Below are 112,341 nucleotides of genomic sequence, written 5' to 3' on the forward strand. Positions count from 1 at the left end.
GTTCGACCACCAGATGGACGCGCTGCGCGAGGGGCTGCCGGACCACGACGCGGTGGGCCAGGGCCGCGAGGGCGGAACCGCGGGGGAGCACGCCGCGGTCTTCTTCCGCCGTGATCGGCTCCGTCCCGTCGACGTCGGGACGTTCTGGTTCTCGGACACCCCGGATGAACCGGTGTCGAACACCTGGGGGAGCCTGTACCCGCGCGTCGCCAACCACGCCCGGTTCCTCGACGCCGAGGGCGCAGCCTTCACGCTGCTCACCGCGCACTTCGACCACGAGGAGAACGAGCACGGGGACGAAGTCCGTCGCCGCAGTGCGGCCCTGGTCGTCGAGCGGCTCGCACCGGTCGGGGGTCCGGTCGTGTTCGCGGGCGACTGCAACGAGCCGTGGGGTGCGGGTCCGGCGACCCGGGTCTTCGCCGACGCCGGCTACCGGGACGCCTGGAGCGATGCCGGGGACCCGGCCGACCGTACGGCGTCCTTCAACGGCTGGCAGGAGCCAGTGGACTCGGGCGAGCGGATCGACTGGGTGCTGACCCGCGGCCAGGTCACGGCCGAGCGCGTGGTGATGGACCACGACGGCCCCGAGACCTGGGCGGCGAGCGACCACTTCCCGGTCGTGGCGACCCTTCGCGTGGGCTGATCGGCCGGGATCGTGCCCGGGCACCCGCTGCGAGCGGGTCGCGTCAGCAGGAGCGTCGTGCGTGGACCGGCATCGGGGAGCCGATGACCGTGACCTCGGTGTCGTTCGTCAGCGCCGAGACGCCGTTCGTGCCCTGCTCGTCGTCCGCGCCCTGCTCGTCCTTCGTGCCCTGATCGTCGGCCTGGCCGTCGGCCTGGTCGTCCGCCTGCGACGAGCCGTCGCCGTACTCGGCACGCGGGCCGTCCGGCGTCGCGCCGTCCTCGTCCGGTACCCAGCCGGCCTCGAGCAGCAGCTGCCACGCCTGCGAGTCCCCGGACCCGAACGAGACCTTGTCGGCACGAGGGGCCGCGTCGAGTTCGTCGGACACGTCGTCGCCGACCTGCACGCCGTCCGGCCCGGTGAGCTCGACGCGGTCGCCGGCGCGGCTCCGGACCGAGTCCCGCAGGACACGGATCTCGACCGCGTTGCCCACCGAGGACGGGGTGTCGAGCGCCGCGACGCGGACCGCGCCGCCCCAGGTGTAGGTGGTCCCCGCCGGGAAGCACGCACCGCCGTCGCCGACCGCGGTCTGCGTGCGCGACGGGGTGCCGAGCAGGCGGTTGAGCAGCGAGACGGTCGACCTGGCATCGCGCATCGGGACGTCCGCGACGATGGCGTCGCCGTGACGGAGGACCAGGGACTCGGCATCGAGCTCGACGGTGTCGACCCGGCGGAGTTCGCGGTCGGTGACCCGCACCAGCGGCTGCGCCGAGCTGGTGACGTCGCTGCGGTCCTCGGCAGCCGCGGCCGGTGCCGCACCCCCGGGAGCCGTGACGTCGGACCCGACCGTGCCGGCCGCGAAGGCGAGCGCAGCAGCGCCGAGCGCGAGCAGGGTACGGGGAGTCACCAGTCGACCGTACGACGAGCACCCGGACAGGACGACAGGTGTTACCGAATCGCAGCCCGCTCGTCACGTGTTCGTGATCTTGGGGATGTGTCACGAAGAGCCCCACGGGGGACACCTCGCTGGACGGACGAGCGTGTCTGGGTGCGTACCGTCCAGGCCATGACGGAGCAGCAGAACGACCAGACGGGGCCCGGACACTCGGGGCTGGACCAGTACTCGATGCAGGACCCCACCGCGATGTACGCGGACAAGAAGCCGGACGAGCAGTACCTGCAGGGCGCCGGCACCGACGAGGAGATGGCGAAGAACGTCCCCGCTGACCACGGCGAGGACACCTACCGCGGCTCGGGCCGCCTGGAGGGTCGCAAGGCGCTCGTCACCGGCGGTGACTCGGGCATCGGCGCGGCGGTCGCCATCGCCTACGCCCGCGAGGGTGCCGACGTCGCCATCGTGTACCTGCCCGAGGAGCAGGAGGACGCCGACCGCATCGTCGGGCTCATCGAGGCGGCCGGTCGGAAGGCCGTCGCCATCCCCGGTGACATCAAGGACCTGGCGTTCTGCGAGGAGCTCGTCCAGACGGCCGTCGACGGCCTCGGCGGACTCGACATCCTGGTCAACAACGCCGGCAAGCAGCAGAACGTGGACGACATCACGAAGATTTCGGACGAGGAGTTCGACGAGACCTTCAAGACGAACGCCTACGCGACGTTCCGCATCACCAAGGCGGCTGTCCCGCACCTGCAGCCGGGCTCGACGATCATCAACACCACGTCGATCCAGGCCTACGCGCCGTCGCCGCACCTCGTGCACTACGCCGCCACGAAGGCGACCGTGAACAACATGGCGAAGGGCCTCGCCGCGCAGCTCGCGCCGAAGGGCATCCGCGTCAACGCCGTCGCTCCCGGGCCGATCTGGACCCCGCTGCAGCCGGCCGGTGGCCAGCCGCCGGAGGCGCTGCCCTCTGCGGGCGAGCAGACCTACCTCGGCCGCTGGGGCCAGCCCGCCGAGCTCGCGCCGGCGTTCGTCTTCCTGGCGAGCGGCGAGTCGTCCTACGTGGTCGGCGAGACGCTCCACGTCGACGGCGGCATGCCGACGCCGTAGACGCGAGGGGTCACGGACGGGCGCGCCCCGCTCGGCGGCAACGCGGAGCGTTGTGCGGGGCGCGCCCACCGAGCCTGCGAGGGCGGACGGTGCCGGCTGGCACCGCGCCTCCCGTCTGCAGTCGGGTGCGTCGCCACCTGTCAGCAGGCGACGGACCGCGCCATCCGCTCAAGCAGCTCCCGTGCCGACATCGCGGCGGTCAGCTCGACCTCGACCGGGTTGATCCCGATCGCGCGTTCGAACGCCCGGCGACGGGCCTGGTCGGCGATCGGGACCTCGGGCCGCTGCGGCAGGCGCGCGATCGCCCGCGCCGCCGCATCGAAGGCGCCGACGGGGGAGCCGAGCTGCTCCCACATCGTCCGGACGTCGTGTGCGACCTGTTCGTCGTCGCCGCCGAACTCGAAACCGGCCGATGCCATGGTGGCGAGTCCCTGTGCGACGGGGTCCTGCGGGTCCATCCCGGCATGGTCCCACGGAACGCCCGGGCCGCGCTGGGGTCGGACACTTGTCCCCCGACATGCCGACACCCGGACCGGGGATGTCGTGTCCCCCGACACTGCGGTTGGATCAGGGGTGCGGACAGGACGTCCGCCGCACGACGGAGGGCACGATGCTCGAACACACCAGCGCGGACACGCAGGCGGCAGCCGCCGCGGCCGCCACCCTGCACCTGCGGATCACCATCGTCGGCGCGACCGTCGACCTCCTCCGTGACGTCCCGTTCCACGAGGCCCACGTCGGCATGGTCGCCGACCGGATGGGCATCACGACCGAGGAACTCCGTCAGCACTTCCCGTCCTGGGACGGCCTCGTGCTCGCCGCGGTCGACCGGTGGAACGGCGCTCGTCTCGAGGAGGTCGCGCACGAGGTCGGCGACGGCCCCACGGTCGACCTGCTGCGCGCGATCGTCGCCTCGAACGCCGAGGACCCCGCGCTCATGCGGCTGCTCGTCGCGCTCCTCTCCGTCGCGGGCAACCCCGAGCACCCGATGTCCACCTACCTGCGGTCGCGCTACCAGCTGTTCTTCTCGCAGATCCGGCGCGGGCTCGAGCACGACATCGCCGTCGGCCGTGCGCCGCACACGATGGAACCGCGACGCGGCGCTGAGCAGCTCATCGCACTCTACGAGGGGCTCCAGCTGCAGGCGATGCTGCGCCCGGACCTCGACCTCGTGCCGGCGTTCGACCGGGCCGTCGCGCGCCTCGAGCGCGGGTGGATGGAACGCTACGAGCCGCAGGCCGCGCAGCGGTTCTCGCAGTGGAGCGACGGCGGCAGCTGGGAGATCTGACGCCTGGCCGCCAGGCGCGTCCGCCGAGTCGGCCCGGAGCAGCCCCGGCGTAGTCGTGGAGGCTCCGACGGAAGGAACCGACATGGCAGCACCGAACCCGATCCAGGTCCAGAAGTACCTCAGCGGCATCGACTACCCGGCCTCGAAGGACGACATCGTGGCGACCGCCGAGAAGGAGGACGCCCCCGGTGACGTCCTCGAGGCGCTCAAGGGCATCCCGGACGGCGACTACGACGCGCCCACCGCGGTGACGAAGGCCGTCTCCGACAAGGGCTGATCGCGCGCTCGCGCGGCGACCGAGCCCGCGAGAGTCCCGCGAAAGCGACAGTGCACGTCCGACGATCGGTCGTGCACTGTCGCTTTCGCGGAACGGACCGGCGTGAATGGACCGGCCGGAGCACACGCGGCGAGCGCACGGCCGACGTCCCAGCGGGCTCAGCGCGGGCGGTGTCCCCGCGGGACCGAGCCGTTGCCCGGGTCGTACCCGGTGTCCCGCAGCACGGGGATCGCGGTCGTGTCGTTGTGGACCGAGTGCACCGTGACCCGGCGTGCACGCCGCAGGGCCCGCCGCGCGCCCGGGGTCGCCACGAGGCCGCCGAGCACCAGGCCCGCTCCGATGCCGAGCGCAACCGAGACGGCCGCCACGAAGTCGAGCGCGGCACCGGAGGACCCGGACATGAAGTTGAGCAGCGCGTTCGACACCGCGACACCGGGCAGCAGCGCACCGCAGAACGCCGGCACCGCGATCGCCGCGACCGCCGTGCGCATCCGCGCTGCCGCAATGGTGGACAGCACGCCGAGCAGCACCGAGGCGATGAATGTCGCCCCGAGCAGCGGCATCCCGAGGTGCCGGAGCTCCCAGAGGAACGCTCCAGCGGCGACCGAGAACACCACCGCCACCGGGATCACCCGGGCGCTGGCCTGTTGCACGAAGCAGTTCGCCGCAGCCGACACGACCGTGAGCGACAGGGACGCCCAGAGCGGCAGTGGCTGCAGGACGATGCCGGAGGGGTCGACCTCGATCCGGAGCCACTGCAGCACCGCGATGCCCGCCGGCACCCCGACGACGATCGCGGCGATCACGAGCACGATGTAGAACGCCCGTGCCACGGCCATCGCCCGGAAGCCGGAGATCGCGTCCTGCGCCCAGGTGACGAGCGACACGTGCGGCAGCAGCAGGACGACGAGCGCGGCGACCATCGTGGCCGCACCGGTCGCCGTGAGCACGTCGGCCCAGATCGCCAGCGTGCCGATCGCCGAGGCGACCGCAGCCTGGGCCCCCGAGACGAAGAACTGCGGGAACCCCCGACCGGTCAGCCAGCGACCGGACAGGATGATCCCGAGCATGAGCACGAAGGCGCCGACGCCGGCCCGCCAGCCTCCACCGGCCTGCATCGCGATCGAGGTACCGAGCACCGAGAGTCCGACGTCGGCGAGCCACGACGGCCACCGGCTCGGCAGGCGCAGCACCGCCACGAGGGCGTTCACCGCGCTCGTCATGTCGCGTTCGCCGTGCACCAGGTCGTCGACGATCTGGTTCGCCCGCGCGAGCCGATCGAGGTCGGAGCCGTCCGACTGCACGGTCCGAACCTTGACGAGCGGCGGGTGGTCGGAGGGGGCGTACTGGATCGTCACCGAGCTGCCGGAGAAGTCGAGGTCGAGCGGCGCCAGGTTCCACTTCGTGGACACCGCGACGACGGCGGTCTCGACGCTGCGGGTGTCCGCGCCCGAGGCGAGCATGACCTCTGCCAGGTCGAGGCAGAAGTCGACGATCTGCACGGGCGAGTACTGCTCACGCGGGCGGGTGTCGGGGGTGACGTCCTCGTAGATCGTGCCGCGCAGCCGGGCTCGGGCGTCCCGGATGTCGTGCTGTGCGAGGTTGCGGACGCGCGGCCGGGGTGGACGCCCGGGCCGCGGGACGCCGGGGAGGAACTGCTCGGCCATCCGTCAATGGTGCCAGCCGTGCACGCCCGAGTCCGGACGTCGGCTGGACGCGACCGACCGACGGACGGACGGGAGGCGCGGTGCCAGCTGGCACCGCGCCTCCCGTCCGTCAGGTGGTGACGTCCCGTGGGACGTGACGACTACTGCTCGAAGGTCGCCTTGAGCTCGATGTCGACACCGGTGAGCGCCTTGGAGACCGGGCAGGTCGCTTTGGCCTCGTCGGCGGCCTTGAGGAAGGCGGCCTCGTCGATGCCGGAGACCTCGCCGTTGACGGTGAGGGTGATGCCGGTGAGCTTGAAGCCGCCCGCGCTGTCCGGGCCGAGCGAGACGTCGGCCTTGACGTCGAGCGCCTCGACGGTGCCGCCGGCCTCGCCGAGGATGGCCGAGAACTGCATCGCGTAGCAGGCCGAGTGGGCCGCGGCGATGAGCTCCTCGGGGCTGGTGGTGCCACCGGCCTCGTCCGCGGCGCGCTTCGGGAAGGAGACGTCGTAGGTGCCGACCTTCGAGCTCGACAGCTCGACCTGGCCGGAACCGTCGTTGAGGCCGCCGTGCCAGGCGGTGCGTGCGGTGCGCGTGGGCATACCCGCTCCTTTCGTTGGGGGAGGCCCTGTTCAGGACCGTCGCCAGTCAACCGGAGAACGACCGTTCTCGCAACCGGCTCTCGGTGAGTACGCAGGGAGGGTGGCCGCTCCGCGCTCGACCGGCACGAGAACGGTTCGAGTGGTGTGAGCGACGCTTGTCGCGCTGAACGACAGGCGTAGTCTGAGCGGGTCGAAGGAGGACCCCCATGCACGCCGTCGTGTTCGAGCAGTACCAGACGTTCCCCGTCCTGACCGAGGTCGAGAAGCCCGAACCGGGACCGGGGGAGGTGCTCCTCAGGGTCGCCGGCGCCGGGGCGTGTCACTCCGACGTCGCGGTCTACCGCGAGTTCCGGGAAGGACAGCCGGGTGCACAGGCGCCGGGCTTCGTGCTCGGTCACGAGAACTCGGGATGGGTGGAGTCCGTCGGCGACGGCGTGACCGGCTTCACGGAGGGCGACGCGTACCTCGTCTACGGACCGGTCGGCTGCGGGCACTGCTCGTACTGCTCGAAGGGCCAGGACACCTACTGCGAGAACGCTGCGACCAACCCCTACGCCGCCATCGGCCTCGGTCGGGACGGGGGCATGGCCGAGTACGTGTCCGTGCCGGCCCGGAACCTCGTGGCGCTCGGGGACGCCGACCCGATCGCTGCCGCACCGCTGAGCGACGCAGGCCTCACGCCGTACCACGCGATCAAGGCCGCGCTGCCGAACCTGGCGGGTGGCGGGCGGTACGCGCTCGTGGTCGGACTCGGTGGCCTCGGGCAGATCGCCGTGCAGATCCTCACGGCCCTGACCGGTGCGACCGTGATCGCGACCGACACGAAGCAGTACGCGATGGACCGCGCTGCGGCTCGTGGAGCGGTGACCGTCCCGGCCGGCCCAGACCAGGCGGCTGCGATCCGCGAGCTCACCGGCGGTCGGGGCGTCGACGCGGCGTTCGACTTCGTCGGGGCGACGCCGACGATCGCGACCGCGAAGGCCTCGATGGCGATCGGCGGGCGACTCACGGTCGTCGGGATCGCCGGCGGCACGGTCGAGTGGAACTTCTTCTCGACGCCGTACGAGTCGACGATCACGAACACGTACTGGGGCACGATCGAGGACCTGCACGAGGTCGTCGCGATGTACCGCGCCGGGCAGATCGAGCCCGACGTCGAGCGGTTCGCACTGTCCGACGCGCTCGAGGCCTACCGGAAGCTCGAGGCCGGGGAGCTGTCCGGCCGCGCGGTGGTCGTGCCGACGCTCTGAGTGTCAGCGCGGGCGGGGGCGCCTGCTCAGACGGTGGGGCCCGCGGAGCGCAGGGCGTCGGCCTGCTCCGGGGACGTGCGTGCCGCGTAGCCGATGCGGCTCTCGCGCACGTGCCACGCCATCCGCTCGGCCGCGGCCTCGACGTCCCCGGCATCGATCGCCGCGAGGATGCGCCGGTGGTCGGGCCACAGCCGCTTGCCCCGCGACGAGGTGTCGAGCGCGTAGAGCCACTCGATCTTCCGCGAGAGCTGGCGGAGCAGGGTCGCGAGCGTCGAGCTGCCGGAGAGCTCGGCGACGAGCAGGTGGAAGCGCTCGTTGAGGTCGACGAGCAGGTCGAGTTCGTCCCGCTCGACGGCCGCGTCCCCCTCGTCGAGGACGACGCCGAGCTCGCGGCGCACGCGCCACCAGTCCTCGGGCGGGGCGTCGGCCGCGAAGAGCGTCCGGGCCCGGGTCGCGGCCCGCCGGGCGGTGGCGGTCTCGAGCGACTCGCGGACCGCGAACAGGTCGTCGGCCTCGTCGAAGGGGATGTCGGCGATCCGCGAGCCCACGTTCGGTCGCGAGACGACGAAGCCCTCGCCCTCGAGCCCCCGGAGTGCCTCGCGGACCGGCACCCGGGAGACCCCGTGGCGCTCCGCGAGGAACGCCTCGGTCACCCGGGTGCCCGGTTGCAGGGCGCCGGTGACGATGTCGTGGCGGATGGCGTCGATGACGCTCGTCCCGTTCAGCACGGTGCCGATCGTGCCACACCGCGTCGGTCGGCGGCCCGGGGACGCGTCACGCAGCCGCCCCGGCCAGCGCCTTGCCCCCGAGGATGCCGCATCGCGTCGAGCAGGTCCGTCACGCAGCCGCCTCGGCGAGGCTCCGACCCGGGATCGCGTCGAGCAGGTCCTTCGTGTACTGCTCCTGCGGGTCGTCGAACACCGCCGCGACGCTGCCCCGCTCGACGACCTCGCCCCGGCGCATCACCACGACGTCGTCGGCGATCCGTCGGACCACCCCGAGGTCGTGCGTGATGAACAGGTAGCTCAGCCCGAGTCGGTCCTGCAGTTCCTCGAGCAGCGCCAGGATCTGCTCCTGCACGAGCACGTCGAGCGCCGAGACCGCCTCGTCGAGGATGATGAGCTCCGGTTCGAGCGCCAGCGCCCGGGCGATCGCGACGCGCTGCCGCTGCCCGCCGGACAGCTCGTTCGGCCGGAGCTGCGCGACCTCGCGGGGGAGCGCGACCTGGTCGAGCAGCGTCGCGACCCGCTCGGTGCGCGACGCCCGGTCGCCGATGCCGAACACCCGCAGGGGCTCGTCGATGATCCGCTCGATGGTGGAGGTCGGATCGAGTGACCCGTACGGGTCCTGGAACACCGGCTGCACCCGTCGACGGATCTCCCGCCGCTCGGCACCACGCGCGGTCCCGATCGAATTGCCGTCCACCAGCGCGGTGCCGGACGTCGGTGTCTCGAGCCCGAGCACGATCCGCGCCACGGTCGTCTTGCCCGAGCCGGACTCACCGACCACCGCGGTGGTCGTGCCCCGCCGGACGGCGAAGGACACCCCATCGGCGGCCTTCAGCGTCCCCGCGCCCCGGCCGCGGAGCTTGTACTCCTTCACCAGGTCGGACACGACGAGGATCGGCTCGCCGGCGCTGACCGGCTCCGGTGCCACCCCGGACAGGGCGGGGGCCGCGGCGATGAGGCGCTTCGTGTACTCGTGCTGCGGGTCGCGGAGGATCGCCTCCGGAGCGCCCTGCTCGACGATGTCGCCGTCGAGCATCACGACGACGCGGTCGGTCCGGTCGGCCGCGACCCCGAGGTCGTGCGTCACGAACAGCAGCGTCGTGCCGTGCTGGTCGACCAGGGTCTGCAGGTGGTCGAGGATCTGGCGCTGCACCGTCACGTCGAGGGCGCTGGTCGGCTCGTCGGCGATGAGCAGCTCGGGCTGTCGGGCGAGCGCGACGGCGATCAGGATGCGCTGCCGCATGCCGCCGGAGAACTCGTGCGGGAACTGGTCGGCCCGTCGGGAGGCCTCGGGGATGCCGGCTTCGGTCATGAGTTCCACGACCCGCTGCCGGATCGCCGCACGTCCTCGGAGCCCGCCGGCCCGCAGCGCGTCGGCGATCTGTGCACCGACCCGCATCGACGGGTTGAGGTTCGTCGACGGGTCCTGCGGCACGAGGCCGATCCGCCCGCCCCGGACGCGTCGCATGAGCGCCTCGTCGGCGTGGGCGATGTCGTCGTCGCCCAGTCGGATCCCGCCGCCGGTGATGTGCCCGGCACCCGGCAGCAGCCGCAGCAGCGCCGCGATGAGCGTCGACTTGCCCGAGCCGGACTGGCCGACGATCGCGACGCGCTCGCCGCGGCGGACGTCGAGGTCGACGCCGTGCAGCACCTCGCGGTCGCCGAACGCGACCCGCAGGTCACGCACGGAGAGCAGGGTGTCGGCTCCGGTGTCGGCCGGAAGGCGCGGTGCGGCCCCGGTGGTCGTCGTCACGTTCTCAGCGTCCTGCGGCATAGCCCTGTGCTCCTCGCGGGTTGGCGGCGGCGCCCAGGACGCCGGTGTCGGGGTCGCGCGTCACGCACGACAGGCGGCCGAGCGACCAGTCGCCGGCCCGGGTGACGACGTGGCCGAGCTCCTCGAGCCCGGTGATGACCTCGTCGCACAGACGGTCCTCGACGACGAGGCCGCCAGGGGTCCAGGTGCGGGGCCAGAACGACCCCGGGAACGACGTCGTGTGCAGCGCGGGGGCGTCGATCGCCTGCTGCGGGGTCCACCCGCCGACGATCGTGCGGAGCAGGAACAGCAGCTGCCACTGGTCCTGCTGGTCGCCGCCCGGGCTGCCCATCGCCACGACGGGCTCGCCGTCCCGGAGCACGAGCGTCGGCGTGAGGGTCGTGCGGGGCCGGGCGCCGGGGGTCAGCGTGGACGCCGTGCCCTCCTCGAGCCAGGTCATCTGCATGCGGGTGCCGAGGCAGAACCCCAGCTCGGGGATCGTCGGCGAGGACTGCAGCCACCCGCCGGACGGCGTCGCGCTGACGATGTTGCCCCAGCGGTCGACGACGTCGATGTGGCACGTGTCGCCGCGGGTCTCGCCGGTCGCCATCACGATCGGCTCGCCACGGTCCTCGTGCACGGCGTCGTCCTCGGCGGGGACGGCCACGGCGTCGGGCGTCGGTGCGTCCCCGCGGGCGCCCGGCACGGTCGGCTCGCCGATGCCGGCGATCGGCTCGCCGCCCGGCGTGTAGGTCACGCGGAGTGGCGGCAGCGCACCGGCCGGCACCGAGACCGTACCCGGGCGGAGCTCGTGCGAGGCGCGGTCGCCGATCAGGGCGCGACGTTCGTCTGAGTACGCGTCGGACAGGAGCTCGGCCATCGGGACGTCGCCGTCGCCGTAGTACGCCTCGCGGTCCGCCAGCGCGAGCTTCTGCGCCTCGGCGATCGTGTGCGCGCCGAGCACGGTGGACGGGTCGAGCCGCTCGTCGTCGAGCGGGTCGAGCAGGCGGAGGGTCTGCAGGAGCGCCGGACCCTGGCCCCACGGTCCGGTCTTCGCGATCGTGTGCCCGCGGAACTCGGCGGTCGTCGCGGGCTCGGTCGACGCGCGGAACGCAGCCAGGTCGCTCGCCCGGATGACGCCGGCGTGGTCGGTCCCGGACGCGTGCCGGTGCGGGGCGCGGACGAAGGCGTCGATCGCCTGCGCGACGGAGCCCTCGGCCCACTCGGTGCGGGCGGCCGCGATGCGCGCGACGCGCGCGGCTGCGGTGTCGTCACCCGCGGTGTCGTCTCCCGTCGTGGCACCGGACCCGGCCTGCACGAGCCGTTCCAGGACCGCGGCGTAGGCCTCGTTGCGCACCATCGTCCCGGGGACCGGCACCGAGCCTCCCGGCAGCCACCGGTCGGCGGAGGACGGCCAGTGGTCGCGGAACAGGTCCTGCACGGTCGCGATCGTGGCGACCACCCGCGGTGCGACGGGGTGGCCGTCGCGGGCGTACCCGATCGCGGGGGCGAGCACGTCGGCGAGCTCCCACGTGCCGTGCTCGGCGAGGAGCAGCAGCCACGCGTCGACGGCGCCGGGCACGGCGGCCGCCAGGGCGCCCGCTCCCGGGACGAGGTCGAGGCCCTCGGAGCGGAAGTGCTCCGGCGTCGCGCCCGCCGGGGCCGGCCCCTGGCCCATCAGGACGGTCGGGGCCTTGTCGGAGGCCGTGGCGAAGACGGCGGTCACGTCACCCCCGGGTCCGTTCAGGTGCGGTTCGACGACGTGCAGCACGAAGGCGCCGGCGACGGCGCCGTCGAAGGCGTTGCCGCCGCGCTCCAGGACCGACTGCGCCGTCGCGGTCGCGATCCAGTGCGTCGACGCGGCCATGCCGAAGGTGCCCTGCAGGTCCGGCCGGGTGGTCTCCGCCGGAGGGGTGGTGAAGGCGGGGTTGGTGCTCATGGTCACTTCCGGTCGGAGGCGGTGGGGTCGAGGGCGTCGCGGAGGGCGTCCCCGAACAGGTTGAAGCCGAGGCAGATCACGGCGATCGCGACACCCGGCACGACCGCTGCCCACGGCGCCTGGCCGAGGTACTGCTGCGCGTCCGAGAGCATGATGCCGAGGCTCGGGGTGGGCGGCTGGATGCCGAGGCCGAGGAAGGACAGCAGTGCCTCGCCGATGACCGCGACCGGCATGATCACCGTGGCCTGCACGATGATCGCCGAGACACAGTTCGGCAGGACGTGCTGCGCGATGATCCGGGCGCCGCCGGCGTCCAGCGTCTTCGCGCTCGTCACGAAGTCGGCGCTCGTGATCCGCAGGGTCTCACCACGCACGATCCGGATCATCGCCGGCACGTGCGAGATGCCGATCGCGATGACGGCGTTCGTCAGGCTCGGACCGCTGATCGCCGCGAGCCCCACCGCGATGATGAGGAACGGGAACGCCAGGGCGACGTCGGTGAGCCGGCTGATGATCGCGTCGAGCCAGCGCCAGTAGCCGGCGAGGAGCCCGAGCGGGGTGCCGACGACGACCGCGAGCAGCACCGACAGCACGCCCACGACGAGCGAGACCTGGATGCCGTAGAGCGTCCGGGACAGGATGTCGCGGCCGAGGTCGTCGGTGCCGAACCCGAAGCCGACGGTGAAGGGCACCTGGAACGGCAGGTCGAAGTGCGTCGCGGTGGGGTCGTGCGGTGCGACGAGCGGTGCGGCGACCCCGGCGAGCACGACGACGGCGAGCATGATGCCGCCCGTCATGCCGAGCCGGTTCGTCCGGACCTGCTTCCAGATGCGACCGCGGCTCGAGCCCAGGTCGAAGGGAGCGGTGATCGTGGTCATGCGGCGCCTCCGACGCGGATCTTCGGGTTGATGACCGAGTACAGGACGTCCACGGCGAAGTTGATGAGCACGTAGCCCAGGGTGATCACGAGCACGACCGCCTGGATCACCGGGTAGTCGCGGGTGAACACGGCGTCGAGCGTGAGCTTGCCGAAGCCGGGCAGGGCGAAGATGCGCTCCGTGACGACCGCGCCCGAGATCAGCCCGCCGAGCTGCAGGCCGACGATCGTGACGACGACGATCATCGAGTTGCGCAGGCCGTAGCGGAAGAGCACCCGCGGGCGGCTCAGGCCCTTCGCCCGGGCGGTCCGGACGAAGTCGGTCTTCATCGTCTCGATCATCGACGCGCGGGTCTGCCGCATGATCACCGCAGCGAGCGACGTGCCCAGGATGAGCGCCGGCAGGGTCAGGTGGTGCAGCGCGCCGATCGGGTCGCTCGTCACCGGGACGTAGCCCGAGGCCGGGAACCAGCCGAGGCCCGCGGCCAGCCAGACGATCGCCAGGATGCCGAGCCAGAAGTTCGGCACGCTCAGCCCGACCAGGGCCGCGGCGTTCGCCATCCACTCCGGCCACTGCCCGCGGTAGCGCTCGGCCAGGGTACCGAGGGCGACCCCCACGACGACGGCGACGACGATCGCGTAGAGCGCGAGCCAGAGCGTGACGGGGAGCGTGGCGCCGAGGAGCTCCGTGACCGGGGTGCCGGTGCGGGTGGACTGGCCGAGGTCGCCCTGCAGCGCGTTCACGACGAAGCGCCAGTACTGCACGACGAGGGAGTCGTCGAGCCCGAGGTCGGCGCGCACGGCGGCGAGCCGTTCGGGGCTGGCCTCCTCGCCCGCCAGGGCCAGGGCCGGGTCGCCCGGCAGCTGCCGGACGCCGAAGAACACCACGATCGAGGCGAGGACGAGCGTGAGCGCCGCCTGCCAGAGTCGGGTCAGGACGTACCGGGTCACTTGCTGCCGCCTTCCACGAACGCCGCCTGGCTGAGTCGGACCACGCCGTCGGCGTAGGTGGAGACCCCGGCGACGTCCGTGCTGACGCCGGTGATGCTGCGGGTCCGGTAGAGGTAGATGATCGGGTCGTCCTGCTGGACCTTCGTCACGAGCTGCCCGTACAGGTCGGCGCGCTCCTGCTGGTCGGTGGCCTGCGACGCTCGTGCGATCAGGTCGTCGACCTCGGGGTCGCTGTAGCCGGGGTAGTTGTTGCCGCCGCCGGTGCCGAGGAACGAGCCGATGTTGCCGTGCGGGTCGACCCGGCCGGACCAGCCGAGCTGCAGCGCCTGGAAGTCACCACGGGTCTGGTCGTCGAGCAGGGTCGTGTACTCGACCGGGGTGATCGTGATCGCGAAGCCACCCGCGCGGGCCTGGGCCTGCAGCGCCTGGGCGAACCGGACGGTGTCGGGGGTGTTCGTCACCTCCATCTCGATCGGGAACGGCTGCTGCACGCCGGCCTGCTCCAGGAGCTCCTTCGCGCGTTCGGGGTCGTACTCCGGGCAGGCCTTGCTCGCGTCGGTCGCGTAGGCGCTGGTGTCCGGGATCGGGGAGCACGCGACGTCCGCCCAGCCGCGGAACACGCTCTGCACGAGCTCGGCGCGGTTGATCGACATCGACAGGGCCTGCCGGACCTTCCGCTGCGTGGCGAGCGGGGTGTCGAGCGGCTTCGGGTCGGTGCCGACGCCGTCCTGGTTCGCCAGGTTGATCGTGATGCCCTGGTACCCGAGCGACCCGGTGCGCAGGATGCTCAGGTCCTTGCGCTCCATCAGCTCGTCGACGTCCTGGGTGGAGATCGTGTCGGCGACCTGGACGTCCCCGGACTTCAGGTTCTGCGCGCGGATGCTCGCGTCGGTGATGATCCGGTAGGTGATCCGGTCGAAGTGCGCGCTCGCCGGGTCGTGGTACATCGGGTCGCGCTCGACGGTGATCGAGGTCTGCGGGACGCGCTCGACGAACTTGTACGGGCCGATGCACACCGGGGCGTCGCCGAACCCGTCGCCCTCCTGCGCCAGTGCGGTCGGCGACATCACCATGCCGGCGCGGTCGGCCAGCGCCGCGGTGATCGGGGCGAAGGGGGTCGCGTAGCGGATCCGCACGGTGTGGTCGTCGACGGCGTCGATGGCCGTCACCGGGCCCATCTCGCTCTTCCGGCTCGAGTCGTCCTTCGTCAGGTTCCGCTCGAGCGTCGTCACGACGGCGTCCGCGTCGAACGGGGTCCCGTCGGCGAAGCGGTACCCGGTGTGGACCGGGAACGTGACCGTCTTCCCGCCGTCGGACACCGTCGGCAGCTCGGTCGCGAGCATCGGGACGACCGTGCCCTCGGCGTCGATGTCGTAGAGCTTCTGGCACATCGTCTCCATGACGTACCGGGTGTAGAGCGACGACGACGTGGTCGGGTCGAGGCGGTCCGGTTCGGCGGAGAGGGCCATCACGAGGTCGCCGCCCTCGCGGATCTGCTGGTCACCGATCGCGACGGTGGTGACGGTACCGGCGGTCGCGCCACCGGCCTTCGAGCGTTGGACCGGCACGCAGGCGGTGAGCGCGAGCGAGGCGGCCAGGGCGACGGCGGGCACGGCGAGGAGTGTCCGGCGGCGTCGAGCGGGGGTCTGGGACATCGAGTTCCTGGAGCTGCTGGTGTGCGTGGCGACTCTTGTGGAGTCACGCTCAGGAGTGCGGTGATTGCATACAATCACAGGTGCTGGCGCTGCTTTGTACACATCGTGTTTCGATCATGTGAAACCTGCCGGAGCACCGGCCGGCCCTAGGCTGGTGGGATGCAGAGCCACGGTGCCGAGGCGGTGCTGGCCGCCCTCGCCCGCACGCCGGGTGACGTCGCAGGAGCCCGACGCGTCGCCCGACGGTTCGCCGACCTCGACGAGGGGGAGCGCTCGGCGCTGCTCTGGAGCGATGACGCCGGTGCACGGTTGGTCGCCGTCGTCCTCCTGGTGCAGGCGATGCGCGCGCACCCCGATCCGGAGCTGACCGACGAGTACCTCGCCGCGGCGAAGGCCGAGCGGTTCGAGGACACGGTGCTGGTGGACGTCGCGGCCGAGGAGCTCGTCGGCGCCCCGCTCGTCGGCGGCTCGACGGGGCCGCTGTTCGCGCTCGCGAAGTCCGACGTCGCGATGGTCCGCCGGATCGCCGTCGTCGCGACGCTCGCGTTCGCCAAGCACGGTGACGCCGAGGTCCCGCTCGCGATCGCCGGGCGGCTCGTCCGGGAGCGCAGCGAGACCGTGCAGTCCGCGCTCGGGTGGGTGCTCCGCGAGACGGGGAAGCGGGCGTCCGAGCCGGCGCTCGTGGCGTTCCTCGAGCGGAACGGCCGCTTCCTGACCCCGGCAGCCCGGGTGACGGCGACCGAGCACCTGCCGCCGGCCGAGCGGGACCGCCTGCGCGCGTAGCTCTGCTTCGCCCCCGGTACCCGGCGAGCCGGAATGTCAGCGGGTGAAGACGTCGTCGAGCGTCCAGGTCGGCAGGCCGCGCTGCTCGAGCAGGGCGTGCAGTCGGGGGAGTGCCCCGATCGTCCCCGGGAAGTTCGCGTGTCCGATGACGATGTGCGCCGGCTGGAACCACTGCTCCGCGAAGCCGACGACCTGGTCCGAGGAGATGTCGCCCGAGTCGGCCAGTGAGCCGTACCAGAGCGTGGGCGTGGTGTAGCCGACGGCCGCGGCTGCGCGGTCGACCCGGGCGTCGTGGTACCCGAACGGCGGGCGGAAGTACGGGCGGGCGTCGACGCCGAACGTCCGCTCGAGGAACTCGTGGTTCCGCATCAGCTCGTCCTGGATCGCCTGGTCGCCGAGCTTCGTCAGTGCCGGGTGGTCCCACGTGTGGTTGCCGAGCTGCACCTGCCCGGAGTCGACGAGCGGGCGCAGCAGGTCGGCGTGCTCGGTCCACGACGGCCGGACCCCGTTCACGAAGAACGTCAGGCGCGTGCCGGTCTCGGCGGCGAAGCGGGCGTAGGCCTCGACGACCTCGGACGAGGCTCCGTCGTCCACGGTCCACGCGATGCCCGGCGTCCCCGCCGGCAGTCCGGTCACGGTCGCGTGCGGCACGGGCACCTTCGTCAGCGCGGGTCGCGGCGGCGTCGGTGTCGGTGTCGGTGTCGGTGTCGGCGTCGGGCTGGGTGTCGGAGTCGACGTCGCGGTCGGGGTCGCGGAGCCCTGGGGTGCGGCGGCGCCCGGTGTGCAGGCCGCGAGGAGCCCGGCTGCCAGGGATCCGGTCGCGCCGGCGAGGAGCGCCCTGCGCGTGGTGCTGTGGTCCATCGTTCCCAGCTTCGCGACTGCGGAGGCGCCGGCGCATCGGCGGCCGGACGGACCTCCGGCTGGCCGATCGGCCACCGGGACCGGACGGGAGGCCCGCCCCTCCGCCACCTGCACCGCGCGACGCGGACGGGGCTGGGAAGGCCCCACGGGGCGGGCGCGTAGCGAGGGGTCACGTGAGCCGCGCCTCCCGGCCGGCCCAGAAGCGACCACGAGAGGAACGCGACGTGCGCGCACTGACCTGGCAGGGCACCGAGAAGGTGTCCGTCGAGACCGTCCCCGACCCGACCATCCAGGAGCCGACCGACGCGATCGTGCGGATCACCTCGACGGCGATCTGCGGCTCCGACCTGCACCTGTACCGGGTGCTCGGTCCGTACATCGACAAGGGCGACGTCCTCGGCCACGAGCCGATGGGCATCGTCGAGGAGGTCGGCTCCGCCGTCACGAACCTCAAGGTCGGCGACCGGGTCGTCGTGCCGTTCAACATCTCCTGCGGGCACTGCTGGATGTGCCAGCACGGCTTCCAGTCGCAGTGCGAGACGACCCAGGTCAAGGAGTACGGCACCGGTGCCTCGCTCTTCGGCTACACGAAGATGTACGGCCAGGTCCCCGGCGGCCAGGCCGAGTACCTGCGCGTGCCGCACGCCGACTACGGCCCCATCAAGGTCCCCGAAACCGGCGCCGACGACCAGTGGCTGTTCATGAGCGACATCATCCCGACCGCGTGGCAGGCCGTGCAGTACGCCGACGTCCCCGAGGGCGGCACGCTCGCGGTGCTCGGCCTCGGCCCGGTCGGCCAGTTCGCCGCGCGCATCGGCAAGCACCTCGGCTACCGGGTGCTCGCCGTCGACCCGGAGCAGGTGCGCCGCGACCTCGGCGCGAAGCACGGCATCGAGGTGTTCGACCTGTCCGACGACATCGTGTCGCAGCTGGTCGACCTGACCGACGGTCGGGGCCCGGACGGCGTCGTCGACGCGGTCGGCATGGAGGCACACGGCAACCCCGTCGCCGGGTTCGCCCAGCGCGCGGCCGGACTGCTGCCGGACAAGCTCGCGCAGAAGGCGATCGAGACCGCGGGGGTCGACCGCCTGGCGGCGGTGCACACGGCGATCGACCTCGTCCGTCGCGGCGGCACGGTGTCGCTGTCCGGTGTCTACGGGGGCATGGCCGACCCGATGCCGATGATGACCCTGTTCGACAAGCAGATCACGATCCGCGAGGGGCAGTGCAACGTCCGCCGCTGGGTCGACGACCTGATGCCGCTCGTGTCCGACCCCTCGGACCCGCTCGGCACGCTCGACCTGACCACGCACCGGGTGTCGCTCGAGGACGCCCCGCACATGTACTCGGTCTTCCAGAAGAAGGAGGACGGCTGCATCAAGGTCGTGCTCGACCCGTCGATGGCCGCAGCCTGATGGCCGGCCCGTCGCTCCGCCCGGGCGGCTGCTCGGGACGGTCGCGCTGATGCGGGTCGTCGTGGTCGGGGCCACCGGCAACGTCGGCACCGCGGTGCTGCGGCGGCTCGCGGCGGCACGGCTCACCGGCGACGGCCGCGCGGGCGACGAGGACGGCCTGCAGGTCGTCGGCGTCGCCCGCCGGGTGCCGGACGCGCGCGTGGCGCCGTACGACGTGGCCGTGTGGCACGCGGTCGACGTCGGCGGCGCGAGCGCGGTCGACGAGTTGACCGCGGTCTTCACCGGCGCCGATGCCGTGGTGCACCTGGCTTGGGCGCTCCAGCCGACGCACGACATCCCGGCGCAGCACCGGACCAACGTCACGGGCACGGCGAACGTGCTCGCGGCGGTCGCCCGTGCCGGCGTCGGGCAGGTCGTCGTGTCCTCGTCCGTCGGGGCGTACCGCGGCGTCGACGTCGAGGGCAAGCGGACCCCGGTCGACGAGTCCTTCCCCACGACCGGCATCCCGACGGCGACGTACTCCATCCACAAGGCCGAGAACGAGCGGGCGTTGGACGCCTTCGAGCGGGACCACCTCGACGTCGTCGTGACCCGGCTCCGGCCCGGACTGGTGTTCCAGCGCGGGGTCGCGGCCGAGCTCCGGGGGCTGTTCCTCGGGCACCTCGTCCCGATGTCGATCGTGCGCGCGGCCCGGTTCGCGGTCCTGCCCCTGCCGCTGCCGTTCGTGTTCCAGGCCGTGCACGCCGACGACCTCGCCGACGCGTTCTGGCGGGCGATCGACCGACGGGCCGCCGGAGCCTTCAACATCGCCGCGTCGCCGGTGCTCACGCCGCCGCGGATGGCCCGGGCGGCCGGGATGCTCGGGGCGGTGCGGGTGCCGCTGCGACTGCTGCGCGGGACCGTCACGCTGACCTGGCGGCTCCGGCTACAGCCGACCGACGCCGGGTGGCTCGACATCGCCGCCGGGGTGCCGGTCATGCGGACCGACCGGGCTCGACGTGAGCTCGGGTGGGAGCCGCGGCACACGGCCGAGGACGCGCTGCGCGAGCTCGTGGGCGGGTTCGCAGACGGAGCGAACATCGAGGCGTCGGGGCCGCTGCGGGGCTGAGCGGCGCTGAGCCCGGTGAGCGGGCGGGAGCGCCTGCCGGGGAGCGCGCGCGAGCGCCTGGCGGGATCGGGCGTACCTGGCCGGATCGGGCGTACCTGACGGAACCGTTCGACCAGGTACGCCCGGAAACCCCTGCCATCGCACCTGTTCTGGGAAGGACCGGGCGCGCTACGCTCCAGCCCAGGGCGCGAGCGTGCCCGGCAGGGAAGGGGCTGGCATGGCGATCGACGACTTCGGAGTGCCCGCCGGGGAGACCCACAATCCGCTGATCCCGCCCGCCTACGACCTGGTCTGGACCCTCGTGGCCGTCGGTGGCATCGTCACGCTCCTCGGGATCGTCGCGGTGGTCGTCCTCACCGTGTACCGGTCCCGGCGGATGGTCGCGCGTGGGCAGAACCCCCTGACCGTCGCGGAGGACCTGGCGCACCGAGCGATGCACGCTCCGGTGCTCGGCCCGACATCGACGCGTGAGCAGCGGCTCGCCGAGCTCGACGACCTCCATCGTCGCAGGGTCATCACCGACGACGAGCACCGGACCGCCAGGGCCGAGGCGCTCCGCGCGTAGCCTGGGACGGTGCTGCCGACGGACCTGCTGGGCGACTGGGTGCTGCGCCGGACGGTCGACGACCGGCGCGCCGGCGCATCCGGCACGGTCACCGGGACGACGACCCTGACGCTGGTGGCCCTGGACGAGGTGCGCTGGGACGAGTCCGGCACGATGCACTTCGGCGGCCGCGTCACCCCCGTGTCCCGCACGCTGTCGGTCCGGCGGGTGGACAAGCGGTGGACCGTGCACTTCGCCGACGGCCGGGTCTTCCACCCCTGGGTCTGGGGCACAGCGGTCGAGCACCCCTGCGCGCCCGACGACTACACGGGCGTGCTCGACGGGGCCGCCGAGCGCTGGACCGTCCGGTGGGAGGCCCACGGCCCGGCGAAGGACTACCGACTCGACAGCGTGCTCGAGCGTCGGACCGCCACGGCAGACTGAGCGCATGGCACGCACCCCGACCGGCACCACCGCTCCGCGCATCTCCGCGGTCGCCCCGCGCGACCTCGAGGACTGGGCGCCGGCGCCGGGCGACGTCCTGACCGGCGACCGGATCGAGGGCAAGCGCATCGCCGTGTTCGACGTGGCCGGCGAGCGACTGCCCGACCTGGAGCTCGAGGAGTGCGTGGTCGACGTGCTCCGCGCCGACGGCACCGACCTGCGCGGGCTCCGCGTCCGCGACTCGGTGGTCGAGACGCTCGACGCCCCGGTGCTCCGCGCGTCGAGCAGCGCCTGGCGCGAGGTCCGGGTCGCGGGCGGCCGGGTCGGCTCCGCCGAGCTGTACGACGCGACGCTGAACGCTGTCGAGTTCGTCGGGATGAAGCTCGGGTTCGTGAACCTCCGCGGCTCGACGCTCACCGACGTGGTGTTCCGGGACTGCGTCGTCGACGAGCTCGACGTCGCCGACACCCGGCTGCTGCGCGTGGCGTTCCCCGGCACCCGGATCCGGTCCGTCGAGGGCACGAACACGCGCGTCGAGCACGTCGACCTGCGCGAGGCCGACCTCGACCGGGTGGAGCGGCTCGAGGGGCTCCGCGGCGCGACCATCGGCAGCGAGCAGCTGTACGTGCTCGCGCCGATGCTCGCCGCGCAGGCGGGCTACCGCGTCGACTGAGCCCGCTGGTCGGCGGGCGTCAGACGGCCGGCACCGCAGCGAGCGCGGATGCGATGTCCGCCTGGACCAGGTCGCCGTGCACCGCTGCTCCGGCTTGGGTCCCCGCCGCCGCCGAGGCGATGACCGTGGCCATCGGCGACGTCACGTTGCCCGCAGCCCACACGCCGGGCACGGACGTCCGACCGACGGCGTCGACGGTCAGCGCACTCCCCACACGGAACCCGTTGAGCAGGACGTCCTCGGCGATCACACCGAGGTCCGCGAGGAAGTCCGCGCGCGCCTCCGCCGTGCTCGCCGCGGCCAACGCGTCCAGCGCGACGGCCTCGCCGGACCGCAGCTCGACACCGCGCAGGACGCCGTCCTCCGACAGCACCCGCACCACCGGTTCGGTCACGACCCCGATGTCGCGGGCGGCGAGACCGTCGAGGTCGGTGTCGTCGAGCAGGGCGGGGTCCGCCACGAACGCGGTCACCCGGTCGCTCAACGCACGGAACATCTGCGCGTGGTGCGCTCCGAACGGGGTCGTCACCAGGACGCCGATGCGCTGGTCGCGGACCTCCCACCCGTGGCAGAACGGGCAGTGCACGACGCCGCGCCCCCACTGCTCGGCGAGTCCCGGCACGTCGGGCAGGACGTCGACGGCGCCGGAGGCGACGACCAGCCTGCGGGACGTGACGACACGGCCGGAGTCGAGCGTGACCGAGAAGCCGACCGGGTCGGTCCCGTCGCCGTCGGTGGCGGACGCGGCCACGACCCTCCCGGCCGTCACCTCGACGCCGTACGCGGCCACCTCGTCGCGTCCGATGCGGGTCAGCTCGGTGGGTGCGACGCCCTCGCGGCCGAGGTAGTTGTGCGCGCCCGTGGCGACGGCGTTGCGGGGCTCGCCCGCGTCGACGACCAGGACGGAGCGCCGCGAGCGTCCGAGGATGAGTGCGGCGGACAGGCCGGCGGCAGAGCCGCCGATGACGATGACGTCGGAGTGATCGGACATGGGGGCATCCTGCGGTGCCGCGTGCAGCCACAGCAACGATCGTTGCTGGTCTGGCAAGATCACGGCATGGACGGTCTGGAGGCACGACCCACCCCGCCGACGACGGCACAGGTGGTCGACGCGGTCGGCCCTCGGCTGCGGTGGCTGCGCGAACGACGTGCCGTCACCCTGGCGGCGCTCGCCGCCGAGACCGGCATCTCGGTGTCGACCCTGTCCCGGCTGGAGTCCGGGCAGCGGCGCCCCACCCTCGAGCTGCTCCTGCCCCTCGCGCGGGCGTACCAGGTGCCGCTCGACGACCTCGTCGGGGCGCCGCAGACCGGCGATCCGCGCGTGCACCTCAAGCCGGAGCAGCGCGGTGGCCGCGTGGTGATCCCGTTGACGAGGCGGACCGGTGGCGTCCGGTCGTTCAAGCAGCTCATCCCGCCGATGCCGGCGGACGGCGACCGCAGCCTGAAGACGCACGAGGGGTACGAGTGGCTCTACGTGCTGTCGGGGCGGCTCCGACTGCTGCTCGGCGAGCGCGACTTCGACCTCGGACCGGGCGAGGTCGTCGAGTTCGACACGCACACGCCGCACTGGGTGGGCAACACCTCGGACGAGGTCACCGAGGTGCTGTGCCTGTACGGACCGCAGGGGGAGCGGGCACACGTGCGGTCGCGACCGGAGCCGCGACAGGGCGACTGACCTCGGGGCGGCGAGCGCCTCCGGCCGGTGTGGACGTGCGGGCTGCGCCGAGCGCCACGCGCGAACGTCGAGCCCAGCGACGGGCCGGGTTCGCTCGCCGTCCGTTGACCCGGAACGTGTGGAACGCGCGCCGGGTCCGTCGCACGACGGAAGCCGCCCCGGACAGCGGTCTCGCCGAGACCTCGACGGTGAGCGACCGGGTGGCGAGCACGTGCCACGCGGGGTCGAGCTGCATCGACAGGTCGACGTCGTCGTGCACCTCGGGGTCGTCCCGGTGCGCGCGCCCACGGACCGACGTCCACGTGGACCGGTGCAGCGCCATCGCCGAGCCGAACAGCGGCGGCCGGCCGAGCGCCGACCACATCAGCGCGAAGAACGGGCGCATGTAGAGCCCGTTCCAGACCTGCCGGAGGACGGCCCCACCATCCGCCGGACGGCCAGGGCCGGTGACGGCGACGACGCCGGGGGTGTCGAGCAGGCGGACAGCCTCGGCGATCCACCCCGGCGGCGGGACCGAGTCGGCGTCGAGCCGGGCGATGACGTCGCCGGACGCGTGGTCGTAGCCGCGCGCCGAGGCCCGTGCGATGCCCCGGACCGGTTCGTGCAGGACCGTCGCACCGGCGGCGAGGGCGACCTCGACGCTGTGGTCGGTGCTGCCGTTGTCGACGACGACGACCTCGTGCGCGGGGTGGGTCTGGGCCGCCAGTGCCCGCAGGCAGCGGGCGAGGTGCTCGGCGTCGTCGAGCACGGGGACGACGACGGAGACCTGCGGCACGTCCACGATCCTGCCGGAGGTGCGCTGGGTGGACGGTCGGGCACCCGTCTGTGCGTGCCCTCAGCGCCGGGCGGCATGCGGTCCCGGCCCGGGGCGTTGACTGGTGGCATGCAGCTGACGAAGTACAACCACGCCACGGTCGTCCTCGAGCAGGACGGCACCACCCTCGTGCTCGACCCCGGTGCGTTCACGCCCGAGGCAGCCGACCTCGTCCGCTCCGCCACCGCCGTGCTCGTCACGCACGAGCACTTCGACCACCTCGACGTCGACGCGGTGCGCGCCGGACTGGACGCGAACCCGGAGCTCGTCGTCCGCGGGCCCCGTCCGGTCGTCGACCAGCTCGGCGACCACGACGGCCGGGTCGTCGCCGTCGGGGCGGGCGACACCTTCTCGGTCGGTGCGTTCGACGTGCGTGTGTTCGGCGAGCAGCACGCCGTGATCCACCGCGACGTCCCGGTGATCCCGAACGTCGGGTACCTGGTCGACGGCACCGTGTTCCACCCGGGCGACGCCTACCTCGTCCCCGGTGTGCCGGTGCCGACCCTGCTCCTGCCGACGAGCGGTCCGTGGACGCACACGGCCGAGGCGGTCGACTACGTGCGCGAGGTGCAGCCGGAGCGCGTCGTGCAGATCCACGAGGCGATGCTCAGCGAGCTCGGGCAGCAGTCCACCGCGCGGTTCCTCGGACCGGACGTGCTCGGGACGGTGCCGGTCACGATCCTGGCGTCGGGCGAGTCGATCACGGTCTGAGTCGTCGCTCGCGGTCGGGGGAGCAGGCTGGACGGATGCTCGACGCTCCCTCGACCGCGGTCCTCTTCGATATCGACGGCACCCTCGCCGACTCCAACTACGCGCACGTCGACGCCTGGTGGCGCGCCTTCCGGGCCGCCGGGGAGTCCGTCGACGCGTGGCGCATCCACCGGGCGATCGGCATGGACTCCGGACGGCTGCTCGCGGAGCTGCTGCCCGACGCGTCCGACGAGGTCCGGGACGAGGCGAAGCAGTTCCACACCGCGTTCTACTCGGAGCACATGCCGCAGCTCCGGCTCCTACCCGGGGCGCGGGAGCTGCTCGAGGCGGTCGCCGACGCCGGACACGCGGTCGTGCTCGCCACGAGCGCGCCCGAGTCGGAGCTGTCGGTGCTGCGCGACCTGCTCGACGCGTCCGCCTGGGTGACCGCGGAGACGAGCTCCGAGGACGTCGAACAGGCCAAGCCCGCCCCGGGGATCATCCAGGTGGCGCTCGACAAGGTCGGGGTCGCGGCGGACCGTGCGGTGATGGTGGGCGACGCGATGTGGGACGTCGAGTCGTCCGGGAAGGTCGGACTGCCCTGCGTCGGCGTGATGACGGGTGGGATCGGCGGCGACGAGCTGCGGGGCGCCGGTGCCGCCGCCGTGTACGACGACGCGGCCGCCGTGCTCGCCGCGTTCCAGGCGGGCGAGGGGCCCATCGCCGCACTGGCCTGAGCGAGGACCGGCCCGCGCGAGCCCGCCGCGCGTGCGGCCGGCGGGCCTCGAGTCTCGGTCCCAGCGACGTTCCTCGCGCCGGATCGCGCGAGATGTGTCGCTGAGCGCGAGTCTCGGGCAGGTCACGCCGCGCGTGCGAGGATGGACGATCGTGATCACGATCGAGCGCGTTGCCTGGGACGACCCCCGCGGAGTGGCCCTCCGCGCCACCATGGACGACGAGATGCACGAGCGCTACGGCGACGGGCACGCGGACGAGGACCCGGCCGTCACCGCCGAGCGGAACCGCGTGCTGGCGGTCGACCCGGCCACCGTCATCACCTCGCTCCTCGCGATCGACGAGGACGGCACCGCCCTCGGGCACATCGCGGTCCGGCACCTCGGCGACGAGGTCGAGCTGAAGCGCCTCATCGTCCTCGCCGCCGCCCGCGGCAAGGGCGCCGCCACCGCCCTGCTCGCCGAGGGTGAGCAGGTCGCACGCGAGCAGGGGGCGTCCCGCGTGATCCTGCAGACCGGCGACAAGCAACCCGAGGCCGTCGCGCTCTACCGCAAGACCGGGTGGGAGCAGATCGACGTGTACGAGCCGTACGCCGCGACCATGCCGTGGTCGTTCTGCTTCGCGAAGGCGCTGTAACCCGTCCTCACGTTGCACTCTCAGCAGCAGAGTGCAATTCTTGCTCGGTGAGCACCACCGAACGCACCCGAGCGCTGCGCCGACGCATGATCGTCGAGGCGCGCCGGGCGACGATCGAGCACGGCCTGCACGGCTTCACGATCGAGCAGCTCTGCGACACGGTCGGCGTCTCGCGGCGCACGTTCTTCAACCACTTCGCGTCGAAGGACGACGCCGTGCTCGGCATCGAGCAGGGCCGCACCGAGGAGGTCCTGCGCGCCTACGCCGCGGGCGCCCTCGTGCCGGACGACCTCGACCCGCTCGGGTCCGTCGTCGCCCTGGCGATCGAGCAGATGCACGTCGCCGGGCTCGACCGCGCCGACGAGGCCCTCGTCCGCCGGGTGTTCGAGCGCGAACCCGTGATGGTGGCGAAGTTCCTCGCCGCCGCCGACGTCCAGCTGACCGCGGTCGGTCGTGCCGTCCGCGAGCGCTTCGACTGGACCGACCCCGACGACCGGCGCGCACAGCTCGTCACCGAGGCCGCCGCCGGTCTGCTCAAGGTCACGGCAGGCGAGTACTTCGACGACGGTTTCGACGAGGCGACCGGACCGTCGTTCGACGCGCTGCTCACCGACAACCTCCGCCAGCTCAGGGCGGCCATCACCACCACCGGACAGGACCCCACCGCATGAGCGCCACCGCGCAGGGCACGAAGCGTGCCCGACCCGGATCCGACGGACCGCTGCTCCTGACGCAGCGCCGCATCTGGATCATCTTCTCCGCCCTGATCGCCGGCATGCTCCTGTCGAGCCTCGACCAGACGATCGTCTCGACGGCGATGCCCACGATCGTGGGTGAACTCGGCGGCGTCGCGCACCAGGCGTGGATCACGACCGGGTACCTCCTGGCGTCGACGATCGTGATGCCGATCTACGGCAAGTTCGGCGACGTCATCGGCCGCCGGACCCTGTTCCTCGTGGCGATCGCGCTCTTCACACTCGCGTCGCTCGGGTGCGCGCTGTCGACCGACTTCTGGCAGTTCGTGGTCTTCCGTGCGCTGCAGGGTCTCGGCGGGGGCGGACTCATGATCCTGTCGCAGGCGATCATCGCCGACATCGTCCCGGCGTCCGAGCGTGGCAAGTACCTCGGCCCGCTCGGTGCGATCTTCGGTCTGTCGGCGGTCGGCGGCCCGCTGCTCGGCGGGTTCTTCGTCGACCACCTGACGTGGAACTGGGCGTTCTGGATCAACATCCCGGTCGGCATCGCGGCGTTCGCGGTGGCCTGGTTCGCGCTCACCCTGCCGAGCAAGCAGGCGACGAAGCGCATCGACGTGCTCGGTGTCGCGCTGCTCTCCGCCACGACCGCCTGCCTGGTGTTCTTCACCGAGTTCGGCGGCAACCGCAACCACGGCTGGGGCGCCCTCGAGACCTGGGCGTGGGGTGCCGGCTTCCTGGTCGCCGCAGCGCTCTTCGTGTTCGTCGAGTCCCGTGCGCAGGACCCGATCATCCCGCTGACGTTCTTCCGCAACCGCACGTTCGTCCTCGCGACGGGCATCGGCTTCGTGCTGGGCATCGGCATGTTCGCCGCGATCGCCTTCGTCCCGACGTTCCTGCAGATGTCGTCGGGAACCTCTGCCGCGGTCTCCGGGCTGCTGATGCTGCCGATGATGGCCGGCCTGATGGGGACCTCGATCGCGTCGGGCATCGCGATCACCAAGACGGGGAAGTACCGGATGTTCCCGGTCGTCGGCACGATCGTCGTCGGCCTGGCGATGCTCGGCATGACCACGCTCGCCGCGAGCACCCCGATCTGGTTGATCTGCGTCTACCTGTTCGTCTTCGGCGCCGGGCTCGGCCTGATCATGCAGGTGGTCGTCCTCGTCGCGCAGAACGCCGTGCCCCCGCAGGAGGTCGGCACCGCCACCTCGACGAACAACTACTTCCGCGAGGTCGGGGCGTCCCTCGGTGTCGCCGTCTTCGGGGCGCTCTTCACCTCGCGCCTGACGGACTCGCTGACCGGGGTCTTCACGGACGCGGGAGTCCCGGCGTCGCAGGCGGCGTCGAGCAGCGCCAGCATCGACCCGAACGCGCTCGCGAAGCTCCCGGAGGCCCTGCAGGACGGGATCGTGAACGCGTACGCCGACTCCCTCGCGCCGGTGTTCTGGTACCTGCTGCCGTTCATCGCCGCGGCGCTGGTGCTCGCGCTCTTCCTGCCGCAGATGAAGCTCGCCGACGTGGCCGGCATGGTCGCTCGCGGCGAGGCCGTCGGGGGCGCCGAGGCCGACGAGCTCGAGCGTGCGCAGCGGGCCGGCACGGGCGGGTCCGCCGCCGCGCCGTCGCGCGACGAGACGCCGGCGCACGGGCGGGACGCCTCCGTCTGACGCGGGGCTCCGCCGAGCGGGACGCCGGCGTCGGCGCGAGACGCCACCGCTCGGCCGAGACGCCTCCGGAACCGGCAGCGTCTCGGCGGTCCCGGTGCGTCTCGCCGGTCCCGGTGCGTCTCGCCGGTTCCAGGGCGTCTCACCGGGTCCGTGCCGTGACGGACGGGAGGCGCGGTGCCGGACCCGTGCCGCGCCTCCCGTCCGGTGGGTGGTGCGGGTCCGGCCGGCGGTGCGGGGAGCAAGCCGCCCGCGCCCGTCAGCCCCCGGTGCTCGCCCGCGGGACCAGGCGGGCCGGCAGGTCGACGGGCTCCGCCGCCGTACCGTCGACCGTCGCGAGCAGGCGCAGGGCGGCGGTGCGGCCGAGCTCGGCTCCCGGCAGCGCGACGCTCGTCAGGGCCGGCGCGGTGACCGACGACGAGGGCAGGTCGTCGAAGCCCGCGACCGCCAGGTCCTCGGGCACCCGGAGTCCCATCGTGCCCGCGACCCGGAGCACGCCGTAGGCGAGGGTGTCCGCGGCCGCCACGACCGCCGTCACGCCGTCCTCGTGCCAGGCCTCGACCACGTGCTCGGTCGCCAGCGCGGCGGCGTCGACGGTCAGGTCCGCGCGGGCGCCGACCTCCGACACGGTGATCCCGGCGGCGGCGCACGCCTCGTCGAACATGCGGTGACGGATGCCGAAGGTCGCGACCCGTGCGGTGCCGTCGAGGTACGCGACGTGTCGGTGCCCGCGGTCGCGCAGGTGGGCGACGAGCGCGTCGATCCCCGGCGCGAGGTCGTAGTCGACCGCGGTCGTGCCCGCGGCGGCGTCCGGCGCGTCGAGCAGCACCACCGGGACGCTCGCGTCCATGGGCTCGCCGGCCGCCGGAGCGTCGACCAGGATCCCTGCCGGCCGCAGCCGCTCGAAGCGCCGGAGGTCGGCCGCCGTGGGCTGTGCACCGCGCTCGGTGACCGAGAGCACGAGCTGGTACCGGTCTCCCAGGGTGTCCCGCACGCCGCGGATCACCTCGGCGAAGAACGGGTTCGACAGGTCCGGTGCGATGAGCACGACCAGGTCACCGGTGCCGCGGGCGAGGGAGCTGGCCGCGTGGTCGACGACGTACCCGAGGGTCTCGACGGCGTCGCGCACCCGGTCCGCGATCGGCTGGGAGACCCGACCACGGTCCTTCCCGTTCACCACGAGGGAGACCGTCGCGATGCTCGTCCCCGCGCGTTCGGCCACCATCGCCGCGGTCACGCGACGACCGTGAGGGGCGGGGGAGGGCACCCGACGAGCCTACCGACCGGGCCGGGCGCACGGACGGGCGAGGATCGCTCGGAGTTGACGTCAAGCGTTTGACGTGTTCGAATGTCAAACGCTTGACGCGCCGAGCTGGAGTTGGTTCCTCCACAGCGCGGACCCCACCGCGTCGAGCACACACGTCCGTCCGGCAGCGCCGGACACGGCGGGCCAGGACGGTCCGCCGACGCAGATCCCCGACGAAGTGGAGCCCCACGGTGCCCGATGCGACGACGCAGAAGATCATCCTCGACTGCGACCCCGGCCACGACGACGCCGTCGCCCTCCTGCTGGCGCACGGCAACCCGACGATCGAGCTCCTCGCCGTCACGACCGTCGTCGGCAACCAGACCCTGCCGAAGGTCACCCGCAACGCCCTCGCCGTCGCGCGCATCGCCGGCATCACGGGTGTGCCCTTCGCCGCCGGCGCCGACCGCCCGCTGCTGCGCGAGATCGAGGTCGCGCCCGAGATCCACGGTGAGAGCGGCCTGGACGGGCCGACGCTCCCCGAACCGTCGTTCGGCCTCGACGAGCGGCACGCCGTCGACCTCATCATCGACACGGTGATGGCGCACGAACCCGGCACCGTCACGATCGTGCCCACCGCCGGCCTGACCAACATCGCCCTCGCCGTCCGCAAGGAGCCGCGCATCGTCGACCGCGTCAAGCAGGTCGTGCTGATGGGCGGCGGCGTGCACGTCGGCAACTGGAGCCCGGTCGCCGAGTTCAACATCGTCATCGACCCCGAGGCCGCCGACATCGTGTTCCGCGCCGGCTGGGACGTCGTGATGGTCGGCCTCGACCTCACCCACCAGGCGCTCGCCACCCCCGAGGTCGCCGCGCGCATCGCCGCCGTCGGCACCGGTCCCGCCGCGTTCGTCGGCGAGCTGCTCGAGTTCTTCGGCAAGGCCTACGAGGACGCCCAGGGCTTCGACGCACCGCCCGTGCACGACCCCTGCGCAGTCGCGTACGTCATCGACCCGACGATCGTCCGCGCCGTGAAGATGCCGATCGCGATCGAGACGACGGGCACCCACACGCTCGGCATGACCGTCGCCGACCTCCGCGGCCCCGCGCCGGAGGACTGCCGGACGTCCGCCGCGATGGAGCTCGACCACGCGCGGTTCTGGGACCTGGTCGTCGACGCGCTCGAGCGCATCGGCGAGACGCCCGACACCGGGTGGACGCCCCGCGCCGCCGCCGAGACGGACACCGACACCGACACCGAGACCGACGTGGCCGTCGTCACGCAGGAGCGCTGAGCACCGTGACCACCACCTCGACGACGAAGTCGACCGCCGCCCTCACCGCCGCACTGCTCGCCGCGTGCGTCGCGTTCCAGCTGAACGCGAGCATGCTCAGCCCGGCGCTCGCGACCATGGCGGACGAGCTCCGCACCGACGACGCGACCATCGGGCTGTCGCAGACGCTGTTCTTCACGATCGCGGCCCTGTTCTCGCTGTTCCTGCCGCGCCTGTCCGACATCGTGGGCCGCAAGCGCGTGCTGCTCGGGATGCTGCTCGTGATGCTCGTCGGCAGCGTCGTCGCCGCCCTCGCGGTGAACGTGCCGATGCTGTTCGTCGGCCGGATGATCCAGGGCGTGACCGGGCCGGTCGTGCCCATCGGCCTGCTCGTCCTGCGCAACGAGATCGCCGACCCGAAGCGCTACGGCGCCGCCCTCGGCCTGCTCACCGCGGTGAACGGCGGCATCGCCGGGGTCGACGCCCTGGCCGGCGGCTGGATCGCGACGCACTTCGGGTTCCGCGGCATCTTCTGGGTGATCGTCGTCGTCACGGCCGTCGCCGCACTCATGGTCGCCCGCTGGGGTGTCGAGTCCCACCCTTCGGCCGGCACGCGGATGGACTGGTGGGGCGTGCTCCCGCTGGTCGTCAGCGTCGGTGCGCTGCTCACCGCGTTCAACGAGGCCGGCAAGCTGGACGCTGCCGACTGGACGCTCGTCTTCGGCGGGATCGTCCTCGCCGTGGTCGCCTTCGGCGTGTTCTGGGCGATCGAGTCGCGGGTCCGCGAGCCGCTCGTCGAGACCCGGTACCTGCAGCGCCGCGGGACCTGGGCGCTGCTCGTCACGACGCTGCTCACCATGACGGGCGTGTTCGCGGTCGTGAACGGGTTGGTCACGAGCCTCGCCCAGAACGACGAGGTCGGCTTCGGCATGGAACCGGACGTCGCATCGCTGGCGTTCCTCGTGCCGTACGCGCTGGTCGGGTGGGTCGTCGGACCGTTCTCCGGCCGTCTCGCGCCGACCCTCGGCTACCGCGCCGTGCTCCGCGTCGGCCTGGTCGGCAGCATCGTCGCGACGCTCGTCATGGCGTTCGTCGGCGTCCACTCGCTGCCCGTGCTCGTCGCCGCCACGGTGCTCATCGGCATCACCTACGCGGGCATCGCGAACATCGTCCTCAACGGGCTCGGCATCGTGCTCTCGCCGGAGTCCAACCCGGGGTTCCTGCCGGGCCTCAACGCCGGTGCGTTCAACCTCGGTGCGGGCATCAGCTTCGCCGTGCTGCCGGCGCTGCAGACGGCCCTCGGCACCGGCGGGTCCGCGGGCACCGCCGGCTACTCCGGTGGCATGCTGCTCGGTGCCGTGATCACCGTCGCGGCCCTCGCCACGTCCTTCCTCATCCCGCGCCCGGCCTCGGCCGAGACAGGAGCCACCGCATGAGCGGCATCGTCGTCGTGGGCAGCCTCAACGCGGACCTGGTGGTCCGCACGGAGCGCTTCCCGAAGCCCGGGGAGACCCTGCAGGGGTCGGACCTCGCGATCCTGCCCGGTGGCAAGTCCGCCAACCAGGCGGTCGCGGCCGGGAGGCTCGGGGGCACCGTCCGCATGATCGGTGCGGTCGGCGACGACGGGAACGGCACGCTCCTGCGCGAGTCCGTCGCATCGGCCCACGTCGACACGACGCACGTCGCGGTCCGGCGGGGCGTCGCCACCGGGACGGCCGTCATCACGGTCGACGCCGCGGGCGAGAACACCATCGTGATCTCCGGCGGTGCGAACGCCACGCTCACGCCGGAGGACCTGCCCGACTCGGCCTTCGACGGCGCCGGTGTGCTCGGGCTCTGCCTCGAGGTCTCGATCGACGTCGTGCTCGCCGCCGCGCGGGCCGGCCGTGCCGCGGGGGCCACGGTGCTCACCAACCTGTCGCCGTTCGGGGCCGTGCCGCAGGAGCTCCTCGACCTGACCGACGTGCTGCTGGTGAACGAGCACGAGGCCGCCGGGCTCGGGGACCACGGCGTCGCGCGCTCGATCGTGACCCGGGGTGGTGCCGGCTGCACGGTGCACGACGGGGACGCGGATCCGGTCGACGTCGACGCCGTGCGGGTCGAGCCCGTCGACACCACGGGCTGCGGGGACGCGTTCATGGGTGCGGTGGCGCTCCGACTCGACGCCGGCGACTCGCTGCTCGAGGCCGCGCGCTTCGCCGTCGTGGTCGGTGCGTACGCCGCGACGAAGCCGGGCGCACAGGCGTCCTACCCGACCACCGCGGAACTGGAGTCCTTCCTGCGGGCGTAGCCCGAGCCTCCCGGCCGCTAGCGTTGGGGGCATGCGCGTCGGAGTCCTCGACATCGGGTCCAACACCGGCCACCTGCTGGTGGTGGACGCCCACGGCGGGGCCGCGCCGCTGCCGGCCTCGTCGTTCAAGCAGCCGCTGCGGCTCGCCGAGCACCTCGACGACTCGGGCGCCGTGACGCCCGCGGGTGTCGACGCCCTCACGACCTTCGTAGCGGACGCCGTCCGCGTCGCCGAGGAACGCGGGTGCGAGGACATGCTCGGCTTCGCGACCTCGGCCGTCCGCGACGCGGTGAACTCCGACGCGGTGCTCGACCACGTCGAGGAGCGCACCGGCGTCGAGCTCGCGGTGCTGTCCGGCGAGGACGAGGCACGCCTGACGTTCCTGGCCGTGCGGCGGTGGTTCGGGTGGTCCGCCGGACGCCTCGCCGTGTTCGACATCGGCGGTGGCTCGCTCGAGATCGCCGGCGGCGCGGACGAGGCACCGGACGTCGCATGGTCGATGCCGATCGGTGCCGCTCGACTCGCGCGCCAGTACTTCGCCGCGGGGACGCCCTCCCAGGACGACGTCCGCCGCATCCGCCACGAGATCCGCGTCGCCATCGCGCGCGACGCCGGCCTGCTGCTCCGTGCGGGCAGGCCGGACCGTGCCGTGGCGACCTCGAAGACGTTCCGCTCCATCGCCCGCATCTGCGGCGCCGCGCCCTCGGCTGCGGGACCGCTCGTGCCGCGGTCGCTCGACGGCGCGGTGCTCCGCGAGCGGCTGCCGTCGCTGCTGACGATGTCGCTCGGGCAGCTGGCGGAGCTGCCCGGCGTCTCGCCGAGCCGGGCGCACCAGGTCGTGCCGGGAGCGCTCGTCGCCGAGGCGTGCCTGGACATCTTCGACCTGCCGGCGCTCGAGATCTGCCCGTGGGCCCTGCGCGAGGGGGTCATCCTCGAGCGGCTCGACCAGCTCTCGGTGCTCGGCTGAACGTGGCCCGGCACGCCGCCGATGCGCCTCCGGAGGCGCCGACGTCGTTCGCGCTCGGTCCGACCTGGGTGCGCGTCGGGCTGTGGGTCACGCGCGGCGCCGTCGTGGTCATGGTGCTCGTCATCGTGCTGGCCGCGGTCGACCGCCCCGGCTGGGAGCGCTTCGGGTTCGATCAGGACGGATCCCCACGGGCGGCGCTCCCGAACGCCGCACTGCTCTGCGCACTCGTCCTCGGGATCGGGTGGCAGTGGTTCGCGGGACTCGCCGCGCCGTCGTCCACGGTCCGACGGGACGGCGACGACCTGCGTGCTCTGACCGTCCTCGGGACACGTCGCGTGCGGCTGACGGGGGCGTTCGTCGTCCGGTTCCGTGTCTGGAGCGGTGTCGGCACCACGCACGGCCTGTTCGTGCTCGATCGGCGGTGCCGGGCGCTGGTCGTCCTCAGCCCCTTCGGTCCTGCCGACACAGGCCGCACGCGAGCGCTGGTCCCCGCCGCGGAGGACTCGCTGTGGAGGGCAGCCGGCGAGCACCTCCTCGGGCTCGTCTGGCTCCTCGCCACGGTGGTCGTCGTGTTCGTGCTCGGCGGGGTGCTCGCCGCGGTCCTCTCGGCCCCGGGCTCAGACCTGGGCTGAGCGTCGGGAACGCGGCGGGGCGAGGAGCCAGGGGCGGATGAGCTTCGTCACGAACGGCAGCACCCAGAAGGTCATGATCGGCGTCAGCACGAGCGTCGTCATCAGCACGCGGGGCAGCACGGCGAGGTGCCCGAACGCCGGGACGAGCCAGCCGACCAGGTAGGTGAACGCCAGGTTCACCGGGAAGAACCCGAGCCAGATGCTCACCGCCTGCTTCCACCGCGGCGGGGCGCTCGATGCAGGGGCGTCCTGCGGGGCGTCGAACCAGCCCTCGATGCCGGTGCGCTTCTCGACGCGGGACTCCACCACGAGGTCGCGCCCCTGGTCGAGCCAGCGGAGCCGGTCGTCGGAGTTCTCCCACGTGGCGAGCTGCTCGTGGTCGGCGAACCGGTAGAGCATGTGCCATTCCCGACTGGTGGCGTGGGAGCGGACCCATCCGGAGCCGAGGAAGCCGGGGTAGCGGTTCGCCAGGTTGACGCCGGACTGCACCCAGGCGGTGGCGTCGGGGATGCGGTCGGGTTCGACCAGGCGGGTGATGGACACGGTGACGGGCGGGCCTGCGGTCACGGATGACGACTGCAGACTCCCTGGCTCTTGTGGAGTCATACGGACAGTCTCGCGCAGTCCTGTTTCCGACTCGTGACGGTGGAGGGTGTGCGGGACAGTAGGTTCGGCACATGAGCGACGTCAGCGGTGCAGCACAGGACACCGAGCGCGGTCGGCACGAGACCCCGACCGAGCGGTGGGACCGGAACTGGTCGGACATCCAGCAGGAGCTCCGCATCGTGCAGACCGGGACACAGATCCTGGCCGGCTTCCTGCTGACGCTACCGTTCCAGCAGCGCTTCACGATGCTCAGCACCAGCGAGGAGGTCGTCTACCTCGTGCTCGTGGCGCTCGCCGTGGTGATCACGGTGGTCGCGCTCTCCGCCGTGTCAGCGCACCGCCTGGTGTTCCGGCAGCGCCAGAAGCACGACCTGGTCCGGGCGGGCAACGCGCTGCTCATCGCGGCGCTCGCGGCGAGCGCGCTGCTGTTCTCGGGCACGGTGCTGTTCGTGTTCGACGTCATGATCGGGGACGTCGGGGGGATCGTCGGCGGGGTGGTCGTGTTCCTCGGGACCGCAGCGCTCTGGGTGTCGATCCCGCTCGCGCTCCGCCGAACGAGACGCGACGGCTAGCTCGCCTGCTTCTTCGCGGTCGACTTCGTCGCGGGGGTCTTCTTCGCAGGGGTGTTCTTCGTAGAGGTCTTCTTCGCGGTCGACTTCGCCGCGGCGGTCTTCGCCGCCGGCGCCTTCTTCGACGGCGCCTTCTTCGTCCCCGCCGTCGCGTCCCCGTCACCGTCCGCACCAGCGGAACCGGACGACGAGCGCGATCCGGACGACGAGCGCGAGCCGGACGACGAACGCGACCCCGAGCCTCCAGACCGGGACGAGGACCGGGACGACGACCGCGACGATCCCGACGAGCCGGACCGCTTCTTGTCCACCGAGGCCCGGAGGGCCGCCATCAAGTCGATGACGTCCCCGCCCTCGTCGGCATCCTCGTCCTCGGAGCGCTCACCGAACGTCTCCGAGGTGTCGACGTCGTCGCCCGCCTCGAGCTTGGCGTCGATGAGCTGCTGCAGTTCCTCCTGGTAGGAGTCCGTGTAGCGGTCGGGGTCGAAGTCGGCGGACATGCTCTCGACGAGCGACGACGACATCTTCAGCTCGTTCGCACTCACCTTCACCGACTTGTCGAGCGCAGCGAAGTCGGCTGCCCGGACCTCGTCGCCCCACAGCAGCCCCTGCAGCAGGATGACGTCGTCGTTCACCCGGAGCACGCCGAGCCGGGTCTTCTGCCGGAGCGTGAACTGCACGACGGCCAGCCGGTCGGTCTTCGCGAGCGTCTCGCGGAGCAGCACGTACGCCTTGGGGGAGCGGGAGTCCGGCTCCAGGTAGTACGACTTCTCGAACATCATCGGGTCGACCTGGTCCACGGGGACGAACTCGAGGACCTCGATCTCGTGCGACTGCTCCTCGGGGAGCTGCTTGAAGTCGTCCGCGGTCAGCACCACCGTCTTCTCGCCGTCGTCGTAGGCGCGCTGGATGTCGGCGTACTCGACCTCGTGCCCGAACTCGCACACGCGCTTGTACCGGATGCGACCCTTGTCCTCGTCGTGGACCTGGTGCAGGGAGACGTCGTGGGTCTCGGTCGCCGCGTACACCTTGATCGGCACGTTGACGAGCCCGAACGCGATGGAGCCCTTCCAGATCGACCTCATGGCCACATGATGCCCGCGGATGCGGCGAAGAGCCCTCAGTTCCGGGCGGATGGACAGCCGCACACGACGTGGGAGGGCGTATCGTGCCGCCCATGACGGGGGAACACGGCACCGAGGCCACGAACGGATCCGCTCTTGCGGACGACGACCGGATCGACGCTGCGGGGTGGTGGCAGCTCGTCGCCCTGACGGTCGGCGGGGCCGTCGCTCCGGCGGTGTTCTTCGTGCTGGAACCTCGGCCGGTCCCGTGGGTCGCGGTCGTCGTGCTCGGTCTCGCGCTGGCGGTCGTGCTCCCCGCCGCCCAGGTCTGGTCGTGGTCGCGCCGGGGCGGTCGAGCCGCGGTCGTGGCCACGCGGCGGTGGGTGGACGAGGGCCGTGTGCCCCCGGAGGTGCCGGAGACGGTCTGGCGACCCCGGGTGCGGCAGTGGGCGACGGACGCGCGTCGGCGACGGAGCAGCGGGTGGATGTTCCTCTGCCTGGTGCCGCTGTGGACGGTCATCGCGACGACGGGGAACGGCGGCGACTGGGGGGTCGTGGTCGTCTGGGCCGTGCTCGGGGTCGCCACCCTGGTGCAGGGGCGCGGGGACCGGGTCGGCGCGGAGCAGCTGCTCGCCACACCGGCGCGACCGACGGTCTGACGGCGCCGTTGCTCCTGCACAGCTCCGTCGCCGGCTCGACCTGTCCACGGGAGCGCCGGTCCTGAGCCGCCGTGCCGCCGCGACGAGCACCATGGGCCCATGAGCCAGCTCGACAAGCAGGACCCGCGTTCGCAGTACACCCGGCCGCCGTTCCCGCCGCAGACCCAGCAGGGGTCCGGGCTGGCCAGCGCGATGGACCCCGCGCCCGACCACGGCGAGACGACGTACCTCGGCACGGGGCGGATGCCCGGGTACCGGGTGCTCGTGACCGGTGCCGACTCGGGTATCGGCCGCGCGGCGGCGATCGCGATGGCGAAGGAGGGCGCGGACGTCGCCCTGAACGCCCTACCCGAGGAGCGCGAGGACCTCGAACAGGTGCGCGACGTCGTCGGCGACCTCGGGCGCAAGGCCGTGCTGCTGCCGGGCGACCTGACCGACGAGGCGTTCTGCGACACCCTCGTGCGCGACGCCGTCAGCGAGCTCGGCGGGCTCGACGCACTCGTGCTCGTCGCCGGACACCAGCAGGTGCACGAGGACGTCACCGAGCAGTCCACCGAGGACTTCGACCGCACGATGAAGGTCAACCTCTACTCGATGTTCTGGCTGGTCCGGGCGGCCGTGCCGCACATGGCGCCCGGCAGTGCGATCGTCACCACGAGCTCGGTGTCCGCGTACCAACCGCAGGACCGGATGATCGACTACGCCGCGACGAAGTCCGCCATCATCACCTACACGAACGGCCTGGCCCGGCAGCTCGCGGCGAAGGGCATCCGGGCGAACTGCGTCGTACCGGGTCCGGTGTGGACGCCGCTGCAACCGATCAGTTACCCCGGCGACGAGATCGCCGCCTACGGCCAGGACACCCCGTTCGGTCGCCCGGCGCAGCCCGTCGAGCTCGGCAGCGCCTACGTCCACCTCGCCGGTCCGGAGTCGTCGTACACGTCCGGCAGCACCCTGACCGTGGCGGGAGCGACCGGGGTCGCGCTGTGAGTCCCGTTGCGCGGCGGACCACCGTCCTCGTCGGCGACCGCCGCATCGCGATCACCAACACCGACAAGGTGCTCTACCCGGCGACGGGCACGACCAAGGGGCGGGTGATCGAGTACTACGAGCGCGTGGCGCCGTGGATGATCCCGCACGTGAAGGACCGCCCGGTGACCCGGAAGCGCTGGGCGAACGGTGTGGAGGGCACGGTCTTCTTCGAGAAGAACCTGCCCGACTCCGCGCCCGACTGGGTCCGTCACCACACGATCGCGCACAAGGAGCACGACACCGAGTACCCGATCGTCGACGACCTGCCGACGCTCGTGTGGATGGCGCAGCAGGCGGCGCTCGAGCTGCACGTCCCGCAGTGGCGCTTCGGTCCCCGCGGAGCGCAGCAGCACCCCGACCGGCTCGTGCTCGACCTCGACCCGGGCGAGGGCGTGGGGCTGCCGGAGTGCGTCGAGGTGGCGCTCGCCGCACGCGACATCCTGCACGGCATGGGCCTCGACCCGTACCCGGTGACGTCCGGCTCGAAGGGCATCCACCTGTACGCGGCACTCGACGGGCGTGCCACGACGACGCAGGTGTCCGATGTCGCGCACGAGCTCGCCCGGGCACTGGAGCAGGACCTGCGAGACCTGGTGCTGTCGTCGATGAGCCGTGCGGAGCGCCGGGGCAAGGTCTTCGTCGACTGGTCGCAGAACAACGGCAACAAGACGACGATCGCGCCCTACTCGCTGCGCGGCCGTGACCGGCCGACCGTCGCGGCACCGCGGACCTGGCGGGAGCTCGAGGAGCGCGGCCTCGCCCAGCTGGAGTTCGAGGAGGTCCTCGACCGCCTGGAGGCACACGGCGACCTCCTGCACCCGGTCGCCTCCGCCTCGTTGGCGGTGGGCAGGACCGACCACGGTCACTGGGACAGCGACCGGACCCAGCGTGCGAACGAGGCCGAGCAGCCGGCTCGCGACCGCCTCGCGGTCTACCGCGCCAAGCGCGACGCGACGAAGACGCCGGAGCCGGTGCCCGAGGGCGCGCCGACGGTCCGGCGGGACGGGACCCCGACCTTCGTGATCCAGGAGCACCACGCCACCCGTGACCACTACGACTTCCGGCTGGAACACGAGGGCGTGCTCGTCAGCTGGGCGCTCCCCAAGGGCGAGCCGACCGACCCCGGGAAGAACCACCTGGCGGTGCAGACCGAGGACCACCCGCTCGAGTACGGCTCGTTCGAGGGGACGATCCCGCAGGCCGAGTACGGCGGCGGGACCGTCACGATCTGGGACGACGGCACCTACGAGCTCGAGAAGTGGCGCGAGGGGGAGGAGGTCATCGTCACGCTGCACGGGCGGACCGGCGGCGCCCGGCGGCTCGCGCTCCTGCACACCCGCGGCCGGGGTCGGGGGCGCGGGAGCGCCGGCGACGAGAAGAACTGGCTCATCCACCGCACGAAGGACCAACCCGACCGTCTCGCCGACGACAGCGGCGGAGCGGGCGGCGGGCGGGCCTCCCGATCAGCGACCGCTGCGGAGCGTCGGCGGATCGAGCGCACCGCACCCTCGGCGACGCCGCCCGGCGAGCGGCGGGCGATGCTCGCGAGCCCGGTGCGCGGGGAGCCGCGCCTCGACCCGTCGGCCTGGGCCTTCGAGATGAAGTGGGACGGGGTCCGTGCCCTCGCCACCGTGCGCGACGGTCGGGTCACCCTGCGGAGCCGGAACGGCAACGACCTCACCGCGCAGTACCCGGAGCTGCAGGAACTCGGCGAGCGGGCCGGGGTCGACGGGGTCTTCGACGGCGAGGTCGTGGCGCTGGACGACCACGGGCGTCCGTCGTTCAGCCGGCTGCAGGACCGCATGGGGCTGACCAGGGCCCGCGACGTCGATGCCGCACGGCGACGCACGCCCGTCCGCCTGCTGCTCTTCGACGTGCTCGAGGCCGACGGACACGACCTGACCCGGCTCGGCTACGACGCACGGCGCGAAGCGCTCGTGACGGTCGTCGACCCGGGCGGGGCGATCGACGTGCCGCCGGCGGTCGAGGGCGACCTGCACCACGCCGTGGCGGAGTCGCGGGACCGGGGGCTCGAGGGCGTCGTGGCGAAGAAGCGGTCGTCGCGCTACGCCGAGGGGCGCCGCTCCGAGGCGTGGGTGAAGATCAAGCACCACGCCACGCAGGAGGTGGTCGTCGGAGGCTGGCGGCCCGGCAGCGGGCGGCGGGCCGGGGGAGTCGGGTCGTTGCTGCTGGGGATCCCCGGACCGGACGGGCTCGAGTACGTCGGCAGGGTCGGGACGGGCTTCAGCGACCGCGACCTCGACGAGATCGGCGCACTGCTCGGGAGGGCCGAGCGCAAGACCTCGCCATTCGTCGACGTGCCGCGGCCGGATGCCCGCGACGCACACTGGGTGACGCCGCGGCGCGTGGGCGAGGTCGTCTTCGCCGAGTGGACCGCCGACGGTCGGCTCCGGCAGCCGTCGTGGCGTGGGTGGCGGCAGGACAAGGACCCCGGGGACGTCGTCCGCGAGTCGTGAGCGTGCCGATTGCGATCCACCTCGTGGGAAGGCGGCCCGTGCGCCGGATCAGGGGACGCACGGACCGCCGTCGATGCACCGTGGCCGGCGATCAGGGTGGTGACCGACCACGGCGCGTCCAGGGCCCGGGACACCCACGGCCCGGGCATCCGGAACCCCCACGGTTCCGGGACCCACTGGTGTGACGAGTCGAGTCCGGGAATCGTCACGTCGATGTCCGAACTTCCTCCGCGTACCTGCTGCGGAGGTGCGCCTGACGACGAGAGGCCGTCCGGGAGCGCGGCTCCCGGACGGCCTCTCGGTTCGCGTCGGTCGGTCGGGTCGACGATCTGACCGGTCAGATGGCTCGACCTGCTCAGGCGGCCGGCGCCGGGCCGTCTGCGGGCTCCGCCGTGTCGGCGGCGGGCAGGTCCTCGTCGATCAGGTCCTCCTGCTCGGGCAGGTCGACCTCGGCGGCTGCTGCCTTGGCGTCGTCGATGGACTCCTGCGAGCGCCGGAGGAGGTCGTCGTCTGCTGCGTGATCCGTCATGCGGTCGACGCTACGCGGGCGCGCCTGTACCCGCGTCGGAGCGGGGGACGGGTCGTCCGACGACCGGCGCGGTGCCGTCGAAGTCGACGGCGGAGGTCGGGGCCGGTGTGGTCGGCATCGCCGGTGCGGCGGGCTCGTCGACCGCGTCCGCGGCGTCGAGCACGGCCCGGGTGGCGGCCGCAGCGGTCCGCAGCGCGTCGGTCAGGGGCATCGCGCGGTGCGCGGCCGTCCGGACCTCGACACCCCACGGTTCCTCGTGCCCGAGGCTCCGCAGCACGCGGACCAGGCCGGGGAGGTCCCAGGCGCCCGATCCCGGCAGGTGCCGCGCGGTGCGGGACTCCTCGGCGAGGGTCAGCCCGGACGGCGTGTGCAGCAGCCCGTCGCTGAGCTCCACCGCCGCGAGGACGCCGGGCGCGACCCCCTGCGCGATCGACGCCAGGGTCGAACCGCCGCGGAGCGTGTGCATGGCGTCGAGCAGGAGACCGGCGTTCGGGTGCCCGGTAGCGGCGACGAAGCGGGACGCCCGCTCGATCGTGGGCAGGTTCGACCAGGGCTCCGGTTCGAGGACGAGTCGGGCTCCGACCTTCTCGGCCTGCGCGGCGAGGTCGGTGAAGTCCGCCGTCATGGCCGCGGGTGTGACCGGGTGGACGCCGGTGTCGGCGCGGACGACGACCTGCCAGGCGCCGAGGGCGGCCGCGGCCTCGAGCACGACCCCGCGGTCGGCCTCGGCGTCGGTCGAGCGGCCGTCGTGGTCCCACCAGCGGTCGAGGGGTCCGAGCTGCAGCCAGACGATCCCCGCGCGGTCGAGGACCCGGCGCAGAGCCGGGAACCCGGTGGTCGCGCGCACCTCGTGGAGGTCGTCGAGCGACAGTGACAGACCGGAGAACCCGGCATCCCCGACGGCTCGGACCCGGTCGGCGATCGGCTCGTCGCCCGCCCAGGTCCAGGACGTCGCGAGCAGGTCGTGTTCCTGCACGGCGCACCTCCTCGGTCGGGACACGCACACGTCCCCGGCGCGCTCGGCGTCGAGCACGCTCGCGGTGTCCCGTGGTCTGACGTCGATGGTCCCCCGACGTCACCGACGTGTCTACGCCGGACGGCTGCGGGCGCTCCCAGCGGCGCGTTCCAGCACCGGGTGCGTGCCCATGCCGGGAGACGATCCTCCCGGGGAGCGGGGCCGCGCCGGGAGGGCCGCGCTCGTGCGTCAGACGATCCGGGTCGTCACCGCCCCGACCCCGTCGACGGCACCCGCGACGACCGCTCCGCGCTGCAGCGGCCCGACGCCGTCGGGCGTGCCGGTGAACAGCAGGTCCCCGGGCGCGAGGGTCACCCAGCGGGAGAGCTCGGCGATCGTCTCGGCGACCGACCAGATCTGGTCCGCCAGGTCGCCCGACTGCCGGACCTCGTCGTCCACCCGGAGTTCGATCGCGCCCGCGGTCGGGTCGATGCCTGCCGCCGGGACGAGGCTGCCCACCGGAGCCGAGGCGTCGAAGCCCTTCGCGAGGTCCCACGGACGGCCGAGCCGCTTCGCCTCGGCCTGCAGGTCGCGCCGGGTCAGGTCGATCCCCACGCCGTAGCCCCACACCAGGTCGAGGGCATCCGACACGGGGACGTCGGACCCGCTGCGGCCGAGCGCGACGACGAGCTCGACCTCGTGCTCGAGTCGATCGGTCCCGGGCGGGTAGGGGGTGTCGGCGCCGTCGGTGACCAGTGCGCTCGCGGGCTTCGAGAAGAAGAAGGGCGGCTCGCGGTCCGGGTCGTGCCCCATCTCGCGCGCGTGCGCCGCGTAGTTGCGGCCGACGCAGTACACGCGACGGACGGGGAACCGCCCGCCGGTCGTGGTCGGCAGCGAGGGCTGGTCCGGAGCGGGGATGACGAGGTCCTGCACGTGCCCAGCCTGGCACGTCAGCTCTCCGTGCTCGCGGTCTCGTGCTCGAGTGCTCGGCGACGGGCGCGCTCCTGGCGCTCCCGCCACTCCTGCCGGAGGTCCTCGAGCAGCTCGAGCCGCCCCTCCGGCTCGACGAGCGGGCCGTAGTGCGGGTCCGCGAGCAGGTTCCTGACAGCTCGCTCGACCCTGGCGAGTCGACGCTCGAACAGGTCGTCGGGCTCATCCGTGATCATCTCGTTCGTCCTCCTTCGCCGTGCCCCGTCTCCGGAGGCGCCGTCGTTCCGCCTTCTCGAGTTCCGTCAGGACCCATTCGTCATCGCGGGTGGCCCACGAGCGGGTCGCCAGGGCGTAGGTCATGAGCGCCGCTACGTCGTGGTCGACCGGGTCTCGTGAGAGCGCCCGCTCGACCACCCACGTCCAACGCTGCCACCAGAGGTCCCGGTGCACCGAGAACTCGGTATTCCGCCGCGTCCGCCGCCCCTCGACCACGGTCACGACGACGCTCGCTGCGGCCACCGCAGCGCCGACCAGCGCGACCAGCGCGCTCACCCATCCGACGTCCATGCGTCGAGCCTCACAGCACAGGACCGGCCACGCGGCGGGCGTGACCGGTCCTGTGGACGGTGCGGAGTGCCTCCAGGCTGTGCAGGAAGAGCGCGCAGGAAGAGCGCGCAGGAAGAGCGGACAGGAAGAGCCGAGCGTCGCGCGGGGTCAATTGCCGGGCGCTGCGCCCTCCGTCTCGCCGGCGCCCGGGTCGCCCCCGGTCCCGCCGTCGGTCGGCCCGTCCTGCGGCCAGCCCCGGAACTCCCAGCCCGACAGCGACGGGTGGTCCTCGCCCTTCGTGTAGGCGAAGGTCCGCGCGGCGTCCCGCGCCTCGGTGAGCTTCGCGAGCAGGTCAGCGTGCGCGTCGGCGTCGACCCGCGACAGGGCGTCGTGCGCCAGCGAGAAGCGGTCCATCTCGTTGAGCATGAGCATGTCGAACGGCGACGTGGTCGTGCCCTGCTCGAGGAAGCCGTGCACGTGCAGGTCGTCGTGCCCGTGCCGGCGGTACGTCAGCTGGTGCACGAGCGAGGGGTAGCCGTGGAAGGCGAACACCGTCGGGGTGCCCGGGAGGAAGACCTCGTCGTAGCGCTCGTCGCTGATCGGGTGCTCGTGCTTCCGCGGGTCGCCGAGGGACAGCAGGTCCACGACGTTGACGAAGCGCACCCCCACCTCGGGAGCGTGCTTCCGGATGATGTCCGCGGCCGCGACGGCCTCCACCGTCGGCACGTCGCCGGCACTCGCGAGGAGCACGTCCGCGCGACCGACGGCCTGCTCGGTCCCCGCCCAGTCCCAGACGCCCAGCCCGGCCGCGGCGTGTGCGACGGCGTCCTCGATCGACAGGAACACCGGCTCCGGGTGCTTGCCCGCGACGATGACCTCGATCCGGTCGGTCGTCTCGAAGGCGTGCGCGGCGACGGCGAGCAGGGTGTTCGCGTCCGCCGGCAGCTTGATCCGGACGAGGTCCTGCTGCTTCGAGGCGACGACGTCGAGGAACCCCGGGTCCTGGTGCGAGAAGCCGTTGTGGTCCTGCCGCCACACGTGCGACGACAGCAGGATCGACAGGTTCGACACGGGAGCGCGCCAGTCGATGTCGGTCGACGACTCGAGCCACTTGGCGTACTGACCGACCATCGAGTCGATGATGTGCGCGAACGCCTCGTAGGTGTTCAGCAGGCCGTGGCGGCCGCTCAGGACGTAGCCCTCGAGCAGGCCCTCGAGCAGGTGCTCGGACAGGACCTCGATCACCCGGCCGCGGGCGCCGAGGTGCTCGTCGCCGGCGGCCCGGCGCGCCCGCCACACCCGCGAGGTGACGTCGAACACGGCGTCGAGCTTGTTCGAGATCGTCTCGTCCGGGCCGAACAGGCGGAAGGACGATCCGTTGCGCGAGGTGAGTTCGGCGAGCCACGGGCCCAGCGTCGCCGTCGAGCTGGCGTCCTCTCCGACCGGCACCGCGTAGGGCTCGAGCGGTGGACGGTCGAGCGCCGTGCGGATGCGCCCGCCGTTGGCGTGCGGGGTGGCGCTCATCCGGTGGTCGCCCTGCGGGCGGATGGTCGTGAGGATGCCGGTCGGCTGGCCGTCGGCGTCGAAGAGCTCGTCCGGACGGTAGCTCCGCATCCACTCCTCGAGCTGCTCGCGGTGCCCGGCGTCCTCGCGGACCGCGGGCAGCGGGACCTGGTGGGCTCGGAACGTGCCCTCGACGCGCTCACCGTCGACCTCCTGCGGGCCGGTCCAGCCCTTCGGGGTACGGAGCACGATCATCGGCCAGCGCGGACGCAGGTCGGCTGCGCCTGCCGGCTGTCCGGTTGCGGCACGCTGCGCCTGCGCACGCGCCGCGGCCTGGATGTCGTCGATGCTCGCGAGGGCGCGGCGGAGCGCGCCGTCGAACAGCGCGTGCACTGCGAAGGGGTCGTGGTCGACCCGTGCCGAGTCGACGACGATCGGGTCGTACCCGAGGCCGCGGAAGTACGCCGTGAGGTCCTCGTCGGGGATCCGGGCGAGGATCGTCGGGTTCGCGATCTTCCAGCCGTTGAGGTTGAGGATCGGCAGCACCGCACCGTCGGACACCGGGTCGAGGAACGTGTGCGCCTGCCACGACCCGGACAGCGGTCCGGTCTCGGCCTCGCCGTCGCCGACGACACAGGCCACCACGAGGTCCGGGTTGTCGAGGGCCGCGCCGTACGCGTGCGCGAGGGAGTAGCCGAGCTCGCCGCCCTCGTGGATCGAGCCGGGCGTCTCCGGAGCGGCGTGCGACGGGATGCCGCCGGGGAAGGAGAACTGCCGGAAGAACTTCCGCAGGCCCTCGGGGTCCGGCGTGATGTCGGGGTACAGCTCGCCCCAGGTCCCCTCGAGCCAGGCGTTGGCGTTCATCGCGGGACCGCCGTGCCCGGGACCGCACACGTAGAGCAGGTCGCGGTCGGTCTCGGCGATGAGCGCGTTGCAGTGCGCGTAGACGAGGTTGAGCGCGGGCGAGGTGCCCCAGTGCCCGAGCAGGCGCGGCTTGACGTCGTCCGGGTCGATGGGGCGGGTGAGCAGCGGGTTGTCGAGCAGGTAGATCTGCCCGACGGTCAGGTAGTTCGCGGCACGCCACCAGGCGTCGATCGCCCGGATCCGGTCGGTGCTCGGGATGTGTGCGGGGGCCATGCCCTCACGCTACGGAGTGGGGGACAGGATCTCCCCAGGAACTTCGTCCAATCCGATCCGACGAGGGCGTCGAAACACTGTCACAAGCCGGGAAACACCCGGAGCGCTCACCAGCCGCAGGTAGCTGGTTCTCCACCCCTGTTCGGGGTGTGTTCGGCGCGCACTCAGGGAATCGCGCCGAGCGCGACAACGGAAGGAACCATCATGCGCAAGTCCATGAAGACCTCGATCACCCTCGCCACCACCGGCGCCCTCGTCCTGGGCGGTGCCGCGTTCGGCATCAGCACCGCGAACGCTGCGACCCCGAACGTGCACACGGTCTCGTCCTCGTCGTCGAAGATCCCGGCCCCGGTCGCGTCGGTGCCGGAGGTCAAGGGCGGCAACACCGCCGTCGCGCTCGACTCCGGCTTCACCGACGCGCTGACCTCGCTGGGGCTGACCCCGGGTGTGTCCGGCAACGCCAAGCTCGAGAACGGGTCGGTGTCGTTCCCGATCACCGCCGGTTCGGTCACGTACTGGTCGCCGGACGGCAACTACCGCCCCTACGTGCAGGGTCTGCTGGACCACGACGACTCGGGCCTGACGCTCAAGGCCGGTGACACGACGGTGACGCTGGAGAACTTCGTGGTGAACCCGGGCTCGTCCAAGCTCTACGGTGACGTCCTGGTCAACGGTCAGGTCGCCGCGTCGAACGCGTACCTGTTCTCGCTGCACGGTGGCACGCTGAAGCCGCTGCAGCTCGAGGGTGACAACGCGATCCTGACCGGCACCACCGTGCACGTGTCCTCGGACGCTGCGGGCCTGCTGAACCAGACCTTCAAGACCGACGCCGTCAAGGCCGGCCTCCTCGTCGGCACCGCCACCATCACCGCCCAGATCAAGTAAGCACCGGTCAAGCAACACCTCCGCGGGCACGACCCGCACCAGCACCACCACGAGAAGGCGCCGCCCCCGACCACGGGGACGGCGCCTTCCGCACGTTATCGGGACGACCGGCACCCGGTCTGGAGGCGCGACCCGCCTCCTCGTCGTCGGCCGCGGTCCGCGAGACGGCCGGTCAGGTGATCGCGCACCGCACGCGGTCGCGCACCGCACGTCAGGCGCGCCGCCACCACCGCCGCGGCCGTGCCGCCTGCTCCGCAGCCGCGCGATCGGCGGCAGTCCGCTCGTCCGCAGCGCGACGGGCGTCGCGCCGCTCGCGCCAGCGCCCCACCTCGGCGTCGACGTCGCGCATCGGCGTGACGACCGGCGGCCCGCCGAGCAGCTGCCGCCGGGCCTCCTTCACCCGGGCGTTGAAGTCCACGAGGACCGCGCGGACGTCGTCCTCGGTCGTGAGGGCGTCGAGGTGGTCGTCGAGCTCGACGTCCTCGGTGCGCAGTGCCAGCGCGGGCGGAGCGATGCCGCGGATGTCCTCCCGCTCGATCTTCGCCTTGATCCACCAGTCCGGGTCGTGGCGTCCGTCGTTCCCCGGCAGCGGCTTGCCATGGTACGGGTTGCCCTCGAACACCCCGCGGCGCTCGGCCTCCTCGATGCGGGCGCGCGCGTGGCGCTCGACGTCCTGCAGTCGGAGCAGACGTCGTTCCTCACGGACCTCGTCCGGGTCGAGGGAGCCGCGTTCGATCTCGCTGTCCACCAGCTGCTGGTACCGGTACCGGGCAGCTCGTCGCAGCCGGTCCATGCGTGCGTCGACGTCGTTCATCGCCCGGCCATCATGCGCCGCACCCCCGACGGTGTGCTCAGCGGGGGACGACCTCCCCGTCCGACGGAGCGGCTGAGCCGCTCGACGCGTGCCTCGGAGCGGTCCCGGCAGATGGGGTCCACGGTCGAGGGCATGGGATCGCTACCGCTCTGGCTGCTCGTCGTGGTCTTCGTGGCCGGTGCCGCGGTCATCTGGGTCGCGGGCATCCAGCTCTCGAAGACCACCGACGTCCTCGACGCCCGGCTGCACCTCGGCAGCGCGCTCGGAGGCCTCATCGTGCTCGCCGTCGCGACGAACCTGCCCGAGATCGCCATCACCGTCAGCGCCGGGCTGTCCGGGAACATCGAGGTCGCCGCGGGCAACATCCTCGGCGGCATCGCCCTGCAGACGGTCGTGATCGCGATCCTCGACGCGTTCGGCAAGCGCGGCAAAGGCGTGCGACCGCTGACACACCGCGCTGCGTCGCTGACCCTCGTGCTCGAGGCGATCGTCGTCGTGGCGGTGCTCGCCGTCGTCGTCGCGGGGAGCCAGCTGCCGCCGGACCTCGTCGTCGCTCGTCTCACGCCGGACGTGGTGCTCATCGCGACCATCTGGGTCGTCGGTCTCCTGCTCGTGCAGCGCGCCGGCAAGGGGCTGCCCTGGCACGAGGGCGGACGTGCACCGGACGCCTCGCCGCACACCGCGGGACACCGCACCCGGAAGCAGGACCCGCCCCGGATGAGCACGCGGAAGGCGGCGATCGTCTTCACGGTGTCCGCCCTGGCGACGCTCGTGGCCGGTGTGGTGCTCGAACGCGCCGGCGACGCGGCATCGGAGCAGATCGGGCTCTCCGGGGTGCTCTTCGGCGCGACGGTCCTGGCCCTCGCCACGAGCCTGCCGGAGATCTCCACCGGCATCCAGGCCGTCCGGCAGGGCGACGACGACCTGGCCGTGTCGGACATCTTCGGCGGCAACGCCTTCCTGCCGGTGCTCTTCCTCGTCGCCACGGTGCTCTCCGGCAGGGCCGTGCTCCCGCAGGCGAACGCGAGCGACGTGTACCTGACCGCGCTGGCCGCGCTGCTGACCCTCGTCTACGCCGTCGGCCTGGTGTTCCGACCGAGGCGGCGGATCATCGGCATGGGTGTCGACTCGTTCGTCGTGGTCGTGCTCTACCTGGTCGGCGTGGCCGGCCTCGTCGCGATCACCCTGGGTTGAGCGGATCGCGTGCCCGCCTGACGGGTGACGGGATGCCCCGATCCGCCCGCCTCTGCCGCCCGCTCAGGACTCGGCCGCGACCTCCTCGATCGTCAGCGCGGCCTGGATCAGTGCCAGGTGCGACAGCCCCTGAGGGATGTTGCCCATGAAGGCGCCGTCCTCGGCGCTGAGCATCTCGCTGAACAACCCGACGTCGTTCGCCTGCGCCACCATCTCGTCCATCAGTGCCCGGGCGTCGTCCACCCGGCCGGTGCAGGCCATCGCCGCCGCGAGCCAGAACGAGCACGCGACGAACGGCGATTCCTCCTGGTCCATGCCGGAGTACCGGTAGACCAGCGGGCCGCGCTGCAGCTGGGCCTCGATGGCGCGGATGGTCGACGCCATGCGGGGGCCGCGGTCGAACGACGACATCGCGTGCAGCAGGATCGACGTGTCGAGGGCGTCGGACCCCGGGTACATCACGTAGTACCCGCGTTCCTCGTCCCACCCGTGCTCGGCGACCCACTGCTCGATGAGCTCGCGGTTCTCGATCCACTTGTCGCGCGGCCCGTCGATCATGCCCTTGTCGTGCAGCTCCACCGCGGCGTCGAGGGCCTGCCAGCAGCCGATCTTGCTCGACACGTAGTGCTGCGTGTCCGTCAGCTCCCACATGCCGGAGTCCGGTTCCTCCCACCGGTGGCAGGCGTCGTTCGCGAGCCGCTCGAGCACCGCAGCGGTCTGCCGGTCGAGCACGTTCCCCGCGGCGACGTACTGGCGGAGGATCTCGAAGACGTCGCCCCAGACGCCGAGCTGCAGCTGGTCGCCGGCACGGTTGCCGATGGTCACAGGGCCGATGCCCTTCCACCCGGGGACGTCGCGTTCCTCGACGCCGTCGGTCTTCGAGCCGTCGAGCTCGTAGAAGATCGGCATGGTCTCGTCGTGCTCGGCGATGGTGCGCATCACCCAGGACACCGCGGCGTGCGTCTCCTCGCGGAGCCCGAACCGCGTGAGGGCGTGCACGGTGTAGGACAGGTCGCGCACCCAGGCGAAGCGGTAGTCCCAGTTCTTGCCGCCCGTGCGGTCCTCGGGCAGGCTCGTCGTCGGTGCCGCCGCGATCGCCCCCGTGGGCGAGTAGATGAGCAGCTTCAGCGCGAGCGCACTGCGTTGGACGGCGTCGGCCCAGGGCCCGTCGTACGAGAAGGTCTCCGACCAGGTCGACCAGTTCTCGATCGTCCGGTCGACCGCGTCGAGCGTGCGCTCCGGTTCGGGCATGAAGATGGGCTCGTTCTCGGTGCCCACGATCGTCAGGATCGACTTCGACCCCTCGTTCGTGGTGAAGCGTCCGGAGAAGCGCGGCCCGTCGTCGTGGACGGGCTCGAAGCCGTGCTGGACGATGCCGATCGTCACGCCGTCGATGCCGATCACCGTGCCGTTGGCCGTGTCGATACGACGTGGTTCCGCCGTGTTCAGCAGGGTGCCGGGGACCACCGCCCACTCCATCTCGACCGTGCCGGAGACGCCCTGCACGCACCGGCCGATCTCCGCCCACGGCAGGCGGCCGGCGACCCCGGTGACCATCGCGTCGGTGACCGTGCAGGAGCCGCTCTCGGTGGTCCACGTCGTGACGAGGACGTTCGTGCCCGGCAGGTACTCGCGCTCCACGCTCGCGTCACCGGTGGGACGGAGCGCGATGTGTCCCCCGTGCTCGGCGTCGAGGATGCTCGCGAACACCGGCGACGAGTCCATCGAGGGGATCGGCAGCCAGTCGATGCGCCCGTCGCGCGCGATGAGCGCGACCGTGCGGCCGTCACCGATCGCTCCGTAGGAACGGAGCGGGACGTAGCCGTCGGTCCGTTCCTCGTTGTCGTTCGCGTCGGGGGTGTCGCGGGTGCGCTCGGTCATACCACCAGCCTGCACGGAGGGACGTGCCGACCATCAGCAGGACGTACCCCGCTGTGGACGGGTGAGCCGTGCCTCCCGGCTGTGCAGGCGGGACCGCCCCGACGGACGCCAGCGGTACCGCGATGCGCGCGACACGCCCGGGCGACTTGTGCAGCCCGGGCGTGTCGCACTACTGTCGGTCCTCCTGCCCGACGGGCAGGGCCGCCCGCCCCGGGCACCCACGGAAGGACCGCGATGCGCGCCCAGCAACACAGCAGCCGCACCGAGCGACAGCTCGATGCGCTCGTCGTGCTGCCCGCGCTGCAGTACGCGAACCAGTCCCTCCGCGAACCCGCGTAGGCACGCCGCCGTCCTCGGACGTCCCGTGCCCACCCGGCCCGGGGCGTCCATCCCGTCGTTCCTCCACAGGTGCACCGCACCGGAGTCGGAGGCGCAGGACCCGTCCGCCCCGGACCGTCACCCCGACGGCCACCCGGCCGTCGTCGACCGTCACGACGAAGGACGAACACCGTGCAGAAGATCACCGACCGATTGCTCAGCTGGGCCTCGATGCTCGAGGAGAACACCGAGCAGCAGGCCCGCACGACGGCCCGCATGCCGTTCGTGTTCCCGCACCTCGCACTGATGCCCGACGCCCACCTGGGGCTCGGCGCCACCGTGGGTTCCGTCATCCCGACCCTCGGTGCGGTGATGCCCGCAGCCGTCGGCGTCGACATCGGCTGCGGCATGATCGCGGTCCGCACACAGTTCGGGAAGGCCGACCTGCCGAGCGACCTGCAGCCGCTGCGTGAGCAGATCGAGCGCGCCGTCCCGCTGTCGGCCGGAGCGTCGAACCGCAAGGTCGTCGCCACCGCCGAGCCGCGGATCGCCGAGCTCGAGACGATGGCCGAGGCCGCCGGCTTCGACCCCGCCGGGGCACACGGCGGCTGGCGGAACCAGCTCGGCACGCTCGGCTCGGGCAACCACTTCATCGAGGTCTCGCTCGACGAGCAGGACCGGGTCTGGCTGTTCCTGCACTCCGGCTCGCGGGGCGTCGGCAACAAGATCGCCCAGCGGCACATCGCGGTCGCGAAGCGGATGATGCAGCGCTGGTGGATCGAGCTGCCGGACCCCGACCTGGCCTACCTCGTCGAGGGCACGCCGGAGTTCGACCGGTACATCGCCGAGCTCCGCTGGGCGCAGCACTTCGCCCTGCTCAACCGCGAGGAGATGATGGACCGCGTCGTCCGGCAGCTGTCCGAGGTGCTCGGGCAGCCCGTGGACGAGCAGGAGCGGATCAACTGCCACCACAACTTCACGCAGCGCGAGACGCACTGGGGGAAGAGCGTGTGGGTGTCCCGCAAGGGGGCGATCCAGGCGACGGCGGGGCAGCCCGGCCTCATCCCGGGGTCGATGGGCACCGCGTCGTACGTGGTCGAGGGGCTCGGCAACAAGCCTTCGCTCGAGTCCTCGCCGCACGGGGCCGGACGCCTGTTCTCGCGGTCCGCTGCCCGGCGGACCTTCACGCACGAGCAGCTGCGCGAGGCGATGGCGGGGATCGAGTACCGCGACACCGACGCGTTCCTCGACGAGATCCCCGCGGCGTACAAGCCGATCGACCAGGTGATGGCGGACGCCGCCGACCTGGTCGCGATCCGGCACACGCTGCGGCAGGTCGTCAACGTCAAGGGTGACTGACCGCGGACGGGAGGCGCGTGGCCGTGTCCGCCACGCGCCTCCCGTCCGACGGCGGTCACGTCCCGTCACGCACCGGTCCCGGCGCGCACCGCGGCGGACAGCGGACCGTGCGGCGGGCAGGCTCGAGGGGATGAGCGACCAGGCGGAACGAGCGGCACGCGAGACCGGACGGCAGGCGCGGCGCGTCGCCGACAGCAGGTGGTTCGAGCTGACGGCGCGGGCCGGCTACGTCGGCAGCGGTGTCGTCCACCTGCTCATCGGCTACCTGGTCGTGCTCCTCGGCTTCGGGAACGCCTCCTCGGGCAGCGAGACCGACCAGTCCGGTGCGCTCGAGCAGCTCGCGAAGGTGCCCGGCGGTGTGGTCCTGCTCTGGGCCGTCGCCGTCGGGACCGCCGCGCTCACCCTGCGGCTCCTGCTCGAGGCCGTCGTCGGCGGCCGGTCCGACAGCGCGCGCGGGTGGGCGGCCCGGGCGAAGGACGCCGGCAAGGCGATCGTGTACGGCGTCGTGTCGTACTCCGCCGCGACGTTCGCGCTCGGCGTGGGGAAGAGCTCGAGCGGATCGAGCCGGAGCGCCGCCGCCCAGGCGCTCGCGACGCCCGGTGGGGTGTTCCTGCTGCTCGCCGCGGCGGCCGTCGCGATCGCGATCGGCATCGGACTCGTCGTCATCGGGTGCCGTCGCTCGTTCCGGAAGCACATCGTCCGACCGCCGCGGAGCCTGGACCGACCGGTCACCGTGCTCGCCGTCGTCGGGTACGTCGGCAAGGGCCTGGCGGTGGTCGTCGTCGGCGTGCTCATCGCGGTGGCGGGCTTCCGGAGCGATCCCGGCCAGGCGACCGGCCTCGACGGGGCCTTCGACGCGGTGCGACAGCTCCCCGCCGGGTCGGTGCTGCTCGTCGCGATCGGCGTCGCCTTCCTGGCCTACGGCGTCTGGAGCTTCTTCCGCGCCCGCTTCGCGCGCCTCTGATATGTTGGAAGCAGCTCGCCTCCTGCTGGGGGGATGAGAAGTCGGAGCCGGTGCACCTGGGGTATACCAGGTCCCGGCTCCAGCGCTGTCCGTGGGTCGTCCGCGCGTCAGGGCTCGACCTCGAACGTCTGGACGACGCTCGCCAGGGGTACCGGTAGGGGCCGGGCATCGGTGACCGCTCGTCCGATGGCACCGAGGACCTGGTCCGGCAACCACAGCAGCGGCTCGCAGCGTGGATCGCCGTGCTCGATCCGCAGCGACGAGGGGATCACTCGTCGTCCGCGGAGCGCCTCGACGACGCGGAGATCACGGGTGTCCAGCGCTGCTGCTCGACGCTCGAGCGTCAGGACCGAGACGCCGAGGACGGCGAGTTCCCACCCGAGGCGCTCGAGGCAGACGGCTCTGGCGCGTTCCTCCCGCCGGAGATCGGTCGGCATGCCGATGACGACGAGGTGTCGTGCGGGCAGCGCGGCGATCGCGGTCTCGACCCGATCTCGTTCGCGGTGGCCGAGGTCGTGCCAGTGCAGCTTGCCTCGCGTCGGTCGGAGCGTCCGCAGCGTCTCCCGCGTCGTCGCCGCGTCGTCGGTGTCGACGACGGACGCCCCGAGGAGGTACGCGGGACCGCTCCAGCCCGTCGACCGGATGCTCTCGTCGCCCCAGGCGTGCAGTGGACAGATCACCCGTCGAACGTGCCACTCGGGGTCCCTCGGCCGTGAATGCTCCGCATTTCGCTGGTAGGCCGTGCACGCCGCCCCCGGTAGACGGGGACGCATGCACACCGACGCCGTGACCGGGCCCGTGACCGTCTTCTGCGACGAACAGGCCGTGCTCGCGGAGAGCATCGTCTGGGATCCGACCACGGAGCGGCTCCGCTGGACGGACATCACCCTCGGGCTGCTCACCACCGCCCGCGCGGACGGCACGGTCGAGTCGAGCGTCGCGCTGCCGCCGCCCCTGGCGAGCTTCCAGCCCCGCGCCACCGGCGGGTTCGTCGCGGCACTCGGCGACACGGTGGTGCTCACCGACGAGCACGGCGTGGTCGAGCGCGAACTGGTCCGGGTGCACCACGCGACCACCGAGATGCGGTTCAACGAGGGCAAGTGCGACCCGTTCGGCCGGTTCCTCGTCGGCAGCATGGACCTCTCGGACCAGGACCCCGCGGGAGCGCTGTACTCGATCGAGCCCGACGGCACGACACGGGTGCTCCGCGGCGGCTTCGGCGTGACGAACGGCATCGAGTGGTCGCCCGACGGCAGCGTCATGTACGTCACGGACACGAGCACCTCGACGATCTACCGCGGCTCGTACGGCCCCGAGGGCGATCTCGGCGAGCTCGAGCCGTTCGTCAGCGGCGCTGCGCACGACGGACTGGTGCGCGACGACGAGGGCTGCTTCTGGACGGCGGTCTACGGGGCTGGTCGCGTGGAGCGGTGGGACGCCGAGGGCCGGCACCTCGAGACCGTCGAGGTACCGGCGCCGAACGTCACGTCGGTGGCCTTCGGTGGCCCGGACCGGTCGACGCTCTTCGTCGGTACCGCGCGGGAGAACAGCACCGAGGAACAGCTCGAGCAGTACCCGCACTCCGGCGCGGTCTTCGCGGTGCCCACACGGGTGCACGGCGCTCCGGCGTCCGCGTTCGGCGGCTGAACCGCGGGTACCGTAGGAGGTCGCCGATCCCAGGAGGCCCCGTGGACGAACAGGACGACCGGAACCCACCGCCCGCTCCCGACCCCGCCGGTGCGCTGGCGCGCGCCGAGGACGCCGACGTGCAGGTCGAGGTGGACCGGATCGCCGTCGACGGCACCTACGTCCGCGTCAGCTCGATCGGGCACCCCGGCGACCGGGCGTTCGTCCTCGTGGCGGGGCTCGGGATCGCCGCCACCTACTACGAGCGACTCGCGCCGCACCTCAACGAGAACGGCCCGGTGCACGCCCTCGACCTGCCGGGCTTCGCCGGGGTCCCGCGGTTCCGAGGCGCGGTGTCGATCGAGCGGTACGCGGACGCCGTCGAGCAGGTCATCCGTGAGCTGCGGCTCGAGGACCCGGTGCTCGTCGGCCACTCGATGGGCACACAGGTGGTCACCGAGGTGGCTGCGCGCAACCCGCACATCCGCGACCTCGTGCTCATCAGCCCGGTGGTCGACAGTCGCGCCAGGAGCATCCCGACGTCGGCGTTCCGCTTCCTGCGGTCGTCCCTCCACGAGCCCGCCGCGGTCCGCTGGCACGGGATAACCGCGTACGCGCTGTGCGGCTGGCACTGGTTCCGGAAGGTGCTGCCCCGGATGATCGCGTTCCCGATCGAGGACCGCGCCGCCGAGGTGCAGGCCCGCACGCTCATCGTCCGCGGGGAGCACGACGCCCTGGTGCCGCGCGACTGGGTCCGGTCGCTGGCGCGGGTGTTCCCGCACGCGGTGCTGCGCGAGGTCGTAGACGGTGCCCACTCGGTCATGCACGCGCAGGCGGACGCGGTCGCCCGGCTCGCCGTGGCGCTCGTCGACGGGCGGATCACCGACCGCGGGGTCGGCTCGCTGCAGCGGGTGCGCGACGACACGACGTCGTCCGACCTCGCGCGGCTCGGCCCGAAGGACGCCTGGCTGGTGGTGAAGTCGCGCTTCATCGAGCTGTTCGGCATGGCGAAGGGCGACGACGAGCAGCTGGAGCGGGCGAAGTCCGCGCACGCGGTCGCGATGGCGGACGGCGACGGGATCCCGGTCGACCCGGACGACCGTCGCGAGGTGGTCGACGACGTCGCACCCGAGGTGCGCGACCAGCACGGGAACGACCAGCACTGACGTGCGTCGCGGAGGGTGGTGGGCCCCGTCAGAACCGCGAGAGCGACAGTGTCCGCCCGGACTCCGGGCGGACACTGTCGCTCCCGCGGCACACTCACGGAGCCGACGCGAACGTCACGGGGTGATGCGCCCCGGCAGCATGTCCCGCGTCAGACCGTGCGCGTCGGCGAGCACCTTGCGTGCATCGTCGGTCTTGTCGGAGACGTTCCAGAGCAGCACGCCGCGGACCGTGTCGTCGTCGTCCAGGTAGTAGACGACGCCGGTGGTCAGGGGTTCCTGCCAGTCCTCGACGGTCTGCAGCTCGGTCGAGACCTGTCCGACGGCCTCGTAGCCCGTGTCGAACACGTTCGAGTAGAACATCGGCGTGTGGTCGTAGGTCTCGTCCGCGTCGGCGAGGTTCCGCCCGACCTGACGGCCCTGCTCCTTCGCGTTGTCGACGTGCTCGACCCGACGCGTGCCGAGGATGCGGTCCGGGTACTCGGCGACGTCGCCCGCGGCGAACACCGACTCGTCGTCGGTCACGAGCGTCGACGACACCACGATGCCGTCGCGCACGGTGAGACCGGCGTCGGCGGCGAGCTGCGTCTGCGGCTCGATGCCGAGTCCGGCGACGACCGCGTCGGCCTCCAGGACCGATCCGTCGTCGAGCGTCAGGGACACCCCGTCGTCCGACTCCGTGCCCTGCTCGACACGGCTCCCGGTACGGAGCTCGACACTGTGGTCGACGAACCGCTGCTGGAACGCGCGCGCGAGGTCGTCCGGGAACATGTGTCCGCCGAGGACCTCGTCCGGCGTGACCAGGGTCACCCGGGCGCCGTTCTGCACGATGCCCGCGGCGATCTCGGTGCCGATGTAGCTGCCGCCGACGACGGCGACGTGCGCGCCGGCGTCGGCGAGCTCGCGGAGCCGGCGGTAGTCGTCGGCGCTGCGGTAGTCGAGGACCCGCGTCGAGGGCGAGAGGCCCGGCAGGCTGCGTGGCTTCCCGCCGGTGGCGAGCAGCAGGCGCTCGTAGCCGTGGGTCTGGCCGTCGTCCGTCGTCACGGTCTTCGCCTGGCGGTCGATCGCCGTCACCCTGGTCCCGAGCACGAACGTCGCGCCGGTCTCCTCGGTGTGCAGGTCGACCTTCTCGTCCCAGCTGAACTCCGGGTCGGTCCAGAGCTTCTTCGACAGTGCCGGACGGGCGTACGGGCGGTCGGTCTCCTCGCTGATGATGCCGATCGAGCCGTCGGCGTCGATCTCGCGGATCCCGCGGGCAGCGGCGTCGGCCACCATCCCGCCTCCGACGATCAGGTAGCGGAAGTCGGTCATGGTTCTCCTAGATGGTGGCGACCGAGCCGGAGTCGACCCGGTAGTTCGACCCGTTGACGAAGCTCGCCAGGTCAGAGCAGAGGAAGGCGACGACGTTCGCGACCTCCTCGGGCTCCCCGCGGCGACCGAGCTCCATGTACGGACGCTGCTCGTCGAGGAAGCTCGAGATCGCCTCGTCGAACGAGGTCCCCTGCTCCTTCGCGCGCTCGTCCATCATCGCGTCGGTCATCGGCGTGTGGATGAAGGCCGGGCTCACGGTGTTCACCAGCAGCCCCTCGGAGGCGTACGACCGCGACAGGCCCTTCGCGAACGAGAGCACGCCGGCTTTCGCGGCGCAGTACGGCAGTTCGTCGTCGTACGGCTGCGAGGCGTCCTCGGAGACGAGGTAGACGATGCGACCCCAGCCGCCGTTCCGCAGGTCGCCGATGAACTCGCGCGTGATCCGCACCGGTCCCATCAGGTCGACGTCGATGGTGTCGAGCCAGCCCTGCTCGTCGATCTCGTGGAACATCCCCTGCGCGCCCGTGATGCCGGAGGACTGCACGAGGATGTCGATCTCGCCGACGGCGTCGCGCACCTTGTCGTGCAGCGCGGCGAGGGACTCGGCCTTCGTCACGTCCGCGGCGAAGGCGAACAGCTTGCCGTGCGGCGCCTCGAGCTGGTCGGCGCTGGTGTCGAGGCGGCCCTGGTCGAGATCGGTGACGACCACGGTCGCACCCTCCGCCAGGAGGATGCGAGCCGTGTTCCAGCCGATGCCGGAGTCGCCACCGAAGACCAGGGCGGTCCTGCCCCGGATCCCGAGGTCCACGGTCAGGAGGCGGTGGAGGCTTCGGCGGTCGCCGGGCTCGTCGCCGCCGCGAGGGGCGTGCGCGGGGCGCGGTTCTCGGCGGAGACCATCCAGGCGAGCTGCTCGAGGCGCTCGATGAAGCCGTGGAGCAGGTCCGCGGTCGTCGGGTCCTCGTCGTCGACCTCGTCGTGCACGTCGCGCATGGTGCCCGTGGCCTGGTAGAGGCGCAGGGTCACCAGGTCGATGGCGTCGTGCGTCGAGACCTCGCCCTCCGGGAACGGGTCGAGGTGGCTCGACTGCGCCACGGTGGCCGAGCGCCCGTCCGGCACGGCGTAGAGCGCGCGCATGCGCTCGGCGGTGTCGTCGGCGAACTCACGGGCGGCGTCGACGATCTCGTCGAGCTGCAGGTGGAGGTCGCGGAAGTTGGTCCCGAGGATGTTCCAGTGGGCCTGCTTGCCCTGCACGTGCAGGTCGATGAGGTCCACGAGGACCGCCTGGAGGTTGGCGGCGAGCTTGTCCGATGCGTGCATGATCGGCTCCTTTCGCGATCGGTGACCCTTCCGGTCTACGCGGTCGCGCGGTGCGCGCTCTCAGTGCACGTGCACCCGGGCGTCCCCCGTGGTGCCGACCTGCTCAGTGCTCCGGTGCGGGGTCCACCTGGTCGACGGCGTCGCGCATCCGCTCGAGGAAGGACGCGATGACGCGGGCGTCGGCGGCGGACAGGCCCTCGGCGATGGACATCATCCGCCGGTGCATGACGCCGAGGGTGGCCCGGACCTCGTCGTCGGTCTCGGTCGTCGGGGTGATCACGAGGGCGCGACGGTCGGTGGGGTGCGGGTCGCGACGGACGTGGTTCGACTTCACGAGCCGGTCGATCAGGATCGTGGTCGAGGCCGACGAGATCTTCAGGTACGCGGCCAGGTCCTTCGGCTTGACGATCCGTCCGGCGCGCTGGGCCTGCAGCAGGTAGCGGACGGCGAGCAGGTCGGTCTCGCCCATGCCCATCGAGTCACGGGTCCGCCGCCGCATCGCGGTCTCGGCCGCTCGGTAGCGGCGCAGGGCGTTCAGCACGGCGACACCGCGCTGGGTGGCGTCGTCGTCGGGGAACCAGTACCCCGACGCCTCCGTGATCTCCTGCGTCGACATGTCGTTCAGGGTAACCCGTCTGGTATCTCGACCACCTAGCGGATCCAGGTGCTGAGGACGGGTCGTGACGTCCTGATCGACGGACGGGAGGCGCGGTACCACCCGGCACCGCGCCTCCCGTCCGTCCTGTGGTCGCGTGACGCGACCGGTCGGCTCAGGCCGCGACGCGCTCGTCCGCCGCGTCGGCCAGGGCGCGGAGCGCGCCCTGCACGAGGTCGACGACCTCGGCGTCCTCGCGCGGGTGGGTCTCGGCGAACCGGACGACCGACTGCGGGATGGCGACCTTGACGTCCTCCAGGACCTTCGCGCCGGCGATGCCCGCCGACTTGCGGGCGTCGTCGTGCGCCCACACGCCGCCGTACTGACCGAAGGCCGAGCCGATGACGGCGAGCGGCTTGCCGGACAGCGGCGAGGCGCCGAACGGACGCGAGCCCCAGTCGAGCGCGTTCTTCAGCACGGCGGGCATCGTGCCGTTGTACTCGGGTGTGACGAGCAGGACGGCGTCCGCGGCGGCGACGGCGTCACGGAAGGCAACGGCGGCAGTCGGCGGGGTGTCGCCGTCGATGTCCTCGTTGTAGAAGGGCAGGTCGACGATGCCGTCGAACGTGGTGAGCGTGATCCCCTCGGGAGCGTGCTGCTCGGCTGCCTCGGCGAGCTTCCGGTTGATCGAGCCGGCGCGCAGGCTGCCGACGAGGACGAGGACGTTCGTCATGGGTCTTCCCTTCTCTCCGTGACCGTTCGGTCACGCAAATGGTGTCCGGGACGACCAATGCGGTTCCTGGACGCTGCATTCCCTCCGGACCGAGCTGGGTAGGTTGGCCGGGTGAGCACCCCTCGGACGCCCGCCAGCAGCCCGCGCACGACCGACCCGGACTGGTGGCGCCAGGCCGTCGTCTACCAGGTGTACCCGCGCAGCTTCGCGGACACCGACGCGGACGGCCTCGGCGACATCGCCGGCATCACCAGCCGCGTGCCGTACCTGGCGTCGCTCGGGGTCGACGCCGTGTGGCTCTCGCCCTTCTACCCGTCGCCGCTCGCCGACGGTGGGTACGACGTCGCGGACTACCGCGACGTCGACCCGCGCCTCGGCACGCTCGACGACGTCGACTCGTTCATCCGCACCGCGCACGAGCACGACATCCGCGTGATCGTCGACGTCGTGCCGAACCACACGTCCGACCAGCACGAGTGGTTCCGCCGGGCGCTGGCCGCCGAACCGGGTTCGCCCGAGCGTGCACGGTACGTGTTCCGCGACGGAGCCGGGGAGTCCGGCGAGCTGCCGCCGAGCGACTGGGTGTCGAACTTCGGCGGCAGTGCGTGGACGCGGGTGCCGGACGGGCAGTGGTACCTCCACCTGTTCGCACCGGAGCAGCCCGACCTCGACTGGTCGAACCCGGAGGTCCGCGCGGACTTCGAGCACACGCTGCGGTCGTGGTCCGACCGCGGGGTCGACGGCTTCCGGGTCGACGTCGCGCACGGGCTCGCGAAGGACCTGTCGACGCCCTACCGGCCCTCGAACGAGAAGGCCCTGCCGCTCGACGGCTCGGACCCGCTGTACGACCGCGACGAGGTGCACGAGATCTTCGCGACCTGGCGCTCCGTGCTCGACGAGTACGACCCTCCCCGTGCTGCGATCGCCGAGGCCTGGGCCCCCGCGCCCCGCCGCGTGCTCTACGCCCGTCCGACCGAGCTCGGGCAGGCGTTCAACTTCGACCTGCTCGAGGCGCCGTACGACGCCCGGGCCTTCCGGGAGATCATCGAGCGGAACCTCGCCATGTCGGCCGAGTCCGGGGCGTCCTCGACGTGGGTGCTGTCGAACCACGACGTCGTCCGGCACGCCACGCGCTACGGCCTGCCGGACGGCACGGACACCGACGCCTGGCTGCTCACCGACGGCACCGAGCCCGAGCTCGACCGGCAGCGCGGGGAACGGCGGGCGCGTGCGGCGACGCTGCTGGTCCTGGCGCTCCCGGGCTCGACGTACCTGTACCAGGGCGAGGAGCTCGGCCTGCACGAGGCCCCGGCGATCCCGCACGAGCTGCTGCAGGACCCGAAGTGGCTCCGCACCGGCCACGCCGTGAAGGGTCGGGACGGGTGCCGTGTCCCGATCCCGTGGACCCGGAGCGGTCCGTCGTTCGGTTTCGGGGACGTCGCGCCGCACCTGCCGCAGCCCGCTGACTTCGGGGACTCGTCGGTCGAGGCCGAGGACGGCGACCCCGACTCGACGCTGTCCCTCTACCGGCTGGCGACGACCACCAGACGACGGCTGCAGCGCGGCGAGGAGCTGGCGTGGCTCGACGCCGGTGACGAGGTCGTGGCGTTCGCCCGGCACGACGGATGGCGCTCGGTGTCGAACCTCGGGACGGCTCCGGTGCCGATGCCGTCCGGTCGGGTGCTGCTGGCGTCCGGACCGCTCGACGCGTGCGACGGCCTGCTGCCGGGCGAGACCACGGTGTGGCTCGGATGAGCAGCTGCATCCCTCCACATCCCCGCTCCGAGGGCTCGTTCTCCCCAGTCTCGGCCGACGGCCACTGACGAGGGCGCCCTGCTCGCGACGATCGGGGCATGACAGACACCTCGATCCCGACAACGGTCCATCCCGACTGCCGACGCGGCCGCCGACGTCGCCCGCGTGGCGCCCTCACCGGCGGTCTCGTGGCCCTGGCCGTCCTCGCGGCGCCCGCGCTCCTGCCGTCGAGCTCCTCGGCAGACGACCTCGCCTTCCCCTACGTCGACCGCTTCGACTCCGCGGCCGGCGGGACCCTGAGCGGTGATGCGCAGGTCGTGGACGGACGCCTCCGCCTCACGGACCAGACGACCGACCAGGCCGGCGCCTGGTCGACGGACGACACCTTCCGGTCGGACCTCGGACTCGACATCGAGTTCTCCTACGCCATGTACAACGACACGGGGGAGACGGGAGCGGACGGGCTGCTCCTCTTCCTGGCGGACGGCCGTGCACCGCAGGGCGTCGGTGCCTTCGGCGCAGCGCTCGGGTACGCCTGTCGAGCGGAGGCCACGCAGGGCGGCGGCCCGCCGTGCGACCTCCCCGGGGTACCGGGTGGCTTCGCAGCCGTCGCGGTCGACCACTACGGCAACTTCTCGCAGGACATCAACGGATCGGGTCCGGGGCAACGACCGGACTCGATCGTCGTGCGGGGCTCCGGCGACGGCACCACCGGGTACCGGTACGTCGAGGGGAGGCCGGCGCCGGGCGGGACCCTCACGCAGGGTCCGTCGACGCGGCGCGTCCGGATCAGCCTCGTGCCGGGGACGAGCGGGGAACTGTTCATGACCGTCCGACTCGAGGACCGAGGCGTGCTGCAGTCCGTCCTCGACCGCGTCCCGCTCCACGGCCAGGGGCAGGCACCGCTGCCGGACACGCTGCGACTGGGGTTCTCGGCGGCGACCGGCAGCCACGTCGACGTCCACGAGATCGACGAGGTCCGGGTCACCCAGCCCGTCGACCTCGGCGTCACGCAGGACCTCCCCGCTTCAGCGCAGCCGGGGCAGTCGTTCACGTACACCGTCACCGCGACCGACGCCGGTCCGAACGGGTCCGACCCCAGTGCACTGCACGTGGACGTCCCCGACGGTCTCCGTGACGTGACGTGGACCTGCGCCGCGACCGACGGCGCCACCTGCGGCGCGAGTGCCGGCACGGGTGACGTCGACGCTGCGCTCGGCCTGGTCCGTGGTGCGTCGGCGACCGTCACCGTGACGGGCACGGTCGCCGACGATGCCACCGGGTCGCTCGAGAGCACCGCGACCATCGAGCCGCCGGCGTCCCTGGCCGACGTCGACGAGTCCGACAACCGGTCCGTGGCGGCGACCCCCGTGGACGCGGCACCGCGACCCGTGGCCCAGCTGACGACCGACAAGGCGGTGTCCCCCTCGACGGGCATCGCACCGGGGGACGAGGTCGAGTACCTCGTCACGGCGAGGAACGGCGGGCCGGATGCCGCGCACGAGGTCGGCGTGGTCGACGACCTGCCGACGGCGATGCGGTTCGTCGGCTCGGACGACGACTGCTCCGCAGCGGGGCAGCACGTCACGTGCCGGTCGGACGGGGACCTGGCGGCCGGTGCGACCCGCTCGTTCCGCATCCGCGCCGTGCTCGATCCCGACTACACGGGTGACGGGTCGGACGTCGTGAACGTGGCGACCGCGACCTCCCCGACCGACCCGGACGGGGGAGACCCGTCGCCGGGGGTGTCGATCGGTGTCGTCGTGCCCGGCGACGGCGACGGCGGCGGTGGCGGTGATCACGACGGCGGCGACGACGGTGGCGACCATGACGACGGCGGCGACGACGGTGGCGACCACGACGGCACCGGGGTGGCGACGCCGACCTCATCTGCCACGGGCTCACCGGCCCCGGAGCCGTCGGCGGCGGGCGGTGGCCGGACGCCGGGGCGCGGGAACGGGTCGGGGGCCCTCGCCTACACCGGCGCCGAGGGGGTCGGGCTGCTCGCCGCCGTCGCGGCTGCTGCGCTCGGACTCGGCGTCGGCGGCTGGTGGGTCGCACGGCGCCGGCGCGTGACGGACGATGCCGACTGACGAACGGCGCCGGGTGACGAAGGGCACCGGGTGACGGACGACGCCGCCGTCGGTCGTGGGTGGTCCTGCCCCGACCGGCGGCGGCTCCGGTCCATCGGCCACGGGCCGCGCTGCGTCGGGCCGGACCGCCTCCGGTCCGACGTCCGGGGCGCCGGCAGTAGACTGGGACCACGATCCGCATGCCCGAAAGAGGTCCCGTGTCCGACTCCGTGGACGACGCCGGCCAGCGCGCGCGGTACTGGCCGATCCCCGTCCTCCGGGCCGTCCCAGCCGCGGTCGTGGCCCTCGTCATCACCTTCTCGTCCAACCACGCCGCCGGCTACGGCCTGCTGCTGTTCGGCGGGTTCGTGATCGTCGACGCCCTCGTGCTCGCGTGGGCCGCGCTCGGCCGGATGCCGTTCGACGAGCGCTCCCGTCCGACGACGCTGGCCCAGGCGGTCGTCTCCCTCGTGGCTGGCGTCGCCGCGCTCGCGACCAACGGCGTCGGACTCACCGCGTTCATCACGGTGGTCGTCGGCTGGGCCGTGCTGACCGGGGCCCTCGAACTCGCTCAGGGTGTCCGGGCGCGTGGACGGTCGCCGTTCGCCCGGGACTGGACGACGATCGGCGGACTCACCCTGCTGCTCGCGGTCGCCTTCCTGCTGACGCCGCCGGACTACTCGCAGCAGCTCGGCGGGGTCGAGCAGGTCACCGGCACACTGGACGCCGCCGTGGTCCTGGTCGGCCTCCTCGGCGCCTACCTCGCCATCGCGGCGGTCTTCCACGTGATCGCCGGACTCTCGCACAAGTGGGGCACCACGGCGCCTGCCGCAGCCCCGGACGGAGCACCACACGCATGAGCACCCCCAGCCGTCGCGACCGTCTGCGCCCCGCCGAGCTCCTCGTGATCTCGGCGGTCGTCGCGGTCTTCACCGGAGTCGTCGTGCTCTTCTCGACGCGGGAGCTCGAGCTCGCCCTGGTGTTCCTCGGGGTCGCGTTCATCGTGGTCGTCGTGATCCTCGCGATGCTGCAGCTCGCGGCCTCGAGCGACCAGGACGACAACGACATGCTCGGCGGTCACAAGGCGCCGAGCGAGCGCTCGGAGGGCGACGACTTCCACTGACACGGCGTCCGCGGCCGGCGCACGTCGTGCCGCGCGTCGCACGTCGTGCCGCGCGGTCTGCACATGCGGCACGCCGGGCGACACGCCCGACCGCATCGATCCGACCCCGTGCTGTCATGATCGCTGGCGTGGCCGACACCGCTCAGGTGAAGGGGGTGAGCGATGGACGTGACCGCGCAGACGGACGAGCAGATTGTCCGGGCGCTCGCAGCAGGTGACCGGGCTGCGCTGGCGCAGGTCTTCGATCGTCACGCCGCGACGATGACGCGGTACGTGTGGGCGATCGTCGACGACCGGCACGACGTCGAGGAGGTCGTGCAGGACGCGTTCCTCCTGCTCTGGCAGCGAGCGGAGACGCTCGACCTCCCGGCGGAGAGCCTGCTGCCCTGGCTCCTCGTCGTCTGCCGCAACCTCGCGCGGAACGCGGGCCGGAAGCGCTTGCGGCACCGCGCCGACGAGCTGCCCGAGATGCTCGCCGCCCCCGTCGAGCACTCCGACGCGGTCGAGACGCTGCGGTGGGTGCGGTCCGAGATCGCGGCCCTGCCCGAACTCGACCGACGGATCTGCGAGCTCTGCCTGCTCGAGGGACGCTCCTACGCCGAAGCGGCGGAGACCCTCGGCCTGACGGTCGGCGCGGTGACCCAGCGGGTCTCACGCAACCGACGACGACTCAAGAAGGTGGTGATGCACGATGGACACTGAGCCTCCCGTGGGCGACGAGCTGCAGCGCATGCTCGTCACGATGAAGCAGAGCGTGCTCGAGCGCGCCACCCCGCGTCCGAAGCGCCGTCGTGGGCACACCGGGATCGTCGTCGGCGTGGTCGCCCTGCTCGCGCTGGGAACCGCATCGGGTGCAGTGGCCCTCACCCTGTCGCACCAGGACCGCCCGGTGGCGGCACCGGTGCAGACGCAGGAACCCGCCCCGGCTCCGTCGGCGACCACCCGGACCTCCGCACCCATCACCGGTCGGCCGACCCCGCGCCCGGTGCCGACGGCGACCCCCACCGCGGCGGCGGTGGCGACGATCCCGACCTCCTGTCGTGCGACCGTGCCCGAGGAGGACTACGACCGCTTCTTCGGTGACACTCCGGTCCAGGGGTCCTCCTCGATGGGCGAGGGCATCGCGGGATCGGACAGCGTGGCGGCCACGGTCGCCGAACCCGGAGCTGACATCTACTGTGTCTGGCGGGATCCGCGGGCGGACGTGTCCGGGCTCGAGATGCTCATCGGAGCAGCACGCCCCGGTAGTGGCGACCGGCTGCGCTCGGGTTCGATGTCGTGTGTCGACCAGGACGGGGGCGTGCTCTGCCGGACGTCGAGGCGGGCTGACCCGTACCCGGTGGACACCGTCACGACCCTGTTCGTGCGCGACGGCACCTACGTGGCCATCACGCAGACCAACTTCCCGACCAACGGCCTGCTCGACGCGGTCGTCGGGGAGATCTGGGGGGACTGACGGCCGGGAGGCGCGGGGCGGATCCGCATCGCGCCTCCCGTCCGCCGGTGGGTCGGGTCCTGCGCCCTCCCGCCCTCACGGCATGCGGGCCGCGACGACGTCGCGGGCCAGCGCCCGGGTCGCGCGGTTCGGTTCCGGGGTCGACCGCATCGCCAGGCCGATGCGCAGGGGCTCGACCTCGTCCTCCAACTCCAGGACGGCACCGTCGTACCGGACACCCGGGTCGGGGACGACACCGACGCCGAGCCCGGCGGACGCGAACCGCACGACGGCGGGCATGTCGTTCATCTCCGCGACGATCCGACGACGGAGCCCGAGACGCTCGAGTGCGGCGTCGAGGATCAGGCGGTTGCCGAACCCGTGCGCGGTGTCGACGAACGGCTCGCCGGCGAGCTCGGCCAGCGACACCGACGGACGGGTCGCGAGCGGGTGGTCCGTGGCGGTGAACACGCGGAAGGGCAGCTCGCGCAACGGCTCGACCACGACCCCCGGCGGCACCGACGGCAGGCCCGTGTACGCCAGGTCGAGCCGCCCCGCGACCAGGTCCTGCACCAGGCCCGTCGTGCCCGAGGGCGAGGTCATCAGCTCGACCGCCACGAGGGGGTGCCGTCGCCGGAAGCGCCGCAGCACCCCGGTCAGGTCCACGACGTCCATGCTCGTGAAGATGCCGAGGCGCACCCGGCCGCGCAGGTAGGCGTCGTCGACCGTCGCGAGGTCCCGCATCCGCTCCAGGGAGTCGAGCACGGACCGGGCGTGGGGGAGCAGGTCCTCGCCGGCGGTGGTGAGCACGAGCCGACGGCTCGTGCGGTCGAACAGGCGCACGCCGAGCGAACGTTCGAGGGACGCGATACCCGCCGAGACGGTCGACTGCGCCGCCCAGAGCCGCTCCGCAGCGCGGGTCACGCTGCCCTCGGCTGCGACGGTCACGAACTGTTCCAGCAGGCGCGTCTCCACGCGTCGAGTATCGATCGGATCGATGTCGGTCATCAAGAGCATCCGTTGGACTCGATGATCTGCGGGGAGCACGATCGGAGCATGACCTCGACCACCGATGCCGCTCCGGCCCCGACCACCGACTCCGGTCTCGTCCCCGCCCCGCGCGGGCGTCACCCGCACTCCCGCCGGCGGCACGGGTTCGGCTTCTGGGCGGTCGCATTCGCGTTCCTGTCGGTGATGGCCTTCGCCACCGTGCCGGCGCCGCTCTACGTGATCTACCAGGCACGCGACGGGTTCCCGACCTTCACCACGACGGTCGTCTTCGCCGCCTACGGAGTGGGCGTCGTCGCCTCGCTCTTCCTGGCGGGACACCTCAGCGACGTGCACGGGCGACGTCCGCTGATCCTGGTGTCCGTCGCGCTCGAACTCGTCGCGGCCGTGCTCTTCCTGCTCTGGTCGGACGTCGCCGGGCTCGTCGTCGCGCGGTTCGTGACGGGGCTCGGTGTCGGGCTCCTCACCGCGACGGCGACCGCGCACCTCGGTGAACTGCGGGTCCGGGCGACCGGCTCGTCCGCCTCCGCACAGGGGGCGAGCGTCGCGGCCGGCGCTGTGAACCTCGGCGGCCTGTCGCTCGGTGCGCTCGTCGGCGGAGCGCTCGCCGAGTTCGTCGGGCAACCGCTCGTGGTGCCGTACGTGGTGTTCGTCGTCGCCCTGGTCGTGGCGTTCGCGGTGGTCCTCGCCGCGCCGGAGACCGTCGACCGTCCCGAGCGACCGGTGCCGTACCGGCCGCAACGGATGGCCGCTCCCGAGGGACAGGCGGGGGTGTTCTGGGCTGCCGGGACGGCTGCCTTCGCGGCCCTGGCCGTGCAGGGGCTCTTCACCTCGGTGGCGCCGACGTTCCTCGGCACCACGTTCCACGTCACCGACCGGCTCGCCGCCGGCGCCACGACCTTCGGGGTCTTCGCCGCGAGCGCGGTGTCGCAGATCGTCTTCGCGAAGCTGTCCCAGCGTCGACAGATCCGGCTCGGCCTGGTGCTGCTCGTCGGGGGGCTCGTGGTGCTCGCGGTCGCCGCGGTCCTCCTGCAGGTCGCCGGGTTCATCGGTGGCGGGGTCGTGGCCGGCGCCGGGGTCGGGCTGCTCTTCCGCGCATCGATCGCCCGCGCGGGGTCGCTCGTCGGGCCGGAGCAGCGCGGCGGGGTGCTCGCGGCGACGTTCCTCATCGCGTACGCCGGGTTGACCGTGCCCGTCGTGGCGGTCGGGGCGGCGCTCCTCGTCGTGCCGACGCTCCCGGTGCTGCTCGGGTACGTGCTCTTCGTCGTCGTGCTCGCCCTGGTCGCCGGTCTGCGCCTGGCCGCGCGCGCCGAGTAGCGCGGGCCCCCGGCCGTCCCCGGCGCCCCCCGGCCACCGCGGGTCTCCGCGCCGGGTCTGCGCGCCGAGATCGAACCACGAACGCGACGTCGAACCAACGGGACGGCCTGGTTCGATGTCGGCTCCGTGGTTCGATGCCGGACGCACGGACGTCGGCGCTGCTCGGGCCTCGGAACGGGACGACGACCCGAGCCCGCCCGGCATACTGGGGCGCATGTCCCAGCAGCGCCGACGTCCGGCCGTCACCGTCGTCGCCGCGGTCATCGCGGCCGGCCTGGTCGCCGGCGGCTTCGCCCTGACGGCGCAGCGGAACGGCGAGGACCCGGTCCTCGGCGGTGGAGCGGCCTCGGTCACCCCCAGCGCGACCGCCGCCGACGGGACGTCCCGTGACGGAACGGTGACGATCGAGCGGACGGGTCCGGACCTGCCCGGCAGCGACGTGCTCGACCGCTGCGACACCGACAGCCGTGCGGTCGTCGCTCGCTACGAGACGGCGGCCCTCGGACGGGTCGAGCTGCAGTGCGGCACGTCCGGCCAGGGCTACGAGCACATCCGCGTCCGGCACACCGCCGACTGGCAGGACGTCGTCCGCGGCCACGGCTCGCGGGACTGGGACGACGCGATGCTCACCGCCGTCCGGTCCGTGCTCGAGTCGCCGCCCGCCGGGTACCCGCAGGACGCCGGGGACGGCAAGGTCTGCTACGCCGCGCCCGTCCGCTTCGACGACGGATCGCGCCCCTCGGCGGAGCCGAACGTGCGGGTCATCGTGTCGGAGACGACGGACCGGGTGATCACGGCGTTCCCGACCGACGACGGCGGCTGCTGACCGGACCAGGCCGGACCCGACCGCGGCGCACCGGGGCCGGCACCGGCCCGGCCCCGCCGCACCGCACTCCGCCGCGCGCGGACCGTCGCTACGCGTGCACCTCGTGCTCGTGCCGCTGGTGCGACGCGGGCTCGAGCTGGAAGGTCGAGTGCTCGACCGGCACGTCGAAGTGCTCCGCGACGCACTGCTGCAGCGCGTCGAGGATCCGTGGTGCGTGGGCGGTCGAGAAGCAGTGGTCGTCCACCACGACGTGCGCCGTCAGGTTCGGCACGCCGGTCGCGACGAGCGTCGCGTGCAGGTCGTGCACGGCGATGACGTGGTCGAGCTCGAGGATGTGCGCCCGCACGTCGTCGAGGTCGAGCCCGGGCGGGGTCGACTCGAGCAGCACGTTCGCCGTCTCGCGCAGCAGCCGGACCGCGCGCGGCAGGATCAGCAGGCCGATCAGGATCGCGGCGATCGAGTCGGCGCGCTCCCACCCGGTGAGCGCGAGCACGACGGCGGCGGCGATGACCGCGACGGACCCGAGGGTGTCGTTGAGCACCTCGAGTCGCGCCGCCCGTGAGGTGAAGCCCTCGCCCGACGCACGGGCGAGCACCCCGTAGGCGACGAGGTTCCCGACGAGCCCGATCATACCGAACACCAGCAGCGGGCCGGCGTGGATCTCGGCGGGGACGAACAGTCGCTGGATCGCGGAGACGACGACGAAGACGCCGACGGCGAGCAGGATGGCGGCCTGCGCCGTGGCACCGAGCACCTCGGCGCGTTGGTACCCCCACGTCCGCTGCGCGGTGGGCGAGCGGCGCGCGAGTCGGGTGGCGACCAGGCCGATGCCGAGACCCCCGGTGTCGACGACCATGTGGCCCGCGTCGACGAGCAGTGCGAGGGAGCCGGTGACGACCGCGCCGACGACCTCGGCGAGCAGGATGCCGGCCGAGATGCAGAACGCGACGAGCAGCGCGCGCTCCGAGGCGACGGCGTGCCCGTGCGCGTGGTCGTGTCCCATGCCTCGATCGTAGGGAACGAGGCCGACACCGTGCCAGGATCGGCAGCGTGACCCGGTCGCCGTACGAGCTGACGACACCGCCGGACGTCCTCGCCCGGCTGCACCCGCGCCTGCGCACCTACTTCGGCCCCGTCCCGCCCGGACACGTCGGTCGCGGCGAGGGCGTCTTCAGCGTGGTCGGAACGCCCCGTCGCTGGCTGTGGCCGCTCCTCGCGGTGTTCGCGCGGGACGCCGTGATGTTCCCCGTGTGGGAGCGGGACGTGCCCTTCACGGTCGAGAACCGTCCGACGCGCGTCGGTCACGGCGCTGTGGACGGCCGGGAGGCGGGGAGTGTCGCCGTCCGCGCGCACCGCACCTTCCGGTTCCGGTCCGGACACCGCACGATGGTGGACGCGATCACCGCCGAGCCGCACGGGCTCGTCGACCACCTCGGTCGCCGTGGGCGCGTCAGCGCCCTGCTCAGGGCGGCGGTCGACGCGGTCGGGCCGGACGCGGGCGCCCTGCGCCTGGTCTCCACGCGCGTGACGGTGCGCGCGCTGGGACGTGCGTGGAGCCTCCCGGCCGTCGTCACCCCGCGTGTGACGCTCCTGGAACGATTCGATGACGATGCCGACGTGCAGCGCGTGTCCCTGCGCCTCTCGGCGCCCCTGGTCGGCACGCTGTACCGGTACGAGGGCTCCTTCCGCTACCGGATCGAGCCGGACACGGGACGGGCCGGACACCGGACGGACCTGACAGCACGACGGGGGAGACGATGAGCGACGAGACGACCGGCGCGCCCAGGGGCCGCGCCGTGATCGCGGGGGCGGGCGGCTTCGTCGGACAGTACCTGCAGCGCGCCTTCCGCGACGAGGGGTACGAGGTCGTGACGGTCGGCCGCACCGGGGACGCGGTGTGGGGGAACACCCTGCGCATCCGCGAGCTCGTCGACGGCGCCGCGATCGTCGTGAACATGGCGGGCAAGAGCGTGAACTGCCGGTACGGGCGGCGGAACCGGGCGGAGATCATGCGCTCCCGGGTGGACACCACGCTCGAGCTGGCCGAGGCGATCCGCACCGCCGAGCACCCGCCGCCGCTGTGGCTGAACGCCTCCACCGCGACGATCTACCGGCACGCCGACGACCGCCCGCAGGACGAGGCCACCGGCGAGCTCGGCGAGGGGTTCTCGGTCTCGGTCGCGCGGGCGTGGGAGGACGCCCTGTTCAGCGCCGACCTGCCGCAGACCCGCCGGGTCGCCCTGCGGATGGCGATCGTGTTCGGCGACGGCAGCGCGCTCGTGCCGCTGCTCGGGCTGGCACGAGCCGGTCTCGGCGGACCGCAGTTCGACGGGCCGTGGTTCCCGACGCGGGCACGGCTCCGGGCGGGGACGTACCACCACGACCGGCACACGCGCGGTCGACAGCGGTTCAGCTGGGTGCACATCGCCGACGTCCTCGGGGTGATCCGCTTCGTGCGCGACCACGAGGAGATCGAGGGCCCGGTGAACGTCTCGAGCCCGGAGCCGTCCGACAACCGGACCGTGATGGCGACCATCCGCGACGCGGTCGGCCGGCGAGTCGGCCTGCCGACGTGGCGGTGGATGCTCGAGATCGGCTCGTTCGCGATCCGGACCGAGACCGAGCTCGTGCTGAAGAGCCGGTGGGTGGTGCCGACGCGACTGCTCGAGGCCGGCTACGAGTTCCGCCACCCGGACCTGCGCAGTGCCCTCGCCGGCATCATCGCCGAGCGCCGGCAGCACCGGGGCTGACGGGCTCGGGTGCGGGCGCGGGGGCTGCGCTGGCGGCGTCCCGGGACGCGGCAGCGCCCTCCTCGCGACGAGACGCCGGCGTCTGCGCGAGACGGTCCGACATCGCCGGGACGGTCCCGGATCCGGCGGCGTCCCGCTGCGCCGGCGGCGTCTCGACGAACGCGGACGCGGGCGCCGGCGGCGTCTCGACGACGGCGGGCAGCACCCGACGCGTCCGCGACGACCACAGCACCGCGACCACGACCACCGCGCCGGCCACGACCTCGACCACGTCGGGGACCTCGCCGAACGCCGCCCACGAGGCGAGCACCCCGATCACGGGCACGAGCATCGAGAACGGTGCGACGGTGCTCGACGGGTACTTCCCCATCAGCCGCGACCAGATCCCGTAGCCGACCAGGCTCCCCGCCACGACGATGTACAGCAGGCCGAGGTCGGCCGGCAGCGCCGACGCCGTGAACGCCGTGCCGAACGCCTGCCCGACCCGCGCCGGCCCCTCGACGAGCAGCGACAGCGCGAACATCGGCACCGGCGGCACGACCGCCCACCACAGGGTCAGGTGGAGCGGGTTGACCGGGCCGGTCCGCCGCGTCGCGACGTTGCCGAGTGCCCAACCGAGGGCACCGCAGAGCACGAGCACCACCGGCAGCAGCGCCGCGGTCTGCGCCCGGTGCACCGCGATGACGCCGAGTGCGGCCACGGCGACGGACACCCCGACGACCTGGCGTGCGGTGAGCCGCTCGCGCAGCAGCACCCCGGCCAGCACGACCGTGAACGGGGCCGACGCCTGGATCACCAGCGACGCGAGGCCCGTCGGCATCCCCGCGGCCATCCCGAGGTACAGGAACGCGAACTGCAGCACGCCGAGGGTCGAACCGACGAGCACGATCCACCGGAACGGGACCTTCGGTCGCGGCACGAACAGGATCGTCGGCAGGGCGAGCAGCGTGAACCGCACGGCGGCGAGCAGGAACGGCGGCCAGTGGTCGAGGGCGATCGCGGTCGCCGGGAAGTTCAGCCCCCACGCCACGGCGACGACGAGGGCGAGGATGCGGTCGCGGAAGAGCACGGTCCGATCGTCCCGCACCGGACGCAGTAGCACCAGCGCACGGTTCGACAGGATCGTTGTAGGGTCCCTGCATGGTCGGCTTCGACATCGCCCTGCTGCCGGTCCTTCGCGAGCTCGCCGAGCGGGGGAGCGTGACCGCGGTCGCCGCCGCCACGCACCGCACGCCGAGCGCCGTGTCGCAGCAGCTCCGCACCCTGCAGCGCCAGGCGGGGGTACCGCTGGTCGAGCGGGCCGGACGCGGTGTGCGGCTCACCGCCGACGGGCGCGCGCTCGCCGGGATGGCCGCCGGGGTCGCCACGGCGCTCGCGTCGGTGGATTCGGCATGGTCCGAGCACCTGACCGGGGTGGGCGGGACGGTGGACCTGGCGGTGTTCCCCTCGGCGGCCGAGCTGCTCCTGCCGGGGCTCCTCACCCGGATGCGGGCGTACCCGGGCATCGTCCTCGAGCTCTCCGACGTCGACGTGAGCGAGGGGGAGTTCGCTCCGCTCACCGCCGACCACGACGTCGTGATCGGCCACCGCCCGGATGGCGCCCGACGTGCGGACGGCGCCGCCGTCGAGACGGTCGCCCTGCTCCGGGAACCGCTCGACGTCGCCCTGCCGCTCGACCACCCGCTCGCCGACCGGGAGCGCGTCGGCATCGGTGACGTCGTCGACGAGACCTGGATCGGTGTGCCCGAGGACTACCCGATCGACCGCGTGCTCACCGCGCTGGCGGCTGCGTCCGACACCCCGCCGTCGGTCGCGTTCCGCACGATCCACCTGCCGGTCATCGAGAACCTGGTGGCGGCCGGACACGGGATCGCGCTGGTGCCGCGGTACACGTCGGGGACGCGTGCGGCCGGGCGCTTCCGGCTCGCGACGCTCGCCGACGTGCGGGCCGGGCGACGGATCGAGGCGCTCGCCCGACCGGACCGTGCGGTCCGACCCGCGGTCCGCACCGTCCTGGAGGCACTGGTCGCCGAAGCGCACGCCGTCACCACCTGAGGTGGTGACGTGCGCGGCGGGGCCGCCCCGCGCCTCCCGTCCGCCCCGTCTCCGTCTTGCTGAGGGCTACACGTCAAGGCGGTCGACGAGCTCGTCGGCCAGCCCCGTGTAGGTGCCCGGCGTCAGGTTCGTCAGGCGAGCCTTGGCGCCGGACGAGATGTCGAGCCCGTTCACGAACGCGACGAGCTCGTCCTGACCGATGCGCTTGCCGCGCGTGAGCTCCTTGAGCATCGCGTACGGGTCCTCGATGTTCGACTGCCCGGCGGTGACCTCGGAGCGGATGACCGTCTGGATCGCCTCGCCGAGCACCTCCCAGTTGCCGTCGAGGTCCTCGGCGAGCCGGCCCTCGTTGACCGCGATCTCGCCCAGCCCGCGACGCAGGTTGTCGAGCGCGAGCAGCGAGTGCCCGAACGCGACGCCGATGTTCCGCTGCGTCGTGGAGTCGGTCAGGTCGCGCTGCAGGCGGCTCGTCACGAGGGTCTCGGACAGCGTCGAGAACAGCGCCGACGAGATCTCGAGGTTCGCCTCGGCGTTCTCGAAACGGATCGGGTTGATCTTGTGCGGCATCGTCGACGACCCCGTGGCGCCCGCCACCGGGATCTGCGTGAAGTACCCCATCGAGATGTAGGTCCACACGTCGGTCGCCAGGTTGTGCAGGATCCGGTTCGCGTGGCGAACCCGGTCGTACAGCTCGGCCTGCCAGTCGTGCGACTCGATCTGCGTCGTCAGCGGGTTCCACGTCAGGCCGAGGCCCTCGACGAACTCCTTCGACAGTGCGGGCCAGTCGGCCTCGGGGTCGGCGGCGAGGTGTGCCGAGAAGGTGCCCGTCGCGCCGGAGAACTTGCCGAGGTACTCGCCGTGCTCGATCTGGGTCAGGACGCGCTCGAGGCGGTAGACGACCACCGCGAGCTCCTTGCCCAGGGTCGTCGGCGTCGCGGGCTGGCCGTGCGTGTGCGAGAGCATCGGCACGGCGCGCAGCTGCTCCGCCATCGTGCGGAGCGTCGCCAGGACGGCGCGGTAGGCGGGCAGCCAGACCTGGTCGACGGTGTCGCGGACGGTCAGCGCGTACGACAGGTTGTTGACGTCCTCGCTGGTGCACGCGAAGTGCGTCAGCTCGGCGATGGCGTCGAGTCCGAGTGCGGACAGCCGGCGGCGGACGAAGTACTCGACGGCCTTGACGTCGTGCCGCGTCGTGGCCTCGATCTCGGCGAGCTCCGCGATCTCGTCGTGGCCGAACGTCTCGACGACCCGGCGCAGCGCGGCCTTGTCGTCGATGCTCAGCGGCGAGGTGGTGAACATCGCGTGGTCGGTCAGGAAGATGAGCCACTCGACCTCGACCACGATGCGTGCGCGGTTGAGGCCGGCCTCGGAGAGGTGCTCGCCCACCGTGTGCACGACCGGGTAGTACCGCCCGTCGAGCGGGCTGATCGGCTGCGGGGGAAGGGGGGTCATGGGGCTCCCTGACGGACTGCCGGTTCGAGTTGGCGGAAGAGCGCCCGGCAGGCCCGCTCGACGGTCGAGAGCACTCGGTCGAACTCGTGCCGGTCCGCGTAGTACGGGTCCGGTACGTCGGTCTGCTGGGGCCAGGCGTCGTCGTACCGCAGCAGGAGCGTCACCTTGGCGGCGTCGTCCATCGTCGGTGCCCACGAGCGCAGGACGCGTTCGTGGGAGCGGTCGAGTGCGACCACCAGGTCGAGGTCCGGGAACCGGTCCGGGTCGAACTGGCGGGCGCGATGCCTGCTGCCATCGTATCCGCGCGCTGCGAGCGCCGCGATCGTCCGCTCGTCCGCGGGCTCGCCGACGTGCCAGTCGCCGGTGCCGGCGGACTCGACGACGAAGCGGTCGGCCATGCCGGCGTCCGCGGCGATCTGCGCGAAGACGATGCCGGCCATGGGGGAGCGGCAGATGTTGCCGCTGCAGACGAACGAGACGCGGAACGGGGCGTCGGCGTCCGGGCTCATGTGCACATCATGGCGCACCGACGTGACGTCCGCGACGGCGGACCGGCTCACGGACGCTGGCGGTTCAGCGCCGGGCGCACGAAGAGCCCGATCAGCCACGAGAACACGGCGAGCACGAAGGCGCCGACGATGCCCCAGCCGAAGGACTCGACCTGCAGCCCGAAGCCGATCGCGTCCGAGATGCCGGCGACGATGAGCAGCAGCACCGCGTTCACGACCAGCGAGATCAGTCCGAGCGTCAAGACGTACAGCGGGAACGCGACGATCCGGATGATCGTGCCGATGACGGCGTTCACGAGCCCGAACACGAACGCCACGAGCAGGAACGTGAGCACGACGGCGGTGGTGTCCCCGTCACCGAAGGGGGTGACGGTGACACCGCTCACGATGAGCGTGGTGAGCCAGAGCGCGACGGCGTTGACGACGAGGCGGACGAGGAATCGCATGCCGCCATGATGCCCGTCGTACCCCGGACGGGTCCCGGTAGCCTGTCCGCGTGACTGACGAGCGCGTGCACATCCGGCCCGAGGTGGCCGTCCTCCCCGCGTACAAGCAGGGTCGCCAGGCCGCGCCCGACGCCTTCAAGCTGTCGAGCAACGAGAACCCGTTCCCGCCGCTGCCCGGCGTCGTCGAGGCCGTGCAGGCGCAGACCGCGTACAACCGCTACCCGGACGCCACCGCCCTGGCCGTGCGGGCCGTGCTCGCGAACCGCGCCGGGCTGACGGTGGACGAGGTCCACGTCGCGCCCGGCAGCGTCGCGATCCTGCACGAGCTGGCGAAGGCGACGAGCGGCCCCGGCGACGAGATCGTCTACGCCTGGCGCTCCTTCGAGGCGTACCCGGGAGTCGTCACCGTCGCGGGTGCCACGAGCGTGCAGGTGCCGAACCGGCCCGACGGCGGGCACGACCTCGACGCCATGGCCGACGCGGTCACCGAGCGCACCCGCATGGTGATCGTCTGCTCGCCGAACAACCCCACCGGCCCGGTCGTCACCGCGGCGGAGTTCGACGCCTTCATGGCCCGGGTGCCCGCCACCGTGCTCGTGGTGCTCGACGAGGCCTACGCCGAGTTCGTCACCGAGCCCACCGCGGTCCGCGGGACGCCGCTGCTCGAGCGCTACCCGAACCTCGTCGTCCTCCGCACGTTCTCCAAGGCGTACGGACTCGCGGGCCTCCGTGTCGGCTACGCGTTCGGTCCGGCGTACGTGCTCGACGCCGTCCGTGCCTGCGCGATCCCGCTGTCGGTCACGGCGCAGGGCCAGGCGGCCGCCCTCGCGAGCCTCGAGCGCGAGACCGAGCTGCTCGAGCGCGTCGCCGAGCTCGCCGCGAGCCGCGACCGCATCGTCGCTGCGCTGCGCGGCCAGGGCTGGGACGTGCCGGACGCACAGGGCAACTTCGTCTGGCTGGCGACCGGTGCGCTGACGGCCCACGCGGCCGAGCGCTTCGAGGCCGCCGGCATCATCGTGCGGGCCTTCGGGAACGAGGGGATCCGGGTGTCGATCGGCGAGCACGAGGCTGTGGAAACGCTCCTCGAAACGGCGGGGTCGCTTGTGGAGGACCTCCAGGCGGCCCGGTAGGCCCTGGCGTTACGCTGACCGACATGTCATTCCACGCCGCGGCCCCCGCGACGGCCACCGTCCGGATCCTCGACCCCGAGGGCCGGTTCGTGGAGACCGACGAGAACGCCGAGTACGCCGCCGTCGCGCGGGCGATCCCGGACGAGACCCTGCTGGCGATGCACCGCCGCATGGTGCTCACGCGTCGGTTCGACCACGCGGGCCACAACCTCCAGCGCACCGGTCAGCTCGGCCTCTGGGTCCCGAGCCACGGACAGGAAGCAGCGCAGGTCGGCTCGGTCTTCGCCCTCCGCGCGCAGGACCACGTCTTCCCGTCGTACCGCGAGCACGCGGTGACGATGCACCGTGGCGTCGAGCCGATGGAGATCATCGCGATGTACCGCGGCCAGACGCACGGCGGCTGGGACCCGGACGAGCGCGGCAACACGCACGTCTCGACCCTCGTGATCGGCTCGCAGACGCTGCACGCGACGGGTTACGCGCTCGGTCAGCAGCTCGACGGCGACGTCGGCACCGGCGATCCCGACCGCGACGCCTGCACCATCGTCTACTTCGGCGACGGCGCGACGAGCCAGGGCGACGTGAACGAGGCGTACGTCTTCGCCGCGTCGACGAAGGCCCCCGTCGTCTTCTTCCTGCAGAACAACCACTGGGCGATCTCGGTCCCCGTCGCCACGCAGTCCCCGACGCCGCTCGTGGACCGTCCGCGCGGCTTCGGCATCCCGAGCGTCCGCGTCGACGGCAACGACGTGCTGGCGTCCTACACGGCCTCCCTCGTGGCGACCGACCACGCCCGCTCCGGTCAGGGTCCGGCGTTCGTCGAGGCCGAGACCTACCGCATCGGCGCGCACACGAGCTCCGACGACCCGACCCGCTACCGCCTCGACGACGAGCTCGCCTCGTGGGTCGAGCGCGACCCGATCGCCCGCTCGGCCGCGTACCTGCGCAGCCGCGGCGTCACCGACGAGCAGCTCGCGCGCTTCGACGAGGAGGGCGAGGACATCGCCGCCGACGTCCGTCGCCGCACCGTCGCCCTCACCCCACCGCCCGTCGGCGTGATGTTCGACAACGTGTACCGCGAGCCGCACCCGGTCACCACCGCACAGAAGGCCTGGCTCGAGCAGTACGAGGCCGGGTACGAAGGGGGCTCCCACTGATGAGCACGACCGAGCAGCTCTTCGACTACACGCTCCGCGCCCACCCCGGCGCCGGCGAGGTCCCCAGCGAGCCCGTCCAGAACCTACCGATGGCCAAGGCGCTCAACGCCGGCCTGGCCGCCGCGATGGCCGCCGACGACAAGGTCCTGCTCATGGGCGAGGACATCGGCCGGCTCGGCGGTGTCTTCCGCATCACCGAGGGCCTGCAGGAGCGCTTCGGCGCCGAGCGCGTCCGCGACACCCCGCTCGCCGAGTCCGGGATCATCGGCACCGCGATCGGCCTCGCGCTGCGCGGCTACCGCCCGGTGGTCGAGATCCAGTTCGACGGCTTCGTCTGGCCGGGCTTCGACCAGATCACCTCGCAGCTCGCGAAGATGCAGAACCGCCTGCCGGCGCACATGTCGCTGCCCGTCGTCATCCGCATCCCCTACGGCGGTCACATCGGCGCCGTCGAGCACCACCAGGAGTCCCCGGAGGCGTACTTCGCGCACACCGCGGGACTCCGCGTGGTGAGCCCGAGCACGCCGAACGACGCGTACTGGATGATCCAGGAGGCGATCGCGTCGAAGGACCCGGTCGTGTTCCTCGAGCCGAAGTCGCGCTACTGGCCGAAGGGTGAGGTCGACCTCGTCGACGGCCACGTCCCGATGCACACCACGCGCGTCGCCCGCACCGGCACCGAGGTCACCCTCGTCGGCCACGGCGCGATGGTCGCGACCCTCATGCAGGCCGCGGACATCGCCGACGCCGAGGGCACGAGCTGCGAGGTCATCGACCTCCGCTCGCTCTCGCCGATCGACTGGGAGCCGCTGCTGGCATCGGTCCGCAAGACCGGTCGCGTCGTCATCGCACAGGAGGCCTCCGGCTTCGTCAGCGTCGGCAGCGAGATCGCCGCGACCGTCGCCGAGCAGTGCTTCTACACGATGCAGGCACCGCCGATCCGGGTCTCCGGGTTCGACGTCCCCTTCCCGGTGTCGAAGCTCGAACACCTCCACCTGCCGGACGCGGACCGTGTCCTCGAGGCCGTCGACCGCGCCCTCGCCTACTGACCGAGCCGCCCGAACGTTCGAAGGAGCCGCTGTGCCCGCCGCCGAATTCCCCCTGCCCGACGTGGGCGAAGGCCTGACCGAGGCCGAGATCGTGCAGTGGCGCGTCGCGATCGGGGACGAGGTCGCCGTCGACCAGGTCCTCGTCGAGATCGAGACCGCGAAGTCGCTCGTCGAGCTGCCGTCGCCGTTCGCCGGCACCGTCACCGGTCTGCTCGTGTCGGAGGGTGACACCGTCGAGGTCGGCAAGCCGATCATCCGGGTCGACTCGGACGTGCAGGTCGCCGCGTCCACTGACCTGCCTGGAGGCTCTGCGCCGGTCGCCGACAGCGTCCCGGCCTCGCCGGACGTCGCCGCCACCCCGCCTGCCGCAGCCGCAGCGCCGGCTCCCGCCACCGCGGCCCCCGTCGCCCCGGCTCCCGTCGCGCAGACGCCGCCGGCGCCCGCGCAGCAGACCCCGCCGGCACCGGCGGCCGCTGCGGTCCCGACCCCGACCCCGGCCCCCGCCGTGACCGAGCCCACGGCCGCGGCGCGGCCCGCGGCCGCCGCACCCGCGCAGCCGGTCGCCGACCACGCGACCGTCGTCGGGTCGGACGAGTCGTCCGGCGCCGTCCTGGTCGGCTACGGCTCCGCGACCACGTCCCCGTCGCGCCGGAAGCCCGGCGCCCGCCGGGCCGCAGCGCTCGCGGCCGAGGCGAGCCGTGCCTCCAGTGCGGACGCCGTCGCCGCAGCCGAGGCCGCCGCGGACCCGGCCGAGGACAGCATCTCGGAGGCCGTCGCCGCTCAGGGCACCCGCCCGCGCAAGGTCGTCTCGACCGGCACCGTCCTGGCGAAGCCGCCGATCCGCAAGCTCGCGAAGGACCTCGACGTCGACCTGACCGAGGTCGTGCCGACCGGCCTCGCGGGTGAGGTCACCCGCGACGACGTCATCCGGCACGCCAAGCAGGCCAGCGTCTTCCGGAACATCGAGACGCCCGAGTGGGGCGACGTGCGCCGCGAGACCATCCCGGTCAAGGGCGTGCGCAAGGCCATCGCGAAGGCGATGACCACGTCGAAGTTCACGGCGCCGCACGTGTCCCTGTTCGTCGACGTCGACGCGACCCGCACGATGGAGTTCGTCAAGCGCCTGAAGTCCTCGCCGACGTTCGCCGGCGTCAAGGTCTCGCCGCTGCTCGTCTTCGCGAAGGCCGTCATCTGGGCGGTCCGGCGGAACCGGTCGGTGAACTCGACCTGGACCGACCAGGAGATCATCGTCCACCACTTCGTGAACCTCGGCATCGCCGCGGCGACCCCGCGTGGGCTCATCGTGCCGAACATCAAGGACGCGCAGGACATGTCCCTGTTCGAGCTCGCCAAGGCGCTCGAGGACCTGACCCTGACCGCGCGCGACGGCAAGACCACGCCGCAGCAGATGGCGGACGGCACCGTGACGATCACGAACATCGGCGTGTTCGGCATGGACACCGGGACGCCGATCCTCAACCCGGGCGAGGTCGCGATCATCGCGATGGGCACGATCAAGCCCAAGCCGTGGGTCGTCGACGGCGAGGTCCGCTCGCGCATGGTGACCACCATCGGTGCCTCCTTCGACCACCGGGTCGTCGACGGCGACGTGGCGTCGCGCTTCGTGCACGACATCGCCTCGGTGCTCGAGGAGCCGGCGCTCCTGCTCGACTGAGCCTCGCTCGGGCGTGTAGGTCCGGCCCGGTGCTGCGGGATGCCGCAGTCCCCGGCCGGATCGCGCGGACGTCGCATGGTGTCCACCCGCTTGTCGGCGGTCCGGGTGATGATCGGTGCATGGCCCACCAGCTCCTGACCCCACAGCAGGAGATCCGGACGGATCGCCTGGTGCTGACACCGCTCACGCCTGCCGACATCGACGACGCGCACGCGGTCTTCTCCGATGCGCGGACGTGGGGGCACCTGCCTGCCGGGCGCCACACCGACCGTGCGACGACGGTCGACCTGGTGCAGCGGAAGATCGGTGGCCGGGCCCGGTACGGACTGGGGTCGTGGACCGTCCGCACCGTCGACGGTGCCTTCGTGGGGATCGGCGGCGTCGACATGACCGCTGCGGGGGTCTGGAACCTCGGCTACCGGCTCGACCCGGCGGCGTGGGGGCAGGGCTACGCGAGCGAGATCGCCGCTGCGGCTGTCGAGCAGGCGCACCGGTCGGTGCTCGGGGCGCCCGTCACCGGTCGCGTCCTGACGAACAACCCGGCGTCGGCCGCGGTCCTGCGGAAGGCCGGGTTGTCGCTGGTCTGGCAGGGGCAGGCGTCGGTGGCGGCGCCCGAGGGGGTCCTCGGTCAGGTGTGGACCGACCGCGAGCTGACCGACGACCAGTTCGCCTGGCTCGTCCGCAACGCCTGACGCGCGCCCGCAACCCCGTCGTGCCCGTCATCCCGCCGCGGACAACGCGTCCGCCAACGGCCCGACGTCCTGCCGGAACGACCACTGCACGGTGTTCCAGTCGTGCCCGCTCCCCGGCGCGGACCCGATCGACACCGTGGCCCCGGCCTTCCGCGCAGCAGCACCGAGCTTCCGGGCGTTCTCGCTGAACTCGCGGTCGGCCGACCCCGCCGTCAGCCAGAGCGCGTGCCCGCCGAGCCCGTTCGCCCGCATCTGCGCGATCGGCGCCGCAGCCCGCCACCGGGCGACCGAGCCGCCGAACGCCTGGTCGGCACTGTGCTGCGGTGACTGGTCGATCGGCTGCAGCTCGCTCGACACCGCCAGCGCCGCGCCGAACTCGTCCGGGTGACCGGTGACGAACTGCATCGCGCAGGTCGCGCCCTGCGAGAACCCGGCCAGCCCCCAGGCCTTCCGGTCGTTCGTCGCCGGCAGGTTCGCGGTGATCCACGCCGGGACGTCCTGCGTGACGTAGGTCGCGACGTTCCCGAGCCGCGAGTCGACGCACATCGTGTTCCGGCCCGGCGAGGAGAGCTGGTCGACGCTCACCACGATGGGTGCGCGGCCGTCGTGGGCGCGGGCGTAGGCGTCGAGCGGCTCGGCGAGGCGTCCGGCGGTGAAGAGGTCGCCCGGAGCGCCGGGCTGCCCGGAGAAGGCGAGGATGACCGGCAGCGGTCGGGGGTCGCGCACCAGCGCCGCGGGCGGGAGCCACACGACGGCCGGACGGGCGTCGAAGTGCGAGCGGGTGCCGGGGATGTCGACGGTGCGGACGATGCCGGCGTCGGGCATCGTGTCCAGGGGAGCGGCGTGCGGGTCGTACGCGGGCCACGGGTCGCTCTGCACGACGGTGCCGAGGGTCGGGTACTTCGCGAACTCCACGTTGATCCCGAGGGCGGGGACGAGGACCGCCGCCGGCACCAGGACGATCGCCAGCGTCCGACGCCAGCGCCCGCCCTGCACGATCGCGGTGACGGCGAGCGCGAGTGCAGCCCCAGCGAACGCGACCCACATCTGCGTGACCGGGCTCAACGCGACGCCGAACAGGTCGACGACGTGCGTCAGGAACCAGCACACGGCCAGCAGGACGAGCGCGGCAGCGGCGGCGACGACGGCTCGGAGCCGCACGCGACGCCAGGCCGCGGGGGAGCGCCAGGACCGGACCGCCGGCAGCAGCACGACGAGTGCGAGCACGACGAACGCCGTGTCGGCGGGGACGAGCTTCGTCGGCGCCTGGAGCTGTGTGGCGAGCAGCCACTCGGTCGGACTCACGAGCGGGCGTCGGCCCCGGCCCGCGCCGCACCGGCCCCGGAGCGCTCCGCTGCCGCCGACACGTGCGCCTGCCGGAGTGCCCACAGGTGCTTCGGCCGGAGCCCGGGCACGTACGCCCCGGCGAGGGCCCGGCCCACGCGTGGCACCTGCAGGGCCGACGGCACGACGAGCCAGAGCGGCTCGTGACGGGCACCGAACTTCTCCTTGAACCGCTGCAGCGACCGGAAGCCGTACACCGGCTCGAGCACGCGGGCGAGCAGCCGCGACCCGTGCGTGACGAGCGGACCGGCACCGGCGTGCACGGCGAGCGGCGTCCCGGACAGGCTGATCGTGCGGAGGCCGGCCTCGCGGGCGCGCAGGGCGGTCCGGGCGATCAGGAACTCCATCACGCCGGGCATCCCGTCGTCAGCTCGTCGCATCACGTCCAGGGTGTAGCCGATCAGGGCGCCGTGCTCGTGCACGGGCAGCCAGCTCGTCACCGCGTCGACGCGACCCTCCGCCGTGACCGCGAGCATCAGCCGCACCTCGGGGTCGTCGAGCTCGCGCAGTCCGCCGAGCGTGAAGCCCATCTCGGGCAGGCGTCGGTCCGCGGCCCAGCGGGAGCACACGGCCTCGACCTGGGCACGTCGGTCGGGGTCGAGCGCGTCGAGGGTGGTCCACTCGTCGCGGACGCCCTCGCGGTCGGCGCGGTTCGACGCCGTCCGCAGGTCCTGCCGCTTCTTCCCGCGCAGGTCGAACGTGTCGAGGTCGAGCACGCACTCCACCCCGACCGGCAGTGCGGTCCAGCCCTCGGCCACCAGCAGCTCGCGGACCGGCTCGTGCACGCTCGTGAACGCCGGCACCCAGCCGTTCCGCTCGCAGGACGCGGCGAAGGCGGCGAGCACCGCGGCACGGTCCTCGGCGGCGCAGGCGGGGTCGGAGACCGTGAGCGCCACGTTCCCGCGCACCCGGTACGCGACGGCGCCACGGCCGTCGGGGTCGGTCCAGGTGGCGTTGCCCTGCCACGTGCCCATGTGGCCGAGCGAGCCCGCGTCGCCGCGACGCAGCATCCCGCGGTACTCCTCGCTGCAGCCGGTGGCGGCACGGAAGCGTGCGCGCACGAGCCGTCCACGCAGCAGCACGACGGCGAGCAGCACGGCGGCGGGCACCAGCCACGCACCGAGGAGCGTCACCTGCCACTCGACGGCGTCGAGTCCGAGCCCGTGCCACTGCACGTCCCCGTCGGACAGCGGCTCGAGCAGGAAGACGTCCGACAGCACCGCCGTCAGGGTCACCAGGACGGCTGCGGCGAGCACGACACCGGCGCGTCGGCCGCGCCGCACGAGCCACGCGGACCCGAGCAGCAAGACGCCGACGGCGACGGTCGCGTGGTCGCTCATCGCGTCGGCGAACGGCGAGAGCACCCCGTCCGGGTCCGGCACGACGAGCGTCACGAGGGTCCCGGCGCCGAGCGCCGTGAGCGCGCCGACGACCAGGGTGCGCGGGTTCCGCAGGGCGGGGTGCGCCGTCCGCGGGGTCGCGGTGGACGGACGGGAGGCCCGGCGCACCACGACCGCACCGGCCGCGGTCCCGAACAGGGTCGCCAGGGAACGTGCCAGGTCCGATCCGTGGCCGGCGAACAGCACGAGGGTGAGCACGACGGTCCAGAGCACGGCGCGGACGCGGTGCCGGCGCTGCTCGGGCATCGTCGCCGACGCCGCGGCGAGCAGGGCGACGGCCACGACGGACGGGGCGAACAGCGGTTCGCCCGCCGCCGCCTCGGCGTGCGCCTCGCCCGCCGCCTGCCCGACGGCGACGGCGAGCAGGGTCACGAGCACCGCGAGCGCCGGGGCGGCGACGCCGACGACGACGGTCCGGACCGAGCCGAGCGCGCGCTCCGCGAGGACGACCGCGAGCACCACGGCGCCGAGCGCGAGCAGCGCGACAGGAGGGTGGTGCGGGAAGTCGGGTTCCGCGTGGGCGATCCGGGCGGAGACGACGAGCACGACCGCCGCGACGGCGATGGCCACGGAGACCGGTGCGCGTCGGAGGAGTGCGAGGAGGGATGCGGGTGCCACGGTGTCATCCCACCGCAGTCGGGCGTGCCGCCGCATCGGACCGCGGGGTGGATCTCGGTGGCCGATCGGCCATCCGGTGTCCTCCGGTCGTCAACTCGGGGCCGAGGCCGGAGCGGGGACGTGCTCGACGGGCAGCCGGAGGTGCAGGGCGAAGCCGTCGCCGGGCTGCGGACCGGAGTCCAGGCGCCCGCCGAGGAGCGATGCCCGTTCCCCGAGTCCGATGAGCCCGAGGCCGGACCCGGGGAGTTCGAGGCGGTCGGCGCGCGCCGGACCGTTCACGAGGTCGACGAGCACCTGGTCGCCGTGCAGCCGACCGCTGATCCGGACCACGGCGCCGGGAGCGTGCTTCCTCACGTTCGTCAGTCCCTCCTGCACGAAGCGGTACACCGCGCGTTGCACGGGCAGCGACAGGGCGTCGGGCAGGTCCACGGCGACCTCGGTCTCGAGCCCGCTCGCCGCGACGAGCCGGGGCAGGTCGGCGAGCACGGGCTGCGGCGCGATCTCGCGGTCGGTGCCGCCGGAGGCCCGGAGCACCTGGACCATCTCGCGCAGCTCCTGCAACGTCACCACGCACAGCTGCCGGATCGTGCGCGCGAACGCCCGCTCCTGCTCGTCGCGCCCGGCCATCTGCACGCCGCCGGCCTGCACGGCGATGAGGGTGACCTGGTGCGAGACGACGTCGTGCATCTCGCGTGCGAGCAGGGCGCGTTCGCGCGAGAGGGCGACCTCGGCGGCCCGGCGACGTTCCTCGGCGCGCGAGGCCCCGAGTTCGGCGATCCGGTCGACCAGGACGGCCCGGGTCCGCACGAGCAGCCCGATCGCGAGCGGGCCGAGCGCGAAGATGAGGGCGTAGACGACGGACACGACGATCTCGTCGAGCTGCTGGGGCGGACCGACGACGAAGCCGCTGAACCCGACGAACTGCACGACCGCGGCGACGAGCATCAGCCACCGCCGGTCGGTGCGCTCGCCGAGCGTGAAGAGGGCGATGCTCGCCGCGACGACGCCGGAGCCGATGAACAGGCCTGGCATGGTGAGCGCGAAGGTCAGGACGGGCAGGCGTCGACGCAGGACGAGCGCACCGGCCGCGACGAGCGACAGGGTGATCTCGGTCGTCGTGGCGCCCGCGATGTCGAGCACGGCGTCGATGACCGCGGCGGCGAGGAAGAGCGCGTCGACCAGCCACCAGGGGGCGGGGTGGGCCCGCGCACGACGGAGGCCGGCGTCGACCAGCGCGTCGAGCCTCCCGTCCGTCCGCTCCAGCAGGCGACGGAGGCGACGCAGGCGACGGAGCCGACCGGCAGCGGTCGGCTCAGCCATCGAGCAGCCCGGCCTCGGCCGCGCGCAGCGCGAGCTGGACCCGCGTGGTGACGCCGAACGCGGCGAGGAGGGCGCGGACGTCCTCCTTGACGGTGCCGGTGCTGACGCCGATGCGCTGGCCGATCTCGGGGTTGCTGGCACCCTCGGCGACGAGCCGCACCACGGTGTGCTCCCGCTCGGACAGCTCCGGTGCCGGCGTCGTCGACCGGTGGGCGAAGAGCCGGGTCCGGTCCACGCCCGGCGCCAGGACGATGCCGCCGCGGGCGAGCGCCCGGACGTACTCGGCGAGCGACTCCGGATCGGTGTCCTTGAGCAGGAAGCCCGCGGCCCCGGACTCCATCGCCCGGGCGACCACCTGGGTGTCGGTGTCGAACGTCGTCAGCATCGCGACGGCCGGGGGCTCGGGCAGCTGCCGGAGCGCGGCGAGCACCTCGAGCCCGTTCACCCGTGGCATGCGGACGTCGAGCAGGACCACGTCGGGGGCGTGCCGGCGCACGGTCTCGACCGCGTCGACGTCACCGCTCGTGGCGACGACGTCGATGTCCGCCGCCGCGCCGAGGATGAGTTCGAACCCGTACCGGACGAGCGTCTCGTCGTCCACGATCACCACCGAGGTCACGCGCGTCATCTTGTCACGGCGTTGGCTTCTCGCATCCTGATCACTACTGTGAGGACGACTGGTCATGTCCGCGCAGGACCAGCTGGGCGACGACCGCCCCCGAGTCGACGAGCACCGGAGCACGAGGACCGCATGACGAGCCGCATCACCGAGGGGGCCGAGCCGAAGCACCAGCAGCTCCGGCGCATCCTGCTCGACCTCGCGACCACCCGGCTCGCACCCGGCGCGGCGATCCCCTCGGAGCGGCAGCTCATCGCCGAGTACGGGGTGTCCCGCATCACGGTGCGCGAAGCACTCGGGCAGCTCGTCAACGAGGGCTACCTCGAGCGCGTGCGCGGCAAGGGCACCTTCGTGGCGCACCGACCCGTGCAGTCCACCCTGCACCTGGCGTCCTTCACCGAGGAGATGCGGGCGCTCGGGCACGTCCCGACGACCGTGGTCCTCGTGCGCGAGGAGCGGGTCCCGCCGGCCGACACCGTGGCGGCACTGCGGCTCGACGCCGCGGACACCGCCTACCACCTCAGGCGTCTGCGCATGGCGGACGGGGCCCCGGTGTCCGTCGACGACGCGTGGCTGTCGGCGACGGCGTTCCCGGGGCTCCTCGACCAGGACCTGTCCGGGTCGGTGTACTCGCTGGCGGCGGACACGTACGGCACACCGATCGACCGGGCGCAGCAGACGGTGGCGGCGAAGCCCGCGGCCGACGACGTCGCGACGCTGCTCGGGACGAGGACCGGGGCGCCGCTGCTCGAGTTCGACCGGGTGTCCTACGCGGCGGACCGGCCGGTCGAGCACGCCCGCTCCTGGTACCGCTCGGACCGCTACCGGGTGCAGATGGAGGTCACCGCCCGCCGCCCGGTCGCGTAGCCGAGCGGCGTCCGAGTCTCGCGCGCACCGACCCCGCCCGAGGATCGTGCCGCGAAAGCGACAGACCGCACCCAGTTGTTGGTCGAAGCCTGTCGCTTCCGCGGATCAGTGCGGGTGGTCGGGCTCGCGGAGGTCCTCGTGTTCGAACTCGGCGAGCCGGCCGCTCGTCAGACGGTGAAGAGCGTGGCGCCCTCGGGCAGCGTCGTGCCGACCGTCGACTGCTCGACCGAGTCCGGCGTGCTGCCGAGCACGACGACCGGGCACACGGGCGAGTAGCCGGCGGCCTCGATGACGCTCGGGGTGAACCGCACGACGGGGTCCCCCGCGTGCACCGGGTCGCCTTCGGTCGCGAGCAGCTCGAAGCCCTCGCCGTGGAGCTTCACGGTGTCGATGCCGACGTGCACCAGGACGTCGGTCCCCGCGGAGCCCTGCAGCGCGAACGCGTGCGGGTGCAGCTTCACGATCGAGCCGTCGACCGGCGCGACCGCCGTGACCGTCCCCTCGATGCCCGTGGGGTCGACCGCGACGCCGGCGCCGACGAGCTGCCCGGCGAACACCGGGTCCGGCACGTCGGCGAGTGCGACGACCGGGCCCGCGAACGGGGTCCGGACCGCCGTCACGACTCGTCGTCGATCGCGTCGTTGATGTCCTGCGCCAGGTTGTCGGCGACCGGGCCGACGATGACCTGCCACCCGGTGCCACCGCCGACGACGGCCTGCGCGCCCGCGGCCTGCAGGGCGGCCTTGTCCACGAGGTCGCCGTCCTCGACCTCGACGCGGAGGCGCGTGATGCAGCCCTCCACCTCGTCGATGTTGTCGGCGCCACCCAGTGCGGCGATGATGTCGGCTGCCGTGATGTCGGCCATCGTTTCCTCCTCGTTGCGGATTCCGTGCCGGGTTGACACGCATCTGGTCGCCGGTTCAGACTACGGAACTGGTCATGACCGGACAGGACCGCTCCCGGCGGTACCGCCGAGGCTACCCGGGCCGTGCACGTGACTCAACTCCCCAGTGCCCCAGCTCCACCCGATGACGAGAGGAACGCCGATGAGCACCGCTGCTGCAACGGACGTGCCGGAGAAGAAGACCCCGAAGAAGCAGTCGAGGCTCTTCGCGAACGCCCAGCGGCTCGGGCGGAGCCTGCTGCTGCCCATCGCCGTGATGCCGGCCGCGGGCATCCTGCTCCGCCTCGGGCAGTCGGACATGCTCGGCGCGATCCCCGGCTTCGAACAGGGAGCCTCGATCGTCGCCGCGGCCGGCAACGGTGTCTTCACCTGGCTCCCGCTGCTCTTCGCGGTGGGCATCGCCATCGGCTGGGCGAAGAAGTCGGACGGCACCACGGCGCTCGCCGCGGTCGTCGGGTACATGGTCATGTACCAGGTGTTCGCGGCGATGTCCCCGATCGTCCTGGCAGGGGTGAAGGACGCGAACGGTGAGCAGGCGACCATCAACTTCGGCGTCCTCGGGGGCATCGTGATGGGACTCGTCTCGGCCGTGCTGTGGCAGAAGTTCCACCGCACGAAGATGCCCGACTTCCTCGGCTTCTTCTCGGGCCGTCGCCTCGTCCCGATCCTGACCGCGGTCGCCGGCCTGGTCATCGCCGTCCTCATGTCCTTCGTGTACCGGTACTTCGACATCGCGCTGACGGCAGCCGGTCAGGCCGTCGCCGACAACGCCGTCCTCGGGGGCGGGGTCTTCGGCTTCGTCAACCGCATGCTGATCCCGATCGGGCTGCACCAGCTGCTCAACTTCTTCCCGTGGTTCCAGCTCGGCAGCTTCACCACGGGTGGCGAGACCTACCACGGCGACATCGCGCGCTTCCTCGCGGGCGACCCGACGGCCGGCATCTTCCAGACCGGGTTCTTCCCGATCATGATGTTCGCGCTGCCCGCCGGTGCGCTCGCGATCTGGCGGAACGCCAAGCCGCAGAACCGCAAGCTCGTCGGCGGCATCATGATCTCCGCGGCGCTGACCTCGTTCGTCACGGGCATCACCGAGCCGCTCGAGTACTCGTTCATGTTCGTGGCGTTCCCGCTCTACGTCATCCACGCGGTGCTCACCGGGACCTCGCTCGCGCTGGTCAACGCGCTCGGCATCCGGGACGGCTTCTCGTTCTCGGCCGGCGCGATCGACTTCGTGCTCAACCTCGGCAAGTCCGAGGGCGGGCTCTGGCTCATCCCGATCGGTCTCGGCTACGCGGTCGTCTACTACGTCCTGTTCTCGTTCGTGATCAAGAAGTGGAACCTGCGGACGCCCGGGCGCGAGGACGACACGATCGCCGACAGCACGATCGACGCGGCCACCAAGGCCTGACCGGGACGTGTCGGCCTGGAGGCGCGCTGCCAGCCGGCGGCGCGCCTCCGCGCTGTCGCATGGTTGATTTTGACAACCGTTATCAGCAAGTCGTACGCTCGCAGCATGCAGAACCGCCGCCTCCTCGCCCTGCCGCTCGTCGTCGGCGCCGCCGCGCTCGCGCTGACCGGCTGCGCCACGTCCTCCGCCTCCGGCGACGCCTCTGGTGACGGCACCGTCCGCGTCGTCGCGTCGACGAACGTCTACGGCTCGATCGCGCAGGAGATCGGTGGCAAGGACGTCGAGGTCACGAGCATCCTCGACGACCCCTCGCAGGACCCGCACTCGTTCGAGTCGAGCGCACAGACCCAGCTCGCGGTCTCGAAGGCCGACCTGCTCATCGAGAACGGCGGTGGGTACGACGACTTCATGACCACCCTGGCCAAGGCCTCGAACACGAAGGCCGACACGATCAACGTCGTGGACCTGTCCGGGCTCGACGAGGGCGGTGACGCCGAGTTCAACGAGCACGTGTTCTACGACTACCCGACGATGGTGAAGCTCGTGGCCGACCTCGAGCAGCGCCTGACGAAGCTCGACTCCGCGCACGCCGACACCTTCGAGCGCAACGCGAAGGCGCTCACCACGAAGCTCGAGGACCTCGAGTCGCAGACCGCCGCAGCCAAGGAGAAGGTCGACGGCGACAAGGTCTCGTACACCGAGCCCGTCCCCGGGTACCTGTTCGACGCGATGGGGCTCGACAACGTCACGCCGGAGGCCTTCTCGGAGGCGATCGAGGAGGGCGACGACGTCCCGCCGGCCGCGCTCAACGACACCCTGAAGCTGTTCACCGAGAAGCAGGTGAAGCTGCTCGCCTACAACGAGCAGACGTCCAGCGCGGAGACCGAGCAGGTCAAGAAGGCCGCCGACCAGGCCGGGATCCCGGTGGTCGGTGTCACGGAGACGCTCCCGAAGGGGGAGGATTACGTCTCGTGGCAGCAGGCGAACATCGACGCGATCACGGGGGCGCTCACGAAGTGACCGCGGTCCAGACCCCCTCGCGAACCGCTGCGGCCCCCGGCCGTGGCGGTTCCGCCGTGCTCGCGCTCCGTGACGCCGCACTGTCGTACGGGTCGCGGACCCTCTGGTCGCACCTCGACCTCGACCTGGCGCCGGGGGAGTTCGTCGCCGTCCTCGGGCCGAACGGCGCCGGCAAGACCTCCCTGCTGCGCACCGTGCTCGGTCAGCAGCGGCTCACGAGCGGCACGATGTCGTTCCTCGGACAGCCCGTCCGTCGCGGACACCGTCGGATCGGCTACATCCCGCAGCAGCGCCTGATGGAGTCCGGCACGCCGCTCCGCGCCAGGGACATGATCGCGCAGGGGGTCACCGGTTCGCGGTGGGGGGTCCTGCCCGCCAGCCGCGCCGAGCGGGCGCGCATCGACCGGATCCTCGACGAGGTCGGCGCGACCGCGTTCGCCGACGCCCCGGTCGCGGAGCTGTCCGGCGGCGAGCAGCAGCGGACCCGCGTCGGACAGGCCATCGCCGCCGACCCGGCCCTGCTGCTCTGCGACGAGCCGCTCATCTCGCTCGACCTCCGCCACCAGCGGGGTGTCACCGAGCTCATCGACCGGCAGCGTCGGCAGCAGGACGCCGCCGTGCTGTTCGTCACCCACGACGTGAACCCGATCCTCGACGTCGTCGACCGCGTCCTCTACATCGCCGGCGGGCGGTTCCGCATCGGCGCTCCCGACGAGGTCCTGCGCGCCGACGTGCTGAGCGACCTGTACGGCACGCCCGTCGACGTCGTCCGCACCATGGGCCGGATCGTCATCGTCGGCGCGAACGAGGCCCACGACCAGACCGGTGCGCACCACCACTGCGACCCGGACCCGCACGCCACCACCCCGGACGAAGGGCGCATCTGATGGACGTGCTGTCGACCGTCTTCTCGTTCCAGGACTACGGCGAGCTCCTCGTGCTCGTGCAGAACTCGATCTGGGCCGGCGCCGTGCTCGGCATCGTCGGCGGGCTCATCGGGCCGTTCGTCGTCGCCCGGAACATGCCGTTCGCGGTGCACGGCATCTCGGAGCTGTCGTTCGCCGGGGCCAGTGCCGCCCTGCTGTTCGGCGTGAACGTCGTCACCGGGTCGCTCGTCGGTTCGGTCGTCGCCGCGCTGCTCATCGGGCTGCTCGGGTCCCGGGCCCGCGACCGGAACTCGATCATCGCCGTCCTCATGCCGTTCGGCCTCGGACTCGGCATCCTGTGCCTCGCGCTCTACAAGGGCCGGGCGGCGAACAAGTTCGGGCTGCTCACCGGGCAGATCGTCTCGGTCGACAACCCGCAGCTGACCTCGCTGATCGTCGTCTCCGCGATCGTCGTCGTGACGCTCCTGGTGATCTGGCGCCCGCTGATGTTCTCGTCCGTCGACCCCGACGTCGCCGCCGCTGCCGGGGTCCCGGTGCGGACGCTCGCCATCGTGTTCATGCTCGCGCTCGGACTGGCCACCGCGGTGTCGGTGCAGATCGTCGGCGCGCTGCTGGTGCTCTCGCTGCTCGTCACCCCCGCCGCCGCCGCGCTCCGCCTGACCTCGCACCCCGTGGTCGTGCCCGTGCTCTCGACGGTCTTCGCGGTCGTGTCGGTCGTCGGTGGCATCCTGCTCGCACTCGGTGGGGGACTGCCGATCAGCCCCTACGTCACGACGATCTCGTTCGTGATCTGGGTGGTCTGCCGGATCGTCGGCAGCCGCAGGGACCGGCGCGGACGCGAGCGCATCGCGGACCGCGAGCAGACCGACGGGGGCGGGTCGCGCCTCCAGACCGGGAACGACGCGTCGACCGACGCGACCCGCAGGGAAGGAGTCACCGCGTGAACGCCGTGCAGAAGCCGAAGCGGAACACCTGGCAGCGCGAGGCCGTGCGCAGCGCGCTGTCCGGCACGGAGGGGTTCGTGAGCGCGCAGGCGCTCCACCAGCACCTGCGGGACGGCGGATCGACGATCGGACTGGCCACCGTGTACCGGGCGCTCGCCGACCTGGCGACCGAGGGCGACGCGGACTCGCTGCAGCAGGACGGCGAGTCGCTGTACCGGGCCTGCACGACCGACGCGCACCACCACCACCTGATCTGCCGGAACTGCGGCCGCACGGTCGAGATCGAGGCCGACCCGGTGGAACGGTGGGCCCAGGAGGTCGCGGCCGCGAACGGCTTCACCAACGCCAGCCACGTCGTCGACATCTTCGGCGAGTGCGCGATCTGCACCGCGGCCCGGACCGGCGAGTAACCTCCCGCGCATGCACGTCATCCTGGTGCCCGGGTTCTGGCTCGACGCGAGCGCGTGGGACGAGGTGACGCCCGTCCTGCAGGAGGCCGGGCACGCCGTCCAGGCGATCACGCGGACGGGTGCAACGCTCGACGAGCAGGTCGCCGGCATCGTGGCGGTCCTCAACGCCGTGGCGACGCCGGACGAGCCGGTGGCGCTCGCGGGGCACTCGGGTGCCGGGCCGATGGTGCTCATGGCGGCGGACCAGCGACCCTCGCTCGTCGCGCACCTGCTCTACGTGGACACGTTCCCCGGGCCGGACGGTGCCGTGGTGAACGACGAGCTCCCCGTGGTGGACGGTGTCGTGCCGCTGCCGTCGTGGGACGTCTGGGAGCCGGCGACCGTGCGGGGGATGACGCCGGCGCTCCGCGAGGAGTTCGAGCGCCGGGCGGTTCCGGAGCCCGCTGCCGTGCCGACCGACCCCTTCCACTACGCGGACCCCGCTCGGCACCGGATCCCGGCGACCGTGGTGTCGTGCGAGATCCCGGCGGAGGACCTGGCGGCGATGGTCGCGGAGCACCACGCGTGGACGACCGAGCTCGTCGCGGTCGAGGACCTGACGATCGTGGGGCTCGAGACGGGGCACTGGCCGATGTTCACGATGCCTCGGGAGCTCGGGGAGCTGCTGGTGCAGGCGCTCGCGCCGCGGCCCACCGACGGCCCGTAGGCGTCGGCCGGCTCGGCTGCTGCTGCGGGCTCCACCCGGGCGTCGTCCTGGTCGCACGACTCGCCGCTCGCGGCCGTCCTGGTCGCACGACTTGCCGTCCGCCGAGTCGACCGACAGCATGTCCTGCGACGGGAAGTGGCCGGACCGGGCAGGGCGGGGAACGGAAGCCGGAGCGCCGGGGCCGAGTCGCGCCTCCAGGTCAGCGTCGGTGCGGCCCACCGGGAGGCCCGGCTTGCGACACGCGCGGCCGTCCCGTAACGTGGACCCCTGGTCCGCCGCGTCCGCGTGGCAGACCCAGTTGTTCCAAGCCCTCCGACCGTCGCGTACGCCGCGGTCGCGCGGTGCTCGCAGGTCCTTCGACAGGGCCAGCGGGTCTGGGCGGCGCGCACAACCCCCTCGCTGCGGTCACCTCCGGTGACGAGCGCGTGCGCGCCAGGCAAGTGACCTTGGGAGCGGCCGTCCGGTCGCTCGGTACCTCAGGAGGAAACCATGGCAGCAGTGTGCCAGGTGACCGGAGCCACCCCCGGCTTCGGACACAACATCTCGCACTCGCACCGCCGGACGAAGCGTCGCTTCGACCCGAACGTGCAGAAGAAGACGTACTACGTGCCCTCGCTTCGTCGTAACGTCACGCTCACGCTCAGCGCGAAGGGCATCAAGGTGATCGACGCACGCGGCATCGAGTCCGTCGTCAAGGATCTCCTCGCCCGTGGGGAGAAGATCTGATGGCCAAGAAGGGTCAGGACGTCCGTCCGATCATCAAGCTCCGCTCCACCGCGGGGACCGGGTTCACCTACGTGACCAAGAAGAACCGTCGCAACAACCCGGACCGCCTCGTGCTCAAGAAGTACGACCCGGTGATCCGCAAGCACGTCGACTTCCGTGAGGAGCGCTAAGCATGGCGAAGAAGAGCAAGATCGCGAAGAACAACCAGCGCGCCGAGGTCATCGCGCGCTACGCCGAGCGTCGTCTCGAGCTGAAGAAGGCCCTCGTGGACCCGAACGGCACCGACGAGTCGCGTGAGGCCGCCCGCGTCGGCCTGCAGAAGCTCCCGCGCGACGCGTCGCCGGTCCGCTACCGCAACCGCGACGCCATCGACGGTCGCCCCCGTGGCCACCTCGGTGAGTACGGCATCAGCCGTGTCCGCTTCCGCGACATGGCCCACCGTGGCGAGCTGCCGGGCATCACGAAGAGCTCCTGGTAAGCACCAGCTCCACCGAACGCCCCGTCCCTGCAGAGGGACGGGGCGTTCGTCGTCCCGGCCCCGGCGGGGTACATCGTCGCCACATCCGTCACTCGGACCCCTCCAGACCCTCCACAACCCCGGAAATCCGGGCGAGTCGGTCGTCCGGACACCGCACGGCTGGTAGGTTCGCTGACGGTTCCGCCGGGCGTCACCGTCCCCGGGGCCACCACGTCCAGGGCACCCCGCTCCGGGCGGGCGGGCGTCCCGACGTCCCACCGACACTGCAAGAAGTCCGAGGAGGACATCCATGGCTGACAAGTCACTGAACCGCACCGAGCTCGTCGCTGCCGTCGCGCAGGAGTCCGGCCAGAGCCAGGCCACCGTCAACGGCGTCGTCGACGCGCTGTTCAGCGTCGTCTCGTCGTCGGTCGCCGACGGCACCAAGGTCACGATCCCGGGCTGGATCGCCTTCGAGAAGACCCACCGCGCCGCGCGCACCGGCCGCAACCCGCAGACGGGTGACGCCATCGAGATCGCCGCGAGCGACTCGGTCAAGGTCAGCGCCGGCTCCAAGCTCAAGGCTGCCGTCAAGTAAGACCGCTCAGCAGCACCGGAAGGGACGGCCTCGGCCGTCCCTTCCGTCGTTCCCGGGGCCGGTCCGTCCGGCTGGTCCTGCTCCGGTACGTCCTCTCCTGCACAGCCGGGAGGCACCGCGCACCGCCCACAGGTCGGCCCACCGGCGTGCCGTGGTCGGCCGGGCACCGCCTAGGCTTGTCGGGTGGACCGGATCGCACGCATCGCCGGCCCCGCCGTGCTGCTGCTCGTCGGGTTCGTCTCGCTCCTCGTCGCCCTCGTGATCGGCGGCGGGGCGGATCGTGCGCTCATCGCGGACCCGGGCGCGGTCGTGCGCTTCGGCCTGCCGATCGCCCGACTCGTCGTCGACCTCTCCGCAGCGGCCACGATCGGCGGCCTGGCGCTCACCGTCGTCGGACTCTCCCGCACCCGACCCGAGTGGAACCGTGCGATCGACGTCGCCGCGGGTGCAGCCGGGGTGTGGACCGTCGCCGCTGCGGCCACGACCTTCTTCACGTTCCTGTCCGTCGCCGGGTCGGCCCTGAGCCTCGACGAGCAGTTCGGCCAGTCGATGGGGGTGTTCCTCACCGGCACCGACCTCGGCACCGCGTGGCTGGTCTCCGTGCTCGTCGCAGCCGCCGTGACGGTCCTCTGCTTCGCGGTCCGCGGTCGGGGCATGGTCGCCCTCACCGCCGGGGTCGCGATGGTCGGGCTCGTCCCGCTCGCGCAGCAGGGGCACGCCGCCGGGACCGCGAGCCACGACTCGGCCGTCACCGCGCTCGGGTTGCACCTGGTCGGCGCCGCGCTGTGGGTCGGCGGGCTGCTGCTCGTCGTGCTCCTGCGCGGCGTGCTGCCCGGTGACCGGCTGCCGCTCGTCGTCGCCCGCTACTCGAGCATCGCGCTCGGCTGCTTCGTGCTCGTCGCCGTGTCGGGGACGGCGTCCGCGATCATCCGCGTGGGCACCCCGGCGAACCTGTTCACGCCCTACGGCGTCCTCGTGCTCGTCAAGACCGCGGCGCTCGTCGCCATCGGCGTGCTCGGTGCCGTGCAGCGTCGGCGGACGATCCGGTCGCTCACCGACGATCCAGGACGCCGTGGTCCGTTCTGGACCCTGGTGCTGGTCGAACTCGCCGTCATGGGGGTGGCGAGCGGGTTCGCCGCGGCCCTCGGGCGCACCGCGACCCCGGTCGGCGAGGTCGCCCTCAGCAAGACCACGAACCCGACGCCCGCCGAGCTGCTGACGGACGACGCGCTCCCGGGCGACCCGGGCTCATGGGGGTGGCTCACCGCCTGGAACGTCGACCTGTTCTGGCTGATGGCCGCGGTGCTCGTCGCCGCCGCGTACGCCGCCGGCGTGGTCCGACTGCGTCGTCGTGGCGTCCCGTGGCCGGTGCGCCGCACGGCCGCCGCCGCGATCGCGGTCGTGACGCTGGTCGTGGCGACGTCCGGCTCGCTGCACACCTACGACCGGTTCCTGGTGTCCGCCAACGTCGGCGCGCACGTGCTGCTCGGCCTCGTCGTCCCCGCGCTCCTGTGGGCTGCGGCGCCCGTGCAGCTGATCCGGGCCGCCGTGCACCCGCGCGACGACGGGTCGACCGGCGTCCGCGAGTGGACGGGCCTGCTCGTCGACAACGGCGTCGTCCGGTACCTCGCGCAGCCCTTCCCGTCCTTCGTGCTCCTCGCCGCGGTGTGGTGGGGCCTGTACGCCACGCAGGTGCTGCGGTGGTCGGTGAGCGACCCCGCCGGGCGCACCCTGGTCGACGTCGGGCTCCTGCTCGTCGGGCTGCTCGCCGTCCCCACGCTCCTCACACCCGTGGCCGCCGGTGCCCGGGCAGCGAGCACCGGCGCGGCGCTCGTGCGGGTCGTCGGCGCGGTCGTGGTGGCAGCGGGCGCCGTCTCCCTCGGCATCGCGATGCAGGGGCCGCTCGGGCTGCTCCAGGCGTCGTGGTTCGGCGCGATGGGCCGCGAGTGGGGGCCGACCCCGCTCGAGGACCAGGCCCGGGCCGGTGTCGTCCTCGTCGTCGCGGGGATCGCGTTGCTCGTGACGGTCGTCGTCGTGACGCTGGTCCGACTGCGTGGCAACCGTCCCGCGCCCGACCGCTCGCCGGCGGACGGGGCCGGCGGGGACACTGCGCCGGCTGATCCGGCAGCGGCAGCCGACCCGGCCGCGCTGGCGGGCCCGGCGGCTGCGGGGACGGGCGACCGGTGAGCGTCGCGCTCAGTGCCGAACAGCGGGCGGTGTTCGAGTACATCGAGCACACCCGCGACCACGTCTTCATCACCGGACGGGCGGGGACGGGGAAGTCGACGCTCCTCAACCACCTGTCGTGGAACACCGAGAAGCAGGTCGTCATCTGCGCTCCGACCGGCGTCGCCGCGCTGAACGTCGGCGGCCAGACGATCCACTCGCTCTTCCGGCTGCCGATCGGGCTCATCGCCGACGCCGAGCTCCGGCAGGGCCCGGACACCCGGAAGCTCCTCAACACGATCGACACCCTGGTCATCGACGAGGTCTCGATGGTCAACGCCGACCTGCTCGATGCGATGGACCGCTCGCTCCGCAAGGCCCGGGGACGCCAGTTCGAGGCGTTCGGCGGCGTGCAGGTCGTCATGTTCGGCGACCCGTACCAGCTCCCCCCGGTCCCCGGCGACGGCGACGAGCGCGCTTACTTCACCGACCACTACCGGTCGATGTGGTTCTTCGACGCGAAGGTCTGGCTCGAGGCCGAGCTGCACATCGTCGAGCTCGCGACCGTGCACCGGCAGCGCGACGACGCGTTCGCCGCGATGCTCACGGCGGTACGGCACGGTCGGGTCACCGCGGACATCGCCGGGCAGCTCAACACCGCCGGTGCCCGACCGGCCCCGGACGACGCCATCACGCTGGCGACCCGCAACGACACGGTGTCGCGCATCAACAAGGCGGCCCTCGACCGGCTGCCCGGGAAGGTGAAGACCGCCCGGGCCGACGTCAACGGCGACTTCGGAGGACGGAACTTCCCGGCTGACGAAGCCCTCGAGCTGAAGCCCGGCGCGCACGTGATGTTCCTGCGGAACGACCCGGACCAGCGCTGGGTGAACGGCACACTCGGTGTCGTGACGACCATCCGGGACACCGTGTGGGTCGACGTCGACGGGGAGTCCTTCGAGGTCCAGCCGTCCGTCTGGGAGAAGTTCAAGTACTCCTACGACCCGGACAAGAAGGAGCTCAAGAAGGACACCGTGGGGGAGTTCCAGCAGTTCCCCCTGCGCCTGGCCTGGGCGGTCACGATCCACAAGTCGCAGGGGTCGACGTACGACCGCGCGGTGGTCGACCTCGGCAACCGGGTGTTCAGCGCCGGGCAGACGTACGTGGCGCTCTCACGGCTGACGTCGCTCGAGGGGCTCTACCTGACCCGTCCGCTGCGCCCGCAGGACATCATCGTGGACCTCGATGTCCGCCGCTTCATGTCCGAGGCGCCGCGGGTCGTCGCGACCGAGCTCGAGGCGTCCCCCCGCCCCGACGACGCCTGACCCCGCCCCGGCCCCCGGCCCGGCCCGCCCGGCCGCCGGGCACTCCGTCGAGCGGGTCAGATCTGTCACGCTCGGACGCCGGTGCCGACGGATCGTGCACGCCCGGCGGTCGACGCGCGGCGTGTCCTGACCGCTCGGTGAGACGGCACCGGCTCCAGTTTCGGCGGGCTGAGCCGCCGGGAGCACCCCGACGCCCCGACAGCGACGACGCCCCGCCCACACGACGACGCCCCGCCCACCGGACGGTGGACGGGGCGTCGAGGACGAGCAGCGGGAGCGTCAGGCGCGCTGTGCCGCCCGGATGGCCCGCACGTTCTCGTGGTCGGCCCCGAAGGCGGTGAGGAGCAGGACCACGCCGACGATCGCGTGGAAGAGGTTGTCCGCGAAGGTCAGTGCGAAGACGTTCGCCGAGGTGCCACCGAGCGCGAAGCCGTAGACCGCCATGACGACGAGGACGATGCCGACCAGGCGGTTGCCGTTCCGCGAACCGATGGTCGTGCCGAGGCCCGTGATGAGGAGGACGACGGCGAGCAGGATCCAGAGCAGGCACATCGCGGGGTTGACGCCGAACGCGTTCCAGAGCATCCCGCCCTCACGACTGAAGAAGCCCGGGTCGCCGTCGGCGGCGAAGAAGAAGCCGAGGAAGCCCCAGAGCGCCAGGAGCGCTCCCGCCGTCAGGGCGAGGCCCCGGTTCGGCGACGCCGTGATGCTGGGTTCCTTGATGGCCACTTCGGTCTCCTCCTGGTACAGGGTGGTCGCACCGGACGTGCCGGCGACGGGAGCCGGAGCGGCTGCCCGTGCCGTACGGGCGGCGCTGGCGTCGGATCCTGAGGTGGCTGACCCCTGGTTCACAGGCGCGGACCGGCGGACCAACGGTATCGTGTCGGACCCCGACCGTCCGAATCGCCCGCGCGGCAGCAGCCGGACGAGGAGACCGATGATCGCCACACCCAGGAGGACCACGCCGGTGACCCGCACGCCCGAACGCACCGCGCCCGAGTCGCGCGGACCGTTGGTGTCGCGGCGGTTGCGGTGGGGGCTGCTGGCGGCTCTGGGGTTCGTGATCGTGCCTCTCGTCTACGCCGTCGCCGTGCTGACGCCGGTCGGGCAGCGGGTCGAGGACGCCGCGCTGGGCGGGGTCCGGGAGTCCGACCTGTTCGGGTCGGACACTGCACTGAACGTCATCTCGGTGCCGGTCATCCTGTTGCTGGTCGTCGTGATCGCCGCCGTCGCGTTCGCCCGACGCCGGCTCGCGGTGGGACTCGGAGCTGGCGTCGTGGTGCTCGCGTCGGCAGCCACCTCGACGCTCGTGAAGCGTATCGCCGAGCGCCCGGAGATCGCCCAGTCGGAGACGCCCAACTCGTACCCTTCCGGACACGCGACGATCGCACTCGCCGCGCTCTTCGCGGTGCTCCTCGTGACGCCCCGGCGCTGGCGACCGGTCGTGACGCTCGCGGGCGCCGCCTACGCGGTCTTCGTGGCGAACCAGACCGTCGTGTACGGCTGGCACCGCGTGAGCGACATCGTCGGTGCGTGCGCGATCGCCCTGTTCTGGCTCGGACTCGTCCGTGCCGTCGGTCCGCGCGTCGACCGAGGCGAGCGCGGTGACCGGGACGGCCGCCGCGGCCCGCGCCGCGTGGTGACGGCGCTGCTCCTGCTCGCGACGGGCGTCACCTTCCTGGTCGCCGTGGTCGCCGTGGTCGCGGGGCTGACCGGAGTCGCCGACCTGCACGCCGCCGTCCTGGTCGCCGGCCGGATGGCGTCGAGCGTGAGCGTGCTCGCGGTCGTCACGGTCGTCTGGCTCGCCGACGGTCTCCACCACGCGGCCCGGACGGACGCAGACGCGCTGCCGCCCCGTCGCTGAACGCGCGGAGTCCACAGCGCCGGACGGACGTGGATGCGCTGCCCTGCGTCACTGAGCGCGCGGAGTCAACAGTGCCGGACGGACGCTGAGGGGCTGCCACCGCGCCGCCGAGCGCACCTAGGCCGTCCGGCACTGGCGGGAATGCCCGGCGCTGCGGTACGTTGTACCCGGCAAGTCGATGCAAACGCATCGAAACCGCCGCACCACCAGCGGCACCACGGCCAGCACCAGGAGGCGGGCACCATGCAGTTCGGGATCTTCACCGTCAGCGACGTCACGACGGACCCCACGACCGGCACCACACCGGACGACACCCGGCGCGTCCGGGACATCCTGACGATCGCCGAGCACGCCGACCAGGCCGGCCTCGACGTCTTCGCCACCGGAGAGCACCACAACCCGCCCTTCGTCGCGTCGAGCCCGACGACGATGCTCGGCTACCTCGCGGGCCGCACGGAGCACATCACCCTGTCGACGAGCACGACCCTCGTCACGACGAACGACCCGGTGCGCATCGCCGAGGAGTACGCGATGCTCCAGGTGATCAGCGACGGTCGCATGGACCTCATGATGGGTCGCGGCAACACCGGCCCGGTCTACCCGTGGTTCGGGCAGGACATCCGCCAGGGCGTGAACCTGGCCATCGAGAACTACGCGCTCATCCGCCAGCTGTGGGAGAACGACGTCGTGAACTGGCAGGGGAAGTTCCGCACCCCGCTCCAGGGCTTCACCTCGACGCCGCGTCCGCTCGACGGTGTCCCGCCCTTCGTCTGGCACGGCTCCATCCGCACCCCCGAGATCGCCGAGCAGGCCGCGTACTACGGCGACGGCTTCCTGCACAACAACATCTTCTGGCCGATCCAGCACACCGAGCAGATGGTGGGCCTGTACCGCCAGCGCTTCGAGCACTACGGGCACGGCACCGCCGACCAGGCGATCGTCGGCCTGGGCGGACAGTTCTTCGCACGGAAGAACTCGCAGGACGCGTGGAACGAGTTCCGCCCGTACTTCGACAACGCCCCGGTCTACGGCCATGGTCCGTCGATGGAGGACTTCACCGCCCAGACCCCGCTCACCGTCGGCTCGCCGCAGCAGGTCATCGACCGCTACGCCACGATGAAGGACCACGTCGGGCACTACCAGCGCCAGATGTTCCTCATCGACCACGCCGGGCTGCCGCTCAAGACGGTGCTCGAGCAGATCGACATCCTGGCCGAGGACATCGTCCCCGAGCTCCGGAGGATCAACGAGGCGGACCGTCCGGCGCACGTGCCGTCCGACCCGCCGTCGCACGCCGACCGCGTGGCCGCCGCGCTCGCCGCGGGGACCGCGGGCAGCGACCACGTCGCTGCCGAGGACGAGTGGACCGGCGCGTCCGTCTGACCCGGTGACCCCGTGGCGGCCGGGAGGCGCGGTGCCAGCCGGCACCGCGCCTCCCGGCCGTCACCGGCCCGGTCCGTCACCGGCGCGATCCGTCACCGGCGCCGTCTCGTCCGCCGAAGCGACAGGATGCGCCCGATCATCCGCGGCGGTCTGTCGCTTTCGCGGAACTGACGCCGCGCTCCGCGGCCGGGGTCGGGGTCGGGGCCGGGGTGACCGGGCGGGCGGGGACCAGCTTCAGGCCGACCACGCAGCCGACGATCCCGGCGATGAACAGCAGGCGCAGGAACGTGACCGGTTCGGCGCCGGTCGCCATGCCCCACAGGACCGTGAGGGCCGCTCCGGTCCCGGTCCACACCGCGTAGGCCGTGCTGATCGGGATGTGCCGGAGCACGTAGCCGAACGCCACCAGGCTCACGACGATCGTGACCGCGAAGAGGGCCGTCGGACCCGGGACGGTGAAGCCGTCACTCGCGCCGAGCGCCGTCGCCCAGACGGTCTCGAGCGCCGCGCTGACGAACAGGACGAGCCACGCCACCTCAGCTCACCACCTTGAGGCCGACCACGCAGGCGACCAATCCGAGCACGAGGGCGACGCGGGTGATCGACGCGGCCTCCTGACGGCGGAGGATCGCCACGACGACCGTGAGCGACGCCCCGATGCCGACCCACACCGCGTAGGCGGTGCCGACCGGGATCGCCTTCATGGCGAACGCGAGTCCGACCATGCTGAGCACCATGCCGGCGACGAACACGATCGTCGGCACCACCTTCTTGAACCCGTTCGACGCACTCAGCGCGGTGGCCCACACCGCCTCGAGCACCCCGGACAGGACGAGCACGACCCAGGCCACGGCGACTCCTTCCCTCGTGAGGACGTGTCGAGTCGCACGACTGTGCGACTCTTGTGGGACCGACGGTAGCACGAGTCGCACGACCGTGCGAGTATGGCGTGGTGACCACCCGCGAGGACCTCGAACGGCGCCGACTCGACGTCTCCGATGCCGCGTGCCGGGTCCTGGCGCGCGACGGCCTGGGCGCCCTGAGCGTCCGCGGGGTCGCCGCCGAGGCCGGCCTCCCGCCGAGCACCGTGCGTTACGTCTTCCCGACGCAGGCCGCGATGCGCGAGCACACCATCACGCTCGTGTTCGACCGCACCCGGGAGCGCATCGGCGCGATCCCCGAGGGGCTGCCGGACGGCGAGACCGCGCGGCGGATCCTGCTCGAGCTGCTGCCGCTCGACGACGAGCGCATGGTCGAGCTCGACGTGTACCTGGCGCTCGGCAACGCGGCGCTCACCGACGCCGCGCTCCGGCCCGCCCTGGACCGGGTGGTCGCCGAGATGCGGGCGTGGTGCGACCGGATCGTCGCCCTCGTCGGGGTGCCCGAGGACCAGCGGGCCGACGAGGCGTGCCGACTCCACGCGCTCGTCGACGGTCTGGCGGTGCACGTGACGCGCCTCGCGCCGGGGGAGTCCGGCGAGTGGGCGATCGACCTGCTCGACCGGCACCTGACGGGCCTGCCGACCGCCTGAGCCGGGCAGGGGGACCGGGGCGCCGCGCGGCTCCGAGGGAGCGGGCGCGATGCTCGCCTATCCTGTCCCGGTGACGAGCGCTCCCACTCGCCCCGCCCCGACCCGCACGCTCACCGGCCCCGGCCTGGTGCTCGGTGCCGTCGTGGTGCTGCTCGGCGTGCGCGTGGTGTCGCCGACCGTGGGGACCGCCGGGCTGCCCGACGTCGTGCAGGACTTCCTGACGCTGGCGATCAGCGTCGTGGTCGAGTCGCTGCCGTTCGTCGTGCTCGGCATCGTGCTGTCCATCGTCGTCGAGGTCTGGGTGCCGGCCGGTGTGCTCGAGCGGATCCTGCCCGAGCGCCCGGTGCCGCGGCGCGCGGTGATCTCCCTCATCGGCATGCTCTTCCCGGTGTGCGAGTGCGGGAACGTGCCGCTCGCCCGCGGACTCATGATGCGCGGGTTCACCCCGGCCGAGGCCGTGACCTTCCTGGTCGCCGCGCCGATCCTCAACCCGCTCGTCATCATCAGCACGGCGCAGGCGTTCGGGTGGTCCGGGTGGATCCTCGTCGTCCGCATCGTCGGCGGTTTCGTGCTCGCGAACCTGGTCGGGTGGATCGTCGCCGCGCACCGCCGCCCGGCCGAGCTGCTCCTGCCCGCGTTCGAGGCCCGCTGCCGCGCGGCCGTCGGAGCACCGCGCTCCCGGAACCGCTGGCGCGAGAGCGCGTCGCAGTTCGGCGGCGAGACCGCGACGATGATGCCGGCGCTGTTCGTCGGTGCCGGACTGGCGGCCGCGATCCAGGTGGCCGTGCCCCGGTCGACCCTCGTCGCGGTGGGCGCGAACCCGGTGCTGTCGGTCGCCGCGATGATGCTCCTGGCGATGACGATCTCGCTCTGCTCGAACGTCGACGCCTTCTTCGCGCTGTCCTTCGCCTCGACCTTCCTGCCGGGGTCGATCACGGCGTTCCTGCTCATCGGGCCGATCATCGACGTCAAGATGATCGCCCTGCTCCGGACGACGTTCCGCGCGCGCTTCCTGGTGCTGCTCGCCGTCGTCTGCGTCCTGTTCACCGCGGCGGTCGGGTTGGTGATGAATGTCCTCGTCTGAGAAGGCTCCCGCGTACCTCGGGCTCGGGTCGGTGCTCGCGGTGGCGCTGTGCACGCTGTGGCTCGCGCTGGTCGGGCACCTCGACCTGTACATCAACCCGCGGTACGACCTGTTCACGATCGTCCTGGCCGCGGTCGCCGTGCCGGCCTCCCTGGCGGGACTCGTCGCGGTGGCACGAGGCCACGGGCACGCGCACGACGACGGTGACGGACACGGACACGGACACGGGGACGAGCACGCCCACGAGCACGAGGGCGAGCACGGGGGCGCGCACGCCCACGAGCACGAGCACGGGGGCGCGCACGCCCACATCGACGAGACTGCGTACGAGCGGGGCTCCGACGCGGCCCTGGCCGTCCGGCGCCGGGCACCGGGAGCCGCGCGCATCACCCGCGGCGTCGTCGGCGGCATCGCGGCGGCGGCCACCGTCGGGGTCACGGTCGCGATGCTCGTGCTCCCGCCGACGACGCTGTCCGCCCGGACCGCCCAGCAGCGGAGCGTGGACACCCCGACCCTGTCGAACGCCACCGGTACCCAGGACGTCGCCCTGCTCGGCAGCGAGGGCGTCGACACCTCGGAGTACGGCGTGAAGGACTGGGCGGCGCTCATCCGCCAGACCACGGACACGACCGCGCTGGTCGGCAAGCCGGTCGAGCTCTCCGGCTTCGTGGTGCCCGGGTCGGACGGGTCGTTCACCCTGACCCGCTTCGTGATCAGCTGCTGCGCGGTCGACGCCCAGCCGGTCGGCCTCGGCGTGGTCGTCGACGGTCCCGTGCCCGACGCCGACCAGTGGGTCCGCGTCACGGGGAAGCTCGCCGCGAACCCAGACCAGTCCGCCGACGCCCGGATCGTCATCCGCGCCGCGACCGTCCGCGACATCGACCAGCCGTCGGACCCGTACGAGTACTGATGCCCGCCACGCCCGCACCCACGACCGCGCCCGTCGGCCCGCACGACACCGGCCCGCTCCGCCGCCGCCCGCGCGACCGCTTCCGCCGCCGGCTGGTGGCCTCGATCACGGTGTTCGTGCTCGTCGGCGCCGTCGCAGCGGTGATCGGTTCGCAGCAGGGACCCCGCCTCCGCGACGTCACGTACGACGCCACCGGGCTCGTGTCGCGACCGGCGCAGCGCGTGATCCTGACGGCGAACCAGGCCCTGCAGCGGGTCCCCGCCGACGCCGTGACGGTCAGCCCGTCCGCCCCGCACACCGTCACGTCGAGCGGCAACACCATCGCCGTCGAGTTCGCCGGGCCGCTCGCCTACGACCGCGCCTACGAGATCACCGTCCGTGACGTCCGGGCCCCCGGGCAGCCCGCCACCTCCGAGCTCCGCACGACGATCACGACGGGCAGCACGGACGTCCTCGCCCTCGTACCCGGGGCGTCCGGCGGGAAGGACCGCATCGTCCGCCGCTCCCTCGACGCCGGCGGCGCGACGACCGTGTTCGAGGCCACCGGCATCACCGAGTACGCGCGGCTCGGCCGGTCGCTCGTCGTCGTCCGCGGCACCGACGGCCGGTCGAGTGTCGAGATCGTCCCGCTCGCCGGCGGTGTGCAGGACGACAGCACGCCGGTCGAACGGTTGACGCTGCCGAGCGCCGCCGGACGGGTCACCGCGCTGCACGTCGCCGACGACGGCGCCTCCTTCGGCTTCGAGTACGCCGACACCTCCACCGGTCAGTCACGGAACGTCGGGCTGTACGTGGTCGACATGACCGGCACCCACCTGCCGACCGCGATCGCGGCCGACGGGAAGCCGACCGCGGGGGCGGAGCCGATGACCGTCGCGCAGTGGGCGTACGTGCCCCGCACCGAGAGCGCCCTGGTCCGCACCGGGTCCGACGACCTGGTGCTCGTCGACATGAGCGGTCGCAACGACCCGGTGCGGCTCGGCAGCGCCACCTACCTGCACGGCTTCGTCGGCAGCGGCACCACGGCCGTCGTCGAGACGGGGACGGGCATCGTCCGCCTCGACCTGACCGACGGGCAGCGGACGGCACTGCCGGCGCCGGAGGGCAGCACCGACGCGCCCTACCTCGGCCGGATCGCCCCGCTCACCGGCGACACGTACGTGCGCGTGGTGGGCGACGTGCGGACCGACGGCACCCTCGCCCAGCGGATCGTGCGCGTCGACGCGAGCCGTGCCTCCCGGCTGCCCGTCACCGTGCCCGAGGACGCGAGCGTGACCGCGGTCTGCCCGTCCCCGAACGGTCAGTTCCTGGCCGTCACCACGCGGTCGGCATCGGGGGACCTGGTGAGCGTCGTGGACGCGGCCTCCGGTGCGCTCGAGGCGAGCGTGCAGGCGTCGTCCGTCGACTGGTGCGGCGCGCTGCCGTCCGGCGACGAGATCGGCTGACCGCCGAGCAGCATCGGACGTCAGCGCCGCAGCGTCTGCTTCGGGTACTCGCCGAACCGCCGCAGGTACTCGCCGGAGAACCGACCCATGTGGGTGAACCCCCACCGAGCCGCGATCTCCGCGACGGCCACCGACCCGGGCTCGGCGCGGAGCAGGTCGTCGTGCGCGCGACGCAGCCGGACCTCGCGCAGGTACTGCATCGGCGTGCGGTCGAGCGTCCGTTGGAAGGACTCCTGCAGACCGCGCACGCTCAAGCCGGCAGCGCAGGCGATGTCCGAGACCGTCAACGGCTCGTGCGCCCGCGAGTGGATCGTCTCGACGGCGGAGCGGACCCGGGCGTTCCGGTGCTCGCCCCAGCCGACGGGAGCCGGTTCGCCGTGGAACCGGTAGAGGTCGAAGAGCGAGCGGACGACGTCGCGCTGGGACTCGTGCCACGCGAGGGACCCGGCGCCCTCGTCGCGCAGCGCCCGGACCGACGAGGCCACCGACGCACGCCACCGCTCGACCGCGGCGGTCGTGGGCTGTGTGAAGCGGTCGAACGCGAGGGTCCCGTCGACCAGGAAGCGCTCCGCGGCGACGTCGAGCACGAGCTCGCGGTCCAGGTGCACGAGCCGCTGGTCCCAGTCGCGGTACTCCATGTCGAAGCGCTGCTCGATCGGGAAGAGCACGGGGACGCCCGGCTGCATCCTGATCGCGTTGCGTCCGGTGTCGACGGTCGCGGTACCGGAGTCGAGCCACTGGACGACGACCTCGCCCTCGACGGCGACGTCGCCGCGCAGCGAGCCGTGCATCTGCGACCGTCGGATGCTCATCCGCTCGTCGCCGACGGCGACGTAGCGGTACCAGAAGTCGTCGTCGACGTGTGCCGAGTGCCAGGCCTTGCCGGCGTACATGCCGGCGAGGTCGGCGATCGCGCCGTCGGTGTCACTGCCGGACACCGACACCAGGGAGCGGAGTCCCTCGTTCGTCGTGTCGTCCACCGGTCAAGCCTCTCTCCTCCGGCGGATGGAGCGGGCGCGTCGCGTGACCCGGACGATGTGCTCGCGTTCTGCGGACAGGCTGCGCGGTCGGTCCGCGGCCGGACGACGGACGGGAGGCGCGGTGCCCGCTGGCCCCGCGCCTCCCGTCCGACGGTCAGGCCGTCAGGCCGTCAGGCCAGCGTGGCCGCGTCGATCACGAAGCGGTAGCGGACGTCCGACGACAGCACCCGCTCGTACGCCTCGTTGATCTGGTCGGCGCTGATGAGCTCGGTCTCCGGCAGGATCCCGTGCTCGGCGCAGAAGTCCAGCATCTCCTGCGTCTCGGCGATGCCGCCGATCGCGGAGCCCGCCCAGCTCAGGCGGCGGGGGATCAGGGCGAACGCCGGGACCTCGAGCGGCTCTGACGGGGCGCCGACGTTGACGAGCGTGCCGTCGACCTTGAGCAGGCCGAGGTACGCCTTCATGTCGAGCTTGGCCGAGACCGTGTTGATGATGAGCTCGAACGACTGCGCGAGCTCCTCGAAGGTCGCCGGGTCCTTCGTCGCGAAGTGGGCCTTCGCGCCGTAGCGGAGCGAGTCCTCCTGCTTGCTGGTCGTCTGCGACAGGACGGTGACCTCGGCGCCGAGCGCGACCGCGATCTTCACCGCCATGTGGCCGAGGCCGCCCATGCCGACGACGGCGACCTTCGAGCCGGGGCCGACCTTCCAGTGGTGCAGCGGCGAGTACGTGGTGATGCCGGCGCAGAGCAGCGGCGCGACCTTCTCGATGTCGAGCGACTCGGGGACGCGGAGGACGAAGTCCTCGTTGACGACGACGGCCTCGGAGTACCCGCCCTGGGTGATCGAGCCGTCCGCGGGGTCGACGCCCGCGTAGGTCTGGATGTTGCCCTTCAGGCAGTACTGCTCCTGGCCCGCGACGCACTGCTCGCACTCGCCGCAGGAGTTCACCATGCAGCCGACGCCGACCCGGTCGCCGACCTGGTGCTTCGTGACGGCGGAGCCGACGGCCGAGACGTGGCCGACGATCTCGTGACCGACGACCTGCGGGTACTGGATCGGGCCCCACTCGCCGCGGACGGTGTGGATGTCCGAGTGGCAGATGCCGGCGTAGGCGATGTCGATCTCGACGTCGTTCGGGCCGAGGTCACGGCGGGTGATGGTGGTCTTGACGAGCGGCTCGGTGGCCGACGGTGCCGCGTACGCGTTGACGGTGCGCATTGGTCTCCTCGTGGGGGTGTTCTCGGGCCGGGTGCGACCCGCATCCCAGTGTGGTCCCGCGCCCTGGGGACAGGGAGGTTGCGACGGGGTACCCCTCGTGGGCACCGACGGGCGTGTCGGGGTGCGGCCGCGTCGGGGCGCGGGCGCGGCGCTCGCGGGGTCCAGCCGTGTCGGCCGCGGCGCTCGCGGGGTCCAGCCGTGTCGGCCGCGTCGGCCGCGGGGTCCAGCCGTGTCGGCCGCGTCGACCGCGGGGCTCAGCCGACGAGCCGCGCCAACCGCTGCCCGGCGATCGTCGCGAAGCGCATCGGGTCGCGCAACGCGTCGTCCGGCTCCCCGGTCGTCTGCGTCGCGAGCACCACGAGCGAGGCCGCCGCGTCGAAGTCGTCCGACCGCGCCTCGATCTCGCCCGCGACCAGCACCACCCGGGCGGCCGGCGCGTGCTCCGCCGCGAGCGCCCGGACGACCGACGGCACCTTGCCCGCCGCGCTCTGCTCGTCGAAGCGCCCCTCGCCGGTGACCACGACGTCGGCACCGTCGAGCAGTGCGGGCAGCCCGAGCACGTCCGCGACCGCTCGGGCTCCCGGTGCGAGCGTCCCACCCCAGGCGAGCAGCCCGAACCCGACTCCGCCCGCGGCACCCGCACCCGGCGTCGCGGGGTCGACCCCGGGCAGGCTCGCCGCCCACCCGCTCAGCTGTTCCTCGAACGCCGGTGCCCTGTCGGGCGTGATGCCCTTCTGCGGTCCGAACACCGCGACCGCACCGGAAGGGCCGAGCAGCGGCGACGTCACGTCGGTCAGCACCACCACACCGCCGGTGGGCAGCGGCCGGAGCCCCGAGCGGTCGACCGCGCC

General features: G+C 72.5%; 115 protein-coding genes (2 of these 115 only partly in view). 67 read left to right on the forward strand and 48 right to left on the reverse strand.

From position 1 onward, the window contains the following. Positions 1-643, forward strand: partial view of an endonuclease/exonuclease/phosphatase family protein gene (locus C1N91_RS01160; protein ID WP_137766246.1) — the 3' portion only. The gene continues 143 nt to the left of window position 1, outside the view; 643 of the gene's 786 nt are visible here — the last part of the coding sequence; its start codon lies beyond the left edge, outside the window; its stop codon occupies positions 641-643. 43 nt (positions 644-686) lie between these two features. On the opposite strand, the gene C1N91_RS01165 is transcribed toward C1N91_RS01160, so the two are convergent. Continuing rightward, positions 687-1,529 (reverse strand): hypothetical protein, encoded by an 843-nt coding sequence (locus C1N91_RS01165; RefSeq protein WP_137766247.1) that lies wholly within the window; start codon positions 1,527-1,529, stop codon positions 687-689. Between the two features lie 159 nt (positions 1,530-1,688). Here C1N91_RS01165 and C1N91_RS01170 point away from each other — a divergent pair, with 159 nt between their 5' ends. After that, positions 1,689-2,630, forward strand: coding sequence for an SDR family oxidoreductase (locus tag C1N91_RS01170; RefSeq protein WP_137766248.1), 942 nt, complete (start codon positions 1,689-1,691; stop codon positions 2,628-2,630). A gap of 140 nt (positions 2,631-2,770) precedes the next feature. Here C1N91_RS01170 and C1N91_RS01175 read toward each other — a convergent pair whose 3' ends face one another. Continuing rightward, positions 2,771-3,088 carry a hypothetical protein gene (locus C1N91_RS01175; protein ID WP_137766249.1) on the reverse strand — a complete coding sequence of 106 codons (318 nt, stop codon included), beginning with the start codon at positions 3,086-3,088 and terminating at the stop codon, positions 2,771-2,773. Between the two features lie 152 nt (positions 3,089-3,240). Here C1N91_RS01175 and C1N91_RS01180 point away from each other — a divergent pair, with 152 nt between their 5' ends. Both C1N91_RS01180 and C1N91_RS01185 read left to right on the forward strand, forming a co-directional pair. After that, positions 3,241-3,918: a TetR/AcrR family transcriptional regulator gene (locus C1N91_RS01180; protein ID WP_137766250.1), complete on the forward strand. Its 678-nt coding sequence runs from the start codon at positions 3,241-3,243 to the stop codon at positions 3,916-3,918. Between the two features lie 82 nt (positions 3,919-4,000). Beyond that, positions 4,001-4,195, forward strand: a complete 195-nt coding sequence (locus C1N91_RS01185) for a DUF2795 domain-containing protein (protein WP_058727511.1) — start codon at positions 4,001-4,003, stop codon at positions 4,193-4,195. A gap of 158 nt (positions 4,196-4,353) precedes the next feature. Here C1N91_RS01185 and C1N91_RS01190 read toward each other — a convergent pair whose 3' ends face one another. Both C1N91_RS01190 and C1N91_RS01195 read right to left on the reverse strand, forming a co-directional pair. Further along, complete coding sequence (locus tag C1N91_RS01190) at positions 4,354-5,862, reverse strand: threonine/serine ThrE exporter family protein (protein WP_137766251.1); 1,509 nt, start codon at positions 5,860-5,862, stop codon at positions 4,354-4,356. Positions 5,863-6,002: 140 nt separating this feature from the next. Continuing rightward, on the reverse strand, positions 6,003-6,443 hold the full coding sequence (locus C1N91_RS01195) for an OsmC family peroxiredoxin (RefSeq protein ID WP_058727514.1): 441 nt from the start codon (positions 6,441-6,443) through the stop codon (positions 6,003-6,005). Between the two features lie 206 nt (positions 6,444-6,649). On the opposite strand from C1N91_RS01195, the gene C1N91_RS01200 reads away from it, so the two are divergent. After that, positions 6,650-7,693, forward strand: a complete 1,044-nt coding sequence (locus C1N91_RS01200; RefSeq protein ID WP_137766252.1) for an NAD(P)-dependent alcohol dehydrogenase — start codon at positions 6,650-6,652, stop codon at positions 7,691-7,693. A 26-nt stretch (positions 7,694-7,719) separates the two neighbouring features. On the opposite strand, the gene C1N91_RS01205 is transcribed toward C1N91_RS01200, so the two are convergent. The 6 genes from C1N91_RS01205 to C1N91_RS01230 form a co-directional block, all read right to left on the reverse strand. Then, complete coding sequence (locus C1N91_RS01205) at positions 7,720-8,421, reverse strand: GntR family transcriptional regulator (protein ID WP_254678295.1); 702 nt, start codon at positions 8,419-8,421, stop codon at positions 7,720-7,722. A 109-nt stretch (positions 8,422-8,530) separates the two neighbouring features. Next, positions 8,531-10,195 carry an ABC transporter ATP-binding protein gene (locus C1N91_RS01210; RefSeq protein WP_137766253.1) on the reverse strand — a complete coding sequence of 555 codons (1,665 nt, stop codon included), beginning with the start codon at positions 10,193-10,195 and terminating at the stop codon, positions 8,531-8,533. Next, positions 10,179-12,113 (reverse strand): gamma-glutamyltransferase family protein, encoded by a 1,935-nt coding sequence (locus C1N91_RS01215; protein ID WP_137766254.1) that lies wholly within the window; start codon positions 12,111-12,113, stop codon positions 10,179-10,181. Before C1N91_RS01215 ends, C1N91_RS01210 begins: the two co-directional genes overlap by 17 nt. Positions 12,114-12,115: 2 nt before the next feature. Continuing rightward, positions 12,116-12,991, reverse strand: a complete 876-nt coding sequence (locus C1N91_RS01220; protein ID WP_058727517.1) for an ABC transporter permease — start codon at positions 12,989-12,991, stop codon at positions 12,116-12,118. Continuing rightward, positions 12,988-13,941: an ABC transporter permease gene (locus C1N91_RS01225; RefSeq protein WP_137766255.1), complete on the reverse strand. Its 954-nt coding sequence runs from the start codon at positions 13,939-13,941 to the stop codon at positions 12,988-12,990. The genes C1N91_RS01220 and C1N91_RS01225 overlap by 4 nt, the downstream gene beginning before the upstream one ends. Beyond that, positions 13,938-15,596, reverse strand: a complete 1,659-nt coding sequence (locus C1N91_RS01230; RefSeq protein ID WP_137766256.1) for an ABC transporter substrate-binding protein — start codon at positions 15,594-15,596, stop codon at positions 13,938-13,940. Before C1N91_RS01230 ends, C1N91_RS01225 begins: the two co-directional genes overlap by 4 nt. A 159-nt stretch (positions 15,597-15,755) precedes the next feature. Between C1N91_RS01230 and C1N91_RS01235 the strand changes: the two genes are divergently transcribed. Continuing rightward, positions 15,756-16,379: a DNA alkylation repair protein gene (locus C1N91_RS01235; RefSeq protein WP_137766257.1), complete on the forward strand. Its 624-nt coding sequence runs from the start codon at positions 15,756-15,758 to the stop codon at positions 16,377-16,379. A gap of 36 nt (positions 16,380-16,415) precedes the next feature. Here the strand turns inward: C1N91_RS01235 and C1N91_RS01240 are convergent, their stop codons facing one another. Continuing rightward, on the reverse strand, positions 16,416-17,240 hold the full coding sequence (locus C1N91_RS01240) for a polysaccharide deacetylase family protein (protein ID WP_137766258.1): 825 nt from the start codon (positions 17,238-17,240) through the stop codon (positions 16,416-16,418). A 224-nt stretch (positions 17,241-17,464) separates the two neighbouring features. Between C1N91_RS01240 and C1N91_RS01245 the strand changes: the two genes are divergently transcribed. The 5 genes from C1N91_RS01245 to C1N91_RS01265 all read left to right on the forward strand — a co-directional run bounded on the left by C1N91_RS01245 (position 17,465) and on the right by C1N91_RS01265 (position 21,424). Continuing rightward, positions 17,465-18,655 (forward strand): zinc-dependent alcohol dehydrogenase, encoded by a 1,191-nt coding sequence (locus tag C1N91_RS01245; protein WP_137766259.1) that lies wholly within the window; start codon positions 17,465-17,467, stop codon positions 18,653-18,655. A 49-nt stretch (positions 18,656-18,704) separates the two neighbouring features. Further along, positions 18,705-19,763, forward strand: coding sequence for an NAD-dependent epimerase/dehydratase family protein (locus tag C1N91_RS01250; RefSeq protein WP_137766260.1), 1,059 nt, complete (start codon positions 18,705-18,707; stop codon positions 19,761-19,763). Positions 19,764-19,980: 217 nt separating this feature from the next. Further along, a complete protein-coding gene (locus tag C1N91_RS01255; protein WP_137766261.1) occupies positions 19,981-20,328 on the forward strand; it encodes a hypothetical protein in 348 nt (115 codons plus the stop codon). A 9-nt stretch (positions 20,329-20,337) separates the two neighbouring features. Beyond that, a complete protein-coding gene (locus tag C1N91_RS01260; RefSeq protein ID WP_137766262.1) occupies positions 20,338-20,751 on the forward strand; it encodes a DUF6314 family protein in 414 nt (137 codons plus the stop codon). Between the two features lie 4 nt (positions 20,752-20,755). Next, on the forward strand, positions 20,756-21,424 hold the full coding sequence (locus C1N91_RS01265) for a pentapeptide repeat-containing protein (protein ID WP_137766263.1): 669 nt from the start codon (positions 20,756-20,758) through the stop codon (positions 21,422-21,424). Between the two features lie 19 nt (positions 21,425-21,443). On the opposite strand, the gene C1N91_RS01270 is transcribed toward C1N91_RS01265, so the two are convergent. Then, positions 21,444-22,415, reverse strand: a complete 972-nt coding sequence (locus C1N91_RS01270) for an NAD(P)/FAD-dependent oxidoreductase (RefSeq protein WP_137766264.1) — start codon at positions 22,413-22,415, stop codon at positions 21,444-21,446. Positions 22,416-22,481: 66 nt separating this feature from the next. On the opposite strand from C1N91_RS01270, the gene C1N91_RS01275 reads away from it, so the two are divergent. Continuing rightward, entirely contained in the window at positions 22,482-23,099 is a 618-nt protein-coding gene (locus tag C1N91_RS01275) for a helix-turn-helix domain-containing protein (RefSeq protein ID WP_137766265.1), read from the forward strand. Here C1N91_RS01275 and C1N91_RS01280 read toward each other — a convergent pair. After that, positions 23,017-23,874, reverse strand: coding sequence for a glycosyltransferase family 2 protein (locus C1N91_RS01280; protein WP_137766266.1), 858 nt, complete (start codon positions 23,872-23,874; stop codon positions 23,017-23,019). The two genes, C1N91_RS01275 and C1N91_RS01280, sit on opposite strands and share 83 nt — an antisense overlap. A gap of 108 nt (positions 23,875-23,982) precedes the next feature. On the opposite strand from C1N91_RS01280, the gene C1N91_RS01285 reads away from it, so the two are divergent. The 5 genes from C1N91_RS01285 (at position 23,983) to C1N91_RS01305 (ending at position 28,333) form a co-directional block, all read left to right on the forward strand. After that, a complete protein-coding gene (locus C1N91_RS01285) occupies positions 23,983-24,624 on the forward strand; it encodes an MBL fold metallo-hydrolase (RefSeq protein WP_137766267.1) in 642 nt (213 codons plus the stop codon). Between the two features lie 35 nt (positions 24,625-24,659). Next, positions 24,660-25,340, forward strand: coding sequence for an HAD family hydrolase (locus C1N91_RS01290; protein ID WP_137766268.1), 681 nt, complete (start codon positions 24,660-24,662; stop codon positions 25,338-25,340). A gap of 151 nt (positions 25,341-25,491) precedes the next feature. Continuing rightward, positions 25,492-25,974 carry a GNAT family N-acetyltransferase gene (locus tag C1N91_RS01295; RefSeq protein ID WP_254678297.1) on the forward strand — a complete coding sequence of 161 codons (483 nt, stop codon included), beginning with the start codon at positions 25,492-25,494 and terminating at the stop codon, positions 25,972-25,974. Positions 25,975-26,021: 47 nt separating this feature from the next. Beyond that, positions 26,022-26,645 (forward strand): TetR/AcrR family transcriptional regulator, encoded by a 624-nt coding sequence (locus tag C1N91_RS16520; RefSeq protein WP_254678298.1) that lies wholly within the window; start codon positions 26,022-26,024, stop codon positions 26,643-26,645. After that, on the forward strand, positions 26,642-28,333 hold the full coding sequence (locus C1N91_RS01305) for an MDR family MFS transporter (protein WP_137766269.1): 1,692 nt from the start codon (positions 26,642-26,644) through the stop codon (positions 28,331-28,333). The genes C1N91_RS16520 and C1N91_RS01305 overlap by 4 nt, the downstream gene beginning before the upstream one ends. Positions 28,334-28,589: 256 nt before the next feature. Here C1N91_RS01305 and C1N91_RS01310 read toward each other — a convergent pair whose 3' ends face one another. Next, positions 28,590-29,567 (reverse strand): LacI family DNA-binding transcriptional regulator, encoded by a 978-nt coding sequence (locus C1N91_RS01310; RefSeq protein WP_254678299.1) that lies wholly within the window; start codon positions 29,565-29,567, stop codon positions 28,590-28,592. Between the two features lie 260 nt (positions 29,568-29,827). On the opposite strand from C1N91_RS01310, the gene uriH reads away from it, so the two are divergent. The 5 genes from uriH to C1N91_RS01335 are packed head-to-tail and all read left to right on the forward strand — an operon-like array spanning position 29,828 to position 34,739. Next, positions 29,828-30,871, forward strand: a complete 1,044-nt coding sequence (uriH, locus tag C1N91_RS01315; RefSeq protein WP_137766270.1) for a uridine-preferring nucleoside hydrolase UriH — start codon at positions 29,828-29,830, stop codon at positions 30,869-30,871. Further along, positions 30,868-32,286: a uridine transporter UriT gene (gene uriT, locus C1N91_RS01320; RefSeq protein WP_137768604.1), complete on the forward strand. Its 1,419-nt coding sequence runs from the start codon at positions 30,868-30,870 to the stop codon at positions 32,284-32,286. The genes uriH and uriT overlap by 4 nt, the downstream gene beginning before the upstream one ends. Then, complete coding sequence (locus C1N91_RS01325; protein ID WP_137766271.1) at positions 32,283-33,140, forward strand: ribokinase; 858 nt, start codon at positions 32,283-32,285, stop codon at positions 33,138-33,140. Before uriT ends, C1N91_RS01325 begins: the two co-directional genes overlap by 4 nt. Positions 33,141-33,171: 31 nt before the next feature. Next, entirely contained in the window at positions 33,172-34,107 is a 936-nt protein-coding gene (locus tag C1N91_RS01330) for a Ppx/GppA phosphatase family protein (protein ID WP_137766272.1), read from the forward strand. Between the two features lie 2 nt (positions 34,108-34,109). Beyond that, positions 34,110-34,739, forward strand: a complete 630-nt coding sequence (locus tag C1N91_RS01335; RefSeq protein WP_137766273.1) for a hypothetical protein — start codon at positions 34,110-34,112, stop codon at positions 34,737-34,739. Here C1N91_RS01335 and C1N91_RS01340 read toward each other — a convergent pair. Next, positions 34,725-35,345 carry an antibiotic biosynthesis monooxygenase gene (locus C1N91_RS01340; RefSeq protein WP_137766274.1) on the reverse strand — a complete coding sequence of 207 codons (621 nt, stop codon included), beginning with the start codon at positions 35,343-35,345 and terminating at the stop codon, positions 34,725-34,727. The two genes, C1N91_RS01335 and C1N91_RS01340, sit on opposite strands and share 15 nt — an antisense overlap. Before the next feature lie 71 nt (positions 35,346-35,416). Here C1N91_RS01340 and C1N91_RS01345 point away from each other — a divergent pair, with 71 nt between their 5' ends. Further along, positions 35,417-35,917 carry a DUF6328 family protein gene (locus C1N91_RS01345; RefSeq protein ID WP_137766275.1) on the forward strand — a complete coding sequence of 167 codons (501 nt, stop codon included), beginning with the start codon at positions 35,417-35,419 and terminating at the stop codon, positions 35,915-35,917. Here C1N91_RS01345 and ku read toward each other — a convergent pair. After that, positions 35,914-36,999, reverse strand: coding sequence for a non-homologous end joining protein Ku (ku, locus tag C1N91_RS01350; RefSeq protein WP_137766276.1), 1,086 nt, complete (start codon positions 36,997-36,999; stop codon positions 35,914-35,916). The genes C1N91_RS01345 and ku overlap by 4 nt on opposite strands. 92 nt (positions 37,000-37,091) lie before the next feature. Here ku and C1N91_RS01355 point away from each other — a divergent pair, with 92 nt between their 5' ends. The 3 genes from C1N91_RS01355 (at position 37,092) to C1N91_RS01365 (ending at position 41,146) form a co-directional block, all read left to right on the forward strand. Next, positions 37,092-37,637 (forward strand): hypothetical protein, encoded by a 546-nt coding sequence (locus tag C1N91_RS01355; RefSeq protein WP_137766277.1) that lies wholly within the window; start codon positions 37,092-37,094, stop codon positions 37,635-37,637. Between the two features lie 99 nt (positions 37,638-37,736). After that, the gene (locus tag C1N91_RS01360; RefSeq protein ID WP_137766278.1) at positions 37,737-38,627 is read left to right on the forward strand and encodes an SDR family oxidoreductase; all 891 of its coding nucleotides are present in this window, start codon (positions 37,737-37,739) and stop codon (positions 38,625-38,627) included. Continuing rightward, a complete protein-coding gene (locus C1N91_RS01365) occupies positions 38,624-41,146 on the forward strand; it encodes an ATP-dependent DNA ligase (protein WP_137766279.1) in 2,523 nt (840 codons plus the stop codon). Before C1N91_RS01360 ends, C1N91_RS01365 begins: the two co-directional genes overlap by 4 nt. Before the next feature lie 355 nt (positions 41,147-41,501). On the opposite strand, the gene C1N91_RS16525 is transcribed toward C1N91_RS01365, so the two are convergent. From C1N91_RS16525 to C1N91_RS01390, 6 genes are all read right to left on the reverse strand, one after another. Beyond that, positions 41,502-41,675 (reverse strand): hypothetical protein, encoded by a 174-nt coding sequence (locus tag C1N91_RS16525; RefSeq protein ID WP_175415851.1) that lies wholly within the window; start codon positions 41,673-41,675, stop codon positions 41,502-41,504. 10 nt (positions 41,676-41,685) lie between these two features. After that, on the reverse strand, positions 41,686-42,651 hold the full coding sequence (locus C1N91_RS01370; RefSeq protein ID WP_137766280.1) for a sugar phosphate isomerase/epimerase family protein: 966 nt from the start codon (positions 42,649-42,651) through the stop codon (positions 41,686-41,688). Positions 42,652-42,879: 228 nt separating this feature from the next. Continuing rightward, positions 42,880-43,563 (reverse strand): fumarylacetoacetate hydrolase family protein, encoded by a 684-nt coding sequence (locus tag C1N91_RS01375; RefSeq protein ID WP_137766281.1) that lies wholly within the window; start codon positions 43,561-43,563, stop codon positions 42,880-42,882. Positions 43,564-43,580: 17 nt separating this feature from the next. Next, positions 43,581-43,796, reverse strand: coding sequence for a hypothetical protein (locus tag C1N91_RS01380; RefSeq protein WP_137766282.1), 216 nt, complete (start codon positions 43,794-43,796; stop codon positions 43,581-43,583). Further along, positions 43,783-44,127 (reverse strand): hypothetical protein, encoded by a 345-nt coding sequence (locus C1N91_RS01385; RefSeq protein ID WP_137766283.1) that lies wholly within the window; start codon positions 44,125-44,127, stop codon positions 43,783-43,785. The genes C1N91_RS01380 and C1N91_RS01385 overlap by 14 nt, the downstream gene beginning before the upstream one ends. 147 nt (positions 44,128-44,274) lie before the next feature. Further along, positions 44,275-46,746, reverse strand: a complete 2,472-nt coding sequence (locus C1N91_RS01390; protein ID WP_137766284.1) for a phosphoketolase family protein — start codon at positions 46,744-46,746, stop codon at positions 44,275-44,277. Positions 46,747-46,950: 204 nt separating this feature from the next. Between C1N91_RS01390 and C1N91_RS01395 the strand changes: the two genes are divergently transcribed. After that, positions 46,951-47,631 (forward strand): hypothetical protein, encoded by a 681-nt coding sequence (locus C1N91_RS01395; protein WP_137766147.1) that lies wholly within the window; start codon positions 46,951-46,953, stop codon positions 47,629-47,631. Between the two features lie 211 nt (positions 47,632-47,842). Here the strand turns inward: C1N91_RS01395 and C1N91_RS01400 are convergent, their stop codons facing one another. Continuing rightward, positions 47,843-48,445, reverse strand: coding sequence for a J-domain-containing protein (locus C1N91_RS01400; RefSeq protein ID WP_137766285.1), 603 nt, complete (start codon positions 48,443-48,445; stop codon positions 47,843-47,845). 132 nt (positions 48,446-48,577) lie between these two features. Here C1N91_RS01400 and C1N91_RS01405 point away from each other — a divergent pair, with 132 nt between their 5' ends. Beyond that, a complete protein-coding gene (locus C1N91_RS01405; RefSeq protein WP_137766286.1) occupies positions 48,578-49,639 on the forward strand; it encodes a sodium:calcium antiporter in 1,062 nt (353 codons plus the stop codon). A 63-nt stretch (positions 49,640-49,702) separates the two neighbouring features. Here C1N91_RS01405 and C1N91_RS01410 read toward each other — a convergent pair whose 3' ends face one another. After that, on the reverse strand, positions 49,703-51,520 hold the full coding sequence (locus C1N91_RS01410; protein WP_137766287.1) for a glycoside hydrolase family 15 protein: 1,818 nt from the start codon (positions 51,518-51,520) through the stop codon (positions 49,703-49,705). A gap of 510 nt (positions 51,521-52,030) precedes the next feature. On the opposite strand from C1N91_RS01410, the gene C1N91_RS01415 reads away from it, so the two are divergent. Then, positions 52,031-53,197 (forward strand): RtcB family protein, encoded by a 1,167-nt coding sequence (locus tag C1N91_RS01415; protein ID WP_137766288.1) that lies wholly within the window; start codon positions 52,031-52,033, stop codon positions 53,195-53,197. Positions 53,198-53,327: 130 nt separating this feature from the next. Then, on the forward strand, positions 53,328-54,161 hold the full coding sequence (locus C1N91_RS01420; protein WP_137766289.1) for a DUF1206 domain-containing protein: 834 nt from the start codon (positions 53,328-53,330) through the stop codon (positions 54,159-54,161). 107 nt (positions 54,162-54,268) lie between these two features. Here the strand turns inward: C1N91_RS01420 and C1N91_RS01425 are convergent, their stop codons facing one another. After that, the gene (locus C1N91_RS01425) at positions 54,269-54,841 is read right to left on the reverse strand and encodes a hypothetical protein (protein WP_137766290.1); all 573 of its coding nucleotides are present in this window, start codon (positions 54,839-54,841) and stop codon (positions 54,269-54,271) included. Between the two features lie 91 nt (positions 54,842-54,932). Between C1N91_RS01425 and C1N91_RS01430 the strand changes: the two genes are divergently transcribed. Both C1N91_RS01430 and C1N91_RS01435 read left to right on the forward strand, forming a co-directional pair. Further along, entirely contained in the window at positions 54,933-55,808 is an 876-nt protein-coding gene (locus C1N91_RS01430; RefSeq protein WP_137766291.1) for an SMP-30/gluconolactonase/LRE family protein, read from the forward strand. Positions 55,809-55,849: 41 nt separating this feature from the next. Continuing rightward, complete coding sequence (locus C1N91_RS01435; RefSeq protein ID WP_175415852.1) at positions 55,850-56,953, forward strand: alpha/beta fold hydrolase; 1,104 nt, start codon at positions 55,850-55,852, stop codon at positions 56,951-56,953. A gap of 114 nt (positions 56,954-57,067) precedes the next feature. Here the strand turns inward: C1N91_RS01435 and C1N91_RS01440 are convergent, their stop codons facing one another. From C1N91_RS01440 to C1N91_RS01460, 5 genes are all read right to left on the reverse strand, one after another. After that, positions 57,068-58,261 carry an NAD(P)/FAD-dependent oxidoreductase gene (locus tag C1N91_RS01440; protein WP_137766293.1) on the reverse strand — a complete coding sequence of 398 codons (1,194 nt, stop codon included), beginning with the start codon at positions 58,259-58,261 and terminating at the stop codon, positions 57,068-57,070. Positions 58,262-58,268: 7 nt separating this feature from the next. Further along, a complete protein-coding gene (locus C1N91_RS01445; protein ID WP_137766294.1) occupies positions 58,269-59,069 on the reverse strand; it encodes an SDR family NAD(P)-dependent oxidoreductase in 801 nt (266 codons plus the stop codon). A 2-nt stretch (positions 59,070-59,071) separates the two neighbouring features. Next, the gene (locus C1N91_RS01450) at positions 59,072-59,578 is read right to left on the reverse strand and encodes a Dps family protein (protein ID WP_137766295.1); all 507 of its coding nucleotides are present in this window, start codon (positions 59,576-59,578) and stop codon (positions 59,072-59,074) included. 103 nt (positions 59,579-59,681) lie between these two features. Beyond that, entirely contained in the window at positions 59,682-60,194 is a 513-nt protein-coding gene (locus tag C1N91_RS01455) for a MarR family winged helix-turn-helix transcriptional regulator (RefSeq protein WP_137766296.1), read from the reverse strand. Positions 60,195-60,348: 154 nt separating this feature from the next. Then, positions 60,349-60,906 (reverse strand): NADPH-dependent FMN reductase, encoded by a 558-nt coding sequence (locus C1N91_RS01460; RefSeq protein ID WP_137766297.1) that lies wholly within the window; start codon positions 60,904-60,906, stop codon positions 60,349-60,351. A 111-nt stretch (positions 60,907-61,017) separates the two neighbouring features. On the opposite strand from C1N91_RS01460, the gene C1N91_RS01465 reads away from it, so the two are divergent. From C1N91_RS01465 to C1N91_RS01490, 6 genes are all read left to right on the forward strand, one after another. Continuing rightward, the gene (locus tag C1N91_RS01465) at positions 61,018-62,661 is read left to right on the forward strand and encodes a glycoside hydrolase family 13 protein (protein ID WP_137766298.1); all 1,644 of its coding nucleotides are present in this window, start codon (positions 61,018-61,020) and stop codon (positions 62,659-62,661) included. Between the two features lie 98 nt (positions 62,662-62,759). Continuing rightward, the gene (locus C1N91_RS01470; protein ID WP_137766299.1) at positions 62,760-64,754 is read left to right on the forward strand and encodes a lectin-like domain-containing protein; all 1,995 of its coding nucleotides are present in this window, start codon (positions 62,760-62,762) and stop codon (positions 64,752-64,754) included. A 197-nt stretch (positions 64,755-64,951) separates the two neighbouring features. After that, positions 64,952-65,593, forward strand: a complete 642-nt coding sequence (locus C1N91_RS01475) for a DUF308 domain-containing protein (RefSeq protein ID WP_254678300.1) — start codon at positions 64,952-64,954, stop codon at positions 65,591-65,593. Beyond that, positions 65,590-65,856: a hypothetical protein gene (locus C1N91_RS01480; RefSeq protein ID WP_058727691.1), complete on the forward strand. Its 267-nt coding sequence runs from the start codon at positions 65,590-65,592 to the stop codon at positions 65,854-65,856. The genes C1N91_RS01475 and C1N91_RS01480 overlap by 4 nt, the downstream gene beginning before the upstream one ends. Positions 65,857-66,018: 162 nt before the next feature. Beyond that, positions 66,019-66,558 carry an RNA polymerase sigma factor gene (locus C1N91_RS01485; RefSeq protein WP_137766301.1) on the forward strand — a complete coding sequence of 180 codons (540 nt, stop codon included), beginning with the start codon at positions 66,019-66,021 and terminating at the stop codon, positions 66,556-66,558. Continuing rightward, positions 66,548-67,312: a hypothetical protein gene (locus C1N91_RS01490; RefSeq protein WP_137766302.1), complete on the forward strand. Its 765-nt coding sequence runs from the start codon at positions 66,548-66,550 to the stop codon at positions 67,310-67,312. The genes C1N91_RS01485 and C1N91_RS01490 overlap by 11 nt, the downstream gene beginning before the upstream one ends. Before the next feature lie 75 nt (positions 67,313-67,387). On the opposite strand, the gene C1N91_RS01495 is transcribed toward C1N91_RS01490, so the two are convergent. Further along, the gene (locus tag C1N91_RS01495; RefSeq protein ID WP_175415853.1) at positions 67,388-68,299 is read right to left on the reverse strand and encodes a LysR family transcriptional regulator; all 912 of its coding nucleotides are present in this window, start codon (positions 68,297-68,299) and stop codon (positions 67,388-67,390) included. A gap of 48 nt (positions 68,300-68,347) precedes the next feature. Between C1N91_RS01495 and C1N91_RS01500 the strand changes: the two genes are divergently transcribed. After that, the gene (locus C1N91_RS01500; protein WP_137766304.1) at positions 68,348-69,616 is read left to right on the forward strand and encodes an MFS transporter; all 1,269 of its coding nucleotides are present in this window, start codon (positions 68,348-68,350) and stop codon (positions 69,614-69,616) included. A gap of 214 nt (positions 69,617-69,830) precedes the next feature. Further along, a complete protein-coding gene (locus C1N91_RS01505; RefSeq protein ID WP_137766305.1) occupies positions 69,831-70,442 on the forward strand; it encodes a hypothetical protein in 612 nt (203 codons plus the stop codon). Between the two features lie 88 nt (positions 70,443-70,530). Here C1N91_RS01505 and C1N91_RS01510 read toward each other — a convergent pair whose 3' ends face one another. Then, positions 70,531-71,445, reverse strand: a complete 915-nt coding sequence (locus C1N91_RS01510; protein ID WP_137766306.1) for a cation diffusion facilitator family transporter — start codon at positions 71,443-71,445, stop codon at positions 70,531-70,533. A gap of 47 nt (positions 71,446-71,492) precedes the next feature. On the opposite strand from C1N91_RS01510, the gene C1N91_RS01515 reads away from it, so the two are divergent. Then, the gene (locus C1N91_RS01515; RefSeq protein ID WP_137766307.1) at positions 71,493-72,203 is read left to right on the forward strand and encodes a DUF4166 domain-containing protein; all 711 of its coding nucleotides are present in this window, start codon (positions 71,493-71,495) and stop codon (positions 72,201-72,203) included. Next, a complete protein-coding gene (locus tag C1N91_RS01520; protein ID WP_137766308.1) occupies positions 72,200-73,192 on the forward strand; it encodes an epimerase in 993 nt (330 codons plus the stop codon). The genes C1N91_RS01515 and C1N91_RS01520 overlap by 4 nt, the downstream gene beginning before the upstream one ends. Here the strand turns inward: C1N91_RS01520 and C1N91_RS01525 are convergent. Then, positions 73,161-74,261, reverse strand: a complete 1,101-nt coding sequence (locus C1N91_RS01525) for an EamA family transporter (protein WP_137766309.1) — start codon at positions 74,259-74,261, stop codon at positions 73,161-73,163. The two genes, C1N91_RS01520 and C1N91_RS01525, sit on opposite strands and share 32 nt — an antisense overlap. Before the next feature lie 71 nt (positions 74,262-74,332). Here C1N91_RS01525 and C1N91_RS01530 point away from each other — a divergent pair, with 71 nt between their 5' ends. Beyond that, the gene (locus tag C1N91_RS01530; RefSeq protein ID WP_137766310.1) at positions 74,333-75,247 is read left to right on the forward strand and encodes a LysR family transcriptional regulator; all 915 of its coding nucleotides are present in this window, start codon (positions 74,333-74,335) and stop codon (positions 75,245-75,247) included. Positions 75,248-75,313: 66 nt separating this feature from the next. Here C1N91_RS01530 and purB read toward each other — a convergent pair whose 3' ends face one another. Genes purB through C1N91_RS01545 form a run of 3 tightly spaced genes read right to left on the reverse strand, consistent with a single transcriptional unit; the run spans position 75,314 to position 77,654 of the window. After that, positions 75,314-76,699, reverse strand: coding sequence for an adenylosuccinate lyase (gene purB, locus C1N91_RS01535; RefSeq protein ID WP_137766311.1), 1,386 nt, complete (start codon positions 76,697-76,699; stop codon positions 75,314-75,316). Further along, entirely contained in the window at positions 76,696-77,208 is a 513-nt protein-coding gene (locus C1N91_RS01540; RefSeq protein WP_058727695.1) for a low molecular weight protein-tyrosine-phosphatase, read from the reverse strand. Before C1N91_RS01540 ends, purB begins: the two co-directional genes overlap by 4 nt. A gap of 47 nt (positions 77,209-77,255) precedes the next feature. Then, positions 77,256-77,654, reverse strand: coding sequence for a phage holin family protein (locus C1N91_RS01545; protein WP_137766312.1), 399 nt, complete (start codon positions 77,652-77,654; stop codon positions 77,256-77,258). A 50-nt stretch (positions 77,655-77,704) separates the two neighbouring features. Between C1N91_RS01545 and C1N91_RS01550 the strand changes: the two genes are divergently transcribed. From C1N91_RS01550 to C1N91_RS01570, 5 genes are all read left to right on the forward strand, one after another. Then, positions 77,705-78,784, forward strand: coding sequence for a histidinol-phosphate transaminase (locus tag C1N91_RS01550; RefSeq protein WP_137766313.1), 1,080 nt, complete (start codon positions 77,705-77,707; stop codon positions 78,782-78,784). A 23-nt stretch (positions 78,785-78,807) separates the two neighbouring features. Next, positions 78,808-79,941 carry a thiamine pyrophosphate-dependent enzyme gene (locus tag C1N91_RS01555; protein WP_137766314.1) on the forward strand — a complete coding sequence of 378 codons (1,134 nt, stop codon included), beginning with the start codon at positions 78,808-78,810 and terminating at the stop codon, positions 79,939-79,941. Between the two features lie 89 nt (positions 79,942-80,030). Further along, the gene (locus tag C1N91_RS01560; protein ID WP_137768605.1) at positions 80,031-80,990 is read left to right on the forward strand and encodes an alpha-ketoacid dehydrogenase subunit beta; all 960 of its coding nucleotides are present in this window, start codon (positions 80,031-80,033) and stop codon (positions 80,988-80,990) included. 31 nt (positions 80,991-81,021) lie between these two features. Next, entirely contained in the window at positions 81,022-82,665 is a 1,644-nt protein-coding gene (locus C1N91_RS01565; RefSeq protein ID WP_137766315.1) for a dihydrolipoamide acetyltransferase family protein, read from the forward strand. Positions 82,666-82,784: 119 nt separating this feature from the next. Beyond that, the gene (locus C1N91_RS01570; protein ID WP_137766316.1) at positions 82,785-83,357 is read left to right on the forward strand and encodes a GNAT family N-acetyltransferase; all 573 of its coding nucleotides are present in this window, start codon (positions 82,785-82,787) and stop codon (positions 83,355-83,357) included. Between the two features lie 27 nt (positions 83,358-83,384). On the opposite strand, the gene C1N91_RS01575 is transcribed toward C1N91_RS01570, so the two are convergent. The 4 genes from C1N91_RS01575 to C1N91_RS01590 form a co-directional block, all read right to left on the reverse strand. After that, entirely contained in the window at positions 83,385-84,662 is a 1,278-nt protein-coding gene (locus tag C1N91_RS01575; protein WP_137766317.1) for an alpha/beta hydrolase, read from the reverse strand. Further along, on the reverse strand, positions 84,659-86,719 hold the full coding sequence (locus tag C1N91_RS01580) for a bifunctional lysylphosphatidylglycerol flippase/synthetase MprF (protein ID WP_175415854.1): 2,061 nt from the start codon (positions 86,717-86,719) through the stop codon (positions 84,659-84,661). Before C1N91_RS01580 ends, C1N91_RS01575 begins: the two co-directional genes overlap by 4 nt. 90 nt (positions 86,720-86,809) lie before the next feature. Further along, the gene (locus C1N91_RS01585; RefSeq protein ID WP_137766319.1) at positions 86,810-88,039 is read right to left on the reverse strand and encodes a sensor histidine kinase; all 1,230 of its coding nucleotides are present in this window, start codon (positions 88,037-88,039) and stop codon (positions 86,810-86,812) included. Continuing rightward, positions 88,032-88,658 carry a response regulator gene (locus C1N91_RS01590; protein ID WP_217496450.1) on the reverse strand — a complete coding sequence of 209 codons (627 nt, stop codon included), beginning with the start codon at positions 88,656-88,658 and terminating at the stop codon, positions 88,032-88,034. The genes C1N91_RS01585 and C1N91_RS01590 overlap by 8 nt, the downstream gene beginning before the upstream one ends. Before the next feature lie 132 nt (positions 88,659-88,790). Here C1N91_RS01590 and C1N91_RS01595 point away from each other — a divergent pair, with 132 nt between their 5' ends. Next, positions 88,791-89,525 (forward strand): GntR family transcriptional regulator, encoded by a 735-nt coding sequence (locus tag C1N91_RS01595; protein WP_137766321.1) that lies wholly within the window; start codon positions 88,791-88,793, stop codon positions 89,523-89,525. A 167-nt stretch (positions 89,526-89,692) separates the two neighbouring features. Here C1N91_RS01595 and C1N91_RS01600 read toward each other — a convergent pair whose 3' ends face one another. Continuing rightward, a complete protein-coding gene (locus C1N91_RS01600; RefSeq protein ID WP_137766322.1) occupies positions 89,693-90,145 on the reverse strand; it encodes a PTS sugar transporter subunit IIA in 453 nt (150 codons plus the stop codon). Further along, positions 90,142-90,411, reverse strand: coding sequence for a glucose PTS transporter subunit EIIB (locus tag C1N91_RS01605; protein ID WP_302642293.1), 270 nt, complete (start codon positions 90,409-90,411; stop codon positions 90,142-90,144). Before C1N91_RS01605 ends, C1N91_RS01600 begins: the two co-directional genes overlap by 4 nt. Before the next feature lie 160 nt (positions 90,412-90,571). Between C1N91_RS01605 and C1N91_RS01610 the strand changes: the two genes are divergently transcribed. The 12 genes from C1N91_RS01610 (at position 90,572) to C1N91_RS01665 (ending at position 101,076) form a co-directional block, all read left to right on the forward strand. Beyond that, the gene (locus tag C1N91_RS01610) at positions 90,572-91,837 is read left to right on the forward strand and encodes a PTS transporter subunit EIIC (protein WP_137766324.1); all 1,266 of its coding nucleotides are present in this window, start codon (positions 90,572-90,574) and stop codon (positions 91,835-91,837) included. Positions 91,838-91,942: 105 nt separating this feature from the next. Continuing rightward, entirely contained in the window at positions 91,943-92,857 is a 915-nt protein-coding gene (locus C1N91_RS01615) for a metal ABC transporter solute-binding protein, Zn/Mn family (protein ID WP_137766325.1), read from the forward strand. Further along, the gene (locus C1N91_RS01620) at positions 92,854-93,744 is read left to right on the forward strand and encodes a metal ABC transporter ATP-binding protein (RefSeq protein ID WP_137766326.1); all 891 of its coding nucleotides are present in this window, start codon (positions 92,854-92,856) and stop codon (positions 93,742-93,744) included. Before C1N91_RS01615 ends, C1N91_RS01620 begins: the two co-directional genes overlap by 4 nt. After that, a complete protein-coding gene (locus C1N91_RS01625; protein WP_058727662.1) occupies positions 93,744-94,688 on the forward strand; it encodes a metal ABC transporter permease in 945 nt (314 codons plus the stop codon). Before C1N91_RS01620 ends, C1N91_RS01625 begins: the two co-directional genes overlap by 1 nt. Next, positions 94,685-95,098, forward strand: a complete 414-nt coding sequence (locus C1N91_RS01630; RefSeq protein ID WP_137766327.1) for a Fur family transcriptional regulator — start codon at positions 94,685-94,687, stop codon at positions 95,096-95,098. Before C1N91_RS01625 ends, C1N91_RS01630 begins: the two co-directional genes overlap by 4 nt. A gap of 10 nt (positions 95,099-95,108) precedes the next feature. Continuing rightward, complete coding sequence (locus tag C1N91_RS01635) at positions 95,109-95,804, forward strand: alpha/beta fold hydrolase (protein ID WP_137766328.1); 696 nt, start codon at positions 95,109-95,111, stop codon at positions 95,802-95,804. A gap of 489 nt (positions 95,805-96,293) precedes the next feature. Further along, the gene (rpmB, locus tag C1N91_RS01640; protein WP_022903747.1) at positions 96,294-96,530 is read left to right on the forward strand and encodes a 50S ribosomal protein L28; all 237 of its coding nucleotides are present in this window, start codon (positions 96,294-96,296) and stop codon (positions 96,528-96,530) included. After that, on the forward strand, positions 96,530-96,700 hold the full coding sequence (rpmG, locus tag C1N91_RS01645; RefSeq protein ID WP_022908193.1) for a 50S ribosomal protein L33: 171 nt from the start codon (positions 96,530-96,532) through the stop codon (positions 96,698-96,700). The genes rpmB and rpmG overlap by 1 nt, the downstream gene beginning before the upstream one ends. A 2-nt stretch (positions 96,701-96,702) precedes the next feature. Next, positions 96,703-97,008 carry a 30S ribosomal protein S14 gene (gene rpsN, locus C1N91_RS01650; RefSeq protein ID WP_022903745.1) on the forward strand — a complete coding sequence of 102 codons (306 nt, stop codon included), beginning with the start codon at positions 96,703-96,705 and terminating at the stop codon, positions 97,006-97,008. 289 nt (positions 97,009-97,297) lie between these two features. Then, positions 97,298-97,585, forward strand: a complete 288-nt coding sequence (locus tag C1N91_RS01655) for an HU family DNA-binding protein (RefSeq protein ID WP_058727660.1) — start codon at positions 97,298-97,300, stop codon at positions 97,583-97,585. A 183-nt stretch (positions 97,586-97,768) separates the two neighbouring features. Next, entirely contained in the window at positions 97,769-99,772 is a 2,004-nt protein-coding gene (locus tag C1N91_RS01660; protein WP_137766329.1) for a cytochrome c oxidase assembly protein, read from the forward strand. After that, a complete protein-coding gene (locus C1N91_RS01665) occupies positions 99,769-101,076 on the forward strand; it encodes an ATP-dependent DNA helicase (RefSeq protein ID WP_137766330.1) in 1,308 nt (435 codons plus the stop codon). The genes C1N91_RS01660 and C1N91_RS01665 overlap by 4 nt, the downstream gene beginning before the upstream one ends. A gap of 279 nt (positions 101,077-101,355) precedes the next feature. Here the strand turns inward: C1N91_RS01665 and C1N91_RS16530 are convergent, their stop codons facing one another. After that, the gene (locus C1N91_RS16530) at positions 101,356-101,805 is read right to left on the reverse strand and encodes a DUF4383 domain-containing protein (protein ID WP_175415855.1); all 450 of its coding nucleotides are present in this window, start codon (positions 101,803-101,805) and stop codon (positions 101,356-101,358) included. A gap of 238 nt (positions 101,806-102,043) precedes the next feature. On the opposite strand from C1N91_RS16530, the gene C1N91_RS01675 reads away from it, so the two are divergent. Both C1N91_RS01675 and C1N91_RS01680 read left to right on the forward strand, forming a co-directional pair. Beyond that, positions 102,044-102,940, forward strand: coding sequence for a phosphatase PAP2 family protein (locus C1N91_RS01675; protein WP_175415856.1), 897 nt, complete (start codon positions 102,044-102,046; stop codon positions 102,938-102,940). Positions 102,941-103,183: 243 nt separating this feature from the next. Beyond that, a complete protein-coding gene (locus tag C1N91_RS01680; protein WP_137766333.1) occupies positions 103,184-104,323 on the forward strand; it encodes a CE1758 family FMN-dependent luciferase-like monooxygenase in 1,140 nt (379 codons plus the stop codon). 136 nt (positions 104,324-104,459) lie between these two features. Here the strand turns inward: C1N91_RS01680 and C1N91_RS01685 are convergent, their stop codons facing one another. Then, a complete protein-coding gene (locus C1N91_RS01685) occupies positions 104,460-104,858 on the reverse strand; it encodes a DMT family transporter (protein WP_137766334.1) in 399 nt (132 codons plus the stop codon). 1 nt (position 104,859) lies between these two features. Continuing rightward, positions 104,860-105,174: a DMT family transporter gene (locus C1N91_RS01690; protein ID WP_082688372.1), complete on the reverse strand. Its 315-nt coding sequence runs from the start codon at positions 105,172-105,174 to the stop codon at positions 104,860-104,862. A 101-nt stretch (positions 105,175-105,275) separates the two neighbouring features. Between C1N91_RS01690 and C1N91_RS01695 the strand changes: the two genes are divergently transcribed. From C1N91_RS01695 to C1N91_RS01710, 4 genes are read left to right on the forward strand one after another with little or no spacing between them, the layout of a single operon-like run. Continuing rightward, the gene (locus C1N91_RS01695) at positions 105,276-105,854 is read left to right on the forward strand and encodes a TetR/AcrR family transcriptional regulator (RefSeq protein ID WP_137766335.1); all 579 of its coding nucleotides are present in this window, start codon (positions 105,276-105,278) and stop codon (positions 105,852-105,854) included. 49 nt (positions 105,855-105,903) lie between these two features. After that, positions 105,904-106,938: a permease gene (locus C1N91_RS01700; RefSeq protein ID WP_137766336.1), complete on the forward strand. Its 1,035-nt coding sequence runs from the start codon at positions 105,904-105,906 to the stop codon at positions 106,936-106,938. After that, on the forward strand, positions 106,925-107,848 hold the full coding sequence (locus C1N91_RS01705) for a TIGR03943 family putative permease subunit (RefSeq protein ID WP_137766337.1): 924 nt from the start codon (positions 106,925-106,927) through the stop codon (positions 107,846-107,848). The genes C1N91_RS01700 and C1N91_RS01705 overlap by 14 nt, the downstream gene beginning before the upstream one ends. Continuing rightward, on the forward strand, positions 107,848-109,293 hold the full coding sequence (locus C1N91_RS01710) for a hypothetical protein (RefSeq protein WP_137766338.1): 1,446 nt from the start codon (positions 107,848-107,850) through the stop codon (positions 109,291-109,293). Before C1N91_RS01705 ends, C1N91_RS01710 begins: the two co-directional genes overlap by 1 nt. 20 nt (positions 109,294-109,313) lie before the next feature. Here the strand turns inward: C1N91_RS01710 and C1N91_RS01715 are convergent, their stop codons facing one another. The 3 genes from C1N91_RS01715 to C1N91_RS01725 form a co-directional block, all read right to left on the reverse strand. After that, complete coding sequence (locus tag C1N91_RS01715) at positions 109,314-110,273, reverse strand: helix-turn-helix transcriptional regulator (protein WP_137766339.1); 960 nt, start codon at positions 110,271-110,273, stop codon at positions 109,314-109,316. Between the two features lie 170 nt (positions 110,274-110,443). Further along, entirely contained in the window at positions 110,444-111,490 is a 1,047-nt protein-coding gene (locus tag C1N91_RS01720; RefSeq protein WP_137766340.1) for an NAD(P)-dependent alcohol dehydrogenase, read from the reverse strand. Positions 111,491-111,744: 254 nt separating this feature from the next. After that, on the reverse strand, positions 111,745-112,341 hold the 3' portion of the coding sequence (locus tag C1N91_RS01725; protein WP_137766341.1) for a glycerate kinase family protein. It continues 465 nt past the right edge of the window; only the last 597 of its 1,062 coding nucleotides appear in the window; its start codon lies beyond the right edge, outside the window; it ends in the stop codon at positions 111,745-111,747.

The sequence above is a fragment of the Curtobacterium sp. SGAir0471 genome, from assembly GCF_005490985.1.
Lineage (GTDB): Bacteria > Actinomycetota > Actinomycetes > Actinomycetales > Microbacteriaceae > Curtobacterium.

Bases quoted from the DNA above. Each gene is read 5' to 3' on its own strand.
- C1N91_RS01275 (WP_137766265.1), top strand. From the start codon at position 22,482: ATGGACGGTCTGGAGGCACGACCCACCCCGCCGACGACGGCACAGGTG.
- C1N91_RS01540 (WP_058727695.1), bottom strand. From the start codon at position 77,208: ATGAGCCCGGACGCCGACGCCCCGTTCCGCGTCTCGTTCGTCTGCAGC.
- C1N91_RS01585 (WP_137766319.1), bottom strand. From the start codon at position 88,039: ATGGCTGAGCCGACCGCTGCCGGTCGGCTCCGTCGCCTGCGTCGCCTC.
- C1N91_RS01595 (WP_137766321.1), top strand. From the start codon at position 88,791: ATGACGAGCCGCATCACCGAGGGGGCCGAGCCGAAGCACCAGCAGCTC.
- C1N91_RS01285 (WP_137766267.1), top strand. From the start codon at position 23,983: ATGCAGCTGACGAAGTACAACCACGCCACGGTCGTCCTCGAGCAGGAC.
- C1N91_RS01710 (WP_137766338.1), top strand. From the start codon at position 107,848: ATGCCCGCCACGCCCGCACCCACGACCGCGCCCGTCGGCCCGCACGAC.
- C1N91_RS01270 (WP_137766264.1), bottom strand. From the start codon at position 22,415: ATGTCCGATCACTCCGACGTCATCGTCATCGGCGGCTCTGCCGCCGGC.
- C1N91_RS01355 (WP_137766277.1), top strand. From the start codon at position 37,092: ATGACGGGGGAACACGGCACCGAGGCCACGAACGGATCCGCTCTTGCG.
- C1N91_RS01625 (WP_058727662.1), top strand. From the start codon at position 93,744: ATGGACGTGCTGTCGACCGTCTTCTCGTTCCAGGACTACGGCGAGCTC.
- C1N91_RS01530 (WP_137766310.1), top strand. From the start codon at position 74,333: ATGGTCGGCTTCGACATCGCCCTGCTGCCGGTCCTTCGCGAGCTCGCC.
- C1N91_RS01615 (WP_137766325.1), top strand. From the start codon at position 91,943: ATGCAGAACCGCCGCCTCCTCGCCCTGCCGCTCGTCGTCGGCGCCGCC.
- C1N91_RS01635 (WP_137766328.1), top strand. From the start codon at position 95,109: ATGCACGTCATCCTGGTGCCCGGGTTCTGGCTCGACGCGAGCGCGTGG.
- C1N91_RS01680 (WP_137766333.1), top strand. From the start codon at position 103,184: ATGCAGTTCGGGATCTTCACCGTCAGCGACGTCACGACGGACCCCACG.
- C1N91_RS01560 (WP_137768605.1), top strand. From the start codon at position 80,031: ATGGCCAAGGCGCTCAACGCCGGCCTGGCCGCCGCGATGGCCGCCGAC.
- C1N91_RS01325 (WP_137766271.1), top strand. From the start codon at position 32,283: ATGAGCGGCATCGTCGTCGTGGGCAGCCTCAACGCGGACCTGGTGGTC.
- C1N91_RS01440 (WP_137766293.1), bottom strand. From the start codon at position 58,261: ATGACCGACTTCCGCTACCTGATCGTCGGAGGCGGGATGGTGGCCGAC.
- C1N91_RS01700 (WP_137766336.1), top strand. From the start codon at position 105,904: ATGCTCGCCTATCCTGTCCCGGTGACGAGCGCTCCCACTCGCCCCGCC.
- C1N91_RS01655 (WP_058727660.1), top strand. From the start codon at position 97,298: ATGGCTGACAAGTCACTGAACCGCACCGAGCTCGTCGCTGCCGTCGCG.
- C1N91_RS01485 (WP_137766301.1), top strand. From the start codon at position 66,019: ATGGACGTGACCGCGCAGACGGACGAGCAGATTGTCCGGGCGCTCGCA.
- C1N91_RS01705 (WP_137766337.1), top strand. From the start codon at position 106,925: ATGTCCTCGTCTGAGAAGGCTCCCGCGTACCTCGGGCTCGGGTCGGTG.
- C1N91_RS01230 (WP_137766256.1), bottom strand. From the start codon at position 15,596: ATGTCCCAGACCCCCGCTCGACGCCGCCGGACACTCCTCGCCGTGCCC.
- rpmG (WP_022908193.1), top strand. From the start codon at position 96,530: ATGGCCAAGAAGGGTCAGGACGTCCGTCCGATCATCAAGCTCCGCTCC.
- C1N91_RS01495 (WP_175415853.1), bottom strand. From the start codon at position 68,299: ATGACCGACATCGATCCGATCGATACTCGACGCGTGGAGACGCGCCTG.
- C1N91_RS01405 (WP_137766286.1), top strand. From the start codon at position 48,578: ATGGGATCGCTACCGCTCTGGCTGCTCGTCGTGGTCTTCGTGGCCGGT.
- C1N91_RS01610 (WP_137766324.1), top strand. From the start codon at position 90,572: ATGAGCACCGCTGCTGCAACGGACGTGCCGGAGAAGAAGACCCCGAAG.
- C1N91_RS01430 (WP_137766291.1), top strand. From the start codon at position 54,933: ATGCACACCGACGCCGTGACCGGGCCCGTGACCGTCTTCTGCGACGAA.
- C1N91_RS01330 (WP_137766272.1), top strand. From the start codon at position 33,172: ATGCGCGTCGGAGTCCTCGACATCGGGTCCAACACCGGCCACCTGCTG.
- C1N91_RS01345 (WP_137766275.1), top strand. From the start codon at position 35,417: ATGAGCGACGTCAGCGGTGCAGCACAGGACACCGAGCGCGGTCGGCAC.
- C1N91_RS01385 (WP_137766283.1), bottom strand. From the start codon at position 44,127: ATGGACGTCGGATGGGTGAGCGCGCTGGTCGCGCTGGTCGGCGCTGCG.
- C1N91_RS01200 (WP_137766252.1), top strand. From the start codon at position 6,650: ATGCACGCCGTCGTGTTCGAGCAGTACCAGACGTTCCCCGTCCTGACC.
- C1N91_RS01305 (WP_137766269.1), top strand. From the start codon at position 26,642: ATGAGCGCCACCGCGCAGGGCACGAAGCGTGCCCGACCCGGATCCGAC.
- C1N91_RS01545 (WP_137766312.1), bottom strand. From the start codon at position 77,654: ATGCGATTCCTCGTCCGCCTCGTCGTCAACGCCGTCGCGCTCTGGCTC.
- C1N91_RS01180 (WP_137766250.1), top strand. From the start codon at position 3,241: ATGCTCGAACACACCAGCGCGGACACGCAGGCGGCAGCCGCCGCGGCC.
- C1N91_RS01450 (WP_137766295.1), bottom strand. From the start codon at position 59,578: ATGCACGCATCGGACAAGCTCGCCGCCAACCTCCAGGCGGTCCTCGTG.
- C1N91_RS01500 (WP_137766304.1), top strand. From the start codon at position 68,348: ATGACCTCGACCACCGATGCCGCTCCGGCCCCGACCACCGACTCCGGT.
- ku (WP_137766276.1), bottom strand. From the start codon at position 36,999: ATGAGGTCGATCTGGAAGGGCTCCATCGCGTTCGGGCTCGTCAACGTG.
- C1N91_RS01460 (WP_137766297.1), bottom strand. From the start codon at position 60,906: ATGACGAACGTCCTCGTCCTCGTCGGCAGCCTGCGCGCCGGCTCGATC.
- C1N91_RS01380 (WP_137766282.1), bottom strand. From the start codon at position 43,796: ATGATCACGGATGAGCCCGACGACCTGTTCGAGCGTCGACTCGCCAGG.
- C1N91_RS01250 (WP_137766260.1), top strand. From the start codon at position 18,705: ATGCGGGTCGTCGTGGTCGGGGCCACCGGCAACGTCGGCACCGCGGTG.
- rpmB (WP_022903747.1), top strand. From the start codon at position 96,294: ATGGCAGCAGTGTGCCAGGTGACCGGAGCCACCCCCGGCTTCGGACAC.
- C1N91_RS16525 (WP_175415851.1), bottom strand. From the start codon at position 41,675: ATGACGGATCACGCAGCAGACGACGACCTCCTCCGGCGCTCGCAGGAG.
- C1N91_RS01240 (WP_137766258.1), bottom strand. From the start codon at position 17,240: ATGGACCACAGCACCACGCGCAGGGCGCTCCTCGCCGGCGCGACCGGA.
- C1N91_RS01400 (WP_137766285.1), bottom strand. From the start codon at position 48,445: ATGAACGACGTCGACGCACGCATGGACCGGCTGCGACGAGCTGCCCGG.
- C1N91_RS01210 (WP_137766253.1), bottom strand. From the start codon at position 10,195: ATGCCGCAGGACGCTGAGAACGTGACGACGACCACCGGGGCCGCACCG.
- C1N91_RS01720 (WP_137766340.1), bottom strand. From the start codon at position 111,490: ATGCGCACCGTCAACGCGTACGCGGCACCGTCGGCCACCGAGCCGCTC.
- C1N91_RS01195 (WP_058727514.1), bottom strand. From the start codon at position 6,443: ATGCCCACGCGCACCGCACGCACCGCCTGGCACGGCGGCCTCAACGAC.
- C1N91_RS01555 (WP_137766314.1), top strand. From the start codon at position 78,808: ATGTCATTCCACGCCGCGGCCCCCGCGACGGCCACCGTCCGGATCCTC.
- C1N91_RS01395 (WP_137766147.1), top strand. From the start codon at position 46,951: ATGCGCAAGTCCATGAAGACCTCGATCACCCTCGCCACCACCGGCGCC.
- purB (WP_137766311.1), bottom strand. From the start codon at position 76,699: ATGACCCCCCTTCCCCCGCAGCCGATCAGCCCGCTCGACGGGCGGTAC.
- C1N91_RS01215 (WP_137766254.1), bottom strand. From the start codon at position 12,113: ATGAGCACCAACCCCGCCTTCACCACCCCTCCGGCGGAGACCACCCGG.
- C1N91_RS01235 (WP_137766257.1), top strand. From the start codon at position 15,756: ATGCAGAGCCACGGTGCCGAGGCGGTGCTGGCCGCCCTCGCCCGCACG.
- C1N91_RS01490 (WP_137766302.1), top strand. From the start codon at position 66,548: ATGGACACTGAGCCTCCCGTGGGCGACGAGCTGCAGCGCATGCTCGTC.
- C1N91_RS01290 (WP_137766268.1), top strand. From the start codon at position 24,660: ATGCTCGACGCTCCCTCGACCGCGGTCCTCTTCGATATCGACGGCACC.
- C1N91_RS01390 (WP_137766284.1), bottom strand. From the start codon at position 46,746: ATGGCCCCCGCACACATCCCGAGCACCGACCGGATCCGGGCGATCGAC.
- C1N91_RS01505 (WP_137766305.1), top strand. From the start codon at position 69,831: ATGTCCCAGCAGCGCCGACGTCCGGCCGTCACCGTCGTCGCCGCGGTC.
- C1N91_RS01455 (WP_137766296.1), bottom strand. From the start codon at position 60,194: ATGTCGACGCAGGAGATCACGGAGGCGTCGGGGTACTGGTTCCCCGAC.
- C1N91_RS01175 (WP_137766249.1), bottom strand. From the start codon at position 3,088: ATGGACCCGCAGGACCCCGTCGCACAGGGACTCGCCACCATGGCATCG.
- C1N91_RS01520 (WP_137766308.1), top strand. From the start codon at position 72,200: ATGAGCGACGAGACGACCGGCGCGCCCAGGGGCCGCGCCGTGATCGCG.
- C1N91_RS01265 (WP_137766263.1), top strand. From the start codon at position 20,756: ATGGCACGCACCCCGACCGGCACCACCGCTCCGCGCATCTCCGCGGTC.
- C1N91_RS01185 (WP_058727511.1), top strand. From the start codon at position 4,001: ATGGCAGCACCGAACCCGATCCAGGTCCAGAAGTACCTCAGCGGCATC.
- C1N91_RS01340 (WP_137766274.1), bottom strand. From the start codon at position 35,345: ATGACTCCACAAGAGCCAGGGAGTCTGCAGTCGTCATCCGTGACCGCA.
- C1N91_RS01170 (WP_137766248.1), top strand. From the start codon at position 1,689: ATGACGGAGCAGCAGAACGACCAGACGGGGCCCGGACACTCGGGGCTG.
- C1N91_RS01420 (WP_137766289.1), top strand. From the start codon at position 53,328: ATGAGCGACCAGGCGGAACGAGCGGCACGCGAGACCGGACGGCAGGCG.
- C1N91_RS01190 (WP_137766251.1), bottom strand. From the start codon at position 5,862: ATGGCCGAGCAGTTCCTCCCCGGCGTCCCGCGGCCCGGGCGTCCACCC.
- C1N91_RS01255 (WP_137766261.1), top strand. From the start codon at position 19,981: ATGGCGATCGACGACTTCGGAGTGCCCGCCGGGGAGACCCACAATCCG.
- C1N91_RS01570 (WP_137766316.1), top strand. From the start codon at position 82,785: ATGGCCCACCAGCTCCTGACCCCACAGCAGGAGATCCGGACGGATCGC.
- C1N91_RS01360 (WP_137766278.1), top strand. From the start codon at position 37,737: ATGAGCCAGCTCGACAAGCAGGACCCGCGTTCGCAGTACACCCGGCCG.
- rpsN (WP_022903745.1), top strand. From the start codon at position 96,703: ATGGCGAAGAAGAGCAAGATCGCGAAGAACAACCAGCGCGCCGAGGTC.
- C1N91_RS01470 (WP_137766299.1), top strand. From the start codon at position 62,760: ATGACAGACACCTCGATCCCGACAACGGTCCATCCCGACTGCCGACGC.
- C1N91_RS01510 (WP_137766306.1), bottom strand. From the start codon at position 71,445: ATGGGACACGACCACGCGCACGGGCACGCCGTCGCCTCGGAGCGCGCG.
- C1N91_RS01220 (WP_058727517.1), bottom strand. From the start codon at position 12,991: ATGACCACGATCACCGCTCCCTTCGACCTGGGCTCGAGCCGCGGTCGC.
- C1N91_RS01480 (WP_058727691.1), top strand. From the start codon at position 65,590: ATGAGCACCCCCAGCCGTCGCGACCGTCTGCGCCCCGCCGAGCTCCTC.
- C1N91_RS01410 (WP_137766287.1), bottom strand. From the start codon at position 51,520: ATGACCGAGCGCACCCGCGACACCCCCGACGCGAACGACAACGAGGAA.